68 protein-coding genes and 1 riboswitch (2 of these 69 only partly in view) are annotated in these 115,343 nt (G+C 57.8%); of the genes, 34 read left to right on the top strand and 34 right to left on the bottom strand.

The window, feature by feature from the left end; all coding sequences use genetic code 11:
- On the bottom strand, window positions 1–392 hold the start of the coding sequence (locus tag GRX76_RS19055; protein WP_160151426.1) for an MFS transporter. Its footprint begins 844 nt before the window's first position; the window shows 392 of its 1,236 coding nt (coding positions 1–392); its start codon is at window positions 390–392; its stop codon lies off the left edge, out of view.
- 236 nt (window positions 393–628) lie between these two features.
- On the opposite strand from GRX76_RS19055, the gene GRX76_RS19050 reads away from it, so the two are divergent.
- Together GRX76_RS19050 and GRX76_RS19045 are read left to right on the top strand one after the other, a co-directional pair.
- Entirely contained in the window at window positions 629–2,896 is a 2,268-nt protein-coding gene (locus GRX76_RS19050) for a heavy metal translocating P-type ATPase (protein ID WP_160154732.1), read from the top strand.
- Window positions 2,896–3,264, top strand: coding sequence for a cupredoxin domain-containing protein (locus GRX76_RS19045; RefSeq protein WP_160154731.1), 369 nt, complete (start codon window positions 2,896–2,898; stop codon window positions 3,262–3,264). Before GRX76_RS19050 ends, GRX76_RS19045 begins: the two co-directional genes overlap by 1 nt.
- 25 nt (window positions 3,265–3,289) lie before the next feature.
- Here GRX76_RS19045 and GRX76_RS19040 read toward each other — a convergent pair whose 3' ends face one another.
- Window positions 3,290–3,901 (bottom strand): TetR/AcrR family transcriptional regulator, encoded by a 612-nt coding sequence (locus GRX76_RS19040; RefSeq protein ID WP_160154734.1) that lies wholly within the window; start codon window positions 3,899–3,901, stop codon window positions 3,290–3,292.
- A 155-nt stretch (window positions 3,902–4,056) separates the two neighbouring features.
- Here GRX76_RS19040 and GRX76_RS19035 point away from each other — a divergent pair, with 155 nt between their 5' ends.
- From GRX76_RS19035 to GRX76_RS19025, 3 genes are all read left to right on the top strand, one after another.
- The gene (locus GRX76_RS19035; RefSeq protein ID WP_201276866.1) at window positions 4,057–5,115 is read left to right on the top strand and encodes an MBL fold metallo-hydrolase; all 1,059 of its coding nucleotides are present in this window, start codon (window positions 4,057–4,059) and stop codon (window positions 5,113–5,115) included.
- Window positions 5,116–5,323: 208 nt separating this feature from the next.
- Complete coding sequence (locus tag GRX76_RS19030; RefSeq protein WP_160154729.1) at window positions 5,324–6,280, top strand: alpha/beta fold hydrolase; 957 nt, start codon at window positions 5,324–5,326, stop codon at window positions 6,278–6,280.
- Complete coding sequence (locus GRX76_RS19025; RefSeq protein WP_160154728.1) at window positions 6,277–7,314, top strand: alpha/beta fold hydrolase; 1,038 nt, start codon at window positions 6,277–6,279, stop codon at window positions 7,312–7,314. The genes GRX76_RS19030 and GRX76_RS19025 overlap by 4 nt, the downstream gene beginning before the upstream one ends.
- A 43-nt stretch (window positions 7,315–7,357) precedes the next feature.
- On the opposite strand, the gene GRX76_RS19020 is transcribed toward GRX76_RS19025, so the two are convergent.
- The 9 genes from GRX76_RS19020 to GRX76_RS18980 form a co-directional block, all read right to left on the bottom strand.
- On the bottom strand, window positions 7,358–8,197 hold the full coding sequence (locus GRX76_RS19020; RefSeq protein WP_236250476.1) for a copper resistance protein B: 840 nt from the start codon (window positions 8,195–8,197) through the stop codon (window positions 7,358–7,360).
- 11 nt (window positions 8,198–8,208) lie between these two features.
- A complete protein-coding gene (locus GRX76_RS19015) occupies window positions 8,209–10,287 on the bottom strand; it encodes a copper resistance system multicopper oxidase (protein ID WP_160154727.1) in 2,079 nt (692 codons plus the stop codon).
- Between the two features lie 7 nt (window positions 10,288–10,294).
- Window positions 10,295–10,819, bottom strand: coding sequence for a DUF411 domain-containing protein (locus GRX76_RS19010; protein ID WP_160154726.1), 525 nt, complete (start codon window positions 10,817–10,819; stop codon window positions 10,295–10,297).
- A gap of 180 nt (window positions 10,820–10,999) precedes the next feature.
- The gene (locus GRX76_RS19005) at window positions 11,000–11,380 is read right to left on the bottom strand and encodes a hypothetical protein (protein ID WP_160154725.1); all 381 of its coding nucleotides are present in this window, start codon (window positions 11,378–11,380) and stop codon (window positions 11,000–11,002) included.
- A 141-nt stretch (window positions 11,381–11,521) separates the two neighbouring features.
- Window positions 11,522–13,390 carry an NADH:ubiquinone reductase (Na(+)-transporting) subunit F gene (gene nqrF / locus GRX76_RS19000; protein ID WP_160154724.1) on the bottom strand — a complete coding sequence of 623 codons (1,869 nt, stop codon included), beginning with the start codon at window positions 13,388–13,390 and terminating at the stop codon, window positions 11,522–11,524.
- On the bottom strand, window positions 13,387–14,118 hold the full coding sequence (locus GRX76_RS18995) for a hypothetical protein (protein WP_160154723.1): 732 nt from the start codon (window positions 14,116–14,118) through the stop codon (window positions 13,387–13,389). Before GRX76_RS18995 ends, nqrF begins: the two co-directional genes overlap by 4 nt.
- Before the next feature lie 96 nt (window positions 14,119–14,214).
- The gene (locus GRX76_RS18990) at window positions 14,215–16,938 is read right to left on the bottom strand and encodes a TonB-dependent receptor domain-containing protein (protein ID WP_160154722.1); all 2,724 of its coding nucleotides are present in this window, start codon (window positions 16,936–16,938) and stop codon (window positions 14,215–14,217) included.
- 186 nt (window positions 16,939–17,124) lie between these two features.
- The gene (locus tag GRX76_RS18985; RefSeq protein WP_160154721.1) at window positions 17,125–17,538 is read right to left on the bottom strand and encodes a hypothetical protein; all 414 of its coding nucleotides are present in this window, start codon (window positions 17,536–17,538) and stop codon (window positions 17,125–17,127) included.
- Between the two features lie 266 nt (window positions 17,539–17,804).
- On the bottom strand, window positions 17,805–18,521 hold the full coding sequence (locus tag GRX76_RS18980) for a 4'-phosphopantetheinyl transferase superfamily protein (protein ID WP_160154720.1): 717 nt from the start codon (window positions 18,519–18,521) through the stop codon (window positions 17,805–17,807).
- A 266-nt stretch (window positions 18,522–18,787) separates the two neighbouring features.
- On the opposite strand from GRX76_RS18980, the gene GRX76_RS18975 reads away from it, so the two are divergent.
- The 5 genes from GRX76_RS18975 (at window position 18,788) to radA (ending at window position 26,211) form a co-directional block, all read left to right on the top strand.
- Entirely contained in the window at window positions 18,788–19,225 is a 438-nt protein-coding gene (locus GRX76_RS18975; protein ID WP_160154719.1) for a hypothetical protein, read from the top strand.
- Window positions 19,226–19,292: 67 nt separating this feature from the next.
- Complete coding sequence (locus tag GRX76_RS18970) at window positions 19,293–20,615, top strand: TolC family protein (protein ID WP_236250475.1); 1,323 nt, start codon at window positions 19,293–19,295, stop codon at window positions 20,613–20,615.
- A gap of 13 nt (window positions 20,616–20,628) precedes the next feature.
- Window positions 20,629–21,561 (top strand): efflux RND transporter periplasmic adaptor subunit, encoded by a 933-nt coding sequence (locus GRX76_RS18965; RefSeq protein WP_160154718.1) that lies wholly within the window; start codon window positions 20,629–20,631, stop codon window positions 21,559–21,561.
- 12 nt (window positions 21,562–21,573) lie between these two features.
- Window positions 21,574–24,720, top strand: a complete 3,147-nt coding sequence (locus GRX76_RS18960) for an efflux RND transporter permease subunit (protein WP_160154717.1) — start codon at window positions 21,574–21,576, stop codon at window positions 24,718–24,720.
- A gap of 96 nt (window positions 24,721–24,816) precedes the next feature.
- Complete coding sequence (gene radA, locus GRX76_RS18955; RefSeq protein ID WP_160154716.1) at window positions 24,817–26,211, top strand: DNA repair protein RadA; 1,395 nt, start codon at window positions 24,817–24,819, stop codon at window positions 26,209–26,211.
- A gap of 23 nt (window positions 26,212–26,234) precedes the next feature.
- Here the strand turns inward: radA and GRX76_RS18950 are convergent, their stop codons facing one another.
- Window positions 26,235–26,618: a DUF6249 domain-containing protein gene (locus tag GRX76_RS18950; protein WP_160154715.1), complete on the bottom strand. Its 384-nt coding sequence runs from the start codon at window positions 26,616–26,618 to the stop codon at window positions 26,235–26,237.
- Between the two features lie 165 nt (window positions 26,619–26,783).
- On the opposite strand from GRX76_RS18950, the gene GRX76_RS18945 reads away from it, so the two are divergent.
- The 5 genes from GRX76_RS18945 (at window position 26,784) to cobO (ending at window position 32,476) form a co-directional block, all read left to right on the top strand.
- Window positions 26,784–27,671 (top strand): ABC transporter substrate-binding protein, encoded by an 888-nt coding sequence (locus GRX76_RS18945; RefSeq protein ID WP_160154714.1) that lies wholly within the window; start codon window positions 26,784–26,786, stop codon window positions 27,669–27,671.
- Window positions 27,672–27,678: 7 nt separating this feature from the next.
- A complete protein-coding gene (locus GRX76_RS18940; protein WP_160154713.1) occupies window positions 27,679–28,647 on the top strand; it encodes an iron ABC transporter permease in 969 nt (322 codons plus the stop codon).
- Window positions 28,644–29,426, top strand: a complete 783-nt coding sequence (locus GRX76_RS18935; RefSeq protein ID WP_160154712.1) for an ABC transporter ATP-binding protein — start codon at window positions 28,644–28,646, stop codon at window positions 29,424–29,426. Before GRX76_RS18940 ends, GRX76_RS18935 begins: the two co-directional genes overlap by 4 nt.
- Window positions 29,427–29,546: 120 nt before the next feature.
- A riboswitch (cobalamin riboswitch) is annotated at window positions 29,547–29,743 on the top strand.
- Between the two features lie 131 nt (window positions 29,744–29,874).
- Complete coding sequence (locus GRX76_RS18930; protein WP_160154711.1) at window positions 29,875–31,749, top strand: TonB-dependent siderophore receptor; 1,875 nt, start codon at window positions 29,875–29,877, stop codon at window positions 31,747–31,749.
- A 109-nt stretch (window positions 31,750–31,858) separates the two neighbouring features.
- A complete protein-coding gene (gene cobO / locus GRX76_RS18925; protein WP_160154710.1) occupies window positions 31,859–32,476 on the top strand; it encodes a cob(I)yrinic acid a,c-diamide adenosyltransferase in 618 nt (205 codons plus the stop codon).
- Here cobO and GRX76_RS18920 read toward each other — a convergent pair whose 3' ends face one another.
- The 10 genes from GRX76_RS18920 to GRX76_RS18875 form a co-directional block, all read right to left on the bottom strand.
- Window positions 32,477–32,854, bottom strand: coding sequence for a hypothetical protein (locus GRX76_RS18920; RefSeq protein WP_160154709.1), 378 nt, complete (start codon window positions 32,852–32,854; stop codon window positions 32,477–32,479).
- 4 nt (window positions 32,855–32,858) lie between these two features.
- Window positions 32,859–33,749, bottom strand: coding sequence for a hypothetical protein (locus GRX76_RS18915; RefSeq protein WP_201276865.1), 891 nt, complete (start codon window positions 33,747–33,749; stop codon window positions 32,859–32,861).
- A 257-nt stretch (window positions 33,750–34,006) separates the two neighbouring features.
- Window positions 34,007–35,308 carry a TonB-dependent receptor gene (locus tag GRX76_RS18910; protein ID WP_160154707.1) on the bottom strand — a complete coding sequence of 434 codons (1,302 nt, stop codon included), beginning with the start codon at window positions 35,306–35,308 and terminating at the stop codon, window positions 34,007–34,009.
- Window positions 35,215–36,270: a TonB-dependent receptor gene (locus tag GRX76_RS18905; protein ID WP_160154706.1), complete on the bottom strand. Its 1,056-nt coding sequence runs from the start codon at window positions 36,268–36,270 to the stop codon at window positions 35,215–35,217. Before GRX76_RS18905 ends, GRX76_RS18910 begins: the two co-directional genes overlap by 94 nt.
- Before the next feature lie 419 nt (window positions 36,271–36,689).
- Entirely contained in the window at window positions 36,690–38,135 is a 1,446-nt protein-coding gene (locus GRX76_RS18900) for a coniferyl aldehyde dehydrogenase (protein ID WP_160154705.1), read from the bottom strand.
- 272 nt (window positions 38,136–38,407) lie between these two features.
- Window positions 38,408–49,732: an isopeptide-forming domain-containing fimbrial protein gene (locus tag GRX76_RS18895; RefSeq protein ID WP_160154704.1), complete on the bottom strand. Its 11,325-nt coding sequence runs from the start codon at window positions 49,730–49,732 to the stop codon at window positions 38,408–38,410.
- 102 nt (window positions 49,733–49,834) lie between these two features.
- On the bottom strand, window positions 49,835–52,135 hold the full coding sequence (locus tag GRX76_RS18890; RefSeq protein ID WP_160154703.1) for a hypothetical protein: 2,301 nt from the start codon (window positions 52,133–52,135) through the stop codon (window positions 49,835–49,837).
- Between the two features lie 39 nt (window positions 52,136–52,174).
- Window positions 52,175–53,479, bottom strand: coding sequence for an efflux RND transporter periplasmic adaptor subunit (locus GRX76_RS18885; RefSeq protein ID WP_160154702.1), 1,305 nt, complete (start codon window positions 53,477–53,479; stop codon window positions 52,175–52,177).
- A gap of 1 nt (window position 53,480) precedes the next feature.
- Window positions 53,481–54,308 carry an efflux RND transporter periplasmic adaptor subunit gene (locus GRX76_RS18880; protein WP_160154701.1) on the bottom strand — a complete coding sequence of 276 codons (828 nt, stop codon included), beginning with the start codon at window positions 54,306–54,308 and terminating at the stop codon, window positions 53,481–53,483.
- 121 nt (window positions 54,309–54,429) lie between these two features.
- The gene (locus GRX76_RS18875; protein WP_160154700.1) at window positions 54,430–56,010 is read right to left on the bottom strand and encodes a TolC family protein; all 1,581 of its coding nucleotides are present in this window, start codon (window positions 56,008–56,010) and stop codon (window positions 54,430–54,432) included.
- Window positions 56,011–56,382: 372 nt separating this feature from the next.
- Between GRX76_RS18875 and GRX76_RS18870 the strand changes: the two genes are divergently transcribed.
- From GRX76_RS18870 to GRX76_RS18855, 4 genes are all read left to right on the top strand, one after another.
- The gene (locus tag GRX76_RS18870) at window positions 56,383–57,483 is read left to right on the top strand and encodes an ABC transporter ATP-binding protein (protein ID WP_160154699.1); all 1,101 of its coding nucleotides are present in this window, start codon (window positions 56,383–56,385) and stop codon (window positions 57,481–57,483) included.
- Window positions 57,477–59,726, top strand: a complete 2,250-nt coding sequence (locus GRX76_RS18865; RefSeq protein WP_160154698.1) for an extracellular solute-binding protein — start codon at window positions 57,477–57,479, stop codon at window positions 59,724–59,726. The genes GRX76_RS18870 and GRX76_RS18865 overlap by 7 nt, the downstream gene beginning before the upstream one ends.
- On the top strand, window positions 59,723–60,643 hold the full coding sequence (locus GRX76_RS18860; protein WP_201276864.1) for a sugar ABC transporter permease: 921 nt from the start codon (window positions 59,723–59,725) through the stop codon (window positions 60,641–60,643). The genes GRX76_RS18865 and GRX76_RS18860 overlap by 4 nt, the downstream gene beginning before the upstream one ends.
- Before the next feature lie 131 nt (window positions 60,644–60,774).
- The gene (locus GRX76_RS18855; protein ID WP_160154697.1) at window positions 60,775–61,542 is read left to right on the top strand and encodes a sugar phosphate isomerase/epimerase; all 768 of its coding nucleotides are present in this window, start codon (window positions 60,775–60,777) and stop codon (window positions 61,540–61,542) included.
- A gap of 10 nt (window positions 61,543–61,552) precedes the next feature.
- Here GRX76_RS18855 and GRX76_RS18850 read toward each other — a convergent pair whose 3' ends face one another.
- The 7 genes from GRX76_RS18850 to GRX76_RS18820 form a co-directional block, all read right to left on the bottom strand.
- Complete coding sequence (locus GRX76_RS18850) at window positions 61,553–62,566, bottom strand: LacI family DNA-binding transcriptional regulator (protein ID WP_160154696.1); 1,014 nt, start codon at window positions 62,564–62,566, stop codon at window positions 61,553–61,555.
- A 295-nt stretch (window positions 62,567–62,861) separates the two neighbouring features.
- Complete coding sequence (locus tag GRX76_RS18845) at window positions 62,862–67,766, bottom strand: discoidin domain-containing protein (RefSeq protein ID WP_236250474.1); 4,905 nt, start codon at window positions 67,764–67,766, stop codon at window positions 62,862–62,864.
- Window positions 67,767–68,198: 432 nt separating this feature from the next.
- A complete protein-coding gene (locus GRX76_RS18840; RefSeq protein WP_160154695.1) occupies window positions 68,199–70,238 on the bottom strand; it encodes a glycoside hydrolase family 97 protein in 2,040 nt (679 codons plus the stop codon).
- A gap of 254 nt (window positions 70,239–70,492) precedes the next feature.
- A complete protein-coding gene (locus tag GRX76_RS18835; protein WP_160154694.1) occupies window positions 70,493–72,004 on the bottom strand; it encodes a tryptophan halogenase family protein in 1,512 nt (503 codons plus the stop codon).
- Complete coding sequence (locus GRX76_RS18830) at window positions 72,001–73,530, bottom strand: tryptophan halogenase family protein (protein ID WP_160154693.1); 1,530 nt, start codon at window positions 73,528–73,530, stop codon at window positions 72,001–72,003. Before GRX76_RS18830 ends, GRX76_RS18835 begins: the two co-directional genes overlap by 4 nt.
- A gap of 110 nt (window positions 73,531–73,640) precedes the next feature.
- The gene (locus GRX76_RS18825) at window positions 73,641–76,799 is read right to left on the bottom strand and encodes a TonB-dependent receptor domain-containing protein (protein WP_160154692.1); all 3,159 of its coding nucleotides are present in this window, start codon (window positions 76,797–76,799) and stop codon (window positions 73,641–73,643) included.
- A 558-nt stretch (window positions 76,800–77,357) separates the two neighbouring features.
- Entirely contained in the window at window positions 77,358–78,920 is a 1,563-nt protein-coding gene (locus GRX76_RS18820) for an MFS transporter (RefSeq protein ID WP_160154691.1), read from the bottom strand.
- Between the two features lie 268 nt (window positions 78,921–79,188).
- Here GRX76_RS18820 and GRX76_RS18815 point away from each other — a divergent pair, with 268 nt between their 5' ends.
- From GRX76_RS18815 to GRX76_RS18770, 10 genes are all read left to right on the top strand, one after another.
- Complete coding sequence (locus tag GRX76_RS18815) at window positions 79,189–80,790, top strand: sodium/sugar symporter (protein ID WP_160154690.1); 1,602 nt, start codon at window positions 79,189–79,191, stop codon at window positions 80,788–80,790.
- A 405-nt stretch (window positions 80,791–81,195) separates the two neighbouring features.
- Window positions 81,196–84,189, top strand: a complete 2,994-nt coding sequence (locus GRX76_RS18810) for a TonB-dependent receptor (protein WP_201276862.1) — start codon at window positions 81,196–81,198, stop codon at window positions 84,187–84,189.
- 125 nt (window positions 84,190–84,314) lie between these two features.
- Window positions 84,315–85,043 (top strand): SapC family protein, encoded by a 729-nt coding sequence (locus GRX76_RS18805; protein ID WP_160154689.1) that lies wholly within the window; start codon window positions 84,315–84,317, stop codon window positions 85,041–85,043.
- Between the two features lie 17 nt (window positions 85,044–85,060).
- Window positions 85,061–86,095 carry a cupin-like domain-containing protein gene (locus tag GRX76_RS18800; protein WP_160154688.1) on the top strand — a complete coding sequence of 345 codons (1,035 nt, stop codon included), beginning with the start codon at window positions 85,061–85,063 and terminating at the stop codon, window positions 86,093–86,095.
- 51 nt (window positions 86,096–86,146) lie between these two features.
- On the top strand, window positions 86,147–87,655 hold the full coding sequence (locus GRX76_RS18795) for a tryptophan halogenase family protein (RefSeq protein ID WP_255461828.1): 1,509 nt from the start codon (window positions 86,147–86,149) through the stop codon (window positions 87,653–87,655).
- A 365-nt stretch (window positions 87,656–88,020) separates the two neighbouring features.
- Window positions 88,021–90,711, top strand: a complete 2,691-nt coding sequence (locus GRX76_RS18790) for a di-heme oxidoredictase family protein (RefSeq protein ID WP_236250473.1) — start codon at window positions 88,021–88,023, stop codon at window positions 90,709–90,711.
- 181 nt (window positions 90,712–90,892) lie between these two features.
- Entirely contained in the window at window positions 90,893–92,431 is a 1,539-nt protein-coding gene (locus tag GRX76_RS18785) for a glycoside hydrolase family 16 protein (RefSeq protein WP_160154686.1), read from the top strand.
- A gap of 226 nt (window positions 92,432–92,657) precedes the next feature.
- On the top strand, window positions 92,658–95,216 hold the full coding sequence (locus GRX76_RS18780) for an exo 1,3/1,4-beta-D-glucan glucohydrolase (protein ID WP_160154685.1): 2,559 nt from the start codon (window positions 92,658–92,660) through the stop codon (window positions 95,214–95,216).
- Between the two features lie 363 nt (window positions 95,217–95,579).
- Window positions 95,580–97,706: a glycoside hydrolase family 16 protein gene (locus GRX76_RS18775; RefSeq protein WP_236250472.1), complete on the top strand. Its 2,127-nt coding sequence runs from the start codon at window positions 95,580–95,582 to the stop codon at window positions 97,704–97,706.
- A gap of 139 nt (window positions 97,707–97,845) precedes the next feature.
- Entirely contained in the window at window positions 97,846–102,042 is a 4,197-nt protein-coding gene (locus GRX76_RS18770; protein WP_160154684.1) for a glycosyl hydrolase, read from the top strand.
- 59 nt (window positions 102,043–102,101) lie between these two features.
- Here the strand turns inward: GRX76_RS18770 and GRX76_RS18765 are convergent, their stop codons facing one another.
- Window positions 102,102–102,245 carry a hypothetical protein gene (locus GRX76_RS18765; RefSeq protein ID WP_160154683.1) on the bottom strand — a complete coding sequence of 48 codons (144 nt, stop codon included), beginning with the start codon at window positions 102,243–102,245 and terminating at the stop codon, window positions 102,102–102,104.
- A gap of 79 nt (window positions 102,246–102,324) precedes the next feature.
- On the opposite strand from GRX76_RS18765, the gene GRX76_RS18760 reads away from it, so the two are divergent.
- On the top strand, window positions 102,325–104,571 hold the full coding sequence (locus tag GRX76_RS18760) for a discoidin domain-containing protein (RefSeq protein ID WP_236250471.1): 2,247 nt from the start codon (window positions 102,325–102,327) through the stop codon (window positions 104,569–104,571).
- Between the two features lie 115 nt (window positions 104,572–104,686).
- On the opposite strand, the gene GRX76_RS18755 is transcribed toward GRX76_RS18760, so the two are convergent.
- Window positions 104,687–105,595 (bottom strand): dienelactone hydrolase family protein, encoded by a 909-nt coding sequence (locus tag GRX76_RS18755; RefSeq protein ID WP_160154681.1) that lies wholly within the window; start codon window positions 105,593–105,595, stop codon window positions 104,687–104,689.
- A gap of 348 nt (window positions 105,596–105,943) precedes the next feature.
- On the opposite strand from GRX76_RS18755, the gene GRX76_RS18750 reads away from it, so the two are divergent.
- Complete coding sequence (locus GRX76_RS18750; RefSeq protein WP_160154680.1) at window positions 105,944–106,846, top strand: lipase secretion chaperone; 903 nt, start codon at window positions 105,944–105,946, stop codon at window positions 106,844–106,846.
- Between the two features lie 55 nt (window positions 106,847–106,901).
- Here the strand turns inward: GRX76_RS18750 and GRX76_RS18745 are convergent, their stop codons facing one another.
- Entirely contained in the window at window positions 106,902–108,065 is a 1,164-nt protein-coding gene (locus GRX76_RS18745) for an AraC family transcriptional regulator (RefSeq protein ID WP_160154679.1), read from the bottom strand.
- A 627-nt stretch (window positions 108,066–108,692) separates the two neighbouring features.
- Between GRX76_RS18745 and glk the strand changes: the two genes are divergently transcribed.
- From glk to GRX76_RS18730, 3 genes are all read left to right on the top strand, one after another.
- Complete coding sequence (gene glk, locus GRX76_RS18740; protein ID WP_160154678.1) at window positions 108,693–109,655, top strand: glucokinase; 963 nt, start codon at window positions 108,693–108,695, stop codon at window positions 109,653–109,655.
- A gap of 228 nt (window positions 109,656–109,883) precedes the next feature.
- Window positions 109,884–112,673: a TonB-dependent receptor gene (locus GRX76_RS18735; RefSeq protein ID WP_236250470.1), complete on the top strand. Its 2,790-nt coding sequence runs from the start codon at window positions 109,884–109,886 to the stop codon at window positions 112,671–112,673.
- Between the two features lie 96 nt (window positions 112,674–112,769).
- Window positions 112,770–114,263, top strand: coding sequence for a tryptophan halogenase family protein (locus GRX76_RS18730; protein ID WP_160154676.1), 1,494 nt, complete (start codon window positions 112,770–112,772; stop codon window positions 114,261–114,263).
- A gap of 78 nt (window positions 114,264–114,341) precedes the next feature.
- Here GRX76_RS18730 and GRX76_RS18725 read toward each other — a convergent pair whose 3' ends face one another.
- Complete coding sequence (locus GRX76_RS18725) at window positions 114,342–115,079, bottom strand: alpha/beta hydrolase (RefSeq protein WP_236250469.1); 738 nt, start codon at window positions 115,077–115,079, stop codon at window positions 114,342–114,344.
- A 236-nt stretch (window positions 115,080–115,315) separates the two neighbouring features.
- A protein-coding gene (locus GRX76_RS18720; RefSeq protein WP_160154674.1) for a universal stress protein crosses the window boundary here: on the bottom strand, window positions 115,316–115,343 show its final stretch. 818 nt of this gene lie beyond the right edge of the window; 28 of the gene's 846 nt are visible here — the last part of the coding sequence; its start codon lies beyond the right edge, outside the window; the stop codon is at window positions 115,316–115,318.

The raw sequence follows: 115,343 nt of genomic DNA, 5'->3' as shown, positions 1-115,343 counted from the left end.
GCCCGGGCGATGGCGATATTGCCCTCGCAAAGCCCGGTCAAAAAGCGCGCCGCGGCGAACAGCAGGAAATTCTGGGCGCTCAGCGCGAGCGCCGACAGCGCGTATCCCGCGGCCGCCAGTAACAGGGTGAAGACCAGCGTGCGCCGCCGACCCAGCTGATCGGACACGGCGCCAACGATACTGCTGCCAATTAGTAAACCAAGGGGAAATAGAGCAAGTACTATGCCCAGCAACAGCTTGGGCGGCATATTCATAAAGTGGGTAAGGTCATTCGCCGGGCCGTCAAGAAACAGCGGCGCGAGCACTGGGTAAGGAAGTGCAATGCCGCCGGTGCCAACCAGGGTCACCAACATCACTGCCAGCAGTGTCGTTTTTGCATTGGAAATTGGCATAGGAATTAAGATAAGCAATGTGTTTTTTTATTAAAGTAGCATGACCTCCCAATAAGAAAAGTAAATGCTTTCTTATTGGGGCTATAGCCTCGGCCAATCCCCCGCTGTAAACCGGGCCTATCCACTATGCTGTGTGTGACCGCACACCAGCGATAAAACACGCGTACAGTTTATTTGCCTTGCCCTCACTGGAACCTTTTAGTATCGCGTCACGTATCCCGTTGATGGAGAACAACATGAGTGACAAGTCACCGGCCTCCCCGCAAACCTTCCGCCTCAAGGGCGTGAGTTGTGCGGGCTGTGTGAAAAAAATCGAGTCTGCCCTGGGCGATGTGCCCGGGGTGGATGACGCGCGCGTGAATCTGGGGGATAAAACCCTGGTGGTCCAGGGCAGCGCGGCGGCTCAGGATTGCATCGCTGCAGTGGAATCCGCCGGTTACGGGGCGGAAGAGGTGCGGGCAAGTGCGCGCGAATTGCGCGAGCAACAGCGCGAGGATGAGCAGAACCATTACCGGCAACTGCTGTGGCGCGCGGGTATTGCGCTGGGGCTGGGCATACCGCTGATGGCCTGGGGACTGCTGACCGGTGAAATGGGTGTGCACAACACCTTCCAGCAGATGGCCTGGGGCAGTGTTGGTTTGCTGACCCTGGCGGTGCTGATTTTCTGTGGCGGGCATTTCTTTACCGGGGCCTGGCGAGCATTCCGGCACCACAGCGCCACCATGGACACGCTGGTTGCCCTGGGCACCGGTACCGCGTGGCTGTTTTCCATGCTGGTGGTGCTGGTACCTCAGCTTTTACCGGAATCTGCACGGCATGTGTATTTCGAAGCCAGTGCCATGATCATCGGCCTGATCAACCTGGGCCAGGCGCTGGAAGTACGCGCTCGCGGCCGCACAAGCGCGGCTGTGGAGAAACTGCTGCAATTGCAGGATGCCAACGCGCGGGTGGTCCGCGATGGGGATGAGGTCGACATTCCCATCGAGCAGGTTCAGGTGGGAGACACATTACGGGTGCGTCCGGGAGAGAAGATTCCGGTGGACGGCAGCGTTGTCGAGGGGGAAAGCCTGGTGGATGAATCCATGCTCACCGGTGAACCCTTGCCGGTCAAGAAAGCGAGCGGCGATGCACTTACCGCCGGCACCCTGAATAAAAATGGCAGTCTGCTGTTTAAAGCGGAAAAAGTGGGGGCGGATACCCGCCTTTCGCAGATCATCCAGATGGTGAAAAACGCCCAGAGCTCGCGCGTGCCCATCGCGCGACTGGCCGATACCATCTCCGCCATCTTTGTACCCAGTGTCATGATCATTGCGGTGGTTGCCGCACTGGTCTGGTACAACCTTGGCCCGGATCCAAAGGTTGCGCACATGCTGGTGGTACTGACTTCCGTATTGATCATCGCCTGCCCCTGCGCGCTCGGGTTGGCCACACCGATGTCGGTAATGGTCGGTGTGGGCAAGGGCGCGGAAAATGGCGTGCTGGTGCGCAACGGCAAGGCCCTGCAGCAGGCCACGGGGCTGGATACCCTGGTGGTGGATAAAACCGGAACACTGACCGAGGGCGCGCCCAAACTGACCGATATTGAAAGCGACAGCGATACCGATACCTTACTTCAACAACTTGCGAGCCTGGAAAGTCGATCTGAGCATCCCCTGGCGGAAGCCATTGTCAGTGCGGCGAAGGAGAAAAATTTATCGCTCAGTGAGGTAACCGGGTTTGAAGCCATCACGGCTCACGGTGTATCCGGTGATGTGGATGGAAAGAAAGTTCTCCTTGGCAACCGCAAATTGATGCAGCGCGAAGGAATCGATAGCGGACGCTGGCACAAACAGGCCGAATCGCTGGCCGAGCAGGGTCGCACCGCCATGTACGCGGCGGTCGATGGCGCCGTGGCGGGGGTTATCGCGGTCGCGGATCCTATTCGCAAAGATGCCCAGGCAGCGGTCCAGCGACTGAAGAAGCTTGGCCTGCGCATCGAGATGTTGACCGGTGACAACAAGGCGACAGCAGAGGCGGTCGCCCGGCAGCTGGGGATTGATCACGTGCACGCGGATCTGTTGCCGGAAGACAAGGAAAAGATCGTTGCCGATTTGCAAAAGGGTGGTGCCAAGGTGGGTATGGCCGGAGATGGCATCAACGATGCGCCGGCACTGGCGCGTGCGGATGTGGGCTTTGCGATCGGTGCAGGAACCGATGTTGCCATCGAGTCTGCGGATGTCACCCTGATGCGCTCCTCTCTGCACGGTGTTGCCGATGCCGTGGAGTTATCCCGCGCAACGCTGCGCAACATCAAGCAGAACCTGTTCGGCGCTTTTATTTACAACACCCTCGGCATTCCCATTGCCGCCGGTGTGTTCTACCCGATTACCGGTATGTTACTGAGCCCGGTGATTGCCGGTGCCGCTATGGCGTTCTCGTCGGTTACTGTGGTGAGCAATGCCAACCGTCTGCGCTTCTTCAATCCTTCCCACAATTCCTCCGCTGACAATGGAGGTAAAAAATAATGACCTCTTTATTGATTAACCTGTCGGGGCTGGCGGCCATTGCGCTGACAGTTTGGTGGTTCTGGCTGGCAGCAAAAGGAAACAAACAGCAGTCTGTCAGTGTCGACGAAAAGCTGGAGATACAGGTCAAGGATGGTGTCTACGAGCCCGACCGAATTCGCGTTTCTGCAGGCGAGGAAACCGTGCTGCACTTTCGCCGGGAAGATGCTTCTCCCTGTGCCGAGTGGGTACTGTTTCCCGATCTGGAGGTGAGCGCACAACTGGGGGTGGATCAGATTACCGAAGTCACCATTCCCGCGGCGGATGCCGGTGAGTATCCCTTCCACTGCCAAATGCAGATGTATCGCGGCACCCTGATCGTTGGATAAGGATTCTGTGCTCGGGCAGTTTCAGTCACGCGCGATAGTGGCTGAGGAACAGGGCCGCCGTGCGCTCCGCAAGCGCATGGCGTTCCTGTTGGTTGAGCAGGGGATTGACCTGCATTAACTGTGGCCAGAAACAGCTGCCCTTGATCAGGTTGTGAATCTGTTTGCTGCCGATTTCGATATCCAGCTGTTGCAGTCGCCCGTCGGCCAAGGCCGCCTTAAGCCAGCGAGTGATGGCGGTTTCGTAAGCTGAGAACTTTTCCATCTGCTCGCGCAATGCTTCCGGCTGATGAAAAAAATGGTCGAAAGCCACCCGGTTCAGCTCGATATATTCGCGGCTGCAGATGACCTCGATTTCCGACTCGATCAGGTTACTGAGCTGCGACTGCAGATCGGTGCCCGCTTCATAGGTGCCACCGGCACACTGTGTCGCCTGCTGCCAGAGTTCGCTCATCAATGCCATGATCAGCGCTTCCTTGCTGGCGAAATGGTTGTACACGGTGCGCTTGGAGACCTCCGCCAGGGCGGCCAGTTCGTCCATGCTGGTGTTGTGTACGCCCCGCTCCTGAAACGCTGACTTGGCGGCCAGTAAAATGGCCTGGCGCTTCAGCTCACTTCTTGTTGGCTTCTTTTCAGACATCTGACTCACGGGTCTCTACCTTACACTCAACGGGAACCTGGGAATTTTACACTAGGTAGTTTACTTTTGGAGATTCACTATTACACTACACTGTATAGTTTACTTTTGGCTTGGTTATGAAAATACGCGGGTTGGCAATTGCAGGGGTTTTACTGATGGCTATCGGTCTTTTAAATGGCTGTTCCGTGGAACAGCCGAAGTTCTACAACAGCGGCATGGAAGGAAGTGCCGGCGCGAGCAATATGTGGGAGATCGCCAAAATGTATTTTCGCGCCGAGCGGGCGGCGCCGAAACCGAGTGCGCCAATACCCATGCGTGAGATCCCGGCCGCAGAGCTGGCGGAACCTGTGAGTGCAGCGAAGGTGTATCGATTGGGACATTCCAGCGTGCTGATCCGGCTCGATGGAGAGACGGTGCTGACCGATCCCGTATTCAGCGAGCGCGCCTCGCCGGTTCAGTGGATGGGACCGAAGCGTTTCCATCCATTGCCGTTCGAGTTGACGTCACTGCCGCGCATCGCGGCGGTGGTCATCAGTCACGATCACTACGACCACCTGGACAAGGGCAGCATCCTGGCGCTGGATGAAAAAGTGGAGCGGTTTCTGGTACCTCTGAAAGTGGGGGAACACCTGCGTCGCTGGGGTATTGCCGATGACAAAATCGTAGAGCTCGACTGGTGGCAGTCGCACGCCGTCGGCTCCCTGAAATTTACCGCCACCCCAGCCCAGCATTTTTCCGGCCGGGGGCTGGGGGATCGAGACGAAACCCTGTGGGCGGGCTGGGCCATCGAGGGGCGCGAAGGGAAGATTTTCTTCAGTGGCGACTCGGGATATTTCGATGGCTTTCGTGAAATCGGCAAGCGCCTGGGGCCCTTTGATCTGACCCTGATTGAAACCGGTGCCTACAACGCACTCTGGAGCAAAATTCATATGTTGCCCGAGCAGAGTGTGCAGGCGCATATCGACCTGCAGGGGCGCGCCATGGTGCCGATTCACAACAGCACGTTTGACCTGGCGTTGCACGACTGGTTTGAGCCCCTGGAGCGAGCCGCGGCGGCAGCGTGGGAGCGCAATGTACGATTGATCACTCCGGTTATCGGTGCCGCGGTGGCCATTAAACACCCGCAACTTGCCGAATACTGGTGGCAGGATATGGAGGAGGCGGCCCTCGTTGAAGCCGCTGCGCAGTCTGCAGAAGAGGGCGCACTTCGTTAAACCCGACACCGGCGGTGGCCAGGTAACGGATGCTGGAGCCCGGTTGGGTATTGATCGTTTGCTTGCGCGGGAGCTACCCGCGGTTGCCGGTTTTTCGGCTGAAAATTGATAAATGCCATTTTTAGGATTATCCGGCCCTGTGACCCGCTGCCGAAACGCGACATCTTTATCGGTTGGCGTGGGCTAAAAATCACTGGGCAGGATAGTTATGTTGGCATTGATCTGGAGGTGGTCGCTGCGTTTTCTGGGGACGCTGCTGGTATTGTTACTGTTGTTTATTATTTACGGCGGTTTTGCCTACCGGGACCAGCCACTGCGCAATAGCGAGGCTACTCGAGACGTCTCTTTCTTGAAAACAGGGCACGCCGAGATTGCCTACCGCGCCGATGGTCTGAACCACGACGACACAACCCCCGTGATACTGCTGCACGCCATGTTTTTTCATATGGGCATGTGGGATGCATGGGCCCCAGAGCTGGCCCGCAGCCGCCCGGTTTACCGCTTCGATGTGCCCGGCCACGGCCTGTCGTCACTGGCGGAAAGTGGTGACTATTCCTTGCAGAGCACCATGAATACATTGCGGGACTTCATGGATCGGCAAGGCATTGACCGCGCCATTCTCGTCGGTGCCTCCATGGGGGGCGCAACCCTGTTCAATTTTGCTGCCGAGCATCCCGAGCGCGTTGAGAAACTGGTGCTGGTTAATTCCGGGGGGCTGGAAGGGCACGATAAAGCGGACAGTGGTGGACTGCCGGACGGCGCCTACTGGGTACTGCGATACTTGCCGGACTGGTCCCTGAACCAATTTGTGGATTGGCTGACAGCGGATAACCGGGCCAGTGACACATTCAAATCCGAATTTATCCACAACTTCCGTAACCGCGATATTCGACGCGGAATTATCGGGCGCATGCAGGACTTTAAGTCTCCTGAAACCCTCACCGTATTGCCCCGGATCCAGGTGCCGACACTGGTCATGTGGGGAGAAAAAAATCCCCAGTTACCGGTAGCCCAGGCCGAGCGTTTCAGGGCGCTGATTGCGCACGGCGGCAGCCCGGTGGCGCTGCGAGTCTACCCGGGTGCCGGGCACCTGTTGCCGGTCGAGGGTGTGGATAGCGCAATGGAGGATTTACTCGCATTTGTTAATGAGGAGGCCGGCGAATGAAATTCCTCAAGCGGCTCGTACTGGTTGTCGTTGCCCTGCTCGCCGGCGGATGGGGCCTTTACTCCCTGGTATTCAAACCCGCTCCAGTAGTGTTGGCGGAGGCGAAGCCGTTGCCGGCAGACACGCAACTGTCGGCAATTTATGGGCTCGATCCCGGTCCCAATCCCATCAAAGTCATACCCGCAATCCACCTCACGACCCGTGATGGGCCGCTGACGTTGACGGCGTTTTACCCCGATACGGAGGGTGTCTATCCGCTGGTCCTGTTTTCCCACGGCAATTTTTCCAATCGACGGGCCTACGATCGCATCCTGCGTCACTGGGTGAGCCACGGTTATGTGGTGTTGGCACCGGATCACCGGGACGCGGGGGGCTTGTTGAACAGCATTCTGGCGATGACACGATTCGGCAAGGATGGCGTAATGCAGCAACGCCCCCGCGACCTGATCAATATCCTCGATAACCTGAATGCCATCGCAGACCAGGCCGCGGAACTGGATCGACGCATTGACCGCAATCGAGTTGTCGCCGCTGGCCACAGTTTCGGCGCATTTACCGCGCAAATGCTGGGCGGCGCTGACGCCGCTGTACCTGGGGGTGACCGGCGTTTGCAGGAGCGGGACGGGCGCTTTCAGGCGGTTGTGGCCTTCAGCCCGCCCGGGCCGATGTTCGAGATGGTGGACGAACAGAGCTGGCAGAACATGACGGTTCCCCAGCTGGTGACTACCGGCACCTGGGACGTCGAGCCGCGTTTTTTCCGCGACTGGCGCTTGCATGCGATGAGTTACGAGCGCGGTGTGGAGGGACTGAATAGCCTGCTGGTGACCGAGGGTGCCGACCATTACTTTGGCAATTTGATTTGTCGCCTGGAGCTGGACGCGGAGCCGCAGACCGATGCGCTGAGGATGGCCAATGCGGTCAGTCTGGCCTTTCTGGATGCGGAGATAAAAGAGGTAGCGCGAGCCCGGGACTTTTTGGCCTCCGATACGCCTGCATTGGCTACCGCGGGTTTTGCCCGCTTATCCCGGCGTTAATGCCGGCACGTGAGCCCGCCTTGCGGCGGGCTCGTGCGGTGGTTCAGAACCAGGCGTGCAGCCCGATTACCCAGGTCGTTTCACTGGTGGCCTCGCCGTCGTCACGGGCGAAGTCCGCGGTGTTGCCGAATTTCTTCTCGTAATTGACACCAATATAAGGTGCAAACTGCGGAGTGAATTCGTAGCGCAAGCGCAGGCCGGCTTCGACGTCGGAAAGACCGGAACCGGTGTGGGTTTCAGGCGTGTTCTGGCCGAAGAAATTCACTTCAATTTCCGGGCTCAGAATCCACTGCTGGGTGAACAGCAGCTCGTATTCCGCCTCCAGCCGCAGGGCGGTGTCCCCGTCTTCGCCGACAAACAGCGAGGTGTCCACTTCGAAGAAGTAGGGCGCGAGCCCGTTCAGGGCAAGGACACCCCAGTTGCGGCTGTCGCTTTCCAGTTCGAAGTCGTGGCGCACGCCCATCTGCAGATCCCAGTAGGGGGCAATGGCGCGGCTGTACAGTGCCTGCAATTCGGCCTTTTCCGTTTCGCCTTCTGCCCGCTCTACTTCCGTTTTGAACCACGCCTTGTGTTTGTCACCGCCGAACCACACGCTGCCTTCCAGTGCGCCGCCATCGTTCTCGCGCGCCTCCAGCTGGTCGATGGTGACCTTGGTCAGCAGCACTTCATGGTCCATCACATGATCGGGTTCGTTGGGGGCGTGGCGGAGGTTCGGTGCAGCAGGTGCGCTGGCCTCTTGCGGTGCCGGATAGCCGTGCCCCATGTGCTGATGGGCCGCGTGTTCATCGTCCTGCATCGAGTGGGTGTGCTGCGTGTGCGATTCTTCCGCGGCGTGCGCCAGCGGCGCCGCCAGGGTTAATGCCAGTAGGGTTTTTCTGTTCATTTGCATCGTCCTCACACCACTCTTACTTCGCGGAACATGCCGGGCATGTGGTACAGCAGGTGGCAGTGGTAAGCCCAGCGGCCGTAGGCATCGGCGGTCACCAGATAGCTGATCTTGGAGCCCGGTTGCACAATGATCGTGTGCTTGCGCGGGATGTACTCGCTGTCGCCGGTTTCCAGTTCACTCCACATGCCGTGCAGGTGAATGGGGTGCGTCATCATGGTGTCGTTCACCAGGGTGATGCGGATACGCTCGCCGTATTTCAGCATCAGGGGCTCGGCATCGTTGAACTTGATTCCGTCCATCGACCACATGTAGCGGTGCATATTGCCGGTGAGATGCAGTTGCAGTTCACGGGTGGGCTCGCGCCTGTCGATAGTGGGGGTAAGGTTGCGGATATCCGCATAGGTAAGTACCCGGCGACCGTAACGGGTGTCGTGATCGCGCAGGCCGATACCGGGATCATTCAGTCCGTTGCCGGGCATCTCTGAGCGCATATCCACGCCGTAGCGGTATTCGCTGGGCAGGTGCACGATGGGGCTGTTGCTACCGTGTCCGGCGCGGACCAGGCCATCGGTAAACCAGACGCCCTGCATGCCGCCGAGTTCGGGGCGTCCACCGTGCAGGCTGTACTGCCCGGCGTTACCGGATTGCATGCCGGCGTGCTGGGAGTGATCCATGCCGCTCATGCTGCTCATATCGTGGCCGCTGTGGTCCATGCCACCCATGCTACCCATGTCGTGGCCGCTGTGGTCCATGCCACCCATGCTGCCCATGTCGTGGCCGCTGTGATCCATGCCACCCATGCTGCCCATGTCGTGGCCGCTGTGGTCCATGCCACCCATGTTGCCCATGTCGTGGTCGCTGTGGTCCATGCCACCCATGTTGCCCATGTCGTGGTCGCTGTGGTCCATGCCGCTCATACCGCCCATATTGTGGCCGGAATGATCCATGCCCATATCGCGGTGAGTGAGGACCGGGGCGTAATCCATCGCAGGGACTTCGGCGCGCAGCTCCGGGTGCGGTGTCAGGGTGCCGCGGGCAAAACCGCTGCGGTCGATGGTCTGGGCGAAGAGGGTATAGGCGCGGTCGTCCACCGGCTCAACCACGACGTCGTAAGTTTCCGCTACGCCGATGCGGAACTCATCCACGGTAACCGGCTCGATGTTCTGGCCGTCGCTCGCCACCACCGTCATCTTCAGTCCCGGAATCCGGATATCGAAAATCGACATGGCGGAGCCATTGATAAAGCGCAGGCGCACCTTCTCTCCCCGTTTGAACTGCGCCATCCAGTTGCCATCCGGGGTCTGGCCGTTCATCAGATAGGTGTAGGTGTAACCGGTGACGTCGGAGATATCGCGATCGGACATGCGCATCTCGTTCCACATCTTGCGGTCCTGCCAGGTCTGGGCGACGCCTTTCTGACGGATTTCATCCCACAGATCGCCGGCGGTGCGACGCCGGCGATTGTAGTAGTGCCCCTCTTTTTTGAGCTTGGCGTAAATGTCGTGGGGCGATTCGTCGCTCCAGTCGGAGAGAATCACCACGTAATCGCGATCGCAGGCCACCGGATCGGGCTCTGCCGGGTCGATGACGATGGAACCGTAGTGCCCCTGTTGCTCCTGGAAGTCCGAGTGGCTGTGGTACCAGTAGGTGCCGCTCTGGTTCAACTCAAACTGATAAGTAAAGGTTTCGCCGGGGCGGATGCCGTTGAAGCTGAGCCCGGGTACACCGTCCATACCCGTGGGCAGAATGATGCCGTGCCAGTGGATGGAGGTGTCGTGGGCCAGATGGTTAGTGACATTTAGGGTGACGGTTTCACCTTCTTTCCAGCGCAATATGGGGCCTGGCACCGAGCCGTTGGTGGCGACTGCGGTGCGTTCGCGGCCGGTGAAATTCACCGGCTGATAATTCACGTGCAGATCAAACTGGTTGCCGCGCAATGTCTGTGGCGTTGGATTGGCTCGGGGGACAGCACTGTTGGCACCCGCGGGCATGCCCAGCAACGCGGCGCCGGCGGCAACACCAGTGACAAAGCGTCGCCGGGACAGGGCCGGCAGTGCAATCTGGGGTTCTCGGGTTCTGTTCATGAGTACCTCAGTGTTGTTGTTCAAAATGATCGATGCTCGCGTATACCGTGGTGCTGCCATCTTTATTGAGCTGCAGCACCTTGTAGGGGGTGAAACGGTCGCCCACTTCCATACCGGGGCTGCCCAGCGGCATGGCGGGTACGGCAAGGCCACGGGCACCCGCAGGTGGATTTTGCAGGAACTGGCGAATCAGTTTTGCCGGGATATGCCCTTCGAAAACATAGCCGTTCGGCGACACGCTGGTGTGGCAGGATTGGAATTCCGCGGCAATCTGGTACTTGTCCTTGACGGCATTCAGGTCCGAAACATTCTGCGCGTTGACTTCGAAACCGTTGTCCGCGGCGTGCTCCACCCACAATTTGCAGCAGCCGCAAGTGGCGCTTTTATAGGTGGTCAGTGTTGAAGTAATGGCCGCGGAGGTCACATCGGCGCTGTCTTCACTCACGTCATGATCGTGATCGGCTTTGGCACAGGCGGTCAGGGCGAGCAGTGCGGAAATGGCGAGGCTGCGCAGAAAAATATTCTGTTTCATAAATTGGTTTCAACCTTGTGTTGGAAACGGTGCTGTTTTTGTAAAGGTGCTGTGGCCCGATTTAGAAAGTGGAATCGCGGGCGACAGGAAAACGTATGCGGCGACGAAGCGGACAGCGCTGGTGTCGCGGCAATTTGTGTGAGGGAAAAGCACGCCAGTGGGCGCGCGGGGATCCCCGGGTCAGGCAGACCTGGGTGGTTTGATCAGGGATTCGGGCTCGGCAGACGAGGCGAGATCCCGGTAGGTCACTTGCAGGGCAGTGCGAGGCATGGGGATACCCCCGGTCTCCACCGGCGGCAACACCGTTGCGCAGTGGCTGGGGCAACAACTGCAGCTCGCATTGCAAGGCTCGCCAGAGGCGTTCATACCGGTAGCGGAGGACTGTGCACAGTGATCAGCGCTGGTGGCCGACGGCGCTGCGGGCATGTCTCCACAATGCGCGGATGGCTGCGGGTTATCCACTGGCGCGTGGTGAGCCGCTTCGCTACTCATGTCCATCGTAGCGGCTGACATTTCCGCGCACGGCTGTGCGGCCGCCTGTCCGAAGACAGACAGCAACATAAGCGTTGCCATGATCCGTGCGATAAATCTTTGCATGTCAGCCGGTTTTTGATTGAAGCCCGAAGTTAGGGGTTGCTAGTCACTATGGCAAGTGGACAGCGGCGCGCACCGAAAGGTTTCCGGTGCGCGCCGTTTTTCCGCTCAATTGCCGAAATCATCAAATGCGATTTGCTCTTCGCGCACGCCGAGTCGCTTCAGCATGGCGATACTTGCGCGCAGCATGGCGGGCGGTCCACACAGATAAAATTCGCAATTGCCGATGTCCGCATGCTGGCGCAAGTAAATGTCCGCGGCGATATCGCTGATAAAGCCGGTCGCACCCTCCCAGGCATCTTGCGGACGCGGGTCCGACAGGCCCAGCTGCCACTGGAAGTTGTCGTGCTGCTGCGCCAGTTCATCGAACAGTTCCGTATAAAACACCTCGCGCAGATTGCGTGCGCCGTACCAGAAACGCATTGGCCGCTGTGTGCCGCGATTGCGTAACTGGTCGACAATCATCGAGCGCAGTGGCGCCATACCGGCACCGCCGCCGATCAGGATGATCTCGCGCTCGCTGTCCTGCACATGGAAGCTGCCGAATGGGCCGCTCAGCTGGACCTGGTCGCCCGGCTGCAGATTGAACATATAGCTGGAGCCGGCGCCCGCGGGCAGGGCTTCCTTTCCGGCGGGGGGCGGCTGTATCCGCACGTTCAACAGGATGGAATCATCGCCGCTCGCATTGGTAGCTTCATGGGGCGCATTCGCCATGGAATAGGAGCGACGCAGTGGTGATGCATGGTTGCTACCGGCGGCGCCGAGCCAGGGCTGCCAGTCGTCGCTGTACTGAGAATCGAGCGGTGTATCGGCGAGGCGCAGCCGGTGCGGAGGAATCTCCACCTGCACAAATCCGCCTGCGCGGAAGCCGAACGGACGCTGGCCTCGGGGCGTCAACCGGATCTCCTTGATGAAGGGCGTCAGGAAGCGGGTATCCTGGACCTCGGCGGTGAAGGCACCGGCCTGCAGCACACTGTCATCCAGTGTCAGGCGGGTGGCGGCCACGGCGCGCTGCTGACAGGCGAGACGCTGGCCGGCGGCCAGTTGCGCCGCGGACAGCAGGGCTTTCTCGCTGCTGGTGATCGGCGCGTCGGCGTCGAGCTGCACCTGGCACAGGCCGCAGCTACCGCCGCCGCCACAGTTGGAGGGCAGTTGCACACCACTGGCGGCAAGGCCATCGAACAGGTTGACGCCACTCGGCAACGCCAGCTCCTGCACCGGGGTGGCTGCCTGATCGAGCAGCGTCACTGCCACCTTGCTGCGGCGCAACTTGGCGGCCAGATTGAAGTCGTGGCGGGAGAAGCTGGAAAACAGCATCACACAGCCGGAAATGGACAGCAGCAGGGCACCGATACCGAAAATCACCACGAACGGATTGTTGAAATCCTGGCGCTCGGTGTAGTCCATGATGTGCAGCATCCAGAAGATATCGAACAGCCGCCAGGTGTCGTTGCGGCGCTCGAGTACGCGGCCGTCCGCGGCGGAGATATACAGGCTGGTATTGCCTTCGTCCGCAATATCGACACGCCACATCGCCCCGTCGTGACGGCGGGATTCCATATTTGGCTGTGACAGGCGCCGCGGGCTGCCGATCAGGCTGTCGTCGCCGGCGTAATCACGCGCGGCGATTGCCATGGCCAGCACAGCGTCGATCACCAGCGGGTTGCCACTTTGCGCATCGCGCAGCTCGACCCCTTCACCGGTCTGTACCCGGTACACCGGGCGGTCAAAGCCCGGTTGCAGGCGGATATCCACCACGCTGCTACCGGCGTTTTGGTAAAGGCCGACAATCTCGCTATGGGGTACCAGCGATGTGCCGGCGGAGAGCGGCGCGGTCTCCTGGCGCTCGGCCAGATGGCGGCCGCTGACGATATTGGAATCCAGCAGAGCAAAGGCGAGGCCGCTGGCCAGCCACAGTGCCAGTTGCACGCCGATCACCAGGCTCAGCCATTTGTGCGCGATCTTGATGAAATTCATTGTGCACCTCCCGCCGCGGCCGCGGTGCCGGCTGCTTTTTCCCTGCGCGCAAAGCTGTAGAACAGCAGGATCAGGCCGGCGAGTACGCCGGTCAGGCTGACAAGGGTGACGATCAGCAGCAGCGGATTGTGGATATTTTCCCGCTCCTCGTAATCCATGATGTGCAGCATCCAGAAGAAATCGAACGCGCGCCAATAGTTGTGGCGGCGGGTGACGAGGGCGCCGGTATTCGGGCTGATATAGAGACTGGTGCCGTAGCGGTCGTCAAAATTGACCCGCCACAGGGGCAGTGCGCGGGACTGCAGCTCGGTGGGCGGATTGTCGGTAATCAGTTCGGCGGATGCCGCCGACAGGCTGCCGGAAAAGTAGTGCTCCGCCAGTGCGCGGGCGCGATCGCCATCGATGGGCGAGACTTCGCTGCCGCTGCGGGCGTCGACCAGGTGCGTGCCGTCCGCGGCCTGGATCACGTAGTAGGGGGACGCCTGCAGCGCTTTCAGCTGGATGGATTTCACCCCGCTATAGCGCTCGAGTAATACCTGGGTGGGCGCCAGGGTGCCCTGCTCCATCGGCAGCGGCTCGCGCAGGTTTTTGACCAGGTGATCGCCGTGGATAAAGTCCAGGTCCATCACCACCATGTAGACGCCGCTCAGAGTCCACAACAGGGCCTGGGCGCCGACAAACAGAAACAGCCACTTGTGGACCTTTCTGGAAAGGGATGCCGTTTGCATTGGTTTTATTCTCGGGTGTTTTCTCGGATACAGCTGGTGAGAAAATGCACAGCTGGCGGGAGTGTACCCCCCGCCGCTGTGAATGTCTCAGGGGACTCAGTCGAACCGGTAGGTCATACGCAGGTAGCTGCGCATGCCGGCCAGGTCGTAGGTCATGGTGTCGGTGTTGCCGTCGGTCCAGCTGGCGACCCGCGGTGCCTCCTGGTCGAACAGGTTGTCGATACCCACACTCATCCGCAGTGCGTCGTTCATGTCGTAGTTGAACTGCACGTTGTGGTAGAAGATGTTGGGCATGCTGGAGCCGATACCACTGTCCGCATTGAAGTCATCCCCCTCACCGATCATGCGTACCGAGTAGGTGCTGCTCCACTGGTTGCCGCGAGTAGTCAGTGACGCGTTCGCGCGCCAGTGCGGGAAGCCGCCGTTGCCGCTGCCGATAAAGCCGTCGAGCACGAACGGCTCGTCGCCATCAAACGCGGTGGTTTCATATTCCTTCAGGTAGGACGCCTTGAAGTCTGCAGTGTGCGACAGGCCAAACATGTCGAAGTCGTACAGGGCACCGAAGTCGATACCCTGCATCACCTCGTTACCGGTGTTGAACTTCTGTGTGGACAGGTAGTTCACGTCACCGTTGACCGGGTTGCGGGTGTGCTGATCCGGTGCGCAGAAGGCGTGGCTCAGGCCCGCAGACTCGTAACACATGGCCAGTTTGGTGGAACCGGATACCTCCCGGATGGCGTCATCGATCTCGATATCGAAGTAGTCCACGGTGAGCGACAGGCCGTCCAGTGGTTGCAGTACCACACCCAGGGTGAAGGTCTCTGCACTTTCCGGGGTGAGGTCGGGGTTGCCGCCACGGTCGGTGAGGATGGTGGTACCGAGCTGGGAGTAGTTCAGCGGTACACCGGCTGCCTGACAGTTCTGGTACAGGGTGCTGGACGGATCCAGGGAGGCATAGTCGGAACAGGGATCGGTGGTGGTGAGGTTGCCCTCGGACACGCCGCCGAACAGCTCCGGGATATTCGGCACACGGAAGGCGGTGGTCATGGTGCCGCGCACTTTCAGCATGTCATTTACTTGCCAGTTGAGGCCGGCCTTGTAGGTGTCCTCGCCCTCGAACAGGTCATAGTCGGAGTAGCGCACGGCCAGGTCCATATCCAGCGACTGCACCAGTGGCATGTCCGCCAGCAGTGGTACCAGTACCTCGGCGTAGACCTCGCGGGATTCGGTAGAACCGCTGATCGGATCTTCCTGGTTGCCCAGCGCGTAGCCCGCCTGAACCAGAGAGTCCGGCTGGCGCCAGCCGCTGTCTTCACGCCACTCGACGCCCGCGGCAAAGCCCAGGGTGCCCGCTGGCAATTCCATCAGCGAACCGTTGATGTTGGCACTTACGCTTTTTTGCTCGTTGCCGCCGGTGCCTTCCTGACTGAATACGATGTAGTCCAGTACTTCTCCGGTGACATCACCGTAACCCAGGTAGTCGCCACAGGGGATGCCGTTCATACCGCACAGGCTGGTATCCAGGGTTTCGCCCACGCGCTGCATGTTGATGTTGTTGGCGATGCCGTCGGTGGCCGTGTTGCGGCCCCAGTTCAGCGCCACGTCGTAGCCCCAGTTGTCGTTGATATCGCCCTCGATACCGGTGACCACGCGCCAGGTATCCACTTCCTGGTAGAAATCGCGCGCGCCGTTTTCCAGCAGGCGGCGACGCTCCAGCACGAAATCGCTACCGGTGGGGTTGGTGGGATGATCCGCGCTGTAGGCGATGTCGGCCAGGCTGCCGGGAGAGGCCGGCTGGCCGGACTGGCGGTTGGTGTACATCAGCTCGGTGAACAGGGTGGCGGATTCCGAGATCTCGTAGTTGCCGAGGGTGGTGAAGCTGAAGCGCTCGATCGGCTGCACCGCATTGAAGTAGGGGTTGTAGTTGAAGCCGTGCTTCAGCCCGTCGTAGCGCTCGTAGAAATTGCCGTCGCCATTCGGATCCTGGTTGAAGTTGATACGGGTGTTTTCGGTCAGCACGGTGCCGTCGGCCAGCACTGCGCCCGCGGGCAGGGTGGCGCGGCCGCCAATGGTGGAGGAGCTACCGCTGCACTCGCTGTCGTCATTCAGGGGACAGGGGACGCGGGCGTCCAGTGGTGAGGCCTGGTTGTCCTGGTAGCTCATGTTCACCATCAGGTTGCCGCGGTCGCCGGACACGCCCCAGGTCAGGTCGAGTACGGTTTCCTCGCCGTCACCCAGTGCGGTCTGGCCGTATTTGCCCTCGATTTCCAGTCCGTCGAATTCTTTCTTGGTGATCAGGTTGACCACGCCGGCCACGGCGTCTGCGCCGTAGGTGGCCGAGGCGCCGTCTTTCAGCACCTCAATGCTGGAAACCAGGGACATCGGGATCATCGACAGGTCAACGCTACTGTTGGCGCCGGTACCGCCATTTACCACGCGGCGGCCGTTGACCATCACCAGGGTGCGGTTGGTGCCGAGGCCGCGCAGGTTGATCTGGGCGGTGCCGTAACCGTTGGAGGTCCAGTAGGCGTTGGTCTGGTTGCCGCCGAAGCCCGCTGCGGACGGCAGTGATTGCAGCAGCACTTCCAGGGAGCTGGAGCCGCTGGCTTCAATGGAGGCTTCATCGAGTACGGTGACCGGGCCCACGCCTTCAATATCGGCGCGCTTGATGCGGGTGCCGGTGACGTTTACTTCTTCAATTTGTTTTTGCGCGGTTTCGCCCGCTTGCTGGGCAGAAGCCATGGGGGAGAAACCCGCGGCCACCGTGGCGAGGGCGATAAACAGCGGGGTTCTGGTCAGTCTGAAGCTTGTTGCATTCATGTTGTTGTCCTTCTCTGGGAGACTTTTCGTTATCGTCGCGTCCGCTGCTGCGATGCACTATTTGGCTCGAGGTGTCGCGGAGGCTGATGGAAATAGTGTCGACAGACGGGAGTACGCGGTGGCGCGGAAATTTGGCGCTCTTGCGGATGACCCGGGCACATTTATGCCGGGCGCACTGATCCCGTGTCAGAGAAGAATGGGTGGACGCAACTGGGCTTCAGGGAGGGGGGAGGCGTGTGAGTTGGAGTAGAAGGCGCTGTAGGAGGCCAGGGGGCTGAGTTGGCTGGCGTGCTCGGTAACGGTGATGACGCTGGCACAGTGTCCGGGGCAGCAGCTGCAGGCCTGCTCACAGCTTTGTGCGGATGTCTTATCCGCTGAGTCCACTGTGGTGCCCGAACCCTGATGGCAGTGGTGGGCATTGGCGTTTGCGTCGCAGTGGTTGGGCATCGCCGAGGCCATCTGGTGGTGGCCGCCACTTTCGTTACTGTCGCTACCTTCGCCACTTCCCCCGTTGATGGAACCGCAGGGCGCTGCAAATGCCTGACCGTTGAGGGTCAGAGCGAGCAGTAGCAACAGCATGCGGTACAGGGGAGTTTGCATCGACTCAGAGATTTTTACTTATTTTTAACTGAATAGGCGCCGAGCATATGTCGATTTGCTTGTATGTACAAGTTGGCCTGGCGCAATCCTCCGACTACTGGATTCGGTCTAATCCGTGGAAAATGCCGTAAGTGTAAGAAAGGTTTTACCACTCTCGGTCATCCGTGAAAGGTTTCTCCTAACCCTGGCGATCAATTTGGGCGCAAACCGGTTTTTTGATCAAAAAGCGGATGGGGCAGGCGTTTCCGTCACCAGTGTGCCCCGTATTAACCGAGCCCTCTGTGGATACTTTCCGGCGATAGCTCCCCCAATGCCGGATCGCGCCCGGCTAGTGCCAGGTGCAGGTGGTTGCCGTCGCGCAGAGGGTGCATGGAGTAGTTGAATTGCCACGGGGCACCGGCATCGTCGATGGCCGCATCCAGCGCAATACCCTGTCCCAAATGGAAGCCGGCCAGATTTATTCGCCCCAGACCCTCTGAAATCCCGGTACCGCGGGCCTTGAAGAAGGCCTCCTTCATGGTCCACAAGCGGTAGAAGTGCACCGGCAACAGCTCCGGTGGCGAGGCTTCCAGCAGGGCACACTCCTCCTGATGGAAGTAGTGGTGGGCAATGCGCAGAAAGTCCCGCGGCTTGAGTGGCTGCTCGATATCAATACCGATATCGGATTCGCAGGAAACCCCCAGTGCGATCCACCGGCCGCTGTGACTGAGGCTGAAGTGCAGTTCCGGAGCCGACACCAGTGCCGGCTTGCCGGTGTCACTTACGACAAACGCTAGAGACTCGGGAGCGCAGTTACTGATTCTTCCCAGGACATTGCGCAGCAATCCGCGGCTCAATAGAAACCCGTGGCGAGCTTCGGCACCGGCATAGCGCAATTGGCGGGCACGCTCCTCGTCTGACAGCAGGTCGGTCATCGCCCTGGCTGCATCACTGTCGGGGGCAATATCGTCGCGATTGAGAATCCAAACGGCAGGTAAGGTCATAGGGTTTCGTCTTATGCAACTGCTTGCACGGGGCCACTCGCGCAAGTCGGGACTCAGTGACGTGTAATGAGTCCAGCGGTAAAAAGAATTTCAGGGCTGTTGTTGAGTAATGCTAAGCCTTGCCGGCGCATGCCGCCAGTTTCTGCTCTGCCAGCTTTTGTAGTTTGCGGCACTATTTGCTAATTTCACGGTCAGTTCAACTATCTGGAAAAGTAAGTGGGACCCGTGTCTCGAGTGTGTGACAGCAGGGCTCCGGTAGATTAGCAATGTTGAAGTTCCGTCCCGTGAAACTGATTGGCTTTGTGCTGAGTATGCTGCTGGTATTCCAGTCGGCACTCGCCTGCTATGACGGTCATGGTGAGCTGCAAGCAACTGCGGAGCATCTGCCTGCAGGACACCAGGATGCCGCTGATGGCACTCCTCACCTGGATCACCCACAACACAATGGGCATTCGTCACAGGAACTGCAACTGAGCCAGGAAGAATTTCCGCAGTTGATGCAGTTGGAGCCCGCACAGCACGACAATCCTGATATCGCCCAGAACTGCAATCACTGTTGTCACTGTCACAGTTCTATTTCCCTCTGTTTGCCTATCAGTTTTTATTCTCCCGCGCTCGGCTTTGGACACCAGTGGTTCGCTGCCGCAGACGCCGGTTTGCCGCACGGTTTTATTTCTACGCTGTATCGCCCTCCCATCGCCTGAGTTTTTAAACGGTTACGCGGTTGCATGAGCGGCCGTGAACATGGATTTAATAACTTGGGAAATTCTTATGACGTTATCTGCTGCGCTCATTCGTGGGCGCGCAATGGTTCGCGTGCGCCTGTGCCTATTGGCCTGTGCACTGCTCGCCGGGACCGGGGTGGCCGCAAACACAGGCCCTCAGGTACCGGCTCCCCTGCTGACACTGGATGAAGCGGTTGCCCGCACCATGGCACAGCACCCTTCACTGGCAGTCTTCGATTTTCGCCAGCGCCTACTGGATGGCCGTGCCGTCAGTGCCAGCCTGCGCCCCGCGCTCAGCCTGGACGCAGAGCTGGAAAACATTGCCGGCAGCAATGGCATGGACGATACCGAGCTGACGGTGGCGCTCTCTTCCGTGGTGGAGCTGGGTGGCAAGCGCGCGGCGCGGGGTGAAGTAATCAATGCGGAGCGGCTACTGCTGGATGCTGATCGTCAGGTGCAGGCGATGGACTTATTGGGGGAAGTGCTGCGTCGCTACGTGCGTGTCCTCTCCGCTACCGAAGCCGCCGCACTTGCAGACGCCTCAGTGCGTCTCGCACAGGATGCCGTAACCGGCGTGGAAGACCGCGTGGCTGCAGGTGCCGCCCCGCAGATGGAGCTGCTGCGTGCCCGGGCCGCTCTGGCAAGGTCGCAGCTGGCTCAGCAGCGGCGTCTACAGCAATTGAGCGCGGAAAGGGTTGCGCTAGCGGCCATGTGGGGCGATACCGCGGCACGCTTTTCGGTGACCGGCGGTTACCTGTACCGACCCGGACCGGCGGGAAATTTCGAGGAGTATTTCACGCGCGCACAGCAAAACCCGCTGATGAGTCGCTTTGTTAGTGAATCCCGACTGCAGGCAGCGCAATTACGAATGGCCCGCAGTGAAGCCCGCGCGGATTTGGGGTGGGCTCTGGGGGTGCGCGACAGTCGGGAAACGGACAGCCGCTCGCTGGTCGCGGGCGTGAGTATTCCACTGTGGAGTGGTGAACGTGCCCGCGGCGATATTCAGTCCGCGCAAGCGCAACTCGACGGTGTTGCCCTTCGCCAGCGAGCGGCGTCCCTGAATCTACATACCCAGCTATACCGCGCCTTCAATCGTCGTGCCCAGAGTATCGCCGCCATGCATCGGTTACAGGCGGAAATTATCCCTGCACTGAGTGGCGCACTGGAGGAGAGCGAGCGCTATTACCTGGCCGGGCGTTATGGCTATCAGGAGTGGGTGTCGGCTCGTGAAGAATTACTGGATGCGCGCCGCGCACTGATTGAAGAGGCGACCGCCGCACTATTGGCGGGTGCAGAAATCGAGCAGCTAACAGCCGCCCCTCTCGTGTCGACTTCGCCGGAAAGCCCGGCGCCGTTGTTGGAAAAATAATTCTGGAAGTGCAATGACTATTAAAACCCTTTACGGAAACCCACCGCGGTTTAACACGCGCACCTTTTTGCTGGTCGCGCTGCTGCTCATCGGCTGCTCTGCGTTTGCGGATGACGGCGATCACCACGAAGAGGACGCTCGCTTCATTGAACTGTCGCCTCAGGCGCTGAAAAACATAACTTTCAGTACCGAAGTCGCTGGTGCCGGTGAGGTAGACCGGCAACTGATCCTCTACGGACAACTATTGCCAGAACCGACCGCCGTGAGTCATATCCGTGCGCGTTACCCGGGCGTGGTATCCCAGGTGAATGTTCATATTGGCGATGAGGTCAAAAAAGATCAGCGGCTTGCCAGCATTCACTCCAACGAAAGTATGCGTGAATACCCGTTGCGCGCGCCCTTCGCCGGTATGGTCATTGCCAAACATGCAGGCCCGGGAGAATTTGTCAGCGATCAGGTGTTGTTTGAAGTGGCAGATTACTCACAGCTGTGGGCGGAGTTGCAGGTTTTTCCCGCGCGTATCGCCAGTGTGCGACTCGGGCAGTCGGTTGAAATTCTCTCCGGGGAGGCGTCCTTCAGCGGTAAGTTGCGCAGTGTGGTGCCCGCGGGAAAAGGGCTTCCTTTTGCACGTGCGCGGGTGTTGATAAATAACGCCGATCGCCGCTGGACACCCGGGGTTTTTGTGGAGGGGCATGTTCAGTTTGCCCGCAAAAACGTGGCCATCGCGGTGGATAATCGCGCACTGCAGGACCTGGACGGCAACACGGTGGTGTTTGTGCAGGCCGGACCCGGTCGTTTTGAGGCGAAAATCGTGCGACTCGGGGAGCGCGGCAGCGCCTTCAGTGAGGTGCTTTCAGGGCTCAAACCCGGGCAGTGGTATGCGGTGGAAAACAGCTACCTGCTGAAGGCAGAGCTGGAAAAATCCGCTGCCGGCCATGGCCATTGAGGGAGAAAAATTATGATTGAATCCCTGTTGCGCTTTTCCATCGAACGCCGGTTTTTGATGCTGGGCTTTGCCCTGATGATTGTTGCATTGGGACTGTGGAGTTATCCACGGCTGCCCATTGATGCAGTGCCGGATATCACCAATGTACAGGTGCAGATCAATACCGAGGCGCCCGGCTATGCACCACTGGAGGCGGAACAGCGGGTGACCTTTCCGGTGGAGACCGCACTGGCGGGACTGCCTGGCTTGGCATACACCCGCAGCATTTCCCGCTACGGACTTTCGCAGGTGACGGTAGTGTTTCGCGAGGGCACCGATCTGCATTTTGCGCGCAACCTTGTCGCCAACCGACTGCTTTCTCTGGCAGGCGACTTGCCGCCCGGGTTGACGCCGCAGATGGGGCCCATTGCCACCGGACTCGGTGAAATTTTTATGTATACCGTCACGGCCGAAGAATCAGCCCGGCAACCAGATGGAACACCCTACGACATTACCGCGCTGAGAGAGATCCAGGATTGGATCATCAAGCCGCAGTTAGCTCTGGTCCCGGGGGTGACGGAGGTCAACACCATTGGCGGCTACCGCAAGCAGTTTCATGTAACCCCCGATCCGCGCAAGCTGTTGAGTTTTGGCGTCACTATGGACGACCTGCGCAACGCCCTGGTGCGTGACAACCGCAACCGGGGTGCGGGCTTTGTCGAGCGTGGTGGTCGGCAGATACTGGTGCGTTCGCCGGGGCAATTGCGGACTCTGGCAGAAATCGAAAGCGTGGTCGTCAAGATGCCGGAAGGTGTGAACGCGGCTACGCCCGTAACCATCGGCGATGTGGCGAGCGTTGCCATCGGCCGGGAACTGCGCACCGGTGCCGCTACGGAAAACGGCCGCGAAGCGGTGCTGGGTACTGCGATGATGTTGGTGGGGGAAAACTCCCGTGCCGTTGCTCTGGCGCTTTCGAAGGCGCTGGAAAACATTCAGGCATCACTGCCGCCGGGTGTACGCGCAGAAGCGGTGTACGACCGCACGACGCTCGTCGACAAGGCGATTGCTACCGTGCAGAAAAACCTGCTGGAAGGTGCGCTGCTGGTGATCGCGGTATTGTTCATCATGCTCGGTAATTTCCGCGCAGCACTGATCACCGCGGCAGTGATTCCGCTGGCGATGCTTGCCACCCTGAGTGGCATGCGCGCGAGCGGTGTATCCGCCAACCTGATGAGCCTGGGGGCGCTGGACTTCGGCTTGATTGTCGATGGTGCGGTCATCATTGTGGAAAACGCGGTTCGGCGCCTCTCCCAGGAATGCCAGCGTCACGGCGGCGCACTCCCGCTGCGGCAGCGGTTGCATACGGTGTTTACCGCGGCCAACGAAGTCATACGCCCCAGCCTGTTCGGTGTGTTGATTATTACCCTGGTGTATATCCCGCTGTTTTCCCTTACCGGTGTTGAGGGGAAGATGTTTCATCCGATGGCGGCAACCGTGGTGATGGCACTGCTGGCGGCCATGGTCCTCTGCTTTACCCTGGTGCCCGCGGCGGTGGCGATTTTCCTGCGCGGCGAAATCTGCGAGCGTGAAAACGCCGCAGTGCGTGGGCTGAAAAAAATATACCGCCCGTTGCTCAGTGCCGCGCTGGCGATGCGATGGCTGGTTCTCGGCTTGGCTCTGGTATTGATGCTGTTTTGCACGTGGCTTGCGACAACGCTGGGTTCGGAATTCGTGCCGGAATTGAACGAAGGCGATGTCGCCATGCACGCGTTGCGCGTGCCGGGTACCGGGCTCGAACAGTCCGTTGCCATGCAGAGACAGTTGGAAACGGTACTGCTGCAACAGCCGGAAGTCGCGCGGGTGTTCTCCAAAATTGGCACTGCCGAAGTGGCCACCGACCCCATGCCGCCCAATGTGGCAGATACTTTTTTGATGCTCAAGCCTCGGGTGGAATGGCCCGACCCCGGTGTGACGCAAGACGCGCTGATAGAGCGTCTGCAGCAGGTCGCAGCGGAGGTACCGGGTAATAACTACGAGTTTACCCAGCCAATCCAGATGCGTTTCAACGAGCTGATCTCCGGTGTGCGCGCCGACCTCGCGATCAAGTTGTTTGGTGACGACCTGGAGCAGTTGCACCGATCCGCGCAACAGATTCTTGCCGTGGTCGACAAGGTGCCCGGCGCGGCGGACGCGCGGCTTGAGCAGGTGGACAACTTGCCGGTTCTGTCACTGAAACCGAAGCGGGTGCCACTGGCGCAGTACGGGCTGGATGTGCAGACACTGCAAGATCTGGTGGCAACCGCCATCGGCGGTGAGCAGTTAGGCTTGATCTACGATGGTGACCGCCGCTTTGAATTGGTGTTGCGATTGCCGGAAAACCAGCGGCGGGATATCGAGCGTTTTGCCTCTCTGCCTGTGCCGCTCGTCAATGGTGGATTCGTGCCGTTGGAGGAGGTCGCCGATATTCAGTGGCTTTCGGCACCAGGCCAGGTGAGTCGTGAAAATGGAAAGCGTCGTATTGTGGTCTCCGCGAACGTGCGCGGGCGCGACCTGGGTTCATTTGTCGATGAGGTACGTCAGTCGGTGCCGGACTCAGTAACGCTGCCGCCGGGGTACTGGCTGGACTACGGCGGCACATTTGAGCAGTTGCAATCGGCCAGCGCGCGCTTGCAACTCGTGGTGCCTCTGACGCTGCTGATGATTCTGTTACTTCTGTTGATGGCCTTTGGTTCGCTCAGGGATGCGTTGATTATTTTTACCGGGGTACCTCTGGCGCTGACCGGTGGCGTTCTAGCCCTGTGGTTGCGGGATATACCGCTGTCGATATCTGCGGGGGTTGGGTTTATTGCGCTCTCGGGGGTGGCAGTACTGAACGGTCTGGTGATGCTGTCGTTTATCCGCGAGCGTTGGCGGGAGAGTGGTGAGCTGTATACCTCCATTGTGGATGGAGCTATGTTGCGGCTACGGCCGGTGTTGATGACGGCGTTGGTGGCGAGTCTCGGATTTGTACCCATGGCGTTGAATACGGGCACTGGCGCTGAGGTACAGCGGCCACTAGCTACGGTAGTGATTGGGGGGATTATTTCCTCTACGTTGCTGACCTTGGTGGTATTGCCGGTGTTGTATCAGTGGGTACACGGGCGTATTCGTGAATTTTCCCCATTGGCTGTGGAAGGGTAGAATCTTCGCCTTTCCGGGGTGACTTGCCCGATGGCGGCACCGCCACAGAACTAGAAAAGAACCGATACCACCGCACCAGAAACTGAGAGAAACACCTTGGCCAAAAAATCCAAAACCGCATTTGTTTGCAATGAATGCGGAGCCGACTACAGCAAATGGGCAGGCCAGTGCGGTGCCTGTGGGGCCTGGAACAGTCTGAGTGAAGTGCGGCTGGGGCCGGCGCATACGGACAGCCGCTCCGCCAACTTTACCGATGCCCAGGCGGGCTATGCGGGCGCTGCCGGACAGGGCAGGGTGCAGAAGCTTTCCGAGATCGACCTCAGCGAGCTGCCGCGTATCCCCACCAATGCCAGCGAGCTGGATCGGGTGCTGGGCGGCGGGTTGGTGCCCGGGTCGGTGGTGTTGATTGGCGGGCACCCCGGTGCCGGCAAGTCCACCGTGCTGTTACAGACCCTGTGTCACCTCTCGCAGACCCTGCCGGCACTGTACGTGACCGGTGAGGAATCCCTGCAGCAAGTGGCGATGCGCGCCAAACGCCTGGGGTTGCCGGCGGACCACCTGCAGATGCTGTCCGAGACCAATGTCGAGCAGATCTGCCTCACCGCCGGTGAAGTAAAACCCAAGGTGATGGTGGTGGACTCCATCCAGGTCATGCACATGGCCGAGGTGCAGTCCGCACCGGGCTCGGTAGCGCAGGTGCGCGAGAGTGCCGCCTACCTCACCCGCTTTGCCAAACAGACCGGCACCGCGCTGATTCTGGTGGGGCACGTGACCAAAGACGGCTCCCTTGCCGGCCCCAAAGTACTGGAGCACATCATCGACTGCTCCATCATGCTCGAGGGCACCCACGACTCCCGCTTCCGCACCTTGCGCGCGCACAAAAACCGCTTTGGCGCGGTGAACGAGCTGGGGGTGTTTGCGATGACCGAGCAGGGCCTGAAAGAAGTCTCCAATCCCTCGGCGATTTTCCTGCAGCGCGCTGACGAGATTGCTGCCGGCTCGGTGGTGACTTCGGTGTGGGAAGGCACGCGACCGCTACTGGTGGAGCTGCAGGCACTGGTGGATGACAGCAGCCTCGGTAATCCGCGTCGGGTCGCGGTGGGGCTGGATCAGAATCGATTGAATATGTTGCTTGCGGTACTGCATCGCCACGGCGGCGTGCTGGTCGGCGACCAGGACGTGTTTATCAATGTGGTCGGCGGTGTAAAGGTTGTAGAAACCAGTGCAGACCTGACCCTGCTGATCGCCGTGGTATCCAGCTTTCGCAACCGCCCGTTGCCGCGGGACATGATGGTGTTCGGGGAAGTGGGCCTGGCCGGCGAAATCCGGCCGGTGCCTTCCGGGCAAGAGCGCTTGCGTGAAGCGGCCAAACACGGGTTTCGCAAGGCCATAGTACCGGCGAGTAATCGTCTGAAAAACGATATCGATGGGATGGAAGTGATTGCGGTCAAGACCCTGGCCGAGGCGCTCAACGCCATCGAAATGAGCTGAGCGCGGGCGGCCGGTTTTTTTGATCAGGCGACCTGATTACGTGCGAACTGGTGCATGGCCAGGTACCCAAGGCCAATTGCCAGGGGAAGTGCGGCAATCGCCAGGATGGCCGCAAAGGCCTGGTTGCTGGGGTCAGGGATGCAGTAGCCGAACAGGGCCATCCCCGCGGCAACGGCAAGCCAGACAATGCCCCTGCGCACGTCTTTCAGCGGGTGCGGCTTGTTGTTGGTGCCCATCTGGTCAATCAGTTCCGGTGACAGCGGCATGCCTTTCTCCAGGGCAATGCGGACGGTTTCCTGTATCGCCAGCGACTGTTTGTTGCGGAAGTGCAGTACCATCCACAGCGACATGCCGACCAGCAGAAAAAAACCAAAAGGAACCAGCAGCGCCAGGGTGTCCTCGTTCATGTTGTACTCCTGGGAGTGTTATTAAGGATTGATTAAGGGTTCATTGTTACTGCCAGTAGGATGCAGCGACAAGGTGTTTTGGATGCAGCGGACGGGATCTTACTCAATGTGGATCGGGTATAGAGCAAAGCATCCTGGCATCCGCGGGAGGTCAGCCAAGGAAAAATGAATCAAGGGAAAATGAATAAAGACAGTGAAATGGAAGTCGAACGCCGGCCATCGATCGCGATATTGGTAGTGGTACTCGCAGTGACGCTGCTGCCGGCACTGGTGCCTGCGCCGGTTTTTGCGCAGGCCAGAATTGCCTCTCTCAATCTGTGCATGGATCAGATCCTGTTGCAGTGGGTGGATCCAGAGAAAATAGTTTCGGTGACCTGGCTTTCGGGAGAAAAGCACTATCGGCGCGCGCCGCTGCCAGAACACCTGTATCTGAACCGGGCACAGGCGGAAGAGCTGCTGCCGCTGAAGCCCGATCTGGTGCTAACCGGGCAGTACGGCGCCCAGCGGGCATCGCAGCGTCTGGAGCAGCTGGGCTTTCGCGTTGTTCGAATCCCGGATGCCTACAACCTGGCACAGCTGCAGCAGCAGCTGGTGTCCCTGCAGCAGGCGCTGGGAGACTTGCCGGGGTTACAGCAGGAGCAGGGAAAGCTGCATGCCCTCCTGGCGCAGGTGCCTGAAGCCGGTAACAGCAATCCCGGTGCCCTGATTCTCTCGGCGAATAACATCACCTACGGCGACGGCATGTTAGAGCACGAATTGCTGACCCGGGCGGGATTTACCAACCTGGCGGCGCAACAGGGGATACAGCAACTGGGGCGTGTTAGCCTGGAGCAGGTCATCGATGCAGAGCCCGAATTACTGGTTTTCTACGGGGGGGAGCAGGACTTCGCCATTGCCCACCTGGCGGAACGCCACCCGGTGTTGCGGGACTATATCGAGGCGGGCAGGGTGTACCGCTTGCCGCAGGAGCTGGGATTCTGCCCGGCGCTGGCAGTAGTGGATGTACTGCAGCAGCTGATGGATAAGAGAAAAGAAATTGTTGGGCAACCCTAAATTCATATTGAGCCTTCTGGCATGCGCGCTGCCCCTGGCCTTGTTGGCGGCGCTCTCGAGCGGTCCGGTAGCCATTGACCTGCCAGCGGCGATCACCAGTGGCTGGCACAGCGAAAGCAGCGATGCGGTTATCTTCTGGCAGTTGCGCCTGCCGCGGGCAATGCTCGCGATTGTGGTGGGCGCAGCGCTTGGCTTGGGCGGCGCTGCGATGCAGGGGATGTTGCGCAATCCTCTGGCGGAACCCGCGCTCCTAGGCGTCAGCAGCGGTGCGGCACTGGCGGCGATTCTGGTGCTCTACTATGGCGCCGCGGTGAGCGGATATCTGCTGCCGGTACTGGCCATTATGGGGGCGCTGCTGGCCGTGGGCAGTGTCTGGTTACTGGCCGGGCATGGCGCCAGCGCCAGTCGCCTGGTTCTGGCGGGGGTGGCCATTAATGCCTTTCTGTCGGCGCTGATGGCGTTGGCCCTGAATTACGCCCCGAGCATGTTTGCCATGCAGGAAATCGTGTTCTGGCTACTGGGTTCGCTGGCCAACCGGGGTTGGGATCAGGTTTTACTGGCTTTGCCATTTATCGCCCTCGGTGCGCTATTTCTGTTTTTTTCCCGCAACTACCTGCGCGCGCTTTCTCTCGGTGAGGCCAGTGCTGTATCCCTGGGATTCGCGGGCCGCCGCTACCCTCTGCTGGTGCTGTTCGGTATTGCCTTTGCCGTGGGCGCCTCGGTGGCGGTGGCCGGAACCATCGGATTTATCGGTTTAGTTGTGCCGCATCTGATGCGACCCATGGTGGGCCAGGACCCGGGGCGCTTGTTGTGGGCCAGTGCCCTTGCCGGCGCGCTGCTGTTGTTACTGGCGGATGTGCTGGTGCTGAATACGGTGGGTACCCAGGAGTTGCGCATCGGCGCCGTTACCGCGTTTATCGGAGCGCCCTTCTTTTTCTGGCTGATTGTCCGTAGCCGGCAGGGGGTAAATCTGTGAGCGTCGACGTTCCGCAAATTTTGCGTTGTCGCAACCTGGGGCTCAGTCGCCATCACCGGCAGGTGCTGGCAGACATCGACTGTGTCTTTAGTCCGGGTGAACTGACGGCGGTCATCGGCCCCAATGGCGCCGGTAAAAGCAGCCTGCTGGGTTGCCTTGCTGGCGTTCTGCCAAACACCGCAGGGCAGCTCTCGCTCAATGAGCGCCCCTGTTTGACTATTCCCCGTGCCGAGCGCGCAAGGCTCTCTGCCTTTTTGCCACAGCAGGAAAGCCCCGCCTGGAGCATGTCCGCTGAGGATCTGGTTGCACTGGGGCTGCTGCCCTGGGGGCAAAGCGTCAAGCATTCCCAGCGCCAAACCCGGGTGGCCGCAGCACTGCAACAGGTCGATGCCCTGGAACTTGCCCGGCGCCCGGTAACACAACTTTCCGGCGGTGAGTTGCGTCGGGTGCAGCTGGCGCGATTACTGGTGGGGGATGCCCCCCTGCTGATTGCCGATGAACCCGGTGCGGCACTGGATATCCGACACCAGCTGCAGTTGATGGCGACATTTCGCCAGCAGGCGGACGCCGGCAAGACCGTCATTCTCGCGATACACGACCTGGGTCTTGCCGCCCGTTACTGCGATCGGATCCTGTTGCTGGAAGGTGGCCGACTGCGTGCCCAGGGCCCCGCAGAAGAAGTGCTGACCCAATCGCTGGTGGCAGAGGTTTACGGCGTGGATAGCGAGCTGCGCCGACGGGGTGGCCGTGTGGAGTTTGTCGCGGGTGACCTGATTTAACCCAAGGGTCGCCTTATACTCCTGGTTTATTTCGTCCTCTCTGTCCTGTCTTCTCTTATCCCGCCCTATCTAGGCCCCCTCTCGATGTCTCCTATCTATGGTCTTGCGCCGCATTCCGCTATAATCGCCCGCGCTTCAGGTGCCCAGCAGTCCTACCGCCACAAGCGGTGAATTTGGTTGGGTTAAACGGGAAGTCCGGTGAACCCCTATATAAAGGCTTAGGTTTTAATCCGGCGCTGCCCCCGCAACGGTGATTCTTTTTCCCTTAACGGATAGAAAAGATAAGCCCGATACCGGCCTTGAGTGACTCTTAGACGATAAAGCGGAGGGCTTTGTCTGGGCTTGTTTCGGCGCGCGGGGTTTCTCCTGGATTACCTCGTTGCCAGTCACTTTTCTCGCCCTTGTATTCCCCTCCCTCAATCGACCATTTTTCTGATTGGGGCTTTCCATGCATAAAACTATTCTCGCCGGCGCTGTCGCGCTGGTCGCGCAATCTGCTCTTGCGGACGAGCGCAATCTTCAAAACAGTATCGACAACAACCTTGATAACCTCGAGCAAGTCACGGTAACGGCCAGCCGGGTGGAAGTGCCCAAGGCGCAGACTGCGGTATCCGTATCGGTTTTGACCGCGGCGGATATCGAAAAGCTCGGTTACAGCACCTTGCTGGACGTGGTGAAAACCCTGCCGGGTATTTCCGTGGCCAACAACGGTGGTCTCGGCAAAGTCAGCAATATCTATGTACGCGGCGAAGCCGGTTCCCGCACCCTGGTGCTGGTGGACGGGGTTAATGTGGCCGATCCTACCAATACCCAGGTTACTGCTCAGTTCCAGCATCTGCTGGCTAGTGATGTGGAGCGCATCGAAGTGCTGCGCGGCCCTCAGGGCATGATGTACGGCGCCGGTGCCGGCGGCGTGATCAACATCATCACCAAACGCGCACGTCAGCCTTTGGAATTGCAGCTCAGTGGTGAAAGCGGCCGCTACAGCACCGACCGCGCTCAGGCAGCCCTGCGTGGCGAACTGAACGGCTGGAGCTATGGCCTCAACCTGAGCCAGCTGAACAGCGACGGATTCAATGCGCGGGAAAGTGATACCAGCGGCGAGCGCGATGGCTACGATAACCAGACCGTCAGCGCCAAGTTGGGATACACCTTCAGCGAAAATTTTTCTGTGGATGGACAGTTCCGCGAGACCGATGCGGAAACAGAATTCGATAATTGTTTCGCGCTGACCGATCCCTCCGACTGCCTGGATATTTATACCCAGACTACTTATCAGCTGGGCGCAGACCTGAAAACCGGTGTCGCTGCCCACCGCCTGTCCGTATCCCGCCAGGAATTGGAACGCGATAGCCTGGCTGAAGGTTTCAGCAGCTATGCGGTGGATGGATCCATCAAAGAAGTGAACTACGGCGGCAACAGCGCCCTGGCCGGCGGCGCCCTGTCCTGGGGCGCGGATCTCGATCAGCAGGAATTCCAGTCCGACTTCGATGGCCAGTCGATTGACCTGCTGGGCATTTACGGCGAGTGGCGCTCGGACCTGGCGGACAAGCTGTTCTATTCCGTGGGCTTCCGTCGCGATCGCCTGGAAGAAGAGAACAATAACAGCTGGCGGGTTTCCGCTGCACTGCCGCAACTGCTTGGTGAGAATCAGCAGATCAAGTACCGCGCCAGCGCCAGCACCGGCTTCCGCGCGCCCAGCCCCTATGAAGTTTCTACCAACGTCGTCAGCGGCGTGGACGCCGTAGGCCCGGAAACCAGTCGCGGTTACGAATTGGGGGTGGAATACGCCTATGCCGATTTACTCGTACTGGAACTGGTGGCCTTCCAGCAAACAGTGACCGATGCCATTGTGTATGTGAATGGCCTGGGCTCTGGCTGGGGTGCCTACGCGCAGGATGACGGCGAGAGCGATTCCGACGGCGTTGAACTGGCACTTTCCGGTGATCTCGGCGAAGCGGGCCGCTGGTACGCCAATGGGACCTGGCTCGACAGCAAAGACAGCGCAGGCGAACAGCGCTTGAACGTGGCACAGGCTGTTTATAACCTGGGTGCCAGCTACCGCTTCTGGGGTGACCGCCTGACCCTGGCTGGGAACTGGCAGCGGGCGGACGACCGCCTGAGTCCCAACCCCGCCTGGGGTGGTGCACCGCTGGCGCAGGACGCCTATAACAAGCTGGACCTCAACGCGATTTACCGCTTCAACCAGCAGTTGGCGCTGACACTGCGCGGTGAAAACCTGCTGGATGAAAATTATCGCGAAGTGGCCGGATTCAATACCGCCGGCGCTGCGGTTCACGCGGGCGTACAGTTCTCCCTGTAACCAGCCGCTGTTACAAAAAACAAGAAACGGGCCCTCGCGGCCCGTTTCTTGTTTGTGTGCGAACTTTGTTACCCTTTCATCATTCACTCACCCCATAAGAGTTGTTCCCATGACCGATGACAACAAGCAACAGCGCCACAAGAAACGCATGCAGGCACGCAAGGAAATTGTCGATGCCGGCGTATCCCGGGCACTGGGCGAGCGCGGTATCGTGATTGTCTACACCGGCGACGGCAAAGGCAAAACTACCGCGGCGGTCGGTACCGTTACCCGCGCACTGGGCTATGGCTACAAATTGGTGGTGGGGCAATTTATCAAGGGTGTGTGGGAGTGCGGTGAAAAAAACCTGTTGAGTCAGCTGCCCGCAGATCAATATCCGTTGCAATGGCACGAGATGGGAACCGACTTCACCTGGGAGACCCAGGACTTTGAGGCAGACAAGGCCGCGGCACTGGCACTGTGGAGCAAACTAAAAGTGGCGCTCGCGGATGACAGTGTATATCTGGTCGTTATGGACGAGCTGACCTATGCGCTGAATTACAAATGGCTGGATAAGGCGGAAGTTCTGGAAGCTATTCAGAGCCGCCCGGCTGAGCAGAGCGTGATTATTACCGGTCGCGGCGCCAAGCAGTATTTAATGGATATTGCGGACACTGTTACCGAGATGAAGTCGCACAAGCATGCATTTGAGAATGGCGTTTCTGCGCGGAAGGGGGTGGAGTGGTGATTACTCGCCCCATACTCCCGACTTGCTAAGAATAACTAGCAGTATCAGAAGGGTTCCGGAAGAGGCGAAAGACCAGAAAAAAATACAGCCAAGTACTTTGTCGAATTTATTTGTGTATTGATGAACAATATCCGATCTGGCATTTAGCGAAGCCAAAGGGCTACGCTCCATCCGCTTGCTCCAAGACCTTGGGATGGCCAGGGCCTGGGCAACGTTCAAAATATCCCACCCGCTCGCAAATTCGATACCAAGGTGGTCTCGAGTTTCAGGCTTTTTCCTGAGCTTTCTTACGGTTAGCTGCCCGAACGCAACAAAAAGAACGCACGCGAACAGCATGTCAACGAAGGCAATCATAAAAAAATCGAGTTCACTGATCATGTGATTAAAGCGCCTTCATAACCTTGTCGTAAATCGCTCCAGAGTTTTTGTGTACCTGATTATTCACCAGCACGGAAGCGGTGGCTGCGGTGCCAGCTACGATCAGTCCGGTCACAATTAGAGCCGTCCAGCCAAGAGGTGTGGCTGCTAGCAAAAATGTCACGCCAGCTTGGGCGATGAGTGCACCGGTTGTCGCACTGGCAGCAAAGCTACTTGATTCGATAAACAGATCACGTTCCCAATTTCCGCCGGCCTGGTAGCTGTTATGCACTTTTCCTGCTCTTGATCCAAAGTCGATTACGGCCAGCCCGTTGCCGAGCAATTTTGTATATTGACTGAATTTGACCAGTTTATGCGCCTCAATCTCACTTGAAAACTGTAATTTGGCCGCGTTGCGACTGCTTCGTGCAATATTGGTGCCGCGTTCGGCGCTGGTGAGCGGCGTACCCCGTCGGGAGCGAATGTGACTGGTGACATTGTTCAGTTCCGCATTGAACGTCCTCTGCATCCGCAGAAATGCCGCATGTGCTTGCTGTTTGAGCTGGCCATGGTTACTAGCGCCACTCAATTTCGCACCCCGGTAGTTAAGCAAGGCTACCTGGTACTCTTTCACTGACTTGGCGAAGCCATTCATGCGCTCACCGTAAACACTGGTGGAGGCGCCGGTCAGTGCAATGTTGTAGTCCTTCAGCTGTTCCATCATCGCGGCAATAGCGAGGGTATTGTCTTCACCAAAGGTGAGGGAGAGGTCGGTAACCGGACGGGCGATCTGTGAGGGCGCGAGCAGCGCCTGGATGCGTTTTCCCTGTGCATTGTTGTGGCCATTCAACAGGTAAGGCGTATTGGCCTGCGCGAATTTCGGGGTCGGGCAGTGAAGTGCGGAGAGTTGCTGCAAGTTCAAATTGCAGGCTTGCTGGATATCAGGGGAAGTCAGCTCCCGACTGCAGAGGAGAAGAGTGCTCATTTTCAGGTCCTTTTGAAAATGCGGATATTTTTTGTGGTCGAGAAATACTAAAGGATCTGAATGGGAATTACAGAATTATTAGAGGAATGGACGTACCAGTTTTAGCTAACAAAAAAACGCCTGAAAACAGGCGTTTTTTGCAAGATTTAAGTTTGATCACTCCGGCTCGGAGCACTTGTAAATTGGGATTACATTTTCCAGTTAAACCGCAGCCCGGCTGTGCGCGGCTGACCCCACACACCGTATCCCCAGTCGGAACCCAGGGTATTCTGGTAAGTGAAGTATTCCTCGTTGGCCAGATTTCTGACGAAAGCCTCGACACTGTAAGTGTCCGTCGGAGAGTGCCAGGCGACCTTGGCGTTGGCGAGACCGTAGGCGCTCTGTTTGGAGTAGGGGTCGTTTTCCACCTGCAGGTAATGGTCGTCCTGCCAGGCATAATCCCCCTGGAAAACCAATTCACCGTTGTCGCCCAAGCTCTGGTAGTAACGCGCAACCAGGTTGTAGGTAAAACCGGGGGCTGAGGGCAGTTCATTGCCATCCAGTGTGTAAGCGTCTCCCGCTATGAAAAACAGCTGCTCGGAATCAAACTCGGTATTGAGCCAGCCGGCGCCGGCGATGACTTCAAAATTTTCGGTAATCGGCGCGGTCAGTTCCACCTCTGCACCGGTACCGGTTACGTCGCCGGCGTTAGTGATCACACTGCCATCGGCCACGGTGAGAAATACCTGGGCTTGAAAGTCATCCACTTTGTAGTGGAAGGCTGCCATATTCAGTCGGTAAATTTGAGCCAGGGTGGTTTTGAGGCCCAGTTCGAAGTTATCGATATTCTCTGCGCCCACTGGCTTGGTGGACTCAAGGGAAGAGTTGTAACTGCCCGAGAAGCCGCCGCTTTTAAAACCGGTGGAGTAGCTCGCGTAGGCCAGTGTTCCGGCACTGGGACGCCAGTCCAGGCCGATACGGCCGGTGGTGGCGTTGTCGCTCAGGTCGCCGGTGGTATCGATCTCGTCGTAAAAACTGGGGCCGGCATCTTGGGTAAAGTCGCGTTCCTCTCCTGTGTAGCGCAAACCGCTGACCAGAGTGAGGGTTTGTGAGAGATCGTATTCTAGCTGGCCGAACAGCGCCCAGGATTCACTATCCAGGGTCACGATTTCCCGGTGCCACAGGCCCAGCTCCGCCCAGTCTGCGGTCGTGGGGGCCTCTGTTATCAGGCCGCGGTCATCCTTGTAGTAGTAGAACCCGGTTACCCAGTTACTATTTTCGGTGTTGCCGTTCAGGCGTACTTCCTGGGTGTATTGCTCTGCGTCCACCCCGTACTGTTCATCGAAATAAACCACTGCGGTGCCATCGCCGTCATCCTGCAGAAATTTATCCAGTTCTTCGTAGGCGGTGATTGAGGTCAGAGAGAAATTTTCGAAGTCCCAGGTGAACGTCGCGGAAGAGCCAAAGGTATCGATCTCGGTACCGAGGCCACCCTTCGCGCCGGATGCCACATATTCCGGACCATACCGCCCCCCGAGGCTTCGATACCGGTCATATCAAATGATGCACTGGTGCAGCGCCCGGCTTGAATGGCGCCGATGGGACACTTGTTAGCGTCCCCGCTTGCTTCGTCCAGGTAGCCCATATGCGCAAAACCCACGGATCGCTGGTCGGCACTGCTACCGTGCACGTTCAGGAGTAATTTGGCATTGTCGGCAAGATCGAATTCCAGCTGGGTGCGATAACCGAAACTGTCAGTATCATTGAGCTTTTCCCCGGTGACGGTGTTGGTCTGCCAACCATCGTTTTGTGTGGTCTTGACGGAGACGCGTCCGCGAATGCTGTCGCTGATCGGACCACTCATAGCACCCTCAAGAATACTCTCGGAGTAGGTGCCGATACTGGCGCTGGTACTGGCTTCAAATTCTTCGGTGGGTTTGCGTGAAACATAGTGCACCAGGCCACCGGTCGTATTGCGCCCGTACAGGGTACCCTGCGGGCCGCGCAGGACCTCCACGCGCTCCAGGTCGAACAGTTGAATCGCGGAGCCTGCGGGATTGCCGCGGTAGACGTCGTCAACATAGATGGATACCGGGGATTCCCAGGAGTCTGAGAAATTCACCAAACTGATACCGCGCAGGCTGACGGAAGGGCTGGATGCTTCGCCGAAGATGGCGAAGAAGTTCATATTCGGTACCTGCTGGGTAATATCCAGTCCTTCTTCAAAACCCATTTTATCGATCGCGTCCCCGGAAAATGCGCTAACGGCGACGGAGACGTCCTGCATGGACTGTTCACGCTTTTGTGCTGTTACGGTGACTTCTTCCAGTACGGATTGCTGGGCGAGGGCGCTGTTGGCTCCGAGGGTACCTGCGAGTGCGATGGCACTGAACAGCAGTGTGCGACCGGGTAGGGGGAGCCTGGGTGTTTGTGCGTCAGAATGGTGAAGCTTGCTGCGGTTTGGTGCAGTCATGTTTTCTCCTTGTGATCACGCGTGTTCCGTAAGTATCCGAGCTGGATTGCGCGATTGAATAGCGGGCGTCTTTGCCCGAGGTGCACGACGATGTTGCATCGTTGTGATTGAACTGGTGCTCTTGCAAAAGAGGTCCAAGAAAAAAAGAGCGCCATAATGGCAAAGCTCTGGAATTACCCTACCAAAAGTTACAGTTTGATCGCAATTTTGATTCTGTTTGGTGGGATATAGATGCGGGTTTTGATGCGAAGGTAAAGTGCTGGGTATCTATTTTCGAAAGCGTCGGCGACAGGGATGTCGCCGACGCAGCGTACAGGGATATATTGAAGGGGGGCGCCTAGCTCGGTTTCGAAAATAGGTACCCAGCGCTTTACCGCCACCGGGGGGAATTTCTCGGTACCACTACAAATAAAGACCAATTATTTAGTCAAGCGAAGCATCAACTTCATCATTTTGTCCGCGAGATTGCCGTAAGGCGGCATCAGTAGTTTCAGCGGATCCAGCGGGCCCTGATAGAAAACAGGGCGCAGTTTGGAGAAGGTGAGGAAGCCTTCATAGCCGTGATAGTGGCCCATACCGCTCTCGCCGACACCACCGAAGGGGATATCGTGTTGCCCTACATGCAGCACGGCGTTGTTCACGCTGACACCACCGGACATCACATTGTCGATGTAGTAATCCCGCAGTTCCTTGTCGTTGGTGAAGGGGTAGATCGCCAGTGGGCGGTCGCCGCTGTTGATATAGGTGGCCACTTCTTCGCGGTTTTTGTAGGTTTTGATCGGCAGCAGCGGGCCGAAAATTTCTCGCTGCATGACATCCATCTCTTCACTGACATTGATCAGCAGGTGCGCGGGGAATTTTTTCAGCGCATCGTCGCGGCTGCCCTGGCCGTCGGTGAGGTCGATGGCGGTCGCCCCTTTTTGTACCGCATCGTCCAGAGTCAGCCAGATTCTTTGGAAGGAGCGTTCGTCGATTACTGACGTGTAATCTGTATGCTGGATATCCGGGTAGCGCTTTTTGAAGACCTTTTTGGCTTTTTCGACAAAGTCGCCCACCTTGTCTTCCGGTAATAGCAGATAGTCCACCGTGGTGCAGATCTGACCGGCGTTGAACAGCTTCCAGAAGAGCACGCGCTCTACTGCGGTGTCGGTGCTGTAATCGGGGCCGACAATCGCCGGGGATTTACCGCCCAGTTCCAGGGTCACCGGGGTCAGGTTGGCGGCGGCGGCTGCCATCACCTTGCGCCCGGTGGCGCCGGAGCCGGTAAAGATCAGGTGGTCGAATTTGAGGGTGGAAAACTCGATGCCGACACCGCCGGTTTCCTCGATAAATATCAGCTTGTCTTCCGGAAAATAATCTCCGCTAATGCGCTTCAGCAGCGCGGTCAGGTTGCGGGAGTTCTCCGACATTTTCACCATGGCGCGGTTGCCGGCGGCGAAGATATTGATCAGGGGGCCGAAGGACAGATTAATCGGGAAGTTCCACGGCACTATCACTCCCACCACACCCAGAGGCTGGGGAATTACCTTGGTGGAGGAGGTGGGGAAGGCGGTAAAGTCGATATGACGCCGCTGGGGCTTCATCCACTTCTTCAGACGTTTGATAGTGTCCTTGATACTGTCCAGTGCCGGGAAGATTTCCGCAAACAGCGTCTCGTGATGGGAGCGGTTACCATAGTCGGCGCTGACGGCCTGTACCAGTGCATCCTGGTGGTCGCGAATCATCCGCGCCAGAGCGCGCAGGTCGTTGACCCGCTGTTCGCGGTCCGGTGACGGGTTGGCGAGGTAGGCTTGGCGTTGCTGATCCAGTAGCGACTGCAGGTTCACAGTCTGCTGGTTTTCTACGGGGGCGACGATCTCGGTCATGCTGTTGGCTCGACTTACGCTGCGACTCACGCAATGGCAATGGGTTGCAACTGGTTGCGATTATTGTGGTTATCTATTCAATAGTCCCAAATTGTACGGGAGCTGGCCGCTGTCCTCTGGGTTTTTGCGGACGGATTTCGAAATTCGGCACGGGAATAACCCACCGCAGCAGGATACTGTATCCACTGCGGTGGGAATTGACCGAACCGGTCAGGCTTTTGACATATTGTGGCGCCTGACGGGCAGGACTGCCGTCTTCCACCACGGTTTGCTTATTTGACTGGCTTGTCTCCGGTTTCCGCCACACTGAGCGCGGCGAAGGCGGCAAGCAGCGGCGATACCTGTGCTTCGCTCAATTCACGGGCGATGTCATCCAACTGGCGCTGCAACTGGCTGCGCTCTGGAATCAGGTTGAGTGGTTCGTCTGCGCCAGGGCCCGACTGGAAGGGCGAAGACTGGAGTGGTGCTGGCAGAGGCGCTGTTACTGGTACCGAGTTGGTTGCCCCAGCAGGCAGTTCCGGACTCGCTGCCGGCCGCTCAAAATCACCGAATAGTGAATTGGCGCGGTAGCGCCCCAGATCCTTGTCCAGTGCCAGGGGGCTGGATTTTTCCATGCCGGCCGAGGCACTGGTGTCGATAGACAGATCGTTACTGAATACTCGCGACCAGTCATTGGGGTAGAAGCGACCGTCCGCGCTACCAAACCCGGGGTCGAAGTTGCCACCATTGCGTGCACCCTGCAGGTTCGCCCTGAGATCTTCGGTTTCCTTCGAGATCAAGCGGCCATGTAATTCAGGCTGTTGGCGCTCCCACTCCCTAGGTGGATAGATGTACTCCGGGAATAGTTGCGACAGAGTAATGTTGTCGACATTGGGCCCGGGGTTGAACAGGTCGGTGACATCGTCGTCGCGGTTGTTGTCGATCTCCTGATCCGGTCCGTGATTACCATCGTCGGTGATTTCGGCCGTATTGTTGATCTGCTGCACCGTAGCATCCAGCGGATAGTCGATGGTGACGGCAAAGGTAATGATACCGGTTTCCCCTGCGGCCAGGGTACCGACGTCAAAGGTGAACACATCGCCGTTCTGCACCCATCCCGGACTGGAGTTGGCGGCATCGAAACTGGTGTTCGGCGGCAGGGTTTCGGTGATGACTACGCCGGTGGCCTCGGCGGTGCCAGCATTGCCATAACTCAGGGTGTAAACAAGGGTGTCGGTTGGCCCGGGCTCCGCGTCACCGTGGTCTTTGTCGACAAACAGATCCACAAACTCAATGACCAGGGTTTCGTCGTCGCGGTTGTTGTCCGGCGTTGGATCCAGGCCGTTACTGCCGTCATCGTCGACCACCACGGTGTTGGTTTGTGGGCCGACATTGGCTGGGACAGTGTCGGCCACCACCGCGGTAAGTGTCAGCGTGACACTCTCTCCCACTGCCAGATCGCCGATATTCCAGGTGACGGTGCCGGCGTCGAGATCAATCACCCCGCCGTTACTCGCAGTAAAGTTGTTGAACAGGCTGGTGTCTGGGAGAAGGTCAGTGACCACAACGCCGGTACCGTCCTGGTTGCCTTCGTTGCGCACTTCAATGGTCCAGGAAATGGCATCGCCCGGATTCACTGGATCATCGAAATTCTCGATCTTGTCGATCACATAATCCGGACGACCGTCGATGGGCGTAACTTCATCGTCGTCATTGTCGTCGGTATTCTGGTCGGGGCCGCTGTCGCCATCGTCAGTGATGCTGGTGGTGTTGCTGGTTTCCTCCACACCGGAGGGAATCGGCTCATCGATGATCACCGCAAATTCCACACTACCACTGTCGCCCGCGGCAAGGGCGCCTACGTTAAACGTGAAAGTGCCGTCGCCGTTGTCGATCCAACCCGCGGTGGAGTTGGCGGCGTCGAAGGTGGCGTATTCAGGCAGTGACTCGGTGATGGTTACACCGGTGGCATCCGCGGTGCCGTTGTTTGCATAGGTCAGGGTGTAGACCAGGGTATCGCCCGGCTCGACGGTGACACCGCCATCGTCCTTGTCGATGGCGAGATCCACATAGGTGATATCCAGATCTTCACTGTCGGTGTTGTTGTCCGGGGTCGGATCCGGGCCGTTGGTGCCGTCATCGTCCACGGTCACGGTGTTGGTCTGGGTGGGAATTACCGTGGGCACGGACTCTGCCACCACTGCGGTAAGAGTGAAGCTCACCGAATCCCCGGCGGCGAGGTCGCCGATATTCCAGGTTACGGTGCCGGCATCCAGGTCGATCACACCGCCGTCACTGGCAATGAAATCACTGAACAGGCTGGTATCGGGCAGGTTATCGGTCACCACCACACCGGTGCCGTCCTGGTTGCCCTGGTTGCTGACTTCAATGGTCCACTCAATGGTATCGCCGGGATTGGCGGGATCGTCGAAGTTCTCGATCTTGTCGATTACATAATCCGGGCGACCGTCGATGGGCGTAACTTCATCGTCGTCATTGTCGTCGGTATTCTGGTCGGGGCCGCTGTCGCCATCGTCAGTGATGCTGGTGGTGTTGCTGGTTTCCTCCACACCGGAGGGAATCGGCTCATCGATGATCACCGCAAATTCCACACTACCACTGTCGCCCGCGGCAAGGGCGCCTACGTTAAACGTGAAAGTGCCGTCGCCGTTGTCGATCCAACCCGCGGTGGAGTTGGCGGCGTCGAAGGTGGCGTATTCAGGCAGTGACTCGGTGATGGTTACACCGGTGGCATCCGCGGTGCCGTTGTTGGCATAGGTCAGGGTGTAGACCAGGGTATCGCCCGGCTCAACGGTGACACCGCCATCGTCCTTGTCGATGGCGAGATCCACATAAGTGATATCCAGGTCTTCACTGTCGGTGTTGTTGTCCGGAGTTGGGTCGGCACCATTGGTGCCGTCATCGTCCACGGTCACGGTATTGGTCTGGGTGGGGATTACCGTGGGCACACTTTCGTTCACCACCGCGGACAAGGTAAAGCTCACCGAGTCCCCGGCGGCGAGATCGCCGATATTCCAGGTGACGGTACCGGCATCCAGGTCGATCACACCGCCGTCGCTGGCAATAAAATCACTGAACAGGCTGGTATCGGGCAAGTTATCAGTGACCACCACACCGGTGCCATCCTGGTTGCCCTGGTTGCTGACCTCGATGGTCCACTCGATGGTATCGCCGGGATTGGCGGGATCGTCAAAGTTTTCGATCTTGTCGATTACATAATCCGGGCGGCCGTCGATGGGTGTTACTTCATCGTCGTCATTGTCGTCGGTGTTCTGGTCGGGGCCGCTGTCGCCATCGTCGGTGATGCTGGTGGTGTTGCTGGTCTCCTCCACGCCGGAGGGAATCGGCTCATCGATGATCACCGCAAATTCCACGTTGCCACTGTCGCCCGCGGCAAGGGCGCCCACGTTAAATGTGAAAGTGCCGTCGCCGTTGTCGATCCAACCGGCGGTGGAATTGGCCGCGTCGAAGGTGGCGTATTCAGGCAATGATTCGGTGATGGTTACACCGGTGGCATCCGCGGTGCCGTTGTTGGCATAGGTCAGGGTGTAGACCAGGGTATCGCCCGGCTCAACGGTGACACCGCCATCGTCCTTGTCGATGGCGAGATCCACATAAGTGATATCCAGGTCTTCACTGTCGGTGTTGTTGTCCGGAGTTGGGTCGGCACCATTGGTGCCGTCATCGTCCACGGTCACGGTATTGGTCTGGGTGGGGATTACCGTGGGCACACTTTCGTTCACCACCGCGGACAAGGTAAAGCTCACCGAGTCCCCGGCGGCGAGATCGCCGATATTCCAGGTTACGGTGCCGGCATCCAGATCGATCACGCCACCGTCACTGGCGACAAAGGAATTGAACAGGCTGGTATCGGGCAGGTTATCGGTGACCACCACACCGGTGCCATCCTGGTTGCCCTGGTTGCTGACCTCGATGGTCCACTCGATGGTGTCACCGGGGTTAGCGGGATCGTCGAAGTTCTCGATCTTGTCGATCACATAATCCGGCTGCGCATTGATCGGGGTATTGTCATCATCGCTATTGTTATCGAGATTCTGATCCGGCCCGCGGCCGTCGTCATAGGAAATCTCGGTGCTGTTCAGCACTTCCTCGACGCCGGCGGGAAGCGGGTCATCGACAATTACTGCGAAATCCACGGTGCCGGTTTCGCCAGGATCCAGAGTACCAAGGTCGAAGGTAAAGGTGCCATCTCCCTGGTCTACCCAGCCCGCGGTAGAACTCGCCGCATCGAAGGTGGTATTCGGTGGCAGCGTCTCGGTGATGAGCACGTTGTCTGCCAGCGCCGTTCCGAGATTGGCGTAGGTCAGGGTATAGACAACGGTGCCTCCGGGTGCGGTGGTGATACCACCGTCGTCTTTGGTAATGGAAAGATCCACTTCGGTTATGTCGAAGGGTTCGCTATCGACATTGTTTTCCGGGGTCGGGTCGGGGCCATTGGTGCCATCATCGGTGACTTCCGCCGCGTTGACCTGCAGCGGAATACGCGGAGGCACTTCGTCTGCCACTATCCCGGTAAGGGTTACTGTCACGCTCTCGCCAACGGCGAGATCGCCAATATTCCAGACTACGGTGCCCGCATCGATATCGACTATGCCTCCATCGCTGGCGGTATAGCCAGAAACAAACGGGGTGGAAGGCAACTGGTCGGTGATCACCACGCCGGTGCCATCCTGATTGCCCTCGTTAACGATGGTAATGCTCCAGCTGATGGTTTCACCGGGGAAGGCCGGATCGTCGAACTCCTCCACCTTGTCGATGACATAGTCCGGTGCGGCCTCGATAGGCGTAACATCCACATCGGTATTGTCGCCCGGTGTGGGATCGGCGCCGTTACTTTCATCGCCATCAATGGACACGGTATTGTTGGTTTCTTCCACACCGGAAGGCAGTGGATTGATAATGGTCACGATGAGTTCGACGGAGCCGGTTTCACCGGCAGCGAGATCGCCCACGTCGAAGGTCAGGGTGTCCCCATTGAGCACCCAGCCGGGATTATCGGCGGGGTCGTAAATGACATAATCTGGCAAAGTCTCGGTGATCACTACACCGGTGGCATCAAGGTTGCCACGGTTTCCGTAGTTGATGGTGTAGGTGATGGTATCGCCCGGTGCTGCCGGGTTGTCTACATCGATGCCACCATCGTCCTTGTCGATAAACAGGTCGACCGCTTCGATATCCGCAGTAACTTCATCGCTGACCTCGTACTCGCGCTCTATGTCGCTGTCGTCGCCACCGTCCGGCGTATCCAGACTGGTGTAATCGGCAACCGTGGTATTCGTCGTAGTTTGTCCTATGGCGGCGGGGTCACTGGTCACCCTGGCATCAATGGTGATGGTGATGACGGTGGTGCTGTCGATTTCACTGATATCTAGTAGCAACAGATCTGCGATGGAGTTGTCGATGATGGTGGGCGAGCCGCCGGTCACATCTATCTGAATATTTTCCACCGAGGCGATATAGGGTGGCAGCGCATCCTGAAGCACTACGTTGTAAGCATCGGCACCACTGGCGGGGTCGAGTTGCACTGTAATCTGGTACTGCGCGAGACCGCCAAGGGTCAGCGGTGTGGGACTGAGCAGTTCTTTGTCGATTAATAGCAAAGGCTCGACAACGTCCACCGACGCGGTGCTATTGGCGCTGTCGTCAAAGGTGCCGTCACCGTCTGTGTCATATTGCAGTAAAACTTCGTTATTGAGCGTGGTTCCATCTACGTTGGTGGGGATATCCGTTACCCGGAGGCGATAGGTGAAGGTTACGGTTTCAACCGTACTGTTATCGGTGTCGGTATTTATCAGAGTGCCGAAATCCAACCCAATCGTATTGTTGGCGGGATCATCAATAATGGTAATGGCGTCGGGATCCAGAATAATGGCATCCGGGTTACTCGCGGTGACGCTGACGAGGTCTATGAACTCGAAACCTGGGCCGAAGTCGTCAATGATCTGACCGGTAAGAGTGGCTTCAGGCAGCGTTACGGTGACGGAGAAAGTGACGATTTCACCGATAGTGGCCTCGGTATCGTCGTTCAGGTCATCGTTCTGTGACGTGGATACCAGTACCTTGTCTACCGCCGGTCTGTTGACCGTGATGTCGGCGGTATCGCCGGCCGCATAGTCGTTCAGCAGTCCGCCCTCGCCATCTTCGCCGGTGCGCTCTTCGAGATCAGCGCCGTCCAAACTCGTCCAGTCTACATCGGTCGCATTGGTTATGGTGCTGCCAGTGACGGTATTGGCGAGTGTTCCAGTGATCGTTATGGTGACGACGGAGCCGGGGAAAATATCCAGCTCTGCCTGGGGGTCAAGCAGTAGTTGATTGGTCGCACTGTCATATGTAAAGAACCCCGTAACATCAGAAGGGGTTGAGCCACCCAACACCAGGTTCGCAGAAAAACTAATATTCTCCAGCTCTACCGGCAGCTGGTCACTGAAGCTGACGTCGTAGGCCGTGGTACTGCTACCATCGTCTGGGTTGGTGACCGTAATTGTGTAGGTCACCTGGTCACCGTTATCACCGGTTGTGATATCGGCCACTTTTTCGATGGTCAGCTGAGGTTCAATAACGGTGACATCGGCTGAGTCCTGTTGAAAGCCATCACCGGGGTCGGTGTTGCTGCCATTGCCATCAATATCCCAGCGAAATTGTGCATCGTTGCTGAGTACAACACCGGCTTGGTTACTGACAACATTGGTTACACGCACGGTGTAGAAAACCGCGATGGTGTCTTCGATTGCCAGTCCATCATTGCCGGTATTTTGCAAATCGGCGGTGCCGAAATTGAGCGTAGTGGTGCCGTCCGGGTTATCTGTAATACTTGGAGTTCCAAAGCCGCCGTTCAGCACTTGAATATCGGTGCCTATAAATACACCGTCGAAACTTACGAACTCCATCCCTGCCGGCAGAATATCAATGATCTCCGCATTGGGGGCTTCACCTTCTGGCACAGTAAAACGGGCCTCGTAGGTGACCTCTTCACCGATTACTGCCTCCAGACGTTCGTTGTAGGGGTCAATTATTGAGGTAGATATTACCGATTTGCCAGCGGTAATTTCATCAACGGTAAAGGTGGCCGAATCATCGGTGATGTAATCATTCAAGCCGCCGGGGCCATCCTCGCCAGTACGTTCATTGGGATCGTCGCCGTCAATACTCTCCCAGTCTACGGTCCCGGTATTTGTTATCTCGGTTCCGACTACGATATTGTTGATGACATTGGCTTCAATGACCAAGGTTAGCGTAGCGCCCAGAGGCAAATCGAAAGATTGACCTGGCACCATTTCTATTGTGTTGCCGTTGACTTGGAAAAGCCCGGAAACATCGACATCGGAACCATTGATGCTCAGTGTCGCGCTTGCCAATACGACATTGGTAAGTTCAGGAGGAAGGGTGTCAATAAAGGTCGCATCGAAGGCATCGGTATCCGAAAAACCGGTGTGGGATATGACAACGGTATATTCCACCTGGTCATTGGCATCGATTCTCGGCGATGTTCCTGTCAGGGATTTATCAATCTGCAGATCCGGCTCGATAACGGTGATGTTTTCGGCGGAGTCTGTATCGTTAATTGTGGGATTGTCGATGCCATCGTCGGTGCTGTCCCAGGAAAATTGCGCGCGGTTATTGAGCTGAACGCTACTTTGATTGGAAAGAATATTTTGAACCAGCACTCGGTAGGTGATGGTTATGCTCTCTGTGACGGTGTTGTCCCTGTTTACGTTAGTTAAGTCGCCGAGGTCAAAATCCACCTGTTGACCATTCGGGGTAACAATCAAATCCGCTTGGCTCCACGGGTCGCCAGCTGCATTCTGAATGTCGGCCGATGACGAAGTCGCGGAAATAAGCTCGACGAATTGCAGGCCAGTATCCAGGGTGTCGAGAATGGACGCACTGGGAGTAATGCCCTCTGCAATTTCTATTGTCAGTGTGTAAATAGCAGTTTCACCGATTACAGCTTCTGCATCGCCGTTATTCGGGCTGACAATACTGGTTGAATTCAGGGCTTTGTCCACGGTGTTTTGCTTCACTTCTACCGTGGCATCATCCTGCCAATCAATATCCGTGTTGCCCTCGGTGTAGTCATTGCCTCCGTCCACACCACCGTAGGCTTCCAGTTGCGCGGTGTTCACGATTTCCTGCCCGGGTTGTACCGCGTCGGTGGCAATCAGATCGTAGGTAATGATGATGATGTTGCTACCATCTGTGGTGGTGCCCGTGTCGGGATCGCGTCCCTCATTGAGTGCGCCCTCATCAGCAGAAGGGTCGTCCAGGGTAATACCACCAGTGAACAGGTCACCGGTAAAGCCGATGGGGTTACCGTCACCGGTGAACACCTGGAGGTTGAGCCCTCCCGGAGGAATTACAAAACCATCCGGGAGTGTGTCACTGATCACCAGGTTGAAGGCATCGGAGCCACCGGTATTTTCCAGGGTGATGGCAAAGCGCACCGTGTCACCGGCATCGATATCGCTGAGGTTGGAATCAATCGGGGTGGTATCCAGGTCGTCGCTGGTAATGGTGCCGGTCCAGGGGGGCGAGCCATCACCCGGTGTGCCGGCAGGATCGAAGGTGACCGGGCCGGGAGGATCCGGGTCAAAGATGCCACTGCCATCATCGGTGGATATCACCCCTTTGGTGACATTCACATCCGGCGAAACCACTTCAATCTGGATGCCCCCTGGAGGCAGGGTGACGGTTTCATCGGTGCCGTTGACAGTGACCGAAGCCACATTGGTCAGGAAAAGTCCGTCGGTAAATGGTTGGTCCAGTACCTGTACTGTAAACAGCAGTTGCACGTGGCCGCCAACAGACGAGAGTTGCTCTACCGGATCCAGTGTCCAGGTGATGGAGTTGTTGCCCGAGTCGGCGCTGGTGGTGACATTGGCACCGTCAAGGTAACCGTCTGGCCAGTTAGCGAAGTCGGTGGCCGGGCCGAAGCCCCATTCGCCAACGCCAGGGATATTGGCCCCTTCGGTCGTGTCGAAGAATACCGGTGCAATGGCTTCGAATACCGGCTGCGGCAGGTAGTCAGTGATGCTGAGACCGGCGTCGTCCAGGGTTGCCAAATCGATATCAATGGCAAAGGTTACCGTCTGGCCTACGGCGATATCCGTCAGGTCTGCGGGATCTGTGCTGCCGTCAATGGCATAGACGCTTTTACTGGAATCCGCCCCTTCGATCTGCACACTTTCATTGCCACTGTTGCTGACATCCTGGCCGTTGGCGGAGCCGAGGCTTCCGTTAACGGTGGCCTGGTTGTTGATTACATCGTAAACATTCACTGCGTCCCCGGTTGCCAGGTAGGTTTCGCGAATGGTGGCTTCGTAAGTGATGGTGACGGTTGTGGTGCCATCGATCGCGGTATCCTGGAACAGGTCGCCATTCAGTCCGCCATTGGGGCTGATTCCGCGGTCGATAAGTTCCTGGGATAAGTCAATACTGACATCGGTACTGCCGTCGCCGCCGTTTTCCGTTACCGACAAATTGCCGCTACCAATCGCATCCGGACCGAAGGTATTTCCGTTGGTAAATATTTCGAAGGTAAATGAATCCGGGTCAATCTCAAGGCCGTCTTGAATAGAGTCGGTCAGTAGCAGGTCTGTCAGGCGAATATAATCCGACACCTCTAGAGTGAGGGTGTATTGCAAACGGTCACCGGGAGTAATACCTGTTCCACCCACATCATCAATAAGTACCACATCTTTTTGCAGCGCCGTGGCGACTGCGGTAATGATGGCATCGTCACTGTCACTGATGGTTTGATCTTGATATTCACCGGTAACAGATACTTCATTACGGATTGCATCATTGGCGCCGTCATTAATAACGATGGGATCGCCGTTGGCATCCACGTCGGGCACATAGCCGGTATAGGTAATGACGATATCATTGGTGGCGAGTGTGCCAGTAATAGGGTCGTTAAACTCGATGATCAGTTCTGAACCGTTGTTCGCCCCCTCTGGCGGTTCAGTAATGGTGACATTGAGGGGGTTGCCACCGGAATCGGTGACCACCACGTTTCCGGGAACGTAGTAGAAATTGTTCGGAACCTCTTCGGTGACTACCAGATTTTCCACGGTGGAGAGATTCGCGATATCCACATTCACGCGCCAGACAACGGGCTCACTCGGTCCGGTAACCGTTTCCCCGTCATCGCCAATGGAATTGTTATCGCCATCGCCATCCTGTGCCGTTTTTTCCACTTCGATCACTGTGGGCGTGACCGTGGTTTCAATGGGGTTGGATACGATGGGTGGATCGGTGTCAGGGTTGTTCAGCGGGTCATTGCCGTAGGCAAAGCCAGGTCTTACCCAAACCGGGATAGGCACGCCAACCATGGCGCCGGCGGCTTCATCCAGAATGACCGATACATCGAAATCAAAAGAAGGCTGATCGGGAGAGTATGAACCGAAGGGCAGCTGAATCGCATACCAGGTGGAACCTTCTTCGCCCGGTGGCAGGGGAATAGCGCCAGTCTGGTTAAAGTCGAACGGATGGAACAGCACGGGATTGCCACCGCTATCGACCCACTGCCCGTTCTCGTAGGTATAGGTTTCGACATTGGCACCATTCAGGCCACTGGTGCCGTCAACGGTCATCCCCGGGCCGGTAACCACATCAATAAAGGGACCATAGCCCACGGTATCACCATCATTCTCAAAAGAGATACCGATGTCCGTGGACTCATTGATGAAATCTTCGCTGGGCGCATCCACCGTGGCACCCGGCGTGGCCACCATTAACCCTTCCCAGGCTCCCTGTAGCAGCTTGGAAAAAACAATATCGGTTTCCACTTCACCTTTCTGTTGCTCCAGCTCCCAGTCACCGCCGCGCAGCGCGCTGCCGGTGGCATCGTCGGAGGCCGCTACATCCGCACCGGTGAGGCTGGCAATCTGATCGATAAAGCGCTCGCCGGTAAGGCTGTAGCCGGTATTACAGCCGTACAGCAGAATGTCGGCATCTGCGCTCAGGCTACTTTCCCAGCTTTGCAGCTGTGTACTGTGGCTGCCGCCGTCAGTGGCGGCAAGGCTGGTCAGGGATAGCTCCTCCCCGCCCACGTCGATACCGCCGGCACCGCCGTGGGAGATCAGGTGAATGGCATCAAAAGTCTGGCCGTTGTCGGCGAGGAAATCCGTCACCGTCTGCAGGCTATCGCTGGCATCCAGCGTCAGCAGGCTGACACTGCGCTCGCCGATGGCCAGCTGCAGAATGCCATTCTCCTCGGTCACCTCACTGGCCTGCTGGACCAGGTCATCGATCAGAGCCTGGGCATCGTTTAGTTGCAGGTCGATGACCACCAGTTCCTGGCGCTGACCGGCGTCCGGCGCAAACCCTTCTGCAGTGCTGTCCTGGCCGCCGTTGTTGTCGGAATTGTTCTCGGAATTGTCGTGCCCGTTTTTCGCGTCCGCGCTTTCGGCAATTTCCGGGCCTGAAGTATCACTGGCGGAATGGCTGATATCCGCCGCCACGGAAGCATCCAGTAGCACCCGCTTTTCCAGCACGCGGCGCAGGCTGGTGAGTTGGCGACCCTGCTGGTTGATCGCCTGGGCCAGGGATGATCTGGAAAACTCATTGAGTTCCATGGGATACCTCTTTCCTTGTGGTTTTCTGGCGCTGGCCTTCCGGGCCGGCCGAGAAATTTCTGTGTTAACTGCAGAGTTGTTTAATAGCTATTTAAGAGTTGTTTAAACACCGCTTTCGCGAATCACTACACCGGCTACCCGGTCGACAAACAGTTTTATAAGGCTGACAGGTTCACCGAACAGCACCAGGGTACCGGCGCGCTGGGATCGGGCGATGGACAGGTCGTCCGTCGCCAGTGGCGTGTCACTGGCAGCCTGTAACTCGAAATTGACCAGGTGCAATGCTTCGGCACTGCGCTCCGGATTATCGGGTAGCACTTGAAGTGGGCCGCCGTGTTCGGAACTGAGCGCCGGGTCCTGAATACGTCGCGACGCGATCTGTTCGACGCGACTTACGGTGACAGGCAGCGGCTGCCAACGGCCGGGGACAAAAAGCCTGCCGGTCAGTGTGGTTGTTGGTTTCGCCACGGATGACGTGTGTGGCAGGCGCTTGAGTTGCTGCGGCTGGCCATAGGCGTGGCCCCGCAAGGTGTTGCGGTCGGCGATAGCGATAAACAGCTGGTTGACGTCCAGGTATTGTCCCGGTGCCAGCCCCGGTAGCATCCAGTCGACGATGCCGGAGCTGCTGGCGATGATCTGCAGCTGCTGTTTTTCGGTTTCTAGCGCACGCAGTAACTGTTGCTTGCTGAGTAAGTCCTGTAAATAAACACCGTCCAGTACATCGAGCTCTTCCGCAAAGCCGTCGCTGTGTTGGCGATGAGTCAATAATTTCAATTCCTGCCGGGTGCGGGCGATACGGTAGTCCAATTCATTGTCGTGCAGTTCGGCAATGACGCTGCCGGCGCTCACTGCCGTGCCTGGCGCCACGGCCAGGGATTGCAGTACGGCGCCTGCCGGCGCCATGACTTTTTGCTGACTGGCAAAGTAAGTGCTGGCCGGGAGCTGAACCGGCCAAGGCAAAGGGATCAGTAGCAGGGCGAACAAGATGCACAGGGTGCCGGTTACCCGGGGGTTCAATAACTGCAGGGTCTGCTTCAGTTGTTGAAAGCGATTGCGGTTACTGCTGCGGACACTATCCGGTTGCTCGCTGGTTGAATGCTCCGGAACAGTATTTTCCATGGCAGTGTCCTGTTGCGATGACTTGGGATTACCCTGAAGCAGGGCCTGCTGTTTTTTCATGTGATTGAAAAATGCGCTCGCTTCTCGATAAGTGGGGATAGCCAGTAGTAAAACTATACACAGCAGAAACAAAGCGAGGCCTGCGGCCTTGAACAGCAATTGGTATGCGGCGTAGCTGATGGTGGCGAATACCACAATGCGATATAGCAGGCTGGCGAAGCCGAACAAAGCCAGCAGGCGCTGGCGACGTCCGACGAGTTTCGGTTGTCCGCGCAGCAGCTGTGACCAGACCCAGTTGCGAAACGTGCTGGTAGCACTCTGTTGCAGATTTTTTTCCCGGGTGAAATCACTCAGCAGGTAGTAGCCGTCAAATTTCATCAATGGATTGGCATTGATGAGTAATGTGGTGACCAGTGAAGTGGTAAAGAGGTAGAACGTCAGCGATCGCAACAGACCATCGTCCAGCAGGCACCAGGCTACCGCGGCGCCCATCCCGAGCGTGGCTTCGAAAATTACACCAGCGGCGGAAATATGTAACCGCGCTTTTCTTGGCAGCCGCCAGGCATCGGTAATCTCACTGAACATAATGGGCATCAGTGCGATCAATCCGACCCCGATACTGTTGGCGCGCACCCGGTAGAGTCTGGCCACGCTGGCATGGCCCAGTTCGTGAAACAGGCTTAGTAGCAGGTAACAACAGAAAAAAGTGAGGGCGCCGAGGGCGTTCCAGCTGGCATTAAAGTAGGCGAGGAATTCCGCCCAGTGCTGTCCCACTGAGACGGTACAGAAAACGGCTATCGCGGCAAGCAGCACATAGAAGCTGCGGGTATCGGTGCAGCGGGCCAGGGGTAACAACAGCCGGCTGCTGAGGTCGGGTGTGAATAGCGGGCGTCGCCAGAAAATACCCCGCTGCAATTGCATAAGTCGCTGTTGCTGCGGACTGACGGAAGAGAGCTTTTGTGACAGCGCTTCGCTGTCGGTCTGTAGCAGCTCGTTGTCGACGGCAAAGCGATGCACCGCGGCAACCTGCTGGGGAGAAAGTCCGCAGCCGTGATCCCGGGCGATCGCCTCGGCAATTTTTTTCTCGCAGCCGAGATGCCACTGCTGCAATACCAGAATTTCCAGTTCACCCAGCTCCAGGTATTGCCCGCGCAGTGGGTCAAACAGCATCCAGGTGTGTTGCTGAGCCTCTTCCTGTACCCGGTGAAACTGCAGGTCTGTACGCAGTTCGGGCCAGGTGCCGGTTTGCCGGCTAATAGGGCTGATAAAGGGCGAAGACTGCAATGGTTTACCTCTTACCTCTCGGGTACTCCTTTGGTGCCGCTAAATTCCGGCCCAGCGGCGGGCCGCGGCCAGTGGTCGGCGGAGTAAGTAATAGATAAGAGGCACCCGTGCACCGTAAATACGTGCGTGGCCGCGGGTGTTGATGCGAATCTGTGGTCGATCCTGCTGGATACTGGCGAGCAGGCGGTAACTGGCGGGAAGATTTTCGCCCTCGGTAGTCAGCAGGCTGTGGTAGCTCAGTTGTCCGTCAATGGGCGACAGCGGGTCGGATTCCGCATAGAACACCGTGCTGGCGTTTTCGGGAAGCGCGATGGCATCGGCCGTGGGCAGGTCGATCTGAATCTGACGCGCCGCCGGTTGCACTATCTCCATGACTTTTTCACCGGCGCGGATGCGGCGACCGATCCACTCTGCGGGATCGGTATAGATCACCACACCATCACTGGCGGCCTTGATACGGGTTTTATCCAGCTGGGATTTTTGAAAATCGAGATCCAGGTTGCGAATCGACAGATCGGTTTCTGCCTGTGCCAGTTTGTGGCCGGCAGAAGCCTGTTGGAAATTGTATTGCCGGGTCATGCGCAGGCGCTCCTGGTAGAGCGCTATCTCTTGTTGGACCCGGTCAATTTCTGCGGTGACCTCGGCGTCTTCCAGTGTGAACAGCAACTGGCCCGCCGTGACCGTCGCATTGGGGTGAATATTGATTTCGCGAATCACGCCGTCGGTGCGGGCGGAAACGATGCGCGGTTCAATTGCGGCCAGGGTTGCCGGCGCAAGCACGCTTTGGCGTACGGGGATTATGCAGATCGCGGTAATCGCCGCGGCGATGACCAGCGGCCGGCGACGCAGCCAGCGCCTGAGGGAAAACCGTTTTGTGCCGCGCAGCGCCAGTATCGCCTGGGTGATGGCCGCGGCGACTTCCCGCACGATTTCCTGTTCCTGCCCGGAGAGTGGGCGCGCGCGCAGCAGTGCCAGGCAGCCCTCATCGCCGCCGCTACCGAGGGGCACAAGGGCGAGAGTCTGCTGCTGAATATCCTTGCTGGATTCCGTGCTCCGGGGGAGTTCCAGCTGTAGAAGCCCGTGCTGGACGGTGCTGGGAAAATGTTTGCGCACCAGCTGACGCCAGCGCTGTGCCTCGCTGCTGGTGGCATCCACCGTGGTGACATTGGAGGCACTGATCAGTTTCAGCTCGCGACCGGAAAAAAATAAACCGGCATCGAAATGCAACAGCGATTGGCTGTCGTTACACGCGATACGTGCGATCTGTTGTGAATCGGTGGCAGCGCGCAGTCTTTTCTCCAGTGCGAGAAAATGGTTGAGCTTTTCCAGCAGCCGGGTATCCACGTCAGTTGGCTCCGCTCAATGCGGGATCGGCGCCATTGGCAAGCAGGTCATCGCCATTTTCCGGCAGTGAAAAGCGCGCTTCGCCGCTCATGCCGGAAATCAGTAGCGCGGGATTGAATCCGCTGGCACCCGTTTCCTGCGGCTGCCCGATGGTACCGATGACCCGGACGGTGCGCGTCACCGGATCAACCACCGGCACTATACGCTGCAGTTCGGCGCTGTACTGGCGACCTGTTTCATTGATGGTGACTTCAAAGTGCGCACCGATGGTAAGTTTTTCCAGCCAGCCGGAGGGAATGATGGCTTCTACTTCCAGCCCGCGATTGTCCACCAGTTCCAACAGGGGCGCGCCCACTTCTACTCGCTGGTGGGGCTCGATCGAGCGGCTCACCACAAAACCGTCAAACGGCGCGCGCACTTCGCAGTGGCTGTTGCGGTGTCGCAATACCTTGGCATTGGCTTTGGCTTCCGCCAGCTGCGCTTCGCTCTGCACCATTTCCAGCTCACTGATGTTGCCGCCCAGCTGGCGCAGGGAAATGTTCGCGTCCAGTTGCCGGCGTGCCAGTGCCTGTTGTGATTCGGCGCCTTCCAGTTCGGCCCTGAGCTCGGTGCAGTCGAAGCGGGCCAGCAGGTCGCCCCGTTGAAAGCGGTCGCCGGCGCGCAGGCGCACTTCGGTCAGTCGGGCGGCGAGTTCGCTGGAAAGTTGTACCCGGCTGAGGGCGTTGAGTTTGGCCGGGGCGCTGGTTTCAGCGCCGGCCTCGGCGTTACTGAATGAAGTGAGCCCCAACACCAGAACAAGTGCCGCTTGGGCCAGAGTTTGAGTTTGCATTGCAGGTACCACGCGTACATCTACCACAGGGTTTGGCTTGGAGGTCGGGACTACACGCGATCGAAATCCGGTGAAGCCCTGGCGCTCCGAGACCTATTAGTTACCAGTCACCAGTTTCCGGTTACCAGTGCGCGGAAGCCTGGCCGTCTTCACGGATTTCCGCCTCGCGCTTTTCCACCCCTTCCGGGTTGTAGCCGCCAACGGGCAGTAGCTCCATGCTGGCGTTCTGGGTGCGCATGTCGGCCACTTGTTGCTGGATCACCTCCAGCGGTTGGCGGTAGTCAATATAAAATTCCGGCTGGAAGCCCACTGCATTGCTCAGGCGGCCGTTGGCGCTGCGCCAGTCGGCATAGCTCACGTCGCGTTCAACACTGGAGAGCAGGGATTGGGTCGCGGCGTGAATGCTTTCCAGTTCGGTGCCCTGGCTGGATTGCCAGCGGGCGCGGGACTGGCTTGCCATCTCGCGGTCGATGTCCGCCATTTCCATGGCGTAACCGTGATTGAGTTGCGCGCGCTTCACATGGCTATGCGCCAGGTCGACCTGGGTGAGCACGGCAATGGTGAGTGCGGCGCGGCGCACATCGCCGAGGCGCTCGCTATCCCGGGCGTATTCCACCAGGTCCCGCCCGGCCACTACGGTGCCCAGCAGGTCCCAGGTCAGGCGCAGGCTGCTTTCGGCCCAGTCGTTGTAGAGCAGGTAGCTGTTGTCGTCGTAGAAGTAGCCGCTGCGCAATTCCAGCCCGGGCAGTAGTTGCAGGCAGGCCTTGCGGATTTCGGTGGCGGCGATGCGCTGGCGGTAATCTTCCTCCAGCAGCTCCGGGCGGTTGCGCAGGCTGTACTGCTCCAGCTCCAGTACGCTCATTTCCGCGAAGGGGCTGCGCAATACATCGCTGGGTGTGGCGCTGACGGTAAAGGCGCTGCCCGGGGGCAAGCCCATCAGCGAGGCCAGTTCCATTTTGGCGTTGTGCATGTCGCCTTCCAGCGCCAGCAGTTGCTGCATCAGATCCAGCAGGTCGCGACGGTAGGAAAGGCTGGCCTCGGTCTGGCGCAGGCCGCGCTCGGCGCTCTGGCGGGATTTCTCCAGGGCACTGCGGGTCTGTGCGATCAGGCCCGGTAACTGGTTCTGCGCACGCTGGGCGGCAGCGGCCATCCAGAAGGCGTATTCCACGTCCATGATGACGTTGTGCATCAGTTTGCGCTGGCGCTCGACAGCGATCATGACCCCATCGGCGGCCTGTTTGGCGGACAGGTAGTTGATGCCGAAGTCGAGCACATTCCACGACAGTTCCAGCCCGGCGGTGCTGTAGGTTTTGTCGAGGGAGGTGGACTGGGCCAGGGACTGGTTGCCGTTGACGTCCTCGCTGCTGGCAAAGTGCTGTTTGTTGCGGTGGTTGTAACCGGCACTGGCGGCAATTTCCGGCAACATGTCCCAGCGGGCCAGGCGCAGGTTGCGATTGGCAACGACCGCTTCCATCAGTTTCAGGCGGTTGTCCATGTTGTAGGCGATGGCGCGGGCAATGGCCTCATTGAGGTCGATGGGACCGGTGACGGGTTGTTGATTGCCAAAGGCGGTTTGCCAGTCGCTGCTGGCGCGTTGGTCGATGGTGGCGTCGTCGATGGCAACGGGTCTCACCGAACAGGCTGACAGGGTGGCCAGTGTCAGGCCAAAAGCCGTGACGGTGGCAATGGGAGCCAGGCGCATATCTCTTTGTCCTTAGCGTACTTATTGACTTCTGAGGGCGCGGTACTGCTGCGCTCGTTAAATCTAGTACAGAGACCCAGAACTGAAAGTTGGCTGCGGAATTTCGGCGGCTCAGGCTTCCTGACAGGTCGGTATCAGCTTGTGATTGGGCGTGTTCGCGACTACGAATTGTTTAAAGTTTGATCTGTTAGCGCCGGGTGCCGGGTCCCGAGGGAGGTGGATGACGTGGGCCTACCGCATACGGTAGGCTGATGACCGGCCTTCTCCGCTTGTGCGGCGATCAGTCGCCAGGAGCCATTGAAGTGCGTCCGACGAAAATAACAATGATCAAAGATCAGACGATGAGTATGACGATGAAAGAGTCCCTTGCCCTTGGCCAGTATTGAATTCCACCGCGTGAGCAAACGCTACAGCGACAGCCCCGCCACCGTGCCGGGGCTGGACCTGCAGATTCGCGATGGCGAGTTCATGGTGTTGGTGGGCCCGTCCGGTTGTGGCAAATCCACCATACTGCGCATGATTGCGGGGCTGGAAACCGTCACCGCCGGCGACCTGTTTATCGGCGGCCACCGGGTCAATGACCTGCCCCCCAAAGACCGGGACATCGCCATGGTGTTCCAGAATTACGCGCTCTACCCGCATATGACGGTGTTTGAAAACATGGCCTTCGGGCTGCGGGTGCGCAATTTCCCCAAGCTGGGTATCGAGCGTCGGGTGCGGGAGGCGGCGGAGACCCTGGGGCTTTCTGGCCTGCTGCAACGCAAGCCGGGGCAGCTGTCCGGCGGTCAATCCCAGCGTGTGGCGCTGGGGCGTGCCATGGTGCGGGATCCGCAGGTGTTTCTGTTCGACGAGCCGCTGTCCAACCTCGACGCCGAGTTGCGGGTACAGATGCGCGGGGTCATTCACCGGCTGCACCGCCAGCTGGGCACCACCTCCGTGTACGTCACCCACGATCAGGTGGAAGCCATGACCCTGGGAGCCCGCATCGCCATTCTCAACCAGGGCGCATTGATGCAGGTGGGGACGCCCCTGGAACTGTACAACGACCCCGACAATACCTTTGTTGCCGGATTTATGGGATCGCCGCCGATGAACCTGGTGGAGGTGATCAACGATGGCACACAGTTGAGCTGCGATCTGCTTACCCTGCCGCGCCCCCAGTTGCAGGGCCTGGCGCGCAAACTGCTGCTGGGACTGCGCCCGGAAAAACTGCTCTACGCCGCCAGCGCGCCGGCCAATTGGCCGCGCCTGAGAGGCCAGATCGAGCTGGTGGAAAGCCTGGGGGCAGAGATGCTGGTGCACCTGCGCGCTGGCAGCGCGCAGATGGTGGCACGCCTGCCGGGTTTGCGGGCATTCACTCTCGGTGATGCCCTGGAGCTCGCCTTCGATCCCACCGCGATTTACCTGTTCGATGCCGAGAGCCAGCAGCGCATTCGCGCAGACAGCGCCAGGGCGGGAGTGGGGCAGTGCTGAGGCGGCTGGCCTTCCTGGCCTTTGTGCTGCTGTCGATGGCACTCGCCGCCGGCGCCAGTGCCGCCGAAGTCCTCAATCTCTGGCACGGCTATCGCGGTGCCGAGCGCGCCGCCTTCGAGCAGTTGATCGATGACTACAACCGCAGCCAGAGCGGGATTGAAGTAAAAGCCCTGGCGGTGCCCTTTGGTGGTTATGCCGACAAGCTTTCCGCTGCACTACCCCGCGGGCAGGGGCCGGACATCTTTGTGTTTGCCCACGATCGCCTGGGTGGCTGGGCCAGCGCCGGGCACACGGTGGCGCCCATCGACCGCTATATCAGTGAGCGTTTGCTGCGGCGTTTTCCCCCCAACCTGATCGATGCCATGACCTTTGGCGGCGACCTCTACGGCCTGCCGCTCGCGTTCAAAAGCCCGGCCCTGATTCTGAACACCGACCTGGTGCAAACCGCCCCCGCCACCACCGACGCCATGGTAGCGGAAGCCCGCCGCCATACCGATCGCAAGGCCGGGCGTTTCGGCCTTGCCTACAGCTATACGGAACCCTTCTTTCACGGCGCGCTGATGAACAGCTTCGGGCGCGGCCCCTTCGACCGCGGTGGCAACCTGGACCTCGATAGCCGTGCCAATATCGACTCGGTGGAAATGCTGGTGCGCTGGGCGCGCGACGACCGCATCCTGCCGGAGGAACCCAGCAGCACCCTGGTGACCAGCCTGTTCAACCAGGGGCGCGCGGCCATGGTGATCAGCGGCCCCTGGATGCTGGGGGAGATAGCGCCGCAGGTGAATTACCGGGTAGTCCCACTGCCCAGCAACAGCGAGAGCGGTTTGCCGCTGTCACCCTGGGTGGCGGTGGAGGGGTTGTTTCTCTCACCCTGGTCGAAAAACCCTGCGGCGGCGGTGGCGGTAATGGATTTCCTTACCAGCCGCCCTTCGGCGGAAAAAATGGGTATTGAGGGCGGGCAGTTACCGGCCAATATCAGTGCCTTCGAGCATCCGGGGATCGCCACCAATGACACCGCCATGGCGTTCCGCCGCCAGCTGGAAGTGGCGGTGCCGATTCCCAACCTGCCGGCGATGACACTGTTGTGGGTGCCACTGGGCAATGCTCTGAAAAAAGTCGTGAAGGGCGCGGCCAAACCCGAGGCGGAAATGCGCCAATTGCAGCGGCGCATGAGTGCCGATCTGGCACGACTGGAGCGCTCGCGTGCACGCGGGGAAACGCCCGCAACCATGCCCCGCTGGCTCTGGCTGGTGCCACTGGCCCTGGTGCTGTTGGCCCTGTGGGCCTGGCGGCGCTACCGCGCGCAACTGGCCGCCGGCTGGCAGGCAAATCGTACCGCTTACCTGTACATACTGCCCGCCATGCTCGGCATGCTGGTGCTGGTGTTTTTCCCGTTGCTTTATGGACTGCTGCTGTCATTCACCGATACCACCGTATTCAACGAGCACACACCGCTGTGGTCGCGCCTTGTGGGGTTTGACAACTACGCTGCGATTCTCGGCGACTTCCACCTGTGGCGGGGGCAGGGCGCCGAGGCGACCATCGATTTCGACAACTTTTACTGGACCCTGCTGATAACCGTGTTGTGGACCGCGACCAACGTCATCCTGGCGGTGGGGCTGGCATTGCTACTGGCGTTGGCCCTGGACAAACCCATCTTTGGCCGCAACGGGTTTCGCCTGCTGCTGATCCTGCCCTGGGCTATTCCCAACTACATTACCGCGCTGGTGTGGAAGGGGATGTTCCACCCGCAATTTGGCGTGATCAATCAGGGGTTGCAGGTGCTGGGACTGGCGCCGGTGGCCTGGTTCGATTCCATAGGCGCGAGCTTTTTTACCGGGCTGGTGACCAATGTCTGGTTGAGTATTCCGTTCATGATGGTGGTCATTCTCGGCGGCCTGCAGTCGATTCCGCGGGAACTCTATGAAGTGGCCAGGGTGGAAGGTGCCGGGCGCTGGTTTCAGTTCCGCTCGATCACTTTACCGCTACTGAAGCCGGTGCTGATTCCGGCGGTCATCCTGTCGGTGGTGTGGACCTTTAATATGTTCAACGTCATTTATCTGGTGAGCGATGGTGCTCCCGCGGGCGCCAACGATATTCTAATTACTAAGGCATTCCGCATCGGCTTTGAGAAATACCAGTACGCTTATGCCGCTGCCTATTCCATGGTGATTCTGCTGTTGTTGTTCGGCTACGCCATGTGGCAGATGCGCATAAGCCGCACCCTGGAGGCCGCGCGATGAACGGCGTGGCCTTGCGGTTCAGGCATCTGCTGCCGTCGCGGTTGGTCGCGGCCTTGCGGGATATCTTCAGTTGGCGGTTTGCGCTGCTGGTAGTCTCCTGCCTGGTGGTGATCTACCCGCTGTTGTGGGTAGTGAGCCTGGCGTTTTCCGGGCAGCAGTCATTGACGCTGGTGCGCCTGCCGGAAGGCGCCAGTGTCGGGCAGCAATTGCTGGCGCTGGTGCCCCTGCCGGAGCGCTGGACCCTGGATAATTTCCGCGCGGTACTTACCGAGCAGCCGTTCCTGCGCTGGCTGGGTAACAGCCTGATCGTCGCCATCGCCACCACGCTGGTTGGGTTGTCGCTGAGCTGTACCGCCGCCTACGCCTTTTCCCGCTTCCGCTTTGCCGGTCGCAATCGCGGCATGGTGCTGTTCCTGATTTCCCAGATGTTTCCGGCGGTACTGATGCTGATACCGCTGTATGTGATCGTGGTGCAGTGGTTGGGGCTGGGGAATTCCTGGCTGGGGTTGATCCTGGTGTACTCCATCACCGCCTTGCCATTCTGCGTATGGATGCTGAAGGGCTATTTCGACACTTTACCCTATGAAATTGAAGAGTCTGCGCTGCTCGAGGGTGCCAGCCGCTGGACCATTTTTACTCGTATCATTCTGCCATTGGCGCGCCCAGCCATCGCGGTGACCGGGCTGTTTGCGTTTATGACGGCCTGGAACGAATTTATTCTCGCCTCTATTTTTATGGACGACGAATCCCGTTACACGGTACCGGTTGGACTGCGTTTTTTTGTCAGTGACTATGCCTCCGAATGGGGCTTTTTTGCCGCCGGTTCCATTCTGGTATCCCTGCCGGTTATGCTGCTGTTCCTCTCGTTACAGCGATTCCTGGTATCCGGCCTGTCTGCCGGCGCAGTCAAGGGTTAGCGTCCCTTTGCCGTGTGGAACAACAATAATCCAGCCAAAAGTTTTGTCTTATGAACATACTACGTTTTTATCGCTATTCGCTGGCGGGCCTTATCCTAAGCATTTCGGCCGGGGCTATTGCCGCGCCTTCTATGGCTACGCCATCTATTGTCGCCAGCACCAAGCCGCAACTGAACGGCGTGCAGCTGTATACCCTGCGTAATCAAATGCAGGAAAGCGTGGACACAACTCTGACCAAGGTGGCGGACGCCGGATACCAAACCGTTGAGTTTGCCGGCTTCTTTGGTCGCAGTGCCGGTGAAGTGCGATTGTTGCTGGAGCACAACGGATTGGCTGCGCCGGCCAGCCATTTCCCGCTGGAGCAAATGGAAGCGGATTTTGCCTCGGTCATTTCGGATGCAAAAGCGCTGGGTAGCCAGTATGTGGTACTGGCCTGGCTGGACCCGGACCGGCGCAGCGCGGACGACTATCGTGCGCTGGTGCAGAATCTGAATGACTGGGGCCGCCAGTGCCGCGAGGCGGGCCTGCGCCTTGCCTACCACAATCACGATTTCGAATTTGAACGCACCGACGGATTTATTCCTTACCAGTTGTTACTGGATAACACCGATCCGGCACTGGTGTTTTTTGAAATGGATATCTACTGGATGCACAAGGCCGGGCAGGACCCGTTGGCTTATTTTGAACGCTACCCGGGACGTTTTCCGCTGTGGCATCTGAAGGACGCCATGAGTGAAGGGGCCATGGCCGACGTGGGGCGCGGCGTGATCGATTTCCCCGGGCTGCTAAAACATGCGAAAAAAGCAGGGCTGGAATACGGTTTCATAGAGCGCGACGATGCTGTCGCACCTTACGACAGCATTCACCGCAGCCTGCGCGCGGTGAAAAACTGGGATTAACGCTGTCGGGTCAGCCGGCCGGTGCTGGTCCGGTGCTTTTGCGGATCATCAGCCGGTGCGGCAGTATCTTGTTACAGGCTTCCATTTTTTTGCCATTCAACTGCGGCAGTAACAGCTCCATACATTCGATACCGATTTCCGTCATCGGCTGGGCTACGGTGGTAAGTGCGGGGTAGCAGTACTCCGCATAGGAAATATCGTCGAAGCCCATTACCGATATATCCTCGGGAATCCGCAGTCCCATATCGTGCAGGGTGGCCAGGCAGCTCATGGCCATTTCATCGCTGAAATTGAAAATCGCTGTGGGCCGGTTTGGCTGCGACATCAGTTTGCGCGTCGCCTGCTCCGCATCTTTCAGTCCGTAATTTCCCGCCTCGATCAACGCATCATCCACCTGGATACCCGCACCGCGCAGGGCGTAGCGGTAGCCTTTGAGGCGATCCTGGGTGCTGGGGGATTTCACATGGCCGGTGATGGCGGCAATGCGTTTATGGCCGAGGGAAATCAGATAATTTACCGCTTCTTCCGCGGCCGCCACATTGTCGATGTTCACCTTGGGCAGGCCAGGCAGGTCAATGGCCTCGCAGGCGTTCACCAGCGGTGGCAGTTGCTCGCTGAGTGGGGTATCCGGATCGATATCAAACGGCAGGTTGGCGCAGAACAGCAGTATCCCGTCGGCCTGGCGCGAGCGGGCCATGGCGGCGAAGGAGCGCTCGCGGCTTTCCAGTTCCTGGGTGTCGCCGAGCAGCAGGGAATAGCCGTTCTCCAGCGCGATACTCTCGATGGCGCGGATCACCGGATAATTGAAGGCGCTGGTGACGTCGGGAATGATGGCTACCAGATTATTGGTCTTGGCCTTGCGCAGCCCGGCGCCGAGATTGCTGGGGGTGTAACCGGTGCGGTTGATGACTTCGAGCACCTGATTGCGCTTCTCTTCGCTGACCAGCTCCGGGTTGTGAATCACCCGGGATACCGTGGACGGGGACACGTTCGCCGCTTTGGCGATCTCAATGATACCTGTCATGGCGTTTTCTCTCGTTTTTATAATTGTTTTACTTCTGTACAAGCACGTCTTATCGGTACTGCATAGATTCTCGATGATAGCGCTTGTCGCAAGCTTGTGCATTGACTCTACTATCTTTGGGATGGGGTTTTAGAATTCCTTCTTGCGTTGGGATGGATCGTTTGCTCGAAACGTTTTCAGAAGGTGGCTAGTTTTAGTATTGCCCCTTGCCGACTTGAAAATATTTTCACAATTGATGGTTTTAAAGCGTAAAAAAGGGGCGCCTGAGCGCCCCGCAACTTACTTCTGACGAGATTTACTGAATCAACAGATTAAACCCGGGCTGGATAAAAATCGTATCCGGATGGGCCACATCGCTGGTGGTCCAGTTGTTGATATTGACGGTGCCGTTACCGGTATAGGAGAAGAACGCCGCTCCCGGGTGTGGCGAAGAGAACCGCGAGGTGGTTACACCGTCGAGGCCGGTGCCGTCGATGACGATATCGTTGAACACCACATTCTGGAATCCGCCGCCGTAACCCACCTGGATGGCACTGCGCTGGGTATCGTAGATGGCCACGCGGGAAACGGTGACGTTGCGGATCGAATTACTGGAGGCTTCCAGGTCGATCGCGCCGCGCTCGCCGTTGTACAGATCCTGGCTGGTGCCGCTGCGGATGATGGTGCTATCGGTAAACTCCACCCCGGTGTTGTTCTGGAAGTGATAGCCGGGGAATACGGTGTTCATACGGAAGCCGGAACCGCCTACGGTATCCACGATCAAGTTGTGGCTGGCCTTGTGTCCGCTGCCACCAAAGAAAGCCACGGCCGCCGCGCGCCAGTTGTTTTCAATGGTGTTGTGGGTGAACAGGTTGTTTACCCCGGGAGGCGCGGCATTGTAGTTGCTAGTCCATACCGCCAGGGCATCGTCACCATTGTTGCGCAGGTTGCAGTTGCGCACGGTGCTGTTGCTGGTGCCCTGGGCGAAGTTGACCCCGTCTGCCAGGTTGTTGCGGATACGGCTGTGCTCGATCAGCAGGTTCTCCGCGTGAATCGCCGGGTTGTGTGCATAGTCGCCTACCCAGAATCCCGCTTCGAAATGCTCAACCCACACATTGTGGATATAGGAATCATTGCCGAAGTTATCCATAAACGCTTTGTAAATCGCATTCTGGCTGTAGCGCGAGCGCAGGTTGGAATTCAGATATACATGACTGAAATCAAGCTGGCCCAGTATGCGCAGTGAAATACCACCACTGGCGGAATTGGCATTGGTGAACTGGATGTTGGTGTGCCAGATACCAGCGCCGAGCACCGTCAGGTCCTGGATCATGTTGTCGGTACTACCCACCCGCCACATATCGTTCAGGTGGAAGGTGCCCGCCGGGATATACAGACTCTGGCCGGTGGCTACCGCCTGGTCCACTGCGCTTTCAAACGCGGCAAGGTCGTCGATACCGTCATTGGCGACAGCGCCAAAGTCGGTGACCGCCACCGCATTGGCCGGACGTGCAATGGCCGCAGGCACATCCTCGATCTCGATGAAATCCACACCGTACTCGATGGCATCGGGGCCTTTCTGAATGCGGATTACATCGCCCGCCTGCAGTGGGGAATCCAGCTTCCAGTGCACCTCGTCAAAGCGGAACAGCGGGCGACCGCCGCCCGGGGCATCGTTGGGGTGATCGCCGGAGAAATATTGCCAGGCGAAGTAAGAAGTGAGATCAATGGACTTGGCATACTGGCCGTTGACGTAGACATCCAGCGAACCGTTCAGACCCATACCATCGCCAGAATCCGGCATGGTAAAGCGCATGGTCACACCGGCACCGCCCTCACCGTTGCGCACCGTCCACTGGGCGTAGCTGCCACTGGCGGGCAGGGCGATATAGCTTTGTGCACTGGCCTCGGAGGCAATCTGACTCTGGTCGAAGGTAGGCGCACTGCGCACGACGGCGCCGCCGCCAGTGCTTGCGGCATCGGTGTCGTAACGGTGGTAGGGCATGGCTGCGCCGTGGCTACCATCGGGTTCAGGGTGAGGCGAACCAGAGCTGCCGCCACTGCCGGAGCCAGAACCGGAACCAGAGGAGCTTGAACTGGAACTTGAGCTGGAAGAACTGGAGCCCGCGCCGCTGGAACTGCTCGAACTACTGGAGCTGCTGCCTGTACCGGAACTACCTCCGGAGCTGCTACTGGAACTCGAGCTGGAACTGGATCCATTTAATCCATTGATGGTGATATGGAAATCTGGCGATTCATCCTTGATGTTCACCACATTGTTGAACAGGGTCAGGTTGTTGAATTCCACATTGCCCACCGCGGGGCCCTGGCCAGCTTCCGGCATTGGGTTGGACCAGATAGCGAAGCCGGAGCGGTTCGGGTATTGCGGATCGACCTTGGCACCGGAAATGGTGACATTGGTGAACACCGTATCCTCGAACACATTCTCGTGCTGGCTGCCGGAGTATTTGGTCTGGAACATGATGCCGTGATACGTGGGGTCGACAATTTCCAGATCCGAAATGCGGATGCCGCGGAAGGTGCTGGAGGCCGAGAACAACCACATGGCCGGGAATACCTGGTCCCCCCAGAAGTGCCCGCCGGAGCGCAGTATGGTGATGCCCTCAAAGTTGGTGGTGGGCGTGTACTGGAAGCCGGTAAATGCATAGCCGAAGTTCAGTGAACTGATGGTGACGCCACTGTAGGTCAGGGTATCTTCCACCTGGATGTTGCGGAAACTGTTGCCCTGGCCACCGTAGCTGGCGAGCCCAGCGGCGCGCCAGGGAGTCATGGCGGTGAGGTTTTCATACAGGTTGTTCTGCACGATACCGCCACCGTTATCCGTCGCCGCGAACAACGCAAAGCTGTCGTCGCCAGTGGAGCGGGCTTCGCTGTTGAACACATGGTTGCCGCTGGAGCCGTTGGTGAAATTCACCCCGTCGGCAAAGGTGTTACGGATACGCACGTTCTTGATCACCGTATCGTGCACACTGGCGCCCCAGAACATGCACACCTGGTGTTCCACCCACAAATTGTCCAGCGTCATATTGCGCACGCCGTTGAAGTCGAACACCTTGCCGGGACCGTCAATGCGGCCGACGTAGTTGCCGAAGAACGCAAAGTTGGCAAAGGTGGAACCGTTGGCTGCCTGGGCTACTGCGAAGCCCGCATCCGTGTTGGTCTGTGAGCTTGGTGTATAGAAACGGGTGTACCAGGGGCCGGCGCCGACAATTTTCAGCGGCGCCTGGGTTACCTGAAACTTGTAGTTGGTCTCGTAGTTACCCGCCGGCAGATAGACGCCTTCCGCACCGCTACTGGCGGCATCGGTAATCGCTTGCTGCACCGCCTGATGCGTGAAGCCGTTCGGTACCACGAAGGTCCCCGGGTTCGGGTTTGGAATCGGTGCCGCATTTTCCAGGCTGATAAAGTCGATGGCGTACTGGCTGTTATTGCCCGCGTCTTTCTGCAGGCGAATCACACTGCCCGCGGGAATGACCCGGTCAAACATCAGATTGGCTTCGTCGTAAATATGCCGTGGTGCGCCCGCGCCGGGATTGTCCTGGGGCGAGGCCTCGTTGCCGTACAGCCACGAGTGCTTGGAGGTCAGTGACAGCGCTTTTTCAAACTGACCGTTTACATAGACATTCAGGCTTGAGGAAATACCGCCGCCGCCCGCGGCATCGGGTATGGAAAAACGCGTAACCAGGGTATTAGTGTCTTCCTGGGTGGTGAATTCCACATAGGCACCGGTGTTATTCAGGGTTACCGCACTGCGACCGGAAGCCTCGCCGGCGAGGTCGCCGATAATACGATTGGGCGTGAGTACCTGGGCGCCACCACCGGTTACGCCGTTTTCCGCCTGATAGATGGAATAGGGCATATCGGCACCGCGCACGGTGGGATCCGGGTTGGTGCCTTGTTGCTGAGTGGTACCGGTGACGCTGTTGCTATCACCGGAGGTGCCGAACTGATTGTAGGCACGCACCGCGTACTGATAACTGGTGGATGGGGTGAGACCGCTGTCCGCGAAAGAGGTATCCGCGGTGTTGTTGATCACCTGGCCATCGCGCAGGATCTCATAGCCGTCGGCCAGTGCCGCTGCATCCCAGCTCAGGAACAATGTCGTGCTGGTGCCGCCAGATATGGAAAGGTTTTGCGGTACCGTGGGTGGTAACGGATCCGGGTAGCCGTGGATTTCCACTTCCGAAAACTGTCCCGCATTCCAGCCGGTATTGCCGGATACTTCTAGACGAATAAATCGCAGTGCGGTTTCGGCAAAGCTGGCAAAGGTGCTATTGCCACTCGCCGGGTCAAAGCTGTATCCCTGCGTTGCCGCTACCGGGAAGAAGTCCGAGCCATTGTCACTACCGGTGATGGTAATGGTCTGGGTACGCGCCTGCCAGGCAAAATCCGGTGGCAGCTTCATGGTCACTTGATCTACCGTGTACTGGTTGCCGAGATCAAAGGTGGCCGTCTGCGGAAAGCCCACACCGCTTTCCCAGTAACTGCTGCTATTGCCATCGGTCATATTCGATGGCGGAAGGTGGCCGACCGCACTGCTGGCACTGGCACTCGCATCGATCGCGGGATAAGTGCTTGGAGTACCGCCACTGCTGCCGCCGCTACTGCTACTCGATGAACTACCGCCGGAACTGCTGCTTGAACTGCTACTGGAGCTGCCACTGCTATCGCTGCCGTATATTTCCAGCTCCGAGGCTTGCGCCGCGGGCCAGCCGGTATTGCCGGTAACCGTAACCCGCAGATAGCGCGCGTCGGTTGCACCGAACGGAATGGTGACGGTGTTGCCGCTGCCTTGGTCAAACTGATAACTGGCACTGCCAACGATGGTGCTGTAATTGGCCCCATCACTGCTGCCGCTGACGCTCAGGGTCTGGTTGCGAGACTCCCAGTTGGTCGGCAGTTTCAGTGCGATACTGGTGAGCGATTTACTGCTGCCGAGATCCGCGGTGAGTGACTGCGGAAATGCGTTGTTGGCACTTTCCCAGTAACTGGCCTGGTTGCCATCATTGGCGTTACCTGCGCCGTACACATCGGCGTAGGAGCTGGCGCTCAGCTGTGCGCCGGGTGCGAGATTGGTTTGTGCCTGCAGGGGCAGGGTGACCAACAGATTGATCCCGGCCAGGCCCATTGCGAGGCCAAAAGGCCTGCGCCCGGCGCCGCGACGACGCCTGTGGGCGCTTTGCGTTTTCTGATTCATCATCGATTCCTCGATCCTGTTTATTGTATGGTTGTATTTAGCTAGTTCTATTTGGGCGTTTCTATTTGGGTAGTTCTGTTTAATCAGGCATACCCAATCCTGTGAATTACGCGCGCACGAACCCCGTAAGGACACTCAATAACAAGTTCCAGGTTCGATAATCGTGCGTGTGGTTACCCCGGCCACAGGGCGCCGGACTGCCGGTAATAATTGAATACTGTGCGCGCTTGAAGGAGCGCAAAATGACGGCGTGGTACAGAACTATCCGTACCGTCTGCTTTAGAGTGCTTTTATTATTTTTATTGTAAAAAGGGCACTGGCCCTGTCGGGTATGCCGCCCGGCTAACGATTCTGTAGCCGGGCGGATTCATCTATGAATACTGTCCTCTGAGTACGAGAACCGAGACCGAGAGTGTGAGTTAGTGTGTGAGTTAGTTAGTGTGGGTCCGCCAGCAGACTGATCGCCATACCGCCGCCGGCGGCCAATTGAGCGCGAACCTTATCGCCGGCTTTCACCTTGCGGGTTTCGATAACATAGTCTTCGGGGTTGCGGCGATAATCTGCCTTGTCACCATCGCGATAAATGGTAGCGGTGTAACTCAGGTCCTTGTTGAGAAAATCCAGATTTACCGCAACGTCGCGGGCCTTCTCATCGGTAATCGCACCGACAAACCAGTTTTCACTATCCCGTTGCTGGCGCGCGATGGCGATATGCTCGCCGATTTCACCGGACAACACTTTTGTGGTTTCCCAGTCCGTCGCCACGTCTTTGATAAATTGAAAAGCATCCGGGTATTTCGCATAGTTTTCCGGCAGATCCGAGGCCATCTGTACCGGTGAGTAGATCACCACATAGAGCGCCAGCTGTTTTGCGAGGGTGGTATTGACCTGATTATCCGGCCGGCTCGGTAGCGAGATATCGAAAGTGCCTGGGGTAAAATCCATGGGGCCGGCCAACAGGCGGGTAAAAGGAATGATAGTGGTGTGGTCCGGCGGGTTGCCCCCGTCCTTGGCCCAGGCATCGTATTCCTGGCCCCGCGCGACTTCCCGCGAAATCAGGTTGGGGTAGGTCCGGCGCTCGCCGGTATCTTTCACGGTTTCATGGGCGACGACCATGACCTTATGCGCGGCAGCCACTTTGGTGACCTTCTCCGCGTGCTGCACAAACTTCTGTCCGTGGTGGTAATTGCCATTAGTGAGCAGTTCGCCGCTCTCCACATAGCCGGTTTTTACCGCTTTCATGCCGTGTTTCTGCAGGAAATCGTAGGCGTCTTCCAGCTGGCGCTCGTAGTTGTCGGTTTCCGCACCGGTTTCGTGGTGGCCGATAATGTACACACCCTTGTCTGCGGCGTACTTACTCAACGTATCCACATCGTAATCCGGATAGGGCTTGGTGAAGTTGAACGCGGCTCCGCCATGGTTGAACCACTCGCCGTCCCAGCCCCAGTTCCAGCCTTCTACCAGCACACCGTCGAAGCCATTGGCGGCGGCGAAATCGATATACTTTTTGGTGTTTTCGGTAGTGGCTGCGTGTTTCGGGCCCTGGTTCCAGGTGCCTTTTTCCAGGTGTAACTCCCACCAGATGCCGACGTATTTGCCGGGCTTTAGCCAGGAAACGTCACCCAGTTGATTGGGCTCGTTCAGATTCAGGGTAAGGTAGGAGGTAATCAGATCCGTTTCTTTCTCGGCAATCTGCACCGTGCGCCAGGGACTGGCAAATGGCGTACTGGTTTCCACCTTGACCGGGTTGTCTTTATGAATGGGTACCAGTGCGGCCTTGAGGCCAGTGCCATTGCCGGAAAGATTCATGGTGGCGTAATCTTTCAGCGCCGCTTCGTGAATGGCGATGGCGAGGCCGGATTTATCTTTCATGGTAAACGGTGTATGTACCAGTTTTACCTGGTCCAGCGGCGTATTCTCGGTCAGGTATTCGTACTTTTCCCCCGCCAGCGCGGGGGTCCACCAGCTGGAGTGGTTACCCAGCAGGTTGAACTCGGTGGCCTCCTGCATGATTTCCACTTTGTCCAGACCTTGCTGCTGGGGGACCTGATAGCGGAAGGCGAGACCGTCATCGTAGGCGCGGAAAATCAGGTTGAGCTTGCGGGTAGCGGGGCCTTTTTCTTCCAGCGCGATCACAGCTTCGTTGAAGTGGTCGCGAATATAATGCTCCTCACCCCAGGGCTGTTCCCAAGTGCTGTCGGCACTGCGGGTTTTTACGTCGACGATGGAAAAGTCATCCAGCATGTCACTGGCGGACTTGAAATCCAGTCCGAGCAGCGACTCTCCAATCACCGGCTTTCCGGAAAAGCTGGCGCGATAGGCCGGTTGCCCCTTATCGGTCAGGTAGAAATCCACAGCGATCTTTCCCGAGGGCGACGCCAGGTTTGTTTTGGATATCCCGTCAGCGGTGGCGCCGGCGCTCAGGGCCATGGCGATGCCGGCTGCTAATAGAGAGGACAAAGGAAAATTGTTCATCGCTGGTTAACTCTTTTTATCACAAATGATTTTTATCTGTTTTCTATGCATCGATGGTAAAGATTCAGTTCACGACCTGTCTATAGATTGAAATCGTTTTCAACCTTTTCATTTTCAGTTCTGAATATCATTACTTCGATACTGGAATAAAAAATCCCCGGGCCGTTAATGCTGGACGCGGGGAAAGGCGAAGATGACTCAAGAGAGAGTCTGACATGCACAAGGTGAACACTTTCTAAAATGACGCTTGATTGCTATGCCGCCATGGGTTTCTCCGAGGGACAGTTTTTAAGGATAAACGACTGGTGATCCGGGAGTTGCTGGATAAAGTCTTCCAGAGCCTGGCGGTAATTGAGCAGGTGCGCGCGGGTGGTGTTGTAGTCGAAACTGTTGATCAATGGAGAATAAGATGCGGGACGCAGGCCCATGCCTTCGCACACGGAGCGCCAGCTGACCGGCGCAAACAGCGGGTCCAGCGATTCCGGAAGACCGCCCTGAGCCTGAAAATAGTCCAGGGTCTGACGCAGGGAATCCGGCAGTGTCATATTTTTGCACCAGCGCCAGAAGGCGGTATCTTCGCGCTGTGTCAGGCAGTAATGCAGTACGATGAAATCACGAATTTCCTCGTAGTCCATGGCCATGCGGCGATTGAACTCCTGGGCCAGTACCGGTTGGCAATCTCGTTCCGGGAAGTGGCGCATAAAATGCACCATTCCACGGGCAATCAGGTGGATGGCCGTGCTTTCCAGCGGTTCGATAAATCCGGACGCCAATCCCAGGGCGAGGCAGTTGCCTTTCCATATCTCGCGCCGCATGCCGGTTTGGAACGGAATCACCCGTGGGTCGGTCAGTGGCCGTCCTTCCAGTTGTGCCATCAGGGTATCGATGGCCTCATCGTCAGAACAGTATTCGCTGGCGTAGACATATCCATTACCGGTGCGGTATTGCAAAGGAATTTTCCAGCTCCAGCCCGCCGGCTGTGCGGTAGCGCGAGTGTAGGGCGGCGGCGCACTGACATTTTCTGTCTGTATGGCGATGGCGCGATCACAGGGCAGGAAATGGGACCAGTCTTCGTAACCCGCCTGCAGCGTCTGTTCGATCAGCAGGCCGCGGAAGCCGGAGCAGTCGATAAAGAAGTCGCCGGCAATTTCACGTCCATCCTGCAGCTGTACTGCGCGAATATGGCTACAGTCCTTTTGATGCACCCGAACCACTTTGCCTTCGGTGCGCTTCACTCCCCGTTGCTCAGAGTATTCGCGCAGATAGCGCGCAACGAGGTTGGCGTCCAGATGCAGTGCGTAGCGCGCCTCGGACACCGGTGTTTTACTTGCGCCCTGGGGCAGGAAGAATTTCTGGTGCTTTGCCATCACCGAACAGGCGGAAAAATCCTGCAAGGCAAAGCCGTCGCCCTTGCTGCAGGATTTCAGCCAGTTCTGGTAAAACACATATTCATCCATATTGGCGCTGATGCTGCCAAAGGGATGGAAGTAGGACTCCCCCCGTTGCTTCCAGTCGGAGAATTCGATGCCCAACTTGAAACTGGCCTGAGTCTTCTGGATAAAGTCTTTTTCGTCGATATTCAACGAGTGCAGCAGTTCGAGAAACGGCGGTATGGTGGATTCGCCCACGCCGATGGTGCCGATCGCCTCCGACTCCACCAGCTCCACCGCGAGTTCTTCCGGGGAAAACTGGTTGCACAAAACCGCGGCAGCAATCCAGCCTGCGGTGCCGCCGCCTACGATGGTAATTTTTTTCAGGGAATTCATGCGGCTTCCTCATCGGGTTTTGCGACAGCGCCGTGCTCGCGAATAAACTGGTAGTGATCCGGTGCGCCCGCCACCGCGTTGCGCAAGCTAGTGCGCAGGCCCTCAAGGTAACTCTGCCGTTGTGCTTCCGGAATCTGGTTTAGGCGCAGGTCGTAGTGTTTGGGTAGCAGGTCGAAGCCAGAAAATATGGCCAGCCAGCTTGGCTGGTGGAACATCTCCCAGCGGTAATTGACGATATGCCCGCTGGCGAGAAAAAGATCCAGCTTGTGCTGGAGTGTGTCGGGGATGGACATATTGCGGCAGTAACGCCAGAAATCGCTGTCATCTCGTGCCGTGGCTTTGTAGTGCAGAATCAGGAAATCCCGAACCCGAAGATACTCGAGTGCCGTAGTTTGATTAAATTCATTGACCATCGAAGGTTGTATATCAAAATGGGTAACCAGGGTTTTGATTTTTTCGATGGCTGTTTCGATCAGTGCGATACTGGTGCTTTCCAGGGGCTCAAGAAAACCCGCCGCCAGTCCGATGGCAATACAGTTCTTCTCCCAGGTGCGTACCCGTCGCCCGGGGGTAAACCGTATACGCCGCGGATCTGCTGTCAGTTGTCCGGGAATATTGTCGCGAAGAATCTGCTCTGCACGTTCGTCGTTCAGATATTCGCTGGCGTACACATGCCCGTTGCCGTCCCGCTGTTGCAGCGGAATCCGCCATTGCCACCCGGCAGTCTCGGCGTTTACACGAGTGTAGGGCTTAGGCGCCTCGACCCTCTCACTCTGCACGGCCACTGCGGAATCGCACAGCAGCCAGTATTGCCAGTTTTCGTACGGTACGCCCAGGGTTTCCTCGATGAGCAGCGCACGAAATCCGGAGCAATCGATAAACAGGTCACCCTCGATCTCACTACCATTTTCCAGGTGCAGAGCTTTGATCCGGCCGTCTTCATGCTGGGATACCCGATGGATAACCGCATCTACTGCACGGACACCCTTGCTGGTGGCGTGGTCCTTCATTAACTGAGCAAACAGCGCTGCGTCAAAATGCAGTGCCCAGTCATAAACCCAAAGCGACGACGGCGGATTGGGGGACGGAAAGGTAAATTTTTCCGCTTCGGCGAGCGTTACGCCCAGGGAGTATTCTCCCAGTGGCGCGGCCTTTCCTTGGCGATGTTGCTGCAGCCAGAGTTGATGGAAATCGATGGATTGACCAGAGGTCTGAATATTTTGTCCGTAGGTGCCGAAGGGGTGAATAAAGGAAGATCCGGGCTTGTGCCAGTTATTGAACTGAATACCCAGCTTGCAGGTTGCCTGCGTTGCCCGGATGACATCCAGATCCTGCATTCCCAGGCTGCGATAGAAATTGCGGATTGTGGGGATGGTTGCCTCGCCGACACCAATGCTGCCGATCTTCGAGGATTCCACCAGGGTTATTTCCGCCTGAGAGCCAAAATGCTGCGACAGCGCTGCCGCTGTCATCCAGCCTGCAGTGCCGCCCCCGGCAATCACAATTCGATTGTTTGGCCTGCCCATTTTTATTCTTCTCTTTTTCTATTTCTTTTTATATGTGTTTTTTTATTGCTGTTTTAATCGGGTGCGGCCCGTTGCCCAGGCCGCACCACTACTACAGAAAAGACATTCGTTTAGAACTTGGCTCGAATACCCAGGGAGTAGCGGGCCTCATTGTCGTAGATCAACGCTTCCTGTTCCACGCCGTCGGCGATGCGATACACCTCGCGTACATCTTCGCCCGTCAGGTTGGACCCTTGCAGATATACCGTCACATCATCCAGTACGTCGTAGGAGATGTTCGCATCCAGATAAGTTTCCTCCGGTGCGTACTTGGCAAAGTTCAGTGGGCCGTAGGACTGGATAAAACGTTCGCTGCGGTGGTTCACCGCCACACGCCCCTGCCATTTGTCCTTCTGGTACCAGGTGATGAAGTTGAAGGTATTCTCCGAGTTGTTCGCAAACGGATATTTCATGCCGGTTACGTCGGAGTGATCACCAGGAACCTCACTGGGTGAATAGGTGTAGTTCGCCTCGATACCGAAGTCGCGCACAATATTCATCTCGGTGAGATCGGACAGCGCCAGCTTGGCTCCCAGCTCGACACCTTTCACTTCACCGCCTTCACCCACTACCGGGCCATTACCGGTAATGTTATAGGTTTTACCGTTGTAGTCGACCTCGATGGTGCTTTCCTGAGTCTCCAGGAAGGAATCAATTTTCACCAGGTAGGCGCCCATGCTCAACATGCTGGCATCACCGAAATAATATTCCGCGGAAATGTCAAAGTTGTTGGTGAGCCAGGGCTCCAGATTGATATTGCCCGATGAGTTCCAGCCGCTGGGAATACGCTGGGTGGGATCATCCGGGTCCGCCGCGGTGAAAATGGTGCGGCTGCTGCCGTAATTGTCGAGATCGAGATCCTGCTTGTTCTTGGCCGCAGCGAATCGCAACATCACATCGTCGGTGACATTCCAGGCAAGGTTCAAAGACGGCAACACATCGGTGCGTTTCTTGGTCTCGGTGGTGCGGCCGGTGTAGTAGTTGGAACCGCCGTTGGTACGGGTAACGCTGGTGGTTTCGTAGATGACCGCCTGGATCTCGGAGTCGATTACTTTAACTCCGAAGGTGCCGAACACATTGCCGAACTCGAAATCAGACTGTACGTAACTGGTCAGCTCGTTAAGGGTTAAATCATAGCTGGTACCAGGATTCACAATGGGTTTGATATCGCCAAAGATTTTGCGGTTGATGCCTTCGCCGTTATCCAGGCTTTTTGGATCTACCGCCCAGAATCCCGGAATACCACTGACGTTATCCCCCAGGTCATCCACAAAGGTCAGGCCCAGGCCGTGGAAATCCAGTCCTTGCGGCGGCAGGGTGAAGTAGGGAACAAAGGACGAGCCATCATCCTCGGCACCGACGAGGCGTTCGCCCGCGGAGCACTCGGCGCCGGTACCTCCACCATCAAATTTCTGGTCGATGGAGCGCCACTGGGCATAGCAGCCCACTTCGTTGCTCGCGGCGGCCAGTTCCGGGCTGGTCAGGCGATTGTCGGAGCCCACGTAGAACTGCGCCCAGTAATCGTAATTTTCTTTTTCCACTGTACGACGGCTGGGGCGCAGACCGAATTCCACGTCCGTGACGAACAGGTTTTCCGGTTTGAAGTTAACGTTGAGGTTAACCGCGTTCAGGTCCGATTCGATATTGCTGTTCTGCTCCAGCTGCAGGCCTTCCATGATCCAGCTGTCTTTGTTGGCCATATACTGCGCAAGGGTTTTTTCACCGTTGGCATCGGTGAGTCCACCGGCAATTTTCTGGTCGAAGCCGGACAGAGCAACCTGGTAGTCCCGGTAGGCCATCTTCAGGCGCGGGTCTTCGTTGTAGCCGAGCGGGTTGGGCAGTACAAAGCGGCCGCCGTTGACACCCACCTGATCCAGCTTGTCCGGATCCAGGGTGAGGTTGTAGCGTTCGATCACGTCGCTGGGATAGAAGTGATTGTCGATGGTCTGAACCGTATCACCACGGAAGCTGTTGATACCGCCCTGGGCCGTGGCGTAGACCTGATCGTTGTTGGCGGTGGCGCTGATGGCGCGCAGGCTACCACTCCAGGGGCCGCCGTTATCCCAGTTCAACTCCACATTGAAGTTGGTAGAGGAGGTATCGATCTTGCGGTTGGAAGTGAGCGAGTAAATCCACAGCGGCTCGACATCAAACTCGTCTGCGACCACCCAGGTGCGCCCGTCCTTGCCGGTAACGGAATCACTGATGGACGTGGGCGCCGCAATCTGTGCACCGCTCCAGCCGTTGGGGTCACTGTAGCGGGGATGCCACTGTGCCTGGCGGTCGGCGCTGGTGTTGCCCTGACCCTGCCAGCGGTTGGACAGGTTCAGGCCCACACGGCGCTGGTATTCAGTAGCATCGGTGTGGAACCCTTCCACCACCAGGTCGAGACCATTGCCCAGGTCTGCCTGCAGTGCGAGGTTAATACCGTCGCGGTTGCGCTCATTTTCCGCGTTGAAAAATTCGTAGCCGTGATTGGTGTTCACGGTCCAGGATCCGTTGAAATCGGAGCCGGGGCCCATTTCCAGCCCCGCCGGGTCACCCACATGGCCGACATAGTCGTTGGCCAGGTTTTTCTGGCCGGTGACACCGGAGACCATCAGGCCGATATCGTCGTTACGCCAGTTCACCAGCGCATTGAAGGTGCTGTCTGCCTCGCCGCTGATTTCACCGTAGGAAACGTCATAGCCGCTTGCGGTGCTGAGGCCGTCCTCGAAATCCAGCGGGCGGAAGGTTTCGATATCAATGGTGCCGGTAATACCGGAAACCGCGTTGCTTACATCCAGAGATTTATACACATTGGCGCTGCGCAGCAATTGCGAGGGCACATCGGTGAAATTGGGCTGTGCGTTTGCCAGGTTACCGGCGGCTAGGAACTGTTCGCCGTTCAGCATGACCGCTACCTGTTGCATACCGCGTACGCTCAGGCTGCCGCCTTCACCGGCAGAGCGCTGGATCTGTACCCCGGTGATGCGCTGCAGTGAGTCGGTAATGGTGGTATCCGGCAGCTTGCCGATATCTTCCGCGGCGATGCCATCAACGATGGATTTTGCATCGCGCTTGGTATTGATGGCGGTTTGCTGGGACTGTTTCACCCCGTAAACCACAACTTCTTCCAGTGACGCATCACTATTTTCCTGCGCCAGTGCGGCTCCCGCTACGCCAAAGAGCGCGTAGGAGGCGACCGCGGCAGCAAGGGTTTTCTTGCAAAAACGGTTGGAATTCTTCATGAATCTCCCCTGATCACCAATTATTGGTTACTTGTTATTGATCCCAAACAACGAAAGCCTGCACGTGACAATCTGAGCAAGCGCTTCGCCCGTGGGGTGGGCGAATCCGGTGGTGAAAGGAGCGGTTGGCGGGGTGCTGGCGGAATGCATTGCCAGGTCAAACTTTGCGAGCCGGGGTAGGAATCCCGGGCGCCACAAAGGCCGGTTGTCTCTTTCTCTCATCTGCTGCGGCGTTCCGGTTGCTGGTGTTATTTTTGCAATGGAATCGCTTCATTTTTCGCGAAGTGTCGGAGTTTTCTGGCTCCGGTTTTCTGCGATTTTTTTCAAATGTAATGAAGTCAAATTCCGAGCGTCAACGGAAATCCCATGAAAACAGGATGAAAACGTTTTCTCCAGCTGAAAACGTTTTCAGTCGGAAAACGTTTTCAGAAAACACCAAATATCGGTGGGAGGAGACCTGGCGAGGCCGCAACGCCGGAAGCGAAAGGAGACAAGGGAGAGAAGAATCACAGGGGATCAGTGATCGCAGGCACGCATTGGCAGCCGCGGGCACGCCGCTTAAATGGCGGCAGCCCCTGCGGCTTCTGCGGGAGCGGATTCTATGCGGACAAAACAGGTGGCGCCGGCCGCGGCAAGCAGCAGCAGACCAGCCAGCCCGAGCACGTAGATGGCCTGGCCGGCAAACAGGTGGTGCACGACCAGTGCCAGCAGGCTGGAGGCAAGAATCTGCGGAATCACGATAAACAGGTTGAAGATCCCCGCATAGGTTCCCATTTTATGTTGCGGCAGGGTGCAGGTAAGGATGGAGTAGGGGATCGCAAGAATGGATGCCCAGGCAAAGCCCATGGCGACCATCGAAACCAGCAGCCACTGCGGATCGCGAATCCACAGAAACGACAGCATGGCTCCGGCGCCAAGCAACAGGTTGAGGATGTGCGCACGCTGAATACCGATCGCACTGATCATCCAGGGGATGGCAATGGCGGCGAGCGCGGCAAAACCGTTGTAGGTGGCAAACAGAATGCCTACCCAGTTGGCGCCCTCGTTGTAGAGCGCGGAATTTGCATCACTCGCGCCGAAGTGAAAGCTGGCAACCGCCGGCGTACCGTAAATCCACAGGGAAAAGAGTGCGAACCAGGTGAAGAACTGGACGACCGCCAGCTGACGCATGGTGGTGGGCATCTCCAGGATGTCGTGCATGATCTGATAAAGACCGTTGCGGTACTTGCGTCGTCGGTACATGTTGGCTGCGAGCAGCTGGAAGGCGCCGTAGCCGACAATCCCCAGAGTTAAAATCAGCAACTTCTTGTCCAGTGCCAGGGCCAGCACGGCGACTGTCGCCAGCGCACCGGACAGGGTAAACACGGTACCCTGGCGGAGAAAACGTGGCTGGTTTTTGGCCGCATTGTAGGTGTCCTGCCACTTCTCCCCCAGGCTGTGCTTTTCCCGTTGCAGCTGCTCCGGGCTGTACTCGCGGGTGCTTACGCAAGTCCACAGCACCGTAAACAGCACAATCGCCGCACCGATATAAAAGGCGTAGGTCACCGAATCGGGGATGGCTTTACCGGCACTGGTATTGGTTACATCGAACCAGTGATTCAAGGTCCAGGGCATGGCCGAGGCCACCACGGCGCTGACACCGATAAAAAAACTCTGCATGGAAAAGCCGCTGGAGCGCTGTTCTTCCGGCAGCATATCGCCCACCAGTGCTACCGAGGGACCGAGCATCACATTCAGGGAGGCATCGAGAATCCACAGCATGGCCGCGGCCATCCACAATTCCGTGGAGTTGGGCATCACCAGCAGCGCTGTTGCCGCGGCAAAGGCGCCGGCAATCAGGAAGGGGCGGCGGCGACCGAAGCGGTTCCAGGTGTTGTCACTGAGGTAACCGACGATGGGCTGAATCAGCAGGCCGGTAATCGGCGCGGCGACCCACAGGATGGGAATATCTTCCACGCTGGCGCCAAGGGATTGGAAAATCCGGCTGACATTGGCGTTCTGCAGGGCAAAGCAAAACTGAATACCGGCAAAGCCAAAGCAAAGGCTCCAGATCTGCCAGAAATGCAGTTTTGGCAGTTTGGGTGCTTCCGGTGCTGTCTGTTCACGAGGACTGTGCAGCATTTTATTGTTGTTCTTTTGCGTTAGGTCCCACAGAGAGTATGGGGTGAAAACGTTTTCCGCAACCGCAAACCCCATGACCTTGGTCGCAATCCAGCACAAAATGGTTTTCCCACTATGTGAAAACGTATTCATGGGAAACCGCGGTGTTCCCCGCTGGTACTTGCCGTTAGCATTGCCCCCGTCGATCGACCACTGAATAAAAATAACCGAAAACCGGAAGCGTCAGCCGTTGTGCGCAGCTTCCCTGTGGAAGAGAGAAAAGACAATCATGGATTTCCCGCTGATTGGCGGCTCGCTGGTGGATACCGGCGTGGTCGCTGTATATATCGTATTTCTGGTGACCGTCGCCTGGCTGGTATCCCGGGAGAAAGACGGGCGTCAGAAAAGTACCCGAGACTATTTCCTGGCCGGCAAGGGGTTGCCCTGGTGGGCGGTGGGGGCATCGCTGATTGCGGCGAATATCTCTGCGGAGCAGATTATCGGCATGTCCGGCTCCGGCTATGCCATTGGCCTCGCCATCGCTTCCTACGAGTGGATGGCGGCCATCACCCTGATCATCGTCGGCAAGTACTTTCTGCCGGTATTCGTCGCCCGGCGTATCTACACCATGCCCCAGTTCCTGCAACAGCGTTACGACAACCGGGTGAAAACCATCCTCGCGGTGTTCTGGCTCGGGGTCTATGTATTCGTCAATCTCACGGCGATCCTGTGGCTTGGGGCACTGACCATTCACACTATCGCCGGTGTAGAGCTGGCCTATGGCATGGGGTTTCTGGTGGTACTGGCACTGGCCTATTCCCTGTACGGCGGGCTCAAAGCGGTGGCGCTGACCGATGTGATTCAGGTAGTACTGCTTATATTCGGTGGTCTGGTGCTTTCTTTTATAGCCCTGGACCGAATCGGCGAGGGCGCCGGGGTGTTCGCCGGGTTTACCATCTTGGCCGAGCGGGCCCCGGAAAAGTTCGACATGATCCTCTCTGCGGACAGCCCGCATTACGCAAGCCTGCCGGGGATCTCGGTGCTGGTGGGCGGCATGTGGGTGATGAACCTGTCCTACTGGGGGTTCAATCAATACATCATCCAGCGGGCACTGGCGGCGAAGGATCTGCGGGAAGGCCAGAAGGGCATTGTGTTTGCCGCTTACCTCAAGCTGTTGATGCCGCTGATTGTGGTGTTGCCGGGGATCGCCGCGGTGGTGCTGCTGCCGGACCTGGCGCGCGCGGACCAGGCCTATCCGGCGCTTATGAACCTGATGCCGGTTGGGCTGAAGGGGCTGATCTTCGCTGCCCTGATTGCCGCCATTGTGTCTTCCCTGGGGTCTATGGTTAACAGCATTGCCACCATCTTTACTATGGATCTGTACTGCCACCGACGCCCGGACGAGAGTGAGGCGCATTACGTGCGCGTCGGTCGCATCGCCGGTGCGGTATCCCTGCTGCTGGCAGCGCTATGTGCCCGGCCGCTACTGGGCAACTTTGACCAGGCGTTCCAGTACATTCAGGAGTTCACCGGCTTCTTCACGCCGGGCATTGTGGTGCTCTGCCTGCTGGGGATCTTCTGGCCGCTGGCTACCGCCAATGGGGCGCTGGTGGCGGCACTGGCTTCGGCGGTGTTGTCGCTGTTGCTGAAGTTTGCCTGGCCGGAACTGCCGTTTATCGACCGGGTGGGGCTGGTGTTCCTCTGTTGTCTGGCGCTGGCGGTCATCGCCTCGCTGCTGCAATCCGGAGCGGTCGCTGGCGGAGCGGGGGAGCCGACAGAAGTTCGAGGGGATGCGGTCAGTCAAACGGGCTTTGCGACCGATCAGTCTTTTAACCTGGCGGGTATTGGCGTGGTGCTGTTGCTGACCGCGCTCTACGCCACCTGGTGGTAACCGGCCGATCAACATCTGCTGCGGTCGGCTTTGCCGGCCGCCGCTATTTCTTCAACGCATCTCGGTTGGGCAGCTATGTCTAGCCGGTCATTCCTGTGTTGCGACCCCTGGGCCCCACTTTTCTCGCCGCTTGCCCTCATCTGGACGGCATTCTGCCCACGGCTGGTGCATAAATGCGCCAAATCTTTAAGTTGTTGAATCTAAAGGTTTTTTTCGTTCCCGCTTTGCCTGATTCAAGGTGGGATAGTCCATTTTGGGCCATTTCCCCAAGGTGGGACGACTCATATTGAGGCGCAGCGGGAGTATAGCGTGGCGCCAGATCGGGTTATCCTATTGCGGTCTCTGAGGTACCCACCCTGGCGAAACCAATAACGAAAATGACGTGACGATGGGGGAGACAACTCCATGAATAAAATGACCGGATTCAAGAAGAATTCCATTGCGGTAGCCATCGCTACCCTCACGGGCATTAGTGGGCATGCCCTGGCTCAAACCGAACAGGATGCAGCACTGGAAGAAGTGGTAGTGCTGGGTATTCGCGGCAGCCTTGAGAAGTCCATGGATGTGAAGCGCGATGCCAAAGGTATTGTCGACGCCATCTCCGCAGAAGATATCGGCAAGTTCCCCGATACCAACCTCGCAGAATCCATGCAGCGCATCTCCGGTGTGTCCATCGACCGTGTAAACGGCGAGGGCAGCAAGGTGACCGTGCGCGGTCTTGGCCCCGACTTCAACCTGGTAACCCTGAACGGACGCCAGCTGGCGCGCACCACTGGTGGTCGCTCCTTCGATTTCCAGAATATCGCCTCTGACATGGTAACCGGTGTAGAGGTTGCCAAGACCAGCGATGCTACCCTGCCTTCCGGCGGTATGGGTGCCACCATCAACCTGTTGACTGCCCGTCCGCTGAATACCCCTGAGCGCACCATGCGCTTTGCGGTCAAGGGCGTGATGGACGAGTCTTCAGAAGACGCGAACCTGACTCCGGAATACAGCGGCTTCTTCTCCGATACTTTTGCCGACGGCACCATCGGTGTAGCCATTTCCGGTAGCGTGTCCGAGCGCGAGAGCGGCAGCCAGCAGGCGCTGGTACCGGGCGGCTGGATCAGTGTTGAAGGCCAGATGGACAACAACTGGGATGGCGTCAACGATGCCTGGGGTGCGGTACCGGTCGACAACCAGGTGAACCGTCCGGGTGAAGGCGACATCTACTCGGTAGCGCAGAATGCGGCCTACAAGTTTGAAGAGCAGCAGCGCAAGCGCACCAACGGCCAGCTGGTACTGCAGTGGGCGCCGAACGACGACGTGACCGCGACCCTGGATTACAACTACTACCAGAACAAGATCGCCAAACAGTTCAACGATATTTCCGTGTACCACGCCTGGCAGGGTGACCAGCGCGGCGTCTGGAGTGACGGTCCTATCTCCACCCCGATCATCTATTCCGAGTTCTACGGTAGCCCGAGCGATGTCGCCATGGGCGGCGGCAGCATGGCGGAGATCCACGAAGGTGACATGCTGGGTATCAACCTGGAGTGGCAGGTCAACGATCGCCTGAACCTCTTCTTTGACGGCCAGCATTCCAATGCCGAGCGCAGCCCGGATAGCCCCTGGGGTACCAGCAACGTGCTGACCGTTGCCGCCATGGTGCGCAATGCCAGCAGCGTAGACTTCACCGGCGATATCCCGGCCATTCATATCGATACCGCCAATGGCATTAATGCGTCGGATATCATCGTAACTGGCTCCGTGTTCACCAACTCCAAAGACGTATCTGAAGTTGACCAGTTCCGCTTCGGCGGGAACTTCGAGCTGACCGAGTCCAGCGACATCGATTTTGGTATCGCCCGCCAGGAAGTGGTCAATCACTCCCAGTCTGTTGGCGTGCAGCGTAACAACTGGGGCGGCGCCGGCCCGGCTTCCGACCTTCCGGATGGCCTGTTCAGCGCAGAGAGTATCTCTGACAAGTTCGACGCTTCCTGGGGTGACTTCTCCGAGGTGGGTGGACTTGACCCGCTGAACATCTACTACGCGTGGGACTTCAACGCCGTGCGTGCCATGGCCGAGCAGCTGTACGCTGGCAATGCCACCGATCGCGCTACCGCCAACCGTGTCGGTGACTGTGGCACTGCTTTCTGCGCCTCTACCGATTACGCGTCCGACACTGACCGCGAGACCATCGAGGTATCTACTTCGGCCTACGCCCAGTACAACTTCAACTCCGCGATCGGCACCATGCCGTATGAAGTGAATGCTGGCCTGCGCTACGAGCAGACCGATGTGGACTCCACTTCCGTAGTGCCGGCCTACAGCCGCGCCGAGTGGAACTCCAACAACGAGCAGGCCATCCTCGGTGATGGTGAGCAGGTATTCCTGAGCGAGAAAGGCAACTACGACTACTGGCTGCCGAGCATTGGCTTCAAGCTGGATGTACGTGAAGACCTGGTGGCGCGTGCGGCGGTGAGCCAGGCGATTACCCGCCCGGATTACAACTCCATCAAGGGTGGTACCACCATTGGCTCCATTGCCAACGGCGGTATCGGCGGCGGCTCTACCGGTAACCCCAGCCTGCTGCCCTACGAGTCCACCAACTACGACCTCTCGGTTGAGTGGTACTACGGTGAAACCAGCTACGCGTCTGTTGGCCTGTTCCGCAAGGATGTGTCCAACTTCATCAGCAACGCCAAAACCGACACGACACTGTTCAATATTGCTAACCCGGCGGACGGTGCTCTGGTCGACGAGGCTCGCGCCAACGGTGCCAATGATGCGGAGTCCATTCGCCAGTACATCGCGGCCAACTACGCGGACAGCGAGTTTGTCGATGTGACCTACCTGGAAGACGGCGTTACCGTTGACAAGATCTTCATCAAGGGCAACCCGGCCACTGACCGCGATATGGTGTTCCGCGTTGACACCCCCGTGAACAGTGATGTGGAAAACACCATCGATGGTGTCGAATTCGCAGTACAGCACATGTTCGGTGAAACCGGCTTCGGTCTGCAGGCGAACTACACCATCGTGGATTCTGAACTCGAGTACGATCCGTTTATCCTGGTTGACCAGGAGGCCATGGTTGGTTTGAGCGACTCCGCTAACCTGGTTGGCTTCTACGACAAGAACGGCTTCCAGGCGCGTATCGCCTATAACTGGCGCGATGAGTTCCTGAGCTCTCGTGGACAGAATACCGGTGCTAACCCGCAGTACGTTGAGGCTTACAATCAGATCGACCTGAATGTAAGTTACGAAGTGCCGCAGCTGGAAGGCCTGCAGGTATTCCTGGAAGGCATCAATGTCACCGACGAGTACCAGCGTGTGCACGGCCGTGACAAGCGCCAGGTCCTGGGTTACTACCAGGGTGGTGCCCGCTGGCAGCTGGGTGCCCGTTACGCCTTCTAAGCCATTTCACAGGATGGGATGAAGTAAGGCAATGGAAAGCCGCTGGCCTCGGGGTCAGCGGCTTTTTTCATACACTGAAACCAGAAATAGACAAAAGAATAAAAATCCAAGAAGAGAGAAATAGAATGGCCAATGCAGTATTGCTGAACAATGTTGAACACCGCGATTTGCGCGTGATAACCGAGCCCTCGGCAGATTTTGGCGATGACTCCTGGTTCGCACTCACTTTCCCGCTGGAATTTCGTGCGCTGCAGGGGCAATACCCGATTTTTTTCCAGAAAGATGCCAATAGTGGTGCTTTCTTTCCGCTGGCATTGTTGGGGCTACAGCCCGGTGAAAACCTGTATCTCCGCGATGGCCGCTGGGCAACCTCCTATACGCCGCTGACGATCCGCCGTGGTCCATTCCTGATCGGGCGTCAGAATTTTGTCGAAGATGGTGTGCAAAAAGTTCGTCGCGTAATCCACGTGGATCTCGACAACCCGCGGATTAATCGCCAGCAAGGTGAGGCGCTGTTTCTTGAGTATGGCGGCAGTTCCCCGTACCTGGATGGCGTAGCGGATATGCTGGATGCCATCCACACGGGTATCGAGCAAAATGAAAAATTCGTACGCGCGTTGCAAGTACACGGCCTTCTGGAATCCTTCACCATGGATATCACCCTCGATAATGGTGAAAGCAATCAGCTAAAAGGGTTTTACACCATTGACGAAGAGCGTCTGCGGGCATTGAACGCAGAGGACCTCAACGAGCTCCACCGTGCTGGATTTCTCGAAGCCATCTACATGGTGCTCGCTTCCCAGGCGCAAGTGCGTCGCCTGATCGATGAAAAAAATCGTCGGCAGTCTGCATGACGCGATAGGGGGGATTCATGGGCAAGCCATTTATCGAAACGATCAGCCTGAAGCACACGGATGAAGTGACCGGCATCTCGCCAGAGAATGTAATGGAATTCATTACCGGAGCGACCAGACCGCTAGTGCTCCGTGATTACTGTGCCCACTTTCCCGCTGTGCAGGCTGCAAAGCGATCGAAGCGGGCGATGGCAGACTATCTGCTGGATCTGTACAGTGGCAAGCCGATCAACGGCTGCTTCGGTAGTTCGGATACCGGTGGCCGAATTTTTTACAATGACGACCTGAGCGGGTTCAATTTTGAAGCGCGGCGAGTGGATTTGGGAGCGCTACTGGACGATATCCTCGTCAGTGAGGACTCTGTAGCAATGCCCATGCGCTATATGCCCTCCAGCGAAGTCAGTTACTGGTTCCCCGATTTTTCCGCACAAAATGATGCCGGGGTAAGCCAGGTTTCTCCAATTGGCTCTCTGTGGTTGGGCAATAAAGTACGCGTAGCCGCACACTATGATTTCCCGAACAATCTTGCCTGTAATCTTGCCGGCAAACGCCGCTTTACCCTGTTGCCGCCAGAGCAGATCGCCAACCTGTATCCCGGTCCTCTGGAGTTTGCTCCTGGCGGACAGGAAATCAGCCTGGTGGATTTTTACCAGCCGGATTTCGAGCGCTTCCCGAAATTCCGCGCGGCCCTGGAACAGGCACAGGTTGCCGAGCTGGAACCCGGTGACGCGCTGTTTCTTCCGGGAATGTGGTGGCACCACGTCGAATGTCTCGATACGCTGAATGTGCTTTACACCCACTGGTGGCGGGACTCTGCGGCCCATATGGGGCGTCCCACCAACGCACTTTTGCATGGCATCCTCGGGTTGCGCAATCTCCCCGCGCACCAGCGCAAAGCATGGAAAGCCCTGTTTGATTACTATGTGTTTGATGCGGAAGAGGGCGCGAGTGATCATATCGAACTGACAGCCCGCGGCGTCCTGGAGCAGCCGCTGTCGCTGGAGGCCGCGATGCGACTGCGCGCAAAATTACAAAATGATCTGAAACGCTGATTATAAAAAACAACGCGCCTATTCAGAAACTGATGCCTTGAGAGATGCACCGTGCAGAAGAACAACGATAAAACCGATACCAGAATTCGCAAAGTCATTATCGCCGGAGGCGGTACCGCAGGCTGGATGACCGCCGCGGCGCTGGCGAAAATTCTGGGGAAAAACCTCGATATCCGGCTGGTTGAATCCGAGTCCATTGGTACCGTGGGAGTAGGCGAAGCCACTATCCCAACGTTACATCTTTTCCATCAATTACTCGGGATTGATGAGCGCGAAGTGATGGCGGCGACCAACGCTACCTTCAAACTGGGGATCGCGTTTGAAAACTGGAAAGAGGTCGGTGAGGAGTATATCCACTCTTTTGGTTATGCCGGTAAAGACTGCTGGGCATGCAACTTCAGCCACTTCTGGGTAAAGGGGTTGAGGAATGGTATTCATTACGATATCGGCGAATACACCAAAGAGCATCTGGGCGCGCGAATGGGGCGATTCGCGGTTTCCCCGCGCAGTGAACGCACCCACGCTTACCACTTCGATGCCAGCCTTTACGCCAAATACCTGCGAGCGCTGGCGGAAAAGCACGGCGCTGAACGTATTGAAGGCAAAATTGAAGATGTGCAGCTGGATCCCCACAGTGGTGATATCAAAGCTCTCAAGCTGGATAGCGGTGCGCTACTGGAAGGCGACCTTTTTATAGACTGCACTGGCTTCCGCGGACTGCTGATCGACAAGGCGCTGCACTCCGGCTTTGACGATTGGGGACACTGGCTACCTTGCGATCGCGCCGTGGCCGTGCAAACGGGCAAGGGCGAAAACCCAGTGCCCTATACCCGTTCCATTGCACGGGAATCTGGCTGGCAGTGGCGCATACCCCTGCAGTCGCGTACCGGCAACGGCCTCGTTTTCTGCAGTCACTACATGAGTGAAGAGCAGGCGTTGACCCAGTTGCTTGAGAATGTCGAGGGTGAGCCGCTGAATGAACCGCGGGTAATTCCCTTCCGCACCGGTACCCGTCGCCAACACTGGAAAAAGAATTGTGTGGCGATCGGCTTGTCCAGTGGTTTTATCGAACCCCTGGAATCCACAAGTATCCACCTGATACAGCGCAGCATCGTCCGGTTGCTGACTCTGTTCCCTTCCAACGGCATCATTCCGGCGGAAGTAGACGAGTTCAACAAACTGGTACGGGAAGAAACCGAAAACGTGCGCGACTTTGTTGTCCTGCACTACAAGCTCACCGACCGCCAGGATACCGAGTTCTGGCGCTATTGCCGGGGTATGGATATTCCCGAATCCCTTGCGCGCAGAATGGAAATTTTTGAACAAAGTGGCCGTGTCTACCAGAATGGCGTGGAATTATTCGGTGAGAGTTCCTGGTTACAGGTACTTCTTGGACAGGGCCTGATGCCGAAAACCTATCATCCCATCGTGGATATGATGAGCGATGCAGAGCTGGAGCGTTTCCTTGCGGGTATTCGCAGCCAGGTAAAGTCCACGGTAGACAGCTGGCCGCATCATATGGAATTTATCAATCACTACTGCAAGGCCAAGGCGGAATAAGTCTAGGTCATACCTCTTAGTACCGAATGATACTCCGGAGTCGCTCGACCTCCGGAGTATCAATACCACTTCTACTCCCCCAGCGCTGAGAGAAGCGCGTCATAAAATCTTCGCTTTATTCCTTCTTTCCCCTGAGCAAACGCACCAGATTGGTGAAGTTCCTAAAGTGGGACGACACCCTGGCGCCGGATAATTACGGTTACGCGTGTATTCGTTGCGATGATGAATACCAGTGTTCGCAATCCCGAATAGAAAATAAATAACGACGAGGATCGATCATGCGTCAACTCCCCTCAGGGCGAGGCAAACTGCTGCGGCCTGCATTTTCTCTTATTTCTGCTGCAGTACTCGTTTCAGCGAGTACCATGAGCAGCGCGCAATCCAATAATCTGGCAACCGGCGCTCCGGTTTCTGCAAGCACCGCAGATCTCGCCGCAAGTAATGCGGTCGATGGCGATAATGGAACCCGCTGGGCATCCGCGGCCCAGACCGATCCTTCCTGGATCAGTGTCGATCTTGGCCAGTCCTACGATCTGGATCAGGTAGAAATATTCTGGGAAGCGGCAAACGCTGAGACGTACCAGATACAGGGTTCCAATGACGGCGCTCAATGGTCCACGCTATCGACTCAGACCGGTGGTGTTTTTGGGCATAGAACCGATACCGTCACGGTGGACGGCATTTACCGGTACGTGCGTATCAATGGTATTACCCGGAGTGCGGGCAATCAGTGGGGCTACTCCATCTGGGAGCTTGGCGTTTATGGTACGGCCGCCAGTTGTGATAACGGCTGTATCGTTGAAGTCAATGGAACTACGGCGCAGGCGCGCATGAGCGGCGGCGATATTGTGGATGTGCACTATTTGGTCAATGGCGGCGGGCAGCTGAACGTACGTATGACGCAGTCGGGGAATGACTGGTACCACGATATTCCGAATCTTTCTCCCGGCGATTCCCTTTCGGTTTACTACACAAAAATCACCAATGGTGTTGGTGAGACCACCAGTCCTGCGCAATACACGTTTACCGGGCAGGGTGGTTCTTCTTCCGGTGGCGGTTCCAGTTCCAGTAGTTCAAGTGGTTCTGGTAGCTCTTCTGGCAGTTCCTCGAGTAGTAGTTCTTCTGGTGGCTCCAGTAGCTCCTCTTCCGGCGGAACGCCCAACCTTGGAAATATAGTTCCCCTGTATGACAGCGCTACCCCTCTGGAGCCGGTGCAACAATACGAAACCGCAACCGCGCTGGTTACCCGTTTCTCTGATCGTGCACGGGACCGTCATGCCAAAGAGGATCACTTCCAGGCGTATGATCATTACCTGAGTTTCTACTGGGAAGATCGCACGGCGTCGATTGAAATCATCGATGAAGTCGCCAAGGGCGGCGACACGGTACGGATGAATGTGCGTACCCAGTTCAAGCTGAGTGATACTGAGGCGGAGAATCGCTGGTTCTATCGTGGTGTTGGTACTGTAGCGGAGTACTGCGACAACGGTGTTATGACCGTGGTGAATAACGAGCACTACTTTAAAGAGCGCAGTTTCAATTGTCGGGAAAATCGCCCCATTCAGGTTGGCGATAAACTGGAATTTGAAATCAGCCAGTTTCTGGATGCCAGTGTGCCCAATGGCCGTGCGAATTATTACGGCACCACCTTCCTGTATATCGTCGGTGAGGGATTGGTCCCCTGGGATGTAGGTGGCACCACGCCGTTTGGCGGTATCAAAGACTCGTTTAAGATTCCGGAGAAAGCCTGGCTCGGCGGCGACACCACCATTCACGCGCTGACCTCTGGTGAGACCGACAATCACTTCTTGCAGATGGCGACGAATCTTGGCTACGACAATGCGCAGCCGTTTATGCTTGGCCGCCGTGTATTACACAGCTCCGCCATCGACGGTGTGCACGATGAAAAGCCGTTGGAGAATCCCGCATTTGCACCCATGGTCAATCTTGCAGGGCCCCATTACATCAATAGCAGCTGCGGCAGTTGCCACGAGCGCAACGGTCGCGCAGCGCCGGCAGCGGTGGGTGAGCCGCTGGAAAAATGGACCATCAAAGTGGCCGATGCCAACGGCAACCCGGACCCGTACCTCGGTTCGGTATTGCAACCTAAGGCGCGCAGCGGTGCGGCCAGTGAAGGTAATGTCTCGATCGCGTACTGGAGCGAACAAAATGGTTTGCGCTCGCCGAACTATGCATTTACCGGGGTAACACCCGCGCGCTTTTCCGCGCGCATCGCGCCCAACCTGGTGGGCATGGGATTGCTGGAAGCGATTGCGGAATCCTCAATTGTCGCGCTGGCAGATGCCGGGGATAGCAACGGCGATGGCATTTCCGGTCGCGTCAATCGCGTGATCGATCCGGAAACCGGCGACACCCGTCTGGGCCGCTTTGGCTGGAAGGCCGGTGCCGCCAGTGTTCGCCACCAGCTGGCACGCGCATTCAATACGGATATGGGTGTGATGACTTCCGTATTCCCCAGCCCGGATTGCGGCAGCAGTCAGAGCGATTGTGGTAGTAGCGGGGCGGAACTTGCAGGCAATCATCTGCGGGATCTGACCAAATATATCTCGCTGCTGGGAATCCGTCCGCAGCGGGATTACGACAATGCGGCGGTGGTCAGTGGTGAGCAGGTATTTGCGAATATCGGCTGCGCCGGTTGCCATACACCGACAATGCAAACCGGGGAGTTCCACCCGTTGGCTGAATTGCGTAACCAGACCATTTATCCCTACACCGATCTGCTGTTGCACGATATGGGGGCAGGGCTGGCCGATAACCTCGGCGAGAGTGAAGCCAGCGGAGCTGAGTGGCGCACACCGCCGCTGTGGGGGCTGGGACTTTCCGCTTGCGTAACCGGTGGTGTGGAAAACCCGATCGGCGGCCAGGGCAATGAGGTGTGCACACCGGTACACAGCTACCTGCACGACGGTCGCGCGCGAACCATTGAAGAGGCCATCCTGTGGCATGGTGGCGAGGGCCAGGCGGCGAAAAATGCCTATCAGTCTTTGTCTGCCGGTAACAAGCAGAACCTGCTGCAGTTTCTCAATTCACTGTAATTGTCGATTTTCTGTCTACTTGGGGCGATATCTCTATCGCCCTTTTTTTATTTCTCTAAAACGTCGGCCCACCTTGTGCGCAGTGGCAAGGTGGGGCGACGGTTTTCACCGGCAGGCGCTAAAAGTGCGCTTCTCTCCAGAGAGAACATGAAAACAATAAACAAAAGATGAGGAGACAGCGATGTCCAGAATTCTGTTTAGATCTTCGGCACTGGCAATGGCGATTGCCGCGACCGCCTGTGGTGGCGGTGGCAGCAACAATGATGACGATGGCCAGGTCAATATACCCAACGACCCACCCGCGAACGAGCGGCCGGAACAGTGCCTGGAAGATCCGCTGAACAGTGGTTACTGTCTGGTGTGGGCGGACGAATTTTCTGGCGAAGCCATCGATAGCGAAAAATGGGCACACGAAAAAAACTGTACTGGCGGCGGCAATAACGAGGCCCAGTGCTACACCGATGCTGCGGAAAACTCCTGGGTTGCCGACGACATGCTGCACATCAAGGCGATCCGCGAGGACGCCACCGGCCCCAATCTGGTGGACGACGATCCGAATTACGATCCGGGCGATGCCAGTGGCAGCGGTACCTACACCTCCGCACGCCTGCGCACCAAAGGTATGGGCGACTGGAAATACGGCCGCTTTGAAATGCGCGCGAAGTTGCCGCAGGGGCAGGGCAGCTGGCCCGCCTTCTGGATGCTGCCGAGCGAGTGGAAGTATGGCGGTTGGCCACTCTCCGGTGAGATCGACATTCTCGAGGCGGTGAACCTGAAAGTAGGCGGTGAGGACCATGTTCACGGCACCTTGCACTATGGCGATGTCTGGCCCGGCAACAAATACACCGGTGTGGCTTACCAGATTCCCGGTGGCCTGAATCCGGCGGATGATTTCCACACCTATGCGGCGGAATGGGAAGAGGGCGAGATCCGCTGGTATGTGGACGGTGACCACTACGCCACCCAGACCAAAGACGGCTGGTACAGCGCCGCGGCGCTGGGCAACCCCAACGCCCCGTTTGACCAGAGCTTCCACCTGATTCTCAACCTGGCTGTGGGCGGAGACTGGCCGGCCAACGTGAACGACACAGGCATTGACGAAAGCGCCTTTCCGCAGGAATACGTGATCGACTATGTGCGTGTTTACCAGTGCACCGAGGACTTCGACACCGGCAAGGGCTGCGCCACTTCCGACAGTGACTTTGTCCTCGAGCCCGGTATCGCGCCGCCCCAGGCGCCGGAAGGCGAAGAGGTTTCTGTTTTTGACGGAGAGGCCAAAGATCCCTACCAGTGGTTCACCTGGACCGCCTTCGGTACTGTGGATTTCGAGGTGGTGGATGCCGGAGGTGACTACGGTGATGTCGGGCAGATTTCCTGGAACACCGACCAGGGTATCGGTTTCTTCCAGTCCACCAACAGCTATGACCTGAGCGATTACACCTACATGGAATTTGACCTGCGGGTTCTGGCCGAGCCGGATGATTCCGGTTCCGCATCACTCACTTTCCGCGCGGACTGCGGCCACCCCTGTTCCTCCGGTGACTACCCGCTGGATATGCCCGCGGTAGATCAGTGGACCCACTTCCAGATCCCCATGCTGGAGCTGGCGGAAATGGGTCTCAACACCGCGAGCGTGAATACGCCATTCGTTATCTCCCCCGCCTGGGACAACCAGATGGGGGCGGTACTGCAGGTGGATAATGTGAAACTCACCAAATAAATCTCGCTCGAGAGCGTCCCATTTTGGTGTTTATGCCGGGGTGGCAAGGTGGTTTGCACCATTTTGTGCCCGGACTTCAAAGTGGGACGACCCTTTTCTGCGCAATCCGTACAACGGAAGCTGGAAAAGCCGGGTATCCAGGCTCAAACAATGAGACTGATCGGCGGCGGAAAGTCACACGACGATTCAAAAAATAACGGCGAACAGGAATGGGAGTTTTGCGGTGATGAAAAAGCGAATTTTGCTGGGGATCATCTCCGGTCTGATAGCGGGTGGTGGGCTCGCGGGCTGCACGGAACAGAATGGCGCTCAGAAAATGACCGCCGAGGGTTCATCCAAAACCGCCGGTAGCAGTGCCGAAGTGAGCGCCCACTGGCCGCAACTGGCTAGCGGCATTGCCAAAGATCCCGCAGTCGAAGCCCGTATCGACGCGCTCCTGGCCAAAATGTCCACCGAGGAGAAAGTTGGCCAGATGATTCAGGTGGAGATCCGCTCGGCGACCCCGGACGATGTGAAGCAATATCACATCGGTTCCATCCTGAACGGCGGCGGCGCCTTCCCCTACGACAACAAGCATGCCTCCGTGGCCGATTGGGTGGCGCTGGCGGATGAATATTACAACGCCTCAATGGACACCAGCGACGGCGGTGTCGCCATCCCCATGATCTGGGGCACCGATGCGGTGCACGGTCACAACAATGTGATCGGTGCGACCCTGTTCCCGCACAACATCGCCCTCGGCGCCGCGCACAATCCCGAGCTGCTGGGCAAGATCGGCGCGGCCACCGCGGCGGAAGTTAAAGCGACCGGTATTGACTGGGTATTCGCGCCAACCCTGGCGGTGGTGCGTGACGATCGCTGGGGCCGCACCTACGAATCCTACTCCGAGGACCCCGATCTGGTCCGCGCCTACGGCGGCGAAATGGTGGAAGGCATGCAGGGTACTGCGGGTAGCGAAGACCTGTTGCAGGGCAAGCATGTCATCGCCACCGCCAAACACTACCTGGCCGACGGCGGCACCCTGAACGGCATCGACCGCGGCGACGCGATGATCAGCGAGGAAGAGTTGGTGCGCCTGCACGCCCAGGGCTACTTCTCTGCAATCGAGTCCGGTGTACAGACGGTGATGGCCTCCTTCAGCAGCTGGAACGGCGAGAAGATGCATGGCCACAAATACCTGATGACCGATGTGCTGAAAGGTCGCCTCGGCTTCGACGGTTTCATCGTCGGCGACTGGGCCGGTCACCAGTTCGTGAATGGCTGCAGCAATGTGAGCTGTCCCCAGTCCGTCAACGCGGGTCTCGACATGTTCATGGCGCCGGACCCGAGCTGGAAGGAGCTGTACAAGAACACCCTGGCCCAGGCGAAAAACGGCGAGATTTCCGCGGCGCGTCTCGACGACGCGGTGCGCCGCATCCTGCGGGTGAAAATTCGCGCGGGCCTGTTTGAAGCCGGTGCGCCGTCCGCGCGCGCGTTTGCCGCCGATGAATCCCTGATCGGCGCGCCCGAGCACCGCGCCATCGCCCGCCAGGCGGTGCGTGAATCCCTCGTGCTGTTGAAAAACAACGACCAGCTGCTGCCGCTTGCGCGCAACCAGCGCGTACTCGTGGCCGGTGACGGTGCCGACAATATCGGCAAGCAGGCCGGTGGCTGGAGTATCACCTGGCAGGGTACCGGTAACCAGAACAGCGACTTCCCCGGTGCCACTTCCGTTTACGGTGGTATTGCCAATATCGTGCAGGCTGCTGGCGGCACCGCTGAGCTGTCGGTCGATGGCAGCTTCGAGCAGAAGCCGGATGTGGCCATCGTAGTCTTCGGTGAAGATCCCTATGCGGAAATGCAGGGCGATATTTCCAACCTGCAATACAAAGGCGCCGGTGACCTGGCGCTGTTGAATCACCTGCGCGAGCAGGGTATCCCGGTCGTCAGCCTGTTTATTACCGGTCGTCCGCTGTGGGTGAATCCGCACATCAATGCCTCCGATGCCTTCGCGGTCATCTGGCAGCCGGGCACCGAAGGTGCAGGTGTGGCGGATGTGATTTTCCGCAACGCCGATGGCGAAGTGAACCACGACTTCAAAGGCAAACTCACCTTCTCCTGGCCGAACGATGCACAGCCCACCGTACGCAACCCCGGCGAAAATGAGGCGCTGGCCCAGTTCAACTTCGGTTACGGCCTCAATTATGGAAGCAGCGTTCAGTTGGCCGAGCTCTCCGAACAGAGCGGCCTGAAAATATCCGATGGCAAACAGGCACTGGCAGTATTCAACGGCCGTGCACTGGATCCCTGGAGCTTTCAGGTGATGGATGCCACGAACAATCTGTCGGTCATTTCCAGCAGCGTGGCAAAACTGGCCGGTATCAGCGTGCAGTCCGTTGACCGCAATGTTCAGGAAGACAGCCGTCGTCTGCAGTGGAATGGCGAGGGCAATGCCATGGCCGGCTTCTTTGCCAACAGCCGCACCGATCTCAGTAGCTATCTGGGCAAGCAGGGCGCCCTGGTGTTCGATGTGAAAGTGGATGCTGCGCCGAGTGATGCGGTGAGCCTCGGTATGAACTGCGGTATGGATTGCGGTGCCGAGCAGTCCATCACCGAGCTGCTCAAGGGCGCGGCGCCGGGCGAATGGAAAACCGTCGCGGTAGACCTGCAGTGTCTGGCGGATGCCGGTGCGAAACTGGACATGGTGCTGTCACCTTTCTATGTACGCACAGCCGGCGCGCTGGATATGACCGTGCACAATATCCATATCGCTTCCAAGACAGATGCAGATATCCACTGCGGCTGAACAAACTCGCTAGTTTGATTTTCCCGGCTGCCGCCACCAACAAGGGTGCGGCAGCCGAAATTCGCGAAGCGCTCACAAGGCGCGGGCCGATTGCAAAATAACAATAAATTCTGAATTCATAGCAGTTCCTTTTCTGATGCCGGCGATCAAATACCCGGTGATTTAACGCCCGGCGATATAACACCCGGCGATTTAACAGTGGTACCCCTCTGCCAGCGGTTCCGGCAGATTCCGAGCAGTATCGATCTCACAATATGCCCACGATTTTCAGGGACGGCATCTGTGCGCTCGAAATAAGCCGATCGGGTCTGTGCTTGCGCCTATTCCGATCCCAAAATTCTAAAAAGCGTGATGGGAAAAATAATGAAAAACCAAAGAGCAACGGTGAAGCGCCGTATGTTGCTGACGGCCGCGTGCCTGTTGGCGCAACCCGCACTGTTCAGTGGCGCGCAGGCGCAGACAGCACCGGTCTGGGCGGATGAATTCAATGGCGAGCAGATCGACCGCAGCGTGTGGACCTACAACACCGGTGGCAGTGGTTTCGGCAATGGGGAAATGCAGTTTTACACCGCGTCCCAGAACAATGCCTACATCGAAGACGGCAATCTGGTGATTGAGGCGCGCCGGGAAAACTACGAGGGGAAACCGTTTACGTCCGCGCGACTGCATACCAACGGTCGCGTCGGGTTCAAATTTGGCACGCTGGAAGCGCGTATCAAACTGCCGAAACTGGACAATGGCCTGTGGCCCGCATTCTGGATGCTGGGTGATAACTTCGGTGTCGATGGTTGGCCGAAATCCGGCGAGATCGACATCCTTGAAGCCGGTTTCAAGTCCGCGATTGAGAATGGCACGGTCAACCATGCGGTCTCCGGTGCGGTGCACTGGTGGCACGAGACCGGAACCTGGAGCGACTGGCTGCAGGCGGACCACGCCCAGCACGTGGTGATGGCCGACCCGCTGTATGCGGACTACCACACCTATCGCCTCGATTGGACGCCGGAAGAAATGGTGATCTCCGTGGACGATACCGCCGTGCTCACCATGGATATCACGGACCCCGCACTGTCGGAATTTCGCGATAACCCGATGCACATTCTGCTCAACCTCGCGGTGGGCGGGTGGAATTTTGTCGAAATCACCGATCCCGCACAGATCACCGCGGATTTCCCCGCAAAAATGTATGTGGACTATGTGCGCCTCTATGCCAATGAGCACACCGAGCTGGAAGTAGCCAGTGAAAACTACCGCAGCGGTGACTTCGGCATATTCACCGAGTCGCACCCGGTGACCGATGCGCTGGACTGGGAAGACAACACCAACCTCTATGTGTGGAACAACATGGTGGGAACTACTCCGGTTCCGCTCGAGGGGGCGGAGTCCCTCGGCTTTACCGTGCAGCCGGGTAACTGGTGGGGCATGGGTCTGCTGCACCCGGACTACAACCTTCGCAACTATGCACACGGCACCTTGCACTTCGATATGAAGTTACACAGCGATGTGAACGTGGAAGTGCATATGATGAGCACCTCCGGCGGGCAGGGCACCGTGATTCTCGCGAACGGTGGCGAGCAGTACGGTCTGGCGCGCGACGGTGCCTGGCATCATGTGGCGATTCCGCTATCGAAATTCGGCGGCGTGGATTTTGAAACGGTACAGACCCTGTTCGCCATGTCCGGTCCTGCGCCGGCAGAGCCCTTTGACATCGCGGTCGACAATATCTATCTCACCGAAAGTGAACCTCTGGCAGCGCCGGAAGACGGCAGCTTCGGCATCTACACAGAATCCGAGGCCAACACAACGGCCGGCGCACTGATGGAGGGTGTCGACAGTGATCTGTTTGTATGGGAAGGCACACTCACCGTGACCCACGGCAATGCGATTGAAGGTGAGTCCGCGCTGAACCTTGCCTCCACCGGTCGCGGCTGGTTTGGAATGGGGTTTGCCGCCCGCGAGGGCTTCGACCTTTCCGCGTTTGACAACGGCGACGCGGCATTACATTTCTCCATGCGCAGTACGGATCAGACGGAACTTCGCATCGGCCTGAAAAGTGGCAATGTCCAGAATATTGGCCAGACCTGGGTGACCTTTGCACCCGGTAGTGACCCCTATGGATTTGTCCGCGACGGCGAGTGGCACGATATCGTCATACCGGTTTCCGATCTCGCTGCGGACCTTGAACTTGCGGATATGCGTCAGCTGTTCCAGGTGTTGGGGTTCGGTGAGATCAGCGACCTTTCTATCGACAATGTCTACTTTTCCGGCGGTGCCAGTGACGACGCCTGTGCACCAGTACGGTCGCGTCTCGAGGAAGTGATTGTTTGGCTGGAATCCCACAAGGAACGCAATGGAAATGTGGGTGGTGGTTGGCTGAAGGCTTTGCTGAAACACCAACAAATCCGCGAAGACTGGCTGGAAAAAAAGCGCCGCCATATACGGGAGTTGCGTGCGTGTGTCGCCCAGCATTCCGAAAAGCGACGCGGACAATAAATCGTAAAAAGTATTCGTTGCCGGTATTCGGCACTCCATAAGCGATGTAGTAGTCGTGGCTCAACGTTTCTCCGGAGCATGCTTTTCCGGCGGGCCGCATTACATCATTTTCTTAAAAAAACGCATGATGGGAAAAATAATGAAAATCAAAAGAGCAACGGTCAAACGCCGGCTGCTGCTGACGGCCGCGTGCCTGTTGGCGCAACCAGCGATTATTGCCACTGCCCAGGCGCAAACAGCGCCGATATGGGCGGATGAATTTGATGGTGAGCGGATCAACCGCGATATCTGGACCTTCAACACCGGTGGCGATGGCAACGGCAATGGCGAGCTGCAGTACTACACCGCCTCGCAGAATAACGCCTACCTGGAAGACGGTAACCTGGTCATCGAAGCCAAGCGGGAAGCCTACGAAGGTAAGGAATTCACCTCGGCACGCCTGCACACCAACGGGCGTATGAGTTTCAAATACGGCACCCTGGAAGCGCGTATCAAGTTGCCGAAGCTGGACAATGGCCTGTGGCCGGCGTTCTGGATGCTGGGAGATAACTTCGGTGTCGACGGTTGGCCAAAATCCGGTGAAATCGACATCATGGAAGCGGGGTTCAAGTCCGCCATTGACGACGGCACCGTGAACAATGCGGTTTCCGGCGCGCTGCACTGGTGGCATGAGACCGGCGACTGGAGTGACTGGCTACAGGCAGACCACGCCGCCGATGTGCTGCTGGACACGACCGTTTACGAGCAGTACCACACCTACAAACTGGACTGGACGCCGTCGGAAATCGTGATTTCCGTGGACGACACCCAGATCCTGACCATGGATATTACCGACCCCAACCTGTCGGAATTCCGCGATAACCCCAACCATATCCTGCTCAACCTCGCGGTGGGCGGCTGGAATTTTGTCGAGATCGAAGACCCGGCGCTGATTACCGCGGATTTTCCGGCCAAAATGCTGGTGGACTATGTTCGCCTGTATGCGAATGAATACACCGAACTGGAAGTGGCCAGTGACGGCTACTATAGCGGTGACTTCGGCATCATGACCGAGACTCATCCGGTACTGGATGAGTTCAACTGGGGCGACAAAGCCAACCTGTACATCTGGAACAACATGACCACCGTGGCGACAACGCCGGCGGAAGGCAGTGCTGCTTTGTCTTACTCGGTCGCCGCCGGCGACTGGTGGGGCATGGGTCTGTTGCACAAAGATTACAACATGCGCAATTACGCGCATGGCTATCTCCACTTCGATGCCAAGGTGAATTCCAACGTGGCGATCGAAGTGAACCTGGCCAGTACTGCCGGTGGTGATGCCAAGGTCACCCTGGCCGAAGGTGGTGACCAATACGGACTGGAGCGGGATGGCGAGTGGCACCACGTGGCAATCCCCATGTCCAAATTCGGCGGCCTGGACCTGGAAACCATCAAGACCTTCTTCAGTGTGTCCGGTCCCGGTGCCGCGGAAGATTTTGAAATCGCCTTCGACAATATTTACCTCACCGAAAGCGTGGCCCTGGAAGCGCCGGAGTACGGCAGCTACGGTATTTATACCGAAACCAGCGCCAATATGGATGCTGGCAACTTCGGTTTCGGTGTCAACGGCGATCTGTTTATCTGGGATGAAACCCTGACGCTGAACACCGGCGATACCCGTGAGGGTAATTCTGCACTGAACCTGACTTCTACCGGCAAAGGCTGGTTTGGTCTCGGCCTGACCGCACGGGAAGGTTTCAACCTCACCGCCTTCGACAACAGCAACGCCAAGCTGCACTTTTCCATGAAAACCAGTGATCAGACCGATTTCAGAATCGGCCTGAAAGGTGGCAACGTGGATGGCATTGGCCAGCTGTGGATCGACTTCAAACCCGGCAACGATCCCTACGGCTTTGCCCGTGATGGCCAGTGGCACGACATTGTCATTCCCATGAGTGCACTGGCTGCGGATCTCGACCTGTTCGATATGCGCCAGGTATTCCAGGTACTGGGCTTTGGCGAAATTGCCGATCTCTCCATTGACAATATTTATATTTCCGGTGGCGAGCAGGCCAAGGATCCGGGTACCGATGGCGAAGTGGTCAACCGCGCGCCCATGGCTGCAGTAAAACCTTCGGTAATGGGCGGACCTGCCGGCACAACCGTTACGCTCGACGGTAGCCAGTCTTCCGACGTCAACGGCGATGCGCTGACCTACAGCTGGGATTTCGGTGACGGTACTACCGGTACCGGTGCAACCGTGGCACACACCTATGCGGATAACGGCAGCTATCGTGTGGTTCTCACCGTTAACGATGGTCAGGCCACCGATACGGCCGTAACCAATATTTTCATCGACGACAATTACGGCTCCGCGAAAAGCAGCAAGCGCGGGTTGGGCTATGGCCATCACTCGGTAGAAGACTTCGAGGTCATGTCCCAGGGTATTTCCTGGTGGTACAACTGGAGCCACGCCCCGGATGTGCAGATCGCGGATATTTACCAGAACTATGGGGTGGAGTTTGTACCCATGGCCTGGAACGGTGCCTTCGATGACCAGGCCATGCGCGCCTACATTGCGGCCCACCCGGATGTGAAATATATCCTCGCGTTCAACGAGCCGAACTTTATTGATCAGGCCAGCATGACGCCGTCACAGGCCGCTGCCGAGTGGCCGCGCCTGGAAGCTATTGCCGACGAGTTTGATCTGGATATCGTCAGTGTGGCGATGAACTTCTGCGGCAACTGTGTGACCGAAAACGGCACTACCTATTACGATCCGATCGATTACTTCGATGACTTCTTCGCCGCCTGTCCGGACTGCCGTGTGGATGCCATGTCCATTCACGCCTATATGCCGGTGGTGGGTGCCATCGAGTGGTACGTGGATCTGTTCAAGAAGTACAACCGCCCGATCTGGCTGACCGAGTTTTCCGCCTGGGAAGACACCACGACGGAAGCCGATCAGCAGCAGTTCCTGATCCAGACCGTGGACTACCTGGAAAATGATCCGGACGTAACCCGCTATGCCTGGTTCACCGGTCGCCGCAACGGTCATCCCTATAACGGTCTGTTCGACTACCGTCAGTCCGGTGTGCTCACCGAGCTCGGCAATATCTATGTGAATATGCCGGTACACGGCGCGGCGAGTGTGCACAACCTGCCGAAGAAAGTGCAGGCCGAAGCTTACGGCACCATGAGTGCGGTGCGCGTGGATAAAACCACCGATAGCAGCGGCTTCCTGGATATTACCGAAACCACGGCAGATAGCTGGGTGGAATACAACCTGGTGGGCGCGGCAGGCAATGCCGAGTTGAAACTGCGCGTAGCCGCGGAAGTGGCAACCAGTATCGAGGTTCTGGTCGATGGCGTCAGCCAGGGCACGGTTGCGGTAGCGGCTACCGCCGGCGCTTGGGATACCCTGACCACCAATGTGAACCTGAAAGACGGTGCGCAAACACTGCGTCTGGTATTTGGCGGTGCGGTGCAGGTCAACTGGCTGGATATCGGTGGCGAAACCGTTGACCCGGAACCGGAGCCGACCGGAAACCTGGCACTGGGTAAAAACGCGACTGTTTCCTCCATGGAAAACGGAGACCTCAGCGGCGCCGCAGCGGTTGACGGTGATATGGGTACTCGCTGGTCCAGTGCCTGGAGTGATCCGCAGTGGATTTCTGTCGATCTCGGCAGTGTATCCACCATCGACAGCGTGGTGCTGAAATGGGAAGCGGCCTACGGACGCGCCTATGAAGTACAGGTTTCCGATGATGGACAGAACTGGAGCACCGTTGCCACGGTTACCGACAGCGATGGCGGTGAAGACCTGGTTTCCGGCCTGAATGCCAGTGGCCAGCATGTTCGGGTATTTATCACCGAACGCGCGACCGGCTGGGGCGCCTCCCTGTGGGAACTGGAAGTGTACGGTAGCGGCGGTCCAGTTATTGAACCTCCCTGCTGCGAGCCGCAGCCCGGTGGCGACCTGGCTCTGAACAAGTCAGCAACCGCGTCTTCTGCGGAAGGTAACTACTGGTTTGCCGACTACGCGGTGGACGGCGACAGCGGTACCCGCTGGGCGTCGGACTTCAGTGATGACCAGTGGTTACAGGTGGATCTTGGTGCTGTCTACAGTCTCAGTCAGGTAGTACTGAACTGGGAAGGTGCCTACGGCAAGATCTACGAAATCCAGGTGTCCGATGACGGAAGCAACTGGACCACGGCTGCCAGTGTCAGCAATGGCGATGGCGGTGTCGACCAGCTAAATCTCAATGCCAATTCCAGTGGCCGCTATGTGCGGATGCAGGGCATCGAGCGCGGCACCGGCTACGGTTATTCCCTGTGGAGTTTTGAGGTCTATTGATCTCGATGATTTGAAGTGCCGGCGCTGCGCCCTACCCAGAAGGGTGTGGCGCCGGTGGTTCAAAACAACCAGCGGGTAATGTTAATCCTGCGCTGACCCTGCATTTCAGCGCATGCCGCGAGGCTGCCTTCTTTCAGATAGAAGCCTGCCGCAGTTCCCGGTACCCGCTGTTCTCTTTTTCCTGTTATTTCGTTTGCTTGCATTTTTATGGCTGCTTTTGGCGGACAGGATTTTTGCGCGCGCGAAAAACAGGATTTATCAACACGCAATGCGAGAGAAAACATGAACCGAAAAATAATTCAGCATCCGCTTGCCCGCGGGGTTGCACTGGCGGCTAGTCTTGCTGCTGGCAATGCCACCGCGCAGACATTGATCTGGTCGGATGAATTCAACAGTGGCAGTCTCGATGAGACAGTGTGGAATATCGAAACCGGGACCGGGATCAACGGTAACTGGGGTACGGGCCAGTTGGACCGCGCCACCGAGCGCCCGGAAAACCTGAATTTTATCAATGGTGTACCCGGTGCCGATGGGGGTGTCCTGTCGATCACCACCCGTAACGAATCCTATATCGATCGCGATTACACCTCCGGTCGTATTAATACACAGGGCAAGGTGGCCTTTGGTCCCGGGCACAAAATCGAAGCGCGAGTTTGGCCGCGGGATGTACGTTACCAGGGGCAGGGATTTGCTTTCTGGATGATGCCCAATGAAATTCCCTCGGGGTTCGACTACCTGATGTGGCCGCAGGGTGGTGAGGTCGACATCATGGAGTATGTGGGTTCCATTCCCTACCACAACCTCGCCACGGTGCATTACGCCTGGTTCTGGGAAAACAATGAATACCAGGACTGGAACCATGGCCACCTGGGTGGCTACTACAGCTTCAAAGATCAGCAGGGGCCGGATGAACCGGAGTGGATTGCGGTGGACCTGGGACAGAGCATGTCCTTCGATCAGGTGGTACTGCACTGGGAAGGCGCCTACGGTAAGAGCTACAAAATTCACGTGTCTGACGACAACATTAACTGGAGCGATGTTTACGCAACCAGCAATGGTGATGGCGGCACGGATACGCTGAATCTCACTGGTAGCGGTCGCTACGTGCGTATGTACGGCACCGAACGCGCCACCGAGTGGAGCTATTCGCTGTTCGAATTTGAAATCTTCGCCGGCGGTGTCAATCAGGCCTACGGTAAACCAGTGACTACCTCGAGTAGCCAGGCCAGCGATCTCACCGGTGCCAACGCGGTGGACGGCGAGTACAGCACACGCTGGAGTTCCAACCTGCGCAATCCCGGCTACGGTGGCTACCCGCCCCTGGCCGGAGATCCCAGTGCCGGCAGTAGTGGTTTCCATACCTACGGTATCAACTGGTACCAGAATCGCATCGAATTTTATGTGGATGACAATGTGTATCACATCCACTACCTGAACGATGGCGATGCCTATGCGCCGGACGGCAACGACGAGGCGCACACTCAGAAAATCGATGGCCGCCGAGTGTATGTCTCGGAATATTCCAATCACTTTGACGAGTGGCACCCGTTCGAGCGGCAGATGTATCTCATCCTTTCCGCCGGTGTCGGTGGCCCCAGCGGCTACACCTATGGCGGCGGCATAGTGCCAGAGGCGCAGTTCCCGGTATCGGTGCTGGTGGATTGGGTGCGGATTTACCAGATCGATGACGACGGCGAGTCTACCTTGCCGGATCCACAGCCTGACCCGGATCCAGAGCCGGAAGGAGATCTGGCGCAGGGAAAAAGTGCCACTGCATCCTCGAGCGAAAGTGAAGCCATGAACGCGACGGCCGCGGTCGACGGTAATAGTGAAACCCGTTGGGCCAGTGCCTGGAATGACGGTGAATGGCTTGCGGTGGATCTCGGGGCCAACTACACCATCGACCAGGTGTTGCTGGAATGGGAAGCCGCCTTCGCCTCGGGCTATCAGGTGCAGGTGTCCGGCGATGGCCAGAGCTGGCAGACGGTGCGCACCGTGGTCGATGGCGACGGTGGTCAGGATGTGATTGCGAACCTGAATGCCAGTGGGCGCCACCTGCGGATTCTGGTGGATCAGCGCGGTACCGGTTATGGCGCATCCCTGTGGGAGCTCGAAGTCTTTGGCGATAGCGGTGTGCCGGTGGATTCCGACGTGGACAAGGCGGCAGGAAAACCGGTCGCGGCATCGTCTGTTGAGGGGAATTACTGGTTTGCGGAATACGCGGTAGACGGCAATCCGAGCACCCGCTGGGCCAGTGACGCCAGCGACCCTCAGTGGATCAGTGTGGATCTTGGCGCGGTGGAGCCACTCAGCAAAGTGGTACTCGATTGGGAAGCCGCTTTCGGCAAAAGCTACCAAGTGCAGCTCTCCAATGACGGTGTCAATTGGGTAACGGCAGCCAATGTTTCCAACGGCGATGGCGGCGTGGATGAAATCGCGATTAGTGGTAGTGGTCGCTATGTGCGCATCTTCGGCACCGAACGCGGCACCGGCTATGGCTATTCCCTGTGGCGCTTTGAGGTTTACTGAGCGTCGTTAAAATAAAAAAGGGCACCGAACGGAGTCGGTGCCCAAAACGCCTATCAAACTGCGTGGTAAAAATGGACGATCAGCAGCTTTTATCCGCTGGGAAAATTTTTGTCTGTCAGGGGATATTCGCCTTCTCGAATTCAGCCACATACAGCGGCGGGCGGTCGAGGAACTGGGCCCAGCGGGTATCGCCATCGAGATAGGTTTTCTGGAAGGCCAGCGCCAGTTGCCCCACGTAGCGGTTGGCATCTTCCGGCCCGCCCCATGCAAAGTGGCCGACGTTGGACGCTTCGTAAAACAGCTTTGGTACACCGTAGGGGATATTGCGGTAGACCCCGTCACTCTGCCCAAGGCCACCGAGATAAGTCGTATCGAGTGAGCCATTAAACAGAATCGTCGGGATACGGGTGTTGCGGCCACTGGAATCGCTGTCCACCGCGGTAAGGTTGTGCCCCGCGAAAGACATGGCGGTTCTCAAGCCGCTGTATTCTGCAGAGGTAATCCAGGTGGCACCGCCACCCATGGACCAGCCAGTTGCACCGAAGCGGCTGGTATCCAGTTTGCCCCGCAGCGGGCTGCCGTAACGGGTATTTTCATCCTTCATCGCATCCAGTACGTCCTGCTGCTGATCTGCGCGGGAGTCTACGCTGTCATAGATAGTGCGACTGTCCATGGTGACCAGAACTATGCCGTGTGAGGCAAAGAAGGGGCCCCAGTCGCGGTACATGATCTGGGTGCCGGTGTAGGGCGGGGTGAACACCAGCAGGGAGTAGGGCGGCGCGGCATCGGTGGGGTAGTAAACGGTTGCACCGCCGGGCGTAGAGAAGGCGGGCATGCTATAGCTGTCGTAACGGAAAGGACCGTTGTCACTGTAGCTCCCCGGTGTGTCTTCATAGCGACAGATGGCATCGGAAGGACAGCTTTGTGCCTGTGCGGTGGTGCCGGAAAAAATACCGCCCAGAATTATGCCCAGTGCCGGCAGCAGGTTTTTTATCCGCTGGTTTTTCATCATTACTTTTTTCATCACTATCGTATTTGCCTCAATTGATTGGATTTATTCTCGGCCGAATTCAACCTGGCCCCTGTGGCCATAAAAAACTGCGTTATGACAAACAGCGCTCTCGGATACAGTGCTCTTGAAAAATAGTTGTATGAGTTGGCGTGCCGCGAGCTGGGTCAGATTAGGTTGTGAAGCCCCTGGCCAGAAAGCACATAAAGCACCAAAAAGCCGCGTTAAGGTCCTCTGCTGTCACACTGGCGTTGAATCCATTGCGTTGCTGTATGAAATTCTCTTGCGCAGACATTTCGGATCAGCGATTTTTAACCGGTCGCTATTCGCGAATTATTTTTCGATTACCTGAAGGGTAACTGTGTGAAAATTTTTATTACCTGTGCGGTTATTGTATTTATTGCGGCTGTTGTGATTGCCGCGGGCTTTGCCGGCGATGCGGCCGAGCCAGAAATTGCGATAGATAGTGCTGCGGCAGTGAATCAGGCGCTTGCTGCAGAGTCGCAAGCGATTGTGCAACCGGATGTACCGGCGGCCGCAGGGGAAGTGGCAGTGGCGAATACCGTGGATGCCGTGGCGGCAGTCGAGGCACAAGTAGAGTCGGCAGACGTCCCGTTTGACACGCTGCCTGTTTACGATGCACTACTGGCCCTGAATTTTTCTGCGGACGAATCCCTGCTGCTTGACCGCAATACCCTCGCCGCGTTGCAGGCAATGGAAGCCGCACTGGGGCCGGACGCGGATGCTGACGCCGTCGCCCAGTTACGCCAGCTATTGGAAGAAGCGCTGCCAGCGGGTATCGCCCTGCAGCTGATGGAATTGACCAGTCAGTATTCCGCCTATCGCCGCGCTGAGCTGGATGTGCACGCGGCCCGATCGCCGCACACCACTGACCCGATGCAGGGCTATGACCAGCTAGTGGCCTTGCGGCGGACATACCTGGGGGAAGAGGCGGCGGGCAAACTGTTTGCGGAAGAAGAGGCGCAATTGCCCTACATGACCTCGGCCTTTGCGGTGGCCCGGGATGAAAATCTCACGGAGGAGGCGCGCCGGGCGCGTTTGTCGGAGCTGCAGGCGGCCTTCAATGATACCGCTAGCCGGATGGATTCCCCCCTGGCAAAACAGGTACTGGCTGCGCGGGTGGCGAGAATGCGGGCAGGAGGTGCCAGCGAGGAGGAAGTCTTTGCCCTGCGCAATCGCCTGCTGGGCAGTGCCGAGGCCCAGCGCCTGGCGGAAGCAGATCAGGCCACCGGGGTGGCTCGCTGATCTGCTGTTGGGGGGCGGGAATGTTTTGGGACTGAGGTTACTGGCGCGACGGGTATTACTGGGTGTCGGCCTGAGACTGGGCTGCCAGCGCCTGCTTGCGAAACTCGGTGGGTGACATACCGACAAGTCGACTGAAAAAGCGGTGGAAAGCCGATTTGCTGTTGAAGCCGGATTCCAGCAGCACGTCCAGCACCGTCATATCGGCCTTTTCCGGGTCCGACAGCAGCGTTTTGGCGGCTTCCACCCGGTAGCTGTTTACATACTCGAAGAAGTTGGTGCCGAAGTGCTTGTTGATCACCGCGGAGACCTCTTTTGCGGGCAGGTCTATGCGGTCTGAAAACTGTTCCAGGTTGAGGTTTTTCTTCAGGTAGATCCGGTCTTCCTCCATCGCCGTGCGCACCTTGGCAATGGCCGGCTCGGAGGGTTCCTCCTCGCTGGTGGTCTCGCGTGTCTCTTCTTTTGGCTGGGTCACCAGCAACTGGTGGGCGTAGGTCAGGCTGTAGGCAAAGAAGGCATTGATCAGGATAAAGGTCAGGTAGTTGTCGGCGATGCCCATATAGTCGGCGACGATATCGCTGGAGAACTTTGCCACCACATGCACCAGCATGGTCCATGTCCAGGAAATACAGACCCCCCAGGCCAGGGAGAAGAGCCAGTGCAGCTCGACTTCGGAGTAGTGGGAATACTCGTCTTTCAGGGCGTGGCGGTAGCGGCGGATCTGCAGCAGGGCGGCAATCGCATAGATGAATGGCACCAGCGAGGCCAGGTCCCAGATAAATTCGATGGCGGTAGCAGGAAGCGTCTGCCCGGTATCCGGAACGTGCCGCAGGTCGCTGCTGGATATCCCGAAAATTGCGATGCACATCAGCACCAGTAGTGCGGGAAGCAGGTGCAGCGCCTGGCGGCGATTGAGTGCCAGTTTCTGCTGGGTCAGGGAGCACACATACAGATAGATCGCCGGGCCTTTCAGCAGCAAGGCGGCAAACAGCAGATAGGGCAGTAGGGTCTGCTCAAACCAGGGTGCCAGGGAAAACTGGTCGTTCCACAACAGCAGGGTACAGCCGGAAGCCGTGGCGATAATCAGCAGGAATGCGGTGAGCAGCCTTCCATCGTGGCGGGCACGGGTTGGCAGTATCGACTGGAACACCGCCAACAGCAGGCATTCCGCCGCGGTCATCAGCAGAACCACGTCGTGGATGTTGAATATGTATTGTTTCATTGGGCCATCGCAGGTCGGGATTTTTTCGTTTTTATGTTTTTATCGCTCTTATGCGAGGCAGTATAAGAGAAATCCCCGGGGGGGAGGAGATCTGGCGGCGACCATCCGTACAGATACAGCTCCCGCTTGTGGTGTGAGGCAAAGTGATACCGCCCAGTTTGCGGATTTTCAGAAAGTGGGGCGACCGGTGCACCCCGCGAGCGCACACTGGTTCCATCGATTGTTTGCGCAGTGGCGGGCGCAGTAGGGAGAATGCTCAATCGGGGGTTTCCCCTTATGGGTTTCTCTCAGTGGTTTCCCTGCAAACGCCGCGGTGTAGTCACTCGACATCATCTCTCTTCTCCCGCTAGTGGGTCCTTTCTCGTCGACCTCCCGTAAATTAGCTGGACCGGCAGGTTACTCCTGCCGGTATTTTTTTGTGTATGGAATCAAGCTTGCGGACTGGTCAGTCGCTACTTCCCCCTGCTGGCGCCTCCTCCCCCCAACTTTGTGACCGGAACCGGCGGGGAGGGCTGGAGTTTTTGTCGGCAAATCATTACCTTATACCGCCATTTTTTCAGGGGTTGTGCCGGGTCGCCGACGTCGGCGGTACAGGCCATCCATAAGGAACGTGTTAAGGAAAGCGCCATGACTAGAATCGTCGCGGACATCGGCGGCACTAACGCCCGCTTCGCCATTGCCCATCCGCATCAGGGGGGCTATCGGCTGGAAGCTATTCATGTGGTGAATTGCGCCAAATTTGGGGATTTTTACTCCGCGCTTGGTCAATGGCTCGAAACGCTTGAGTGCGAGCGCCCCAAGCAGGCCTGTATTGCGGTTGCCGGGCCGGTGAAAAAGACACCGCAAGGTGGCCAGGTCACCATGACCAACCTGGGCTGGGATATCCGTGCCGAGGAGCTGTGCGCCCGATTTGCGCTGGAGCGCGCCCTGGTGGTCAATGATTTTGCGGCGTTGGCGCTGTCCCTGCCGCGGTTGCAGGCGGAAGACAAGTGGGCCCTGCGGGACGTGCCGTCTGAGACCAACGGCTGCATGGCGGTACTCGGCCCGGGTACCGGACTCGGGGTGGCCGCCATCATCCACGAAGCCGGCGCCTACCGGGTGGTACCGGGGGAGGGCGGGCACGCCAACCTGTCTGCGGGCAGTGAGCGCGAGCTGGAGTTGCTGCAGATCCTGGCCCGCGAACAGATGCCGGTTTACAACGAGTATGTGCTGAGTGGCGGTGGCCTGGTCAACCTGTACCGGGCGGTATGCGCACTGCACGGCCGCCCGGCAGAAGATCTCACGCCCCCGGATGTCAGTAGCCGCGGCCTGGATGGCTCCGACCCGCTGTGCCGCGAAACCCTGATTGACTTCCTCAACTTCCTCGGCAGTGCCGCTGGTGATGCGGCCCTTTACTATGTGGCCCGCGGCGGCATCTTCCTGGGCGGCGGCGTACTGCCGCGGATCGAGTCCCTGTTGCCGGAGAGTCAGTTCGAGCAGCGTTTCACCAATAAAGGCCGCCTGAGCGAATGGTTGCAGGGCGTGCGCGTTGAGGTGCTCAAGGCCGGTTACCCTGCGTTGATCGGCGCCGCAGCCTGGCTGGAGCGCTGAGGCGCCCCCGGCTGGCTCCCCTTCTTTTTTGATCAACTTCTCCCCAGTTACAGGCTGAACATTTTTTGTTCAGCCTGTATAATTCCGCGCTTGGTGTACGACTGCGGGCCCCTCCTCCTCTACGGCCCTCAGCATCTCCCCCCTCCTCCCCCTTGGGGGTGGAGGATATGGACTTCGGGTAGGCCTAGGATGGCATTACTCACCATAACGATAAGTCCAAGGGAGAAGATGATGAGTCTGACTAACAAACGTTTCCGGCCGGCGCTGCTATCAGCGGCCATCGCCGCGTCCGTCACTTCCATGGGAGTGTTCGCACAGGAAGAAGGCAACACTAGCCTGGAAGAAATTACCGTTACCGGTTTCCGTAAGAGTCTGCAGGACTCCATCGGCACCAAGCGCGATGCCAAGGCCGTAGTTGAGGCCATCTCTGCCGAAGACATCGGCAAGCTTCCGGACTCTTCTATCGCTGAATCGCTTGCCCGCCTGCCGGGTTTGGCAGCGCAGCGCCTGGACGGTCGCTCCAGCCGAGTAAGCATCCGTGGTTTCGGCGAGAATGAGAGCGCCACTACCTTTAACGGTCGTGAGCAGGTGTCCATCGGTGACAACCGCGGTGTTGAGTTCGATCTCTACCCATCTGAGATCATGAGCGGTGTAACTGTCTACAAGACCCCGACTGCCAGCCTGGATGCGGAAGGCATCGCGGGCGTTATCGACATGCAGACCATCAAACCGCTGGAGCGTGGCGAGCGTGTAATCAAGTTCAACGCTCAAATGGAGCAGACCAGCTTCGACAAGCTGAATCCGGACGGTGAAGACCAAGGCGAGCGCGCTACCTTCGCCTATGTTGACCAGTTCGCTGACGATACCATCGGTGTAGCTTTCGCCTACAACACCATGAGCTCCCCGAACCAGGAAGAGCGCTGGAATGCCTGGGGTTATTGGGACTTTGAGGTCGACGGTCAGCCCTACTCCATCCTCGATGGTGCCAAGCCGTTCGTGCGCTCCTCTGTACTGGATCGCGACAGCGCCATGGTCGTGGTTGAGCTTCAGCCGAACGACAAGCTGCATGCCACCTTCGACGCGCTTTACGTGGACTTCTCCGATAACAAGATCCTGCGCGGCATCGAGATCCCCGGCTACCCGTCTCAGGGCCTGGTGGCGAACGAAGTCGATGAAGCAACAGGCTTCCTTACTTCCGCTACTTTCGTTGGTACCAAGCCGCTGGTGCGCAACGATATGGAAAACCGCGAAGCTGAACTGAATTCCTTCGGCTTCAACCTCGAATACGATGTCAACGATGACCTGCAGCTCGAGTTCGATGCCAGCCACTCGTCTGTTTCGCGTGAGATCTGGAGCTTCGAGAGCTACGCCGGTACCGGCCGTGGTCACGTTAACGGTGACCTGGGTGAGCGCGATGACCTCACTTACACCCTGAACTCCGGTAACTCCGGTGCCATGTTCGACCACAACCTGAACTATGGCGACTACGACCTGATCAAGCTGGGTGGACCATTGGCATGGGGCTGGAGCTCCGCGCTGAACGAAAAATATGGTCTCGCTTGTGATGGCGATACTCCGGACCTGAACTGTAACCAGGCTCAGGACGGCTTTATCAATGCACCGGAAATCGACGACGAACTGACCTCTCTGAAGCTGGCCGCGACCCAGATGGTTGACGCCGGTATCGTTAAGGAAGTCAGCTACGGCGTTTCCTTCCGCGACCGTCAGAAGGACAAGCGCTCCCAGGGTTACTTCATGACTCTGGCCGATTTCCCGGAAACCATCACTGTGCCGGAAGAGTATCGTCTGGGCACTGTTTCCCTGGACTTCATCGGCATGGGCGACATGATTGCCTATGATTCCGCGGCTATGCTGGCGGACGGCTACTACGACCTGACCGACGAATCCCTGACCAACCTCGGCCACCTGACCAAGTCCTACTCTGTAGGCGAAAAGGTTACTGCGGCCTTTGCTCAAGCCGACTTCGAAACCGAAGTTGCTGGCCTTGCGCTGACCGGTAATTTCGGTGCGCGTTATGTGTACACCGAGCAGGAGTCCCAGGGTTACGCGGGTCAGGTAGTTGACGGCCTGGTGCAAGTCTCCCCGACTTCCATCAGCCACGACTACAGCCACTTCCTGCCGAGCCTGAACATGGCGCTGGCACTGACCGAAGACCAGAATCTGCGTTTCGGTGCGGCCAAGACCATCTCTCGTGCGCGCATGGACGAGATGAATGCATCTCTGAACACCAGCTACAGCGTCACCCCGGACACCAACGGTAACTACTGGAGTGTCAGCGGCGGTAACCCGATGCTGGAGCCGAAGGAAGCGATTGGCGTTGACCTGTCCTACGAGAACTACTTCAGCGAAGAAGGTTACTTCTCCGTGGCGGTGTTCTGGAAAGACCTGAGCCAGTGGCACTTTGATGGCACTTACGCTGTGGATATGAGCGGTGTTGCCGATCCGGCTACCGGTCTGGTTCCGGAAAACTCCGCGGGCACCGGTAACGGTAAAGTCAATGGCGGTGGCGGCACCCTGCAGGGCTACGAATTGTCTGCAACCCTGCCGTTCAACATGTTCCACGAGAGCCTGGATGGTTTCGGTCTGGTGGCCAGCCACACCGGTGTAAGCTCTGACATCGAAGACCAGAACGGTAACGAATACGAGCTGCCGGGCCTGTCTGACAGCATCCAGACCCTGACTGCGTACTACGAGAACTACGGTTTCTCCGCACGTACCAGCCTGCGTAAGCGCTCTGACTTCAAAGGTGAAGTGTACGGTATCGGTTTTGACTCCGTGCAGGTGGACGTAGTGGGTGAAACTCTGGTCGATGCACAGATCGGGTACGACTTCGCTGATTCCGGTATCGGTGGACTGGAAGGTCTGTCAGTATTCCTGCAGGGCGTAAACCTGACTGATGAGCCTTTCACTACCCTGAGTGGTGACAACTCGCTGCAGGTTCGTGACTTCCAGAGCTACGGCAAGACCTACCTGTTGGGCTTCAGCTACGAGCTGTAATGCCTTCCAGATAGACTAGCCTCTCAGGCAAAAGGCCCTTGCGATCCCGTATTGCAAGGGCCTTTTTTCTTTGTATTCCGGGTACAGGTGTTTCGGATGGAAGACGGAAAAATCAAACGGCTGGTTATTCTGGGGGGCGGTACTGCCGGCTGGATGACCGCGGCGCTGATGGCGCGCACCATGGCCTCGACCGTGGATATTACCCTCGTGGAGTCGGACCAGATCGGTACGGTCGGGGTAGGGGAGGCCACCATCCCGCCGATTCTCAATTTCAACAGTGCGCTGGGGCTGGATGAGCAGGAATTCCTCCAGGCAACCAAAGGCACCATCAAGCTGGGGATCCAGTTTGAAAACTGGTCCCGTGAAGGTGAGCGCTATATGCACGCCTTCGGTGCCATCGGCAAAAATCTTCCTTTCTGTGACTTTCACCACTGCTGGCTGCGAGCTCGTGCCCAGGGCGATCAGTCCAGTTACTGGGATTACTCGCTGAACTACCAGGCGGCGATCAACAACCGTTTTGCGCCACTGGCTCGAATTCCCAACACCAATCTGGAAGGGATTGCATACGCCTACCACTTTGACGCCGGGCTCTATGCCCGGTTTCTGCGTCGCTACAGCGAGGAGCGGGGCGTTAAGCGTGTGGAGGGCAAAGTCGCTGAGGTACGTCAGAATGGCGACACCGGCTTTGTGGAAGCGCTGTTGCTTGAGAGTGGGGGAGTGATTGAGGGCGACCTGTTTGTCGACTGCTCTGGATTTGCCGGTGTGCTGATTGATAAAACCCTGCACACCGAATACGAAAACTGGGCACAGTGGCTGCCGTGCGACCGCGCGATTGCCGTACCCAGTACCTCGACCGATCAGCTGCCGCCGTATACTCGCTCCATTGCCCATGCGGCTGGGTGGCAGTGGCAAATTCCCCTGCAGCACCGCACCGGTAACGGCATGGTGTATTCCAGTAGCCACTGGAGCGATGAGCAGGCCAGGACGGCATTGTTTGCCAATCTGCCGGGCGAGCCGCTGGCGGATGCGCGGGTGATTCCTTTCCGCACTGGACACCGCAAGCAACAGTGGAATAAAAACGTGGTGAGCCTCGGTTTGGCGAGCGGGTTTCTCGAGCCACTCGAGTCAACGTCTATTCACCTGGTGCAGTCCGCGGCGACAAGGCTGATCAAGTGTTTTCCCCATCGTGGTATTCACGCCGCGGAGGTTACGGAATTCAATCGCCAGTCACGAGTTGAAATGGAAAGAATCCGCGACTTCATCATTCTGCATTACAAGGCTAACCAGCGCCGCGATGGCGGTTTCTGGCAAGCCTGCGAAGAAATGTCAGTTCCGGATTCTCTTCAGGCGAAGATGGAGCTGTTTCGCGCGACCGGCAAGGTTTTTCGGGACTATGAAGACCTGTTTACCGAAGCGGCATGGCAGCAGGTGCTGATTGGCCAGGGTTTGATACCTGAGGACTATCACACTCTCGCGGACAAACTTACCGAAACCCAACTTCAGGACCTTTTGCAGAGCCTGAAAACCCTGGTGCAGGGCACCGTTAAACAACTGCCTCCACACACACAGTTTCTGGCCGGACGCCGCTAATTAACATCAGGCTGTGTTAGAAAAATGTAAAACGAAAATCTGCCAAAAATAAAATGGGGCGCCGCCAGGCGCCCCATTTTATTTTTCACATTGCCGGCCATACAGCCAGCTTACCGCCTGCGGAAACGTCCTCCGCCAGAATGCCTCGTTGTGCTCACCTTTCGCATCAAGCCTCGCCTGCCATTGTTCGGGAATACTGTGCTCTGCCAGTAGCTTTTGCATACGGTTGAATCCCTCCGTCATGGATGACCCCTCCAGCGCGCCCGTTACCAGGTACACCCGCGTATCCGCCAGTGCGGCATTGTCTTGCGTCGCCGCGAATATATCCGGCGCTATCCAGTAAGACGGTGAAAATATTCCGGCAATACCAAAAGTCTGGGGGTGTCGGTTGATTGCATGGTTGGAGATAAGTCCGCCCATGGAGCTTCCCATTATCGCGGTGTGCTTCCGCTCGGGGAGTGTGCGGAAGGAGCGGTCTATGTGGGGCTTTAGCTCCTTAACCAGGAAGTCCACATAGGCATCGCCTTCGCCCTTGCCGAAACGCGCATTGTCATAGGGGTTCAATTCTGTCATGCGCAGTTTGTCGCCATGATCCACCCCTATAACGATTATTTCCAGGCCGCAGGTCTGTGCCAAGTGATTGAGCGTTTCATCCACACCCCATTCGCCGACATAGGAGGTAGCATCATCGAACAGGTTTTGTCCGTCGTGCATATACAGTACCGGATAGTGCGTATCGGATTCGTCGTAACTCTCGGGCAGATAAACGCGGTAGCTGCGCTCTCGTTGCAGGGTGCCCATTTCGACGGCGGGCATGACGTGAACGTTCGGTAGAGCAGTGGAGCTTGATGCTGGCGGTATGCTGGCAATTATGGGTTGGGTAGCCAGCATTAAAGTCGCGGCGAGGGTGAGCTTCTTGTGCATTGTTCTGTCTCTTGGTTCAGGGCCAGAGTGTCAGTATCCAATGTCTGCGGGAAGCGTACTTCAGCCTTCACTGGGGAGGAGACAGGGAATGGAAGGCCCCGCGAATGCGGGGCCGGAAGACAAGGGTGTCAGTGCGCGGTTGTGGTAAAGGCGTTA

Origin of the sequence: Microbulbifer sp. ALW1, from assembly GCF_009903625.1 — a bacterium.
Taxonomy (GTDB): domain Bacteria; phylum Pseudomonadota; class Gammaproteobacteria; order Pseudomonadales; family Cellvibrionaceae; genus Microbulbifer.
Note: the sequence above shows the minus strand (reverse complement) of the source record. Positions and strands in the feature narration are given on the sequence as shown.

Excerpts from the sequence above, each read along its gene's own strand:
- GRX76_RS19050 (WP_160154732.1), top strand. The coding sequence starts at position 629 with ATGAGTGACAAGTCACCGGCCTCCCCGCAAACCTTCCGCCTCAAGGGC.
- GRX76_RS19045 (WP_160154731.1), top strand. The coding sequence starts at position 2,896 with ATGACCTCTTTATTGATTAACCTGTCGGGGCTGGCGGCCATTGCGCTG.
- GRX76_RS19040 (WP_160154734.1), bottom strand. The coding sequence starts at position 3,901 with ATGTCTGAAAAGAAGCCAACAAGAAGTGAGCTGAAGCGCCAGGCCATT.
- GRX76_RS19035 (WP_201276866.1), top strand. The coding sequence starts at position 4,057 with ATGGCTATCGGTCTTTTAAATGGCTGTTCCGTGGAACAGCCGAAGTTC.
- GRX76_RS19030 (WP_160154729.1), top strand. The coding sequence starts at position 5,324 with ATGTTGGCATTGATCTGGAGGTGGTCGCTGCGTTTTCTGGGGACGCTG.
- GRX76_RS19025 (WP_160154728.1), top strand. The coding sequence starts at position 6,277 with ATGAAATTCCTCAAGCGGCTCGTACTGGTTGTCGTTGCCCTGCTCGCC.
- GRX76_RS19020 (WP_236250476.1), bottom strand. The coding sequence starts at position 8,197 with ATGAACAGAAAAACCCTACTGGCATTAACCCTGGCGGCGCCGCTGGCG.
- GRX76_RS19015 (WP_160154727.1), bottom strand. The coding sequence starts at position 10,287 with ATGAACAGAACCCGAGAACCCCAGATTGCACTGCCGGCCCTGTCCCGG.
- GRX76_RS19010 (WP_160154726.1), bottom strand. The coding sequence starts at position 10,819 with ATGAAACAGAATATTTTTCTGCGCAGCCTCGCCATTTCCGCACTGCTC.
- GRX76_RS19005 (WP_160154725.1), bottom strand. The coding sequence starts at position 11,380 with ATGTTGCTGTCTGTCTTCGGACAGGCGGCCGCACAGCCGTGCGCGGAA.
- nqrF (WP_160154724.1), bottom strand. The coding sequence starts at position 13,390 with ATGAATTTCATCAAGATCGCGCACAAATGGCTGAGCCTGGTGATCGGC.
- GRX76_RS18995 (WP_160154723.1), bottom strand. The coding sequence starts at position 14,118 with ATGCAAACGGCATCCCTTTCCAGAAAGGTCCACAAGTGGCTGTTTCTG.
- GRX76_RS18990 (WP_160154722.1), bottom strand. The coding sequence starts at position 16,938 with ATGAATGCAACAAGCTTCAGACTGACCAGAACCCCGCTGTTTATCGCC.
- GRX76_RS18985 (WP_160154721.1), bottom strand. The coding sequence starts at position 17,538 with ATGCAAACTCCCCTGTACCGCATGCTGTTGCTACTGCTCGCTCTGACC.
- GRX76_RS18980 (WP_160154720.1), bottom strand. The coding sequence starts at position 18,521 with ATGACCTTACCTGCCGTTTGGATTCTCAATCGCGACGATATTGCCCCC.
- GRX76_RS18975 (WP_160154719.1), top strand. The coding sequence starts at position 18,788 with ATGTTGAAGTTCCGTCCCGTGAAACTGATTGGCTTTGTGCTGAGTATG.
- GRX76_RS18970 (WP_236250475.1), top strand. The coding sequence starts at position 19,293 with ATGACGTTATCTGCTGCGCTCATTCGTGGGCGCGCAATGGTTCGCGTG.
- GRX76_RS18965 (WP_160154718.1), top strand. The coding sequence starts at position 20,629 with ATGACTATTAAAACCCTTTACGGAAACCCACCGCGGTTTAACACGCGC.
- GRX76_RS18960 (WP_160154717.1), top strand. The coding sequence starts at position 21,574 with ATGATTGAATCCCTGTTGCGCTTTTCCATCGAACGCCGGTTTTTGATG.
- GRX76_RS18950 (WP_160154715.1), bottom strand. The coding sequence starts at position 26,618 with ATGAACGAGGACACCCTGGCGCTGCTGGTTCCTTTTGGTTTTTTTCTG.
- GRX76_RS18945 (WP_160154714.1), top strand. The coding sequence starts at position 26,784 with ATGAATCAAGGGAAAATGAATAAAGACAGTGAAATGGAAGTCGAACGC.
- GRX76_RS18930 (WP_160154711.1), top strand. The coding sequence starts at position 29,875 with ATGCATAAAACTATTCTCGCCGGCGCTGTCGCGCTGGTCGCGCAATCT.
- cobO (WP_160154710.1), top strand. The coding sequence starts at position 31,859 with ATGACCGATGACAACAAGCAACAGCGCCACAAGAAACGCATGCAGGCA.
- GRX76_RS18920 (WP_160154709.1), bottom strand. The coding sequence starts at position 32,854 with ATGATCAGTGAACTCGATTTTTTTATGATTGCCTTCGTTGACATGCTG.
- GRX76_RS18905 (WP_160154706.1), bottom strand. The coding sequence starts at position 36,270 with ATGACTGCACCAAACCGCAGCAAGCTTCACCATTCTGACGCACAAACA.
- GRX76_RS18900 (WP_160154705.1), bottom strand. The coding sequence starts at position 38,135 with ATGACCGAGATCGTCGCCCCCGTAGAAAACCAGCAGACTGTGAACCTG.
- GRX76_RS18895 (WP_160154704.1), bottom strand. The coding sequence starts at position 49,732 with ATGGAACTCAATGAGTTTTCCAGATCATCCCTGGCCCAGGCGATCAAC.
- GRX76_RS18880 (WP_160154701.1), bottom strand. The coding sequence starts at position 54,308 with ATGCAAACTCAAACTCTGGCCCAAGCGGCACTTGTTCTGGTGTTGGGG.
- GRX76_RS18875 (WP_160154700.1), bottom strand. The coding sequence starts at position 56,010 with ATGCGCCTGGCTCCCATTGCCACCGTCACGGCTTTTGGCCTGACACTG.
- GRX76_RS18860 (WP_201276864.1), top strand. The coding sequence starts at position 59,723 with ATGAACGGCGTGGCCTTGCGGTTCAGGCATCTGCTGCCGTCGCGGTTG.
- GRX76_RS18855 (WP_160154697.1), top strand. The coding sequence starts at position 60,775 with ATGGCTACGCCATCTATTGTCGCCAGCACCAAGCCGCAACTGAACGGC.
- GRX76_RS18850 (WP_160154696.1), bottom strand. The coding sequence starts at position 62,566 with ATGACAGGTATCATTGAGATCGCCAAAGCGGCGAACGTGTCCCCGTCC.
- GRX76_RS18845 (WP_236250474.1), bottom strand. The coding sequence starts at position 67,766 with ATGATGAATCAGAAAACGCAAAGCGCCCACAGGCGTCGTCGCGGCGCC.
- GRX76_RS18840 (WP_160154695.1), bottom strand. The coding sequence starts at position 70,238 with ATGAACAATTTTCCTTTGTCCTCTCTATTAGCAGCCGGCATCGCCATG.
- GRX76_RS18835 (WP_160154694.1), bottom strand. The coding sequence starts at position 72,004 with ATGAATTCCCTGAAAAAAATTACCATCGTAGGCGGCGGCACCGCAGGC.
- GRX76_RS18830 (WP_160154693.1), bottom strand. The coding sequence starts at position 73,530 with ATGGGCAGGCCAAACAATCGAATTGTGATTGCCGGGGGCGGCACTGCA.
- GRX76_RS18825 (WP_160154692.1), bottom strand. The coding sequence starts at position 76,799 with ATGAAGAATTCCAACCGTTTTTGCAAGAAAACCCTTGCTGCCGCGGTC.
- GRX76_RS18820 (WP_160154691.1), bottom strand. The coding sequence starts at position 78,920 with ATGCTGCACAGTCCTCGTGAACAGACAGCACCGGAAGCACCCAAACTG.
- GRX76_RS18815 (WP_160154690.1), top strand. The coding sequence starts at position 79,189 with ATGGATTTCCCGCTGATTGGCGGCTCGCTGGTGGATACCGGCGTGGTC.
- GRX76_RS18810 (WP_201276862.1), top strand. The coding sequence starts at position 81,196 with ATGAATAAAATGACCGGATTCAAGAAGAATTCCATTGCGGTAGCCATC.
- GRX76_RS18805 (WP_160154689.1), top strand. The coding sequence starts at position 84,315 with ATGGCCAATGCAGTATTGCTGAACAATGTTGAACACCGCGATTTGCGC.
- GRX76_RS18800 (WP_160154688.1), top strand. The coding sequence starts at position 85,061 with ATGGGCAAGCCATTTATCGAAACGATCAGCCTGAAGCACACGGATGAA.
- GRX76_RS18790 (WP_236250473.1), top strand. The coding sequence starts at position 88,021 with ATGAGCAGCGCGCAATCCAATAATCTGGCAACCGGCGCTCCGGTTTCT.
- GRX76_RS18785 (WP_160154686.1), top strand. The coding sequence starts at position 90,893 with ATGTCCAGAATTCTGTTTAGATCTTCGGCACTGGCAATGGCGATTGCC.
- GRX76_RS18780 (WP_160154685.1), top strand. The coding sequence starts at position 92,658 with ATGAAAAAGCGAATTTTGCTGGGGATCATCTCCGGTCTGATAGCGGGT.
- GRX76_RS18775 (WP_236250472.1), top strand. The coding sequence starts at position 95,580 with ATGAAAAACCAAAGAGCAACGGTGAAGCGCCGTATGTTGCTGACGGCC.
- GRX76_RS18770 (WP_160154684.1), top strand. The coding sequence starts at position 97,846 with ATGAAAATCAAAAGAGCAACGGTCAAACGCCGGCTGCTGCTGACGGCC.
- GRX76_RS18765 (WP_160154683.1), bottom strand. The coding sequence starts at position 102,245 with ATGCAAGCAAACGAAATAACAGGAAAAAGAGAACAGCGGGTACCGGGA.
- GRX76_RS18760 (WP_236250471.1), top strand. The coding sequence starts at position 102,325 with ATGAACCGAAAAATAATTCAGCATCCGCTTGCCCGCGGGGTTGCACTG.
- GRX76_RS18755 (WP_160154681.1), bottom strand. The coding sequence starts at position 105,595 with ATGAAAAAAGTAATGATGAAAAACCAGCGGATAAAAAACCTGCTGCCG.
- GRX76_RS18745 (WP_160154679.1), bottom strand. The coding sequence starts at position 108,065 with ATGAAACAATACATATTCAACATCCACGACGTGGTTCTGCTGATGACC.
- glk (WP_160154678.1), top strand. The coding sequence starts at position 108,693 with ATGACTAGAATCGTCGCGGACATCGGCGGCACTAACGCCCGCTTCGCC.
- GRX76_RS18735 (WP_236250470.1), top strand. The coding sequence starts at position 109,884 with ATGATGAGTCTGACTAACAAACGTTTCCGGCCGGCGCTGCTATCAGCG.
- GRX76_RS18730 (WP_160154676.1), top strand. The coding sequence starts at position 112,770 with ATGGAAGACGGAAAAATCAAACGGCTGGTTATTCTGGGGGGCGGTACT.
- GRX76_RS18725 (WP_236250469.1), bottom strand. The coding sequence starts at position 115,079 with ATGCCCGCCGTCGAAATGGGCACCCTGCAACGAGAGCGCAGCTACCGC.